Raw genomic sequence first — 109,230 nt, forward strand, 5'->3', positions numbered from 1 at the left:
CCGCCTTCTCACGGCACTGCTTATGCTCTCCCATGATCCCCAAAGGATACTGAACAGGCATCTCCCAACCCGCAAAATCAACCATCTTGCCGCCAAGCTCGACGTGAAGGTCATACAAGGGCGTGCGCTTCGGTGTGGTCATGATCCGGTCAACTTCCGATTATCCATCCGATTATCCAAAGGTCAAAATGCATAACCGTCAGTCTGCCCCAAGCCGCATAGAATGCAATGATTCCACCCGGTTTTTAGTGAAACACCGATCCGTAGAAGAGGCGGTATACAGACGCATGCACCATGAATGTTCCTATAGGAAACTTTTTTCCGTTAGGCAACAATCCTTGTTTCCATCGCGTGAATTCCCTGGCGTCCGACCGGATACCAGAGGGAAGGATTTCACCGTCGATACATACCTTCTTCGGGATTTCTCGGCGCAAAGTGACGTTCAGACAGAGAGGGACCGCACCGCACGCACCAGAACTTCGAGCCCGGCAATCAAATCGACCTCTGCCGTATCTTCTGCAAAATCATGGCTGATACCGTCGATCGAGGGCGTGACCAGCATCGCGACCGGCATCAGGCGAGACACATTGGTGGCATCGTGCAAGGCCCCCGAGGGCATCCTGCGCCACCGACCCGGTGCGACCTGTTCTGCACCGCGTTCAAGAGCGCAGCGCAAGGTCGGATCCATGGCAACGGGATCCAGCCCCAGCATGGGGCCGTAATCCAAGCTCATCCCCATTTGCTCAGCGGTTTCTTGTGCTGTCGCCCGAATGATCTCCTCCATCCGGGCCAAACGGTCTGCATCAGCATCGCGCCATTGCATCGAGAACCGAACCCGTCCCGGCACGATGGACGAAGCGTTTGGATGCAGGTTGACCCGCCCGATGGTCCAGACCGTCTGCGGCGTGACGACATTGCGAAACCTCTCATTGAGCCGGGTGTTGAACAGGGACAGGGCCTGAAAGGCGTCGCGGCGCAGGTGCATGGGGGTGGTGCCGGCGTGGTTCTGCTGACCTTCGAATGTGATCGACATATCGCGGATGCCAACGATATCGGTGACGACTCCGATTTGGTCTCCGGACGCGTCCAGTGAGGGGCCCTGTTCGATATGCATCTCTATGAAGCCATTGAAACGGGACGGGTCCACGAATCCCTGGCACAGATCTGCCATAGACGATCGGGCCTGGCCAAAGCTGACGCCCGCCCCATCGGTCAACACATCGGCTTTTTCCAGAGACAACCCGCCCGACCAGACAGCAGAACCTGTGGTCACGCCAAACCGCCCCTCTTCGTCCTGAAAGCTGACAACTGAAATGGGACGGTCGACGGAACGTGCAACTTCCAGTGCGGCGATGACGCCAAGGGCGCCGTCCAGCCAGCCGCCTTCGGGCTGACTGTCGGAATGTGATCCCATCAACAGCGAAGGGCCGGACGCCAATCCGAACAGGTTTCCCACCGGGTCAAACTGCGGAGTCAGGCCCGCTTCACGCATACGTCCGGCAAGCCACTGGCGCGCAGCGATATCCGCGTCGGAATAGGCAGGGCGGACAACCCCCTTGCCCACTCCCGCGGCACCGAATGTACGCAACTTATGCAGGTCGGTCAGAAAACGCGTGTGATCGACGGTCATATACCCCTCCGAAGGTTTGTTCGGGGCGAACCATAGCCAGAAACAGAAAAGGAGCGAGGTTTTTTTCGACAGGCGTGAAACCCCTCTGGCACCAGAGGGGAACCTGCCCTAAGACTTCGGCGCAAGAGGGACCGACATGTCACATATCACATTGGTGCGTCACGGGCAGGCAAACACAACGGCGCGGGACGAGGCAAGTTATGACAGGCTCAGCGACTTGGGGCATCAGCAGGCGCGTTGGCTGGGGGCGCATCTGCGCGACACCCGCAGCCACTATGCCCGGGTCTATTGCGGCACCCTGACCCGTCACGCCGAGACAGCGGACAGCATGGGATTGCACGATCCAATCCGTGACGCGCGACTGAACGAGATCGAGTATTTCACGCTGGCGCAACTGTTCGAGGACCAACACGGCGTCGCGATCCCCACCGACCGCGAAGGTTTCGTCGAACACCTGCCCAGAACATTTGCGGCCTGGGCCAATGGCGAAATCAAGAACCCGCCGGAAACCTTCGAAGAATTCGAGACGCGCGTGCGCGACGCGCTGCACGAGATCGGGACCGAGGGCGGACCGGCCATCGTCGTGACCTCGGGCGGGTTGATTTCGATGGTGGTGCGGCAGGCGATGGGGTTGGATATCCCGTCAATGGCACGGGTGGCCCTTGCCATCATGAACACGTCGATGCATCGTCTGCATCCGATTGGCGCTCAGCTGAGCCCGGTTCTTTTCAATGCCGTTCCGCATCTGGAAGCCCCTGATCGGCAGTTCGCGCAGACCCACCTGTAACCAGATCGGAGACGCCTGATGCAGCTCTACTATGCACCCCGAACCATCTCGGTCGCTGTCGCGATCGCACTGGAAGAGGCCGGGCTGGAATACGAAGCGATCAAACTCGACTTCGCCGGGGGCGAACAGACGAAACCAGCTTACAAGCAAATAAACCCCAAAGGCCGCGTTCCGGCGCTGGTGGTGGATGGCGGCATCCTGACTGAAACCGGAGCCCTGCTGGAATTCGTTGCGGCCAAGGCCCCCGAGGCCGGGCTGGTGCTGGCTGATCCGGTGATGGCTGCCCGGATGCGCGAAGTGATGTTCTACCTTGCCTCGACCATGCATGTGAACCACGCGCACAAGCTGCGCGGGCACCGCTGGGCCGACAAGAAATCCAGCTGGAAAGACATGAAAGACAAGGTCGCGCAGACGATGACCGCGTCCTGCGATTATATCTCGTCGAACGGCCTGCGTGGTCCATTTGTGCTGGGCGAGGCGTTCTCGCTGGCCGATGCCTATCTGTATGTGGTGTGCAGCTGGCTGGAAGGCGATGGTGTGGACGTTTCGGCCTTTCCCAAAATCGTCGCCTTCCGTGAGGCGATGGAGGCACGCCCTTCGGTTCAGGCAGTGCGTGCTGCCGGAATGCTCTGACAAAAGGAAATAAGATGACACATCTCTGGGTCCGGGCAGAACAGCGCCCGAACGAAGAACGGGTTGGGCTGACGCCGGAAGGTGCCGCCGCGCTGATCGCGGCCGGCATCCGCGTGACGGTCGAGGAAAGCCATGCCCGCGCCATTCCACTGGACGGCTACAAGGAAGCAGGCTGCGAGATCGCGCCCGAGAATTCCTGGCCCGAGGCCCCGCTGGACGCGATCATCTTCGGCCTCAAGGAACTGCCCGAAGACGGTACACCCCTGCCCCACCGCCACATCATGTTCGGCCATGCCTTCAAGGGCCAGCATTCGGGCCGGGCTCTGCTGGAACGGTTCAAGGCGGGCGGCGGCACGCTATATGATCTGGAATACCTTGTGGATGAAGATGGTCGCCGGGTCGCCGCATTCGGCTATTGGGCAGGCTACGCGGGCGCGGCGGTGACGCTCAAGACCTGGGCGGCGCAGCAACGGGGCGAGATCTGCGGCCCTGTCGGCGTCTATCCCGGCAAGGACGCGCTGAACGCCGAACTTCTGGCAGAATTGGACGCCACAGGCGCGCCCCGGCCCCGCGCCATCGTCATCGGAGCTTTGGGCCGTGTAGGCACCGGCGCCGCAGACCTGTGTGAGGCGATGGGCGTCGCGGTCACCAAGTGGGACATGGCCGAAACCGCGCGCGGTGGGCCTTTCCCGGAAATCCTCGACCTTGATCTGTTCCTGAACTGCATCTTCGCGCGCCCCGGAACGCCTGTCTTCGTCCCGCGCGAGGCATTGACCGCCCCGCGCAAGCTGACCGCCATCGGTGACGTGGCCTGCGACCCGGACAGCGATTACAACCCGGTGCCCGTCTATGACCGCGCCACCACGTGGCAAGAACCCGCCCTGCGCGTGGCCACCGACCCGGTGATGGACGTGATGGCGATCGACAACCTGCCGTCGATGCTGCCGGTCGAAAGCTCGGAAGACTATGCCGCGCAACTGCTGCCGTCCTTGCTGACTCTGACCGATCTGGACAGCGGTGTCTGGGGTCGGGCAGAAGCAACTTACAAAACGCATATTGAAGGACTCTGAACGATGACCATTCATTGGTGTGGCACCGGCCTCTCGGCCATTCCCGGCCTGCGTCGCCTGATCGAAGGCGGCCACAAGGTCACCGTGTGGAACCGGACCGTCGACAAGGCCAGGGCCGAGGTCGGAGACCTGACCGACGACATCCGCGCCTTCGACATCGACGCGCTTGGCGCCGTACTGGAGAAGGGCGATGTGATCGTCTCGATGCTGCCGGGCGACTGGCATGTACCGCTTGCGGACCTGGCAATTTCGAAACAGGCCAATTTCGTCTCGTCCTCGTATATCGCGCCCGAGATGCGCGCGCTGGACGACAAGGCGCGCGACGCCGGCGTCGCACTGGTCAACGAGGTCGGGCTGGACCCGGGCATCGATCACCTGATGGCGCATGCGCTGGTGGACGACTACCGCGCCTCCGACGCCTTCGACCCGAAAAACCACCTGAGCTTCATTTCCTATTGCGGCGGCATTCCCAAGAACCCCAACCCGTTCCGCTATAAATTCAGCTGGTCGCCGCTGGGCGTGTTGAAAGCGCTGCGGTCGCCGTCGAAATCGATCCGCGATTACGCGCCGCTGGACGTTGCCCGCCCCTGGGATGCGATCAGCAGCTATATCGCGCCGCTGCCCACACCGGAGAGCTTCGAGGTCTACCCGAACCGCGATTCGATACCCTTCATGGCGCAATACCATTTCGAGGATCACTGGCCGGTCAAGGAATTCGTCCGCGGCACGCTGCGTCTGAACGGCTGGGCCGACGCGTGGTCGGATGTGTTCACCGAGATCGAAACCCTGTCCGGCCCGGAAGGGGATGCGCGTCTGAAAGAGATGTCGGACCAGTTCTGGGAGGAAAACGCCTATGACGAAGGCGAGCCTGATCGTGTTGTGTTGTGCGTGGGATTGAAGGCCGAGAAAGACGGCGTCGAAGTCTGGCACAAGACCTATGTCATGGATGCCTGGGGCGACGAGCGTGGCACGGCGATGGCGCGTCTGGTGTCGATTCCGGTCTCACTTGCGGTCGAGGCCGTATTGAACCGCGCCATCCCGGCCGGTGTTCACGCGGCCCCCAGCGATCCAAAGCTGGTGCAGGGATGGATGGGTGAAATCGAAAAGCTGGCCCAACATCTGCAAATCGTCGATCACACGGCCTGAATGCAAAAAAGCCATTCCAGACTGCCTGGAATGGCTTTCATTGTTCCACTTTACGCATGTTGTCCTCGTTCGGGTTTCCCTCACCCGGACTTCAGATATACCGCTGGATGGTATCTTCGATATCACTGCGGTTGATGCCCAGCTCGGACAACTGATGATCGGTCAAAGCATTCAGATGCTGGGCTGCGCGGACAATATCAGGGCTGATCGAACGGATTCGCATGGCACGATCGAACAGCAAAAGCGCAGTGGCGGCCGGAGCCGGTTGATTGGTGGGCGGTACGACGTCGAACATTCTGGTAACCTCGCTAACATGCTTTTGGGGATTGTCTCAGTTCACGCTGAATGCTTGATCACTGCCGGTATGGCTTGTTGTGATACACACTTTCATATGCGCGTCTTTTGATCTGATCCCGCTGGATGCCGATGTCGGCCAGTTGTACGTCATCAAGCTTTTCCAGATCCCGCACGGTTTTCGAAAAAATCCGGCGGCGGAAATGCTCGACCTTTGCTTCTGCATAGTTTGAAAACAGACCGTCAAGCAGGCCACCCCGGCCTTCGAATGTTTGTGTATGTGCCATGTCTTTCTCCTCCTGAACTCAATGTCTTTGTCTTCATGACATCAGATTTGGGAAGGCTGCCTTAACGTTGCCAAACCGGTTCATTAAGGTTTGTTAAGACTGTATTGGAGGGAAAGTTCGGGCTGGACCGGCGCGTTAATTGCAAACTTCGATCCAGGCCCGCGACATGTCTTTTCAGTGGCGGATCAAAATAATGCGAATATCGACCCGTCGCAGAAACCGCCCCTTTGCAGGCAGGTCACATCAGATCGTTTTCAACGTCCTCGGCTGATATCCCCAGCGCGTCCAGACCGTTCTCAAGGTGGTCTGACATGTGCGGAGTGCCGATCAGGTAGTCGGCACAGGGGGTCGAGGCCTCGGCCTTGGCAGTGGCAATCGCTTCGGCCAGATCCTCGGCGAAAAAGCTTTCGCGGCCGATCCACATGATGGCAACCAGTTCGGCTTGCTCGTCTTCGCTCATACGTTCGATGAAGGCGCGCATTTCACCTTCTGCCCGGTTCAGCTCGCGCCCCATCATGGCAATCTGAGCGACCTTTCTTGCCGATATTTCCAACATGCATCAGCTCCTCGTGTTCGCGGTTGTTGTGCCATCACAATCACCGAACGGGGGGCGAGTCTTTGATCTTACGCAAACAACGGCCCTCGTTCCGCGCACGCGAAATCGGCCGGTCCGGTACCGGTTGCCTACGAAACGGGCGAAAGGTGGCTTTTTTCAACCACAGCCTGAAAGCCTGCCAGACGATCAGTGCAAAGGTTCTCCGGGCGCCGAATGGCCGCCGCAGCAAGGACCACAGAATCACGCGGTTCGTCAGGGGTTGCCGCGGGCCGGTCAGCGTCGCGATCAGCCCACCATCAGCGCGCCCGTAATCAATCCAGACACCGACGCGATCCGCGCGATAGTCGAAGCGGAACGTATAGCTGCCTTCGATTTTCTGAAACGGTGAAACATGCATCAGCTTGTCCGCCACCACCCTGTCAGTCGGTTCGATGACCGAGAAATCGGGTTTGTGACACAGGTAACTGTGACGGGTGCCATAGGTATTGGTGACCTCGGCCACCACCGCATAAAGGTGATCGCTGTCGTCAAAACAGAACCAAAAACTGACGGGATTAAAAACGTGCCCCAAAACGCGCGGTTGCGTCAGCAACTTGAAACGCGCCGGTTGTTGCACCGACATTTCATCAAATCGCGCGCGGAGCCACTGGGCCCCTTCCCCGTGACCCGGCTCTCCCCCATGGTCGGTGGTGCGCCAGTTCGTGACATTCGCGCGATCAACCGAAAACAGCAAAGGGGTGTCCAGCTCTGCTTCGGGGTCCAACAGGATGTAATCGACCGAGTATCGGAATGCGTTTTCAATCGCACCCTTGCGCCCGTGATAGGTATGACCCGCGATATGGTCTATTTCCTGCGTCATCCGCTGCTTTCTGGCCTTCCCGTAAACGCCTTGAACTGCACTGATTTCCCTCAGATGCTGGCAATTCTGATACGGCAATTTGCACAATTTGGATCATAATGTCCCGATAAAGTGATCCGGCTTGGGGAACGCGCCGTAATGAGGTTATGTTTACCGAGATCGATACCGTGACCTTGGACGAACCTGCGGCTGAACCGGCCGCCCTTCAGCCTCGGCGCGAAAAGAAACGCATCAAGGGTAGACGGGTGAACGGAAGTAACGGCGGGCGCGAGACCAAAACCGAATGGGTGGATCACGTCAGGCGCATCCGCGACGCGCAGGACCAGGCGGCATTTGCCGAACTGTTCCAGCACTTCGCGCCACGGATCAAGGCGTTCCTGATGAAGTCAGGATCAGACGCCACGATGGCCGAGGAGTGTGCGCAGGAGGTGATGGCGACCTTGTGGCACAAAGCCCATCTGTTCGACCCGGCGCGGGCAACTGTGGCTACTTGGGTATTCACGATTGCTCGGAACAAGCGCATTGACGTTCTGCGAAAGCAACGCCGCCCCGAACCCGAAGAATTGTGGTGGGGTCCCGAGGCCGAGCCTGAGCAGGACGATGTCATCGCGCTGCAACAGGAAACCGCGCAGCTTCGCACCGCTTTGACAGCGTTGCCAGACGCGCAGAGAGAGCTGATCGAAAAGGCGTATTTCGGTGATCTGAGTCACCGCGAAATTGCGTCTCAGACCGGGTTGCCCCTGGGAACGATCAAATCACGAATCAGGCTGGCGCTGGACCGCTTGCGCCATGCAATGAACTGAGATGAGTATGATGAGTAAGTCGATCAAACATCACCTGACAGATGACCTGCTGATGGCATACGCAGCAGGCAGTCTGCCCGAGGCATTCGACCTGATGGTCGCGACGCATCTGTCGCTCTGCGACCATTGCCGTGCGCGGGCGGAAAGTTACGATGCCGTAGGTGGGCATGTTCTGGAGGAACAGACTGTATCCATCGCCATGAGTGATACATCTCTGGCCGCGACTATGGCGTTGATCTCCAAAGGTGCGCCAGCGGCCAAACCGGCGCGTCCGAACTGTTCGGTATTGCCGGCCCCGTTGCAGGATTATGTCGGCGGTACGGTTTCGGATATCCGATGGAAACCGATCGGCATGGGTGTGAAACAGGCCATTCTTCCAACCACAAGCGAGGCCTCGGCCCGGTTGCTGTTCATTCCAGCCGGAACGGCTGTACCAGATCATAGCCACAACGGTATAGAATTGACGATGGTGCTTCAGGGCGCATTCTCGGACGAAGTGGATCGCTTCGCCCGTGGCGACGTCGAGATCGCGGACGAGGATTTGGAACACACGCCTGTGGCGGACATTTCGGAAGATTGCATTTGCCTGGCGGTTACGGATGCACCGTTGAAATTCACCAAGCTGATGCCGCGCCTGTTCCAACCCTTCCTGCGCATCTGAAATTGCCCGCGAGGGCCGCGAGCGGCGTGTTTGAAAGGAATGATCATGTTCGCAAGACTTGCTGTGTGCGCCCTTCTCGTTGCTGTCGCGCCCGTCGTATCGGCCCAAATGTCGGCCGAGGTTCAGTTTCAGCCCGGCAATTTTGGCACCATGGTCAGCGGAACCATCTCAGGAGATGAGTACTTCGACTATTCGCTGGGCGCCAAAGCCGGGCAGGAGATGTTTGCCGATCTTCAGGTCAGCGACACCAATGGTAACGGCGTGATCTATTTCAACATCCTGCCGCCGGGCAGCGACGGTGTGGCGATTTATAACGGGTCGATTGACGGCAATACGGCTCGGATCACCCTGCCCGACGATGGAGACTATACGATCCGCGTCTATCTGATGGGCAATGACAGGGATACCGGAAAAACCGTGGGGTACAATCTGGACCTGTCCATCCAGTAGATTTCAACCTTCGTGACGAGCAAGGGGCACAACGCCGTTTTCGGCCTTGGTCTCGATTTCTTCAAAGTCGAAATTGTCCAAACGCTGCGCGCGGCGGCCAGCCTTTTCGGCGCTGATCTTGATTTCCGAGATATCCTTGGCCGCCTGCCCGAAATGACGATCCAGGTTCGAGACGCGATCACCCAGGCGATCCACATCCTTGTGCAGCAACCCCAGCTCTTTGCGGATCGCGCCGGCCTGTTCGCGCATACGCGCGTCTTTCAGGATCGCCCGCATGGTATTCAGCGTGGCCATGCACGTCGTCGGGGACACGATCCAGACCCGCGCGGCGAACCCTTCACGCACGACATCAGGCAGACGCGCGTGCAGTTCGGCGTAAATCGCCTCGGAAGGTACGAACATCAAGGCGCCGTCCGCGGTTTCCCCGTCCAGGATGTATTTTTCGGAAATCGCCTTGATATGCACTTTCACCGCAGCGCCGAAGGCCCGCAGGCATCTCTCGACATCCGCCTTCGTCTGCGCAGCGGCCAACGCCTCGAAATCCTCCAACGGGAACTTTGCGTCGATCACGATCGGTCCCGGCGGGTTCGGCAAGTGAATCAGGCAATCCGCCCGCCTGCCGTTCGACAAAGTGGCTTGCAACGAATAACTGTCAGCGGGCAGCGCCTTGGACACGATATCGTTCAGCTGGATTTCCCCGAACATCCCGCGCCTTTGCTTGTTTGACAGTATATCCTGCAAAGACAGCACATCGCCTGACAGTTTGGTGATATTGTCCTGTGCCTTGTCGATGGCGGCCAGACGTTCCTGCAATTGGGTCAGCGAGGTCGCCGTCTGTTTCGACGAGCCATGCAACGTTTCTTTCATCCGTTCCTGCATCTCGGCAAGCGCACGCGCCGATTTCATCGCATTATCCGCCAGCCGGTCATTCATCTGTTGCTGGACCGAAGCCAAACGCGCCTCGACCGTCTGAATCACCTGCATCTGCGCGTTGGCCTGAGTGTCCGAGACATGCTGAAGCCCGCCGCGCAACTGTTCTTGCCCCCGGCCCAGTTGTTGAACATGCTGACCCAGATGCGCCATCTGCCGCGCCAAAGGTTCCGCCAGCCGGGCCGAGCGGTTGGCCGCCCGCAACGACAGGAACAGCAGCAGCAGAATCAACGCCACCACGCCACCCACGGTCAGTATCACGGGATCATTCAACGCCATCTCAGTGCCTGCAATCTGGATCATGGGGGTCAGTTTGTTCTCGTTTTGTTTCTATCTTGTTAAACCGTGTTTGAAACCAGATCAACTGCGTCCGAACAGGCGTTCGATATCGCTGAGTTTAAGTTCCACATAGGTTGGTCGCCCATGGTTGCACTGGCCGGAATGCGGCGTCGCCTCCATCTCGCGCAGCAGGGCATTCATTTCCTCGGCCCGCATTCGACGGCCGGATCGGATCGACCCATGGCAGGCCACCCGGCTGAGGATCGCCTCGATCCTTGCCTGCACCATCTGGCTTTCACCCTGATCGGCGAGTTCATCCAGGATGTCGAGGACTATGGCGCGCGCATCGACTTCGCCCAGAATGGCGGGGGTTTCGCGTACGGCAATGGCGCTTCCGCCGAAGGGCTCGATGGTCAGGCCAAGGCGCGTCAAGTCATCTGCGACGGCCATCAGGCGGGCGCAATCCCCTTCCGACAATTCCACGATTTCCGGAATCAGCAGGGCCTGCGCCGCGACGCCATTCTCGGCCATCTGCGTTTTCAGCTTTTCATAAACCAGCCGTTCATGTGCAGCATGCTGATCTACGATCACCATGCCATCGGCGGTCTGGGCTATGATGTAATTCTCGTGCACCTGCCCGCGGGCAGCACCAAGCGGCAGATCCTGCGCCTGAGGCTGCTCCTGCATCTCGGCGACCTGCGCAACCGGGGTCGGCTCGACAATGCTGCCGCTATAGTCATTGGCCAGCTCGGCAAAACCCGGAGCCTGCGCACGATACGCCGCCGTGCGCGCGGCAGGCGACGGACGATCCATCTGGTAAACCCGCGCCGGAGCAGGCTGTGCAGGTTCTGGCCGCATCGCGCCCAGCGTCGCATTCGCCACGGTCGAGGATGCCCTGTGCCCGGCTTCCGCCAAAGCATGACGCAGACTGGACACGATCAGCCCCCGCGCGACGCCGGGATCCCGGAACCGAACCTCGGATTTCGCGGGGTGGACGTTCACGTCAACCAGCGTGGGGTCGCAGTCGATGAACAACGCCGCAGCCGGGTGGCGGTCGCGGCTCAGGAAATCGAAATAGGCCGCCCGCAGCGCGCCGGTCAGCATCTTGTCGCGCACGGGGCGTCCATTGACGAAAAGATACTGTGTTACGGCAGCCCCACGCGAGTAGGTCGGCAGGGCGGCATAGCCGTACAGCCGGATGCCATCACGCGAGGCATCAATCTGCAAAGCGTTTTCTGCGAATTCGCGCCCGATCACGCGGGCCAGTCGGGCGTGGAGCGCATCAAACAGATCTCCGTTCTCGCGATCCGCGCGGAAGGTCACGCGACCCTCTCCGCCGCCGGATACATCCCGCAGAGCGAATGTCACGGAAGGTTCGGCCATGGCCAGCCGTTTCACAATATCGGTGATCGCCTGCCCCTCGGCCCGGTCCGTGCGCATAAATTTCAGGCGGGCCGGTGTGGCGTAGAACAGATCGCGCAGCTCGACCACAGTCCCCGCGCGCAGGGCGGCGGGTTTGACCGCATCCATCTTGCCACCCGCGACGTGCACCTGCGCCGCATCCGCGCCGGGAACACGGCTGGTGATGGTCAGACGCCCAACAGCACCCAAGGATGGCAGCGCCTCGCCCCGAAAGCCGAAAGTGTGGATGTTCAGCAGGTCCGAACCGTCAATCTTTGACGTGGCATGGCGGGACAAGGCCAGCGGCAGATCTTCCGCCGCGATACCGCAGCCATCATCCGTGACCCGGATCAGGGTCTTGCCGCCATCCGCGATATCGATGGCGATCCGCGTGGCCCCGGCATCGATTGCATTCTCGACCAGTTCCTTGACCGCCGAGGCCGGTCGTTCCACCACCTCACCAGCCGCGATGCGGTTGATTGCGGCATCGTCGAGCTGCCTAATTACGGGGCGTTTTTCGCCGATATTGGGGTTTGCCTGCGCCATACCCCTACACCTAGCATAGTCGCGCACGATTCTGCCACCGGTTTGAACCGCAGATTCTAAAAGAGAGGGGGCGCCCGGGTATCCGCGAACGAGAACTCATTCCGGATCACCCGGACGTGCCAAGTGAGTGGTGTGTTTCAGCTAATTTATGAGACCGCATGTATCACGCACCTGTCGGAAAATCTGCTTAAGATTCTCGGGCTCAGTTTCTTGGCAGAGATTGGCCGATGACGTGTGGGCCTGTGTGGCGGGAAGATGCCTGATCAGGCAGATATGCGCGCACCGATCCTGCCCCGGCAGGGTCCGAACATCGCTGCCGCCGCAAGAATCAGGCCTGACATCGTGGCGATCATACCCGCCGCGCTGACGGCATCCGCGCCGCCCAGCCACAGCGGGCCATAACCTGCCAGCACATAGCCCGACACCGCCGAGGCAATGGCGAACACAACGCTCCAGGCGATCTGCGCTTCCAGCCGGTTGGTCAACATCCGCGCCGCGGCAGGCGGGCAGATGAACATGGCGATCACGATGATCGAGCCCACCGCGTCAAAGGCCGCCACCGCCGCGATGGCCGCGGTGATGACCAATGCCATGCCCAGAACGCCGGTGCGAATGCCAATGGTCCGGGCAAAGCCTTCGTCGAAGGTAGAGATCTTCAGCGGCCGCCAGAACAGCCAGGTGAACAAAGACACACCGAGCAGTGTCAGCGCTATGCGGGGTAATTCCGGGGGCAGCCCGGACAGCGCCTCTGTGTCCAGCAAGGACGACCATCCGGTGGCGTCCAGCCAGATCAGGCTTTCGAGATTGCCGTAAAGCGCATGTTCCACATCCAGATGCACCGTCGACGTATCCGTCTGCTCAAGCAGCAGGACGCCCGCGGCGAACATGGTGGTAAAGACCACGCCCATGGCGGCCCCCGGTTCGATCTGACCCAATCGGCGAATGGCTTCGATCAGCACCACGGCCACAACGGCAGCGCCCGCCGCGCCCAGCATCATCGGCCAGGTCGATATCGCCCCTGTGATCAGAAACGCCACGACGATCCCCGGCAGCACCACATGGCTGATAGCGTCTCCGATCAATGCCTGTTTGCGCAACACCAGAAAATTGCCGGGCAACGCGCAGGCAATGGCCGCAAACGTACCGATCAGCAACGGTGTCAGAGACAGAGGGACAAATTCTTCACCACTCATACCGGCACCCCCATTGGCCCGCCGATGCGGCGGTCTATCTCGGCGATCTGGTCGCGGGTCAGGACGGTTTCGATGTCCCGTAACCCGTCATAAAGCGCGGCTGTTGCCTCATGCGCCTGATCTGCGCGCACGATTTCCCAGCGCTTTTCGTCCCGCAACGCCTTGGCCGCGCGGGCTTTGCCGATATCGGTCGCAACGCCGTCCGCGCGCACCAGCCCAGCGCGGCGCAGCAAGCGCAGGGTCAGGGGCTCGTAGATCTTTTGCCCCTGCGCCAAGGCCAAAAGACCCTGACGAATATGCACCCGGCGCTGAAAGCGTAAATGGCGCAGCACCGCCGCCAGAACGCCACGTATCGGTGCCAGAAACAAAGACACGACAAAAAAGGCAAAGCTGACCAGAACGATAATCGGCCCCGTCGGAAGGTTTGGCGCCGAGGCCGAAATGGCCGCGCCAATGTACCCCGCCAACCCGCCGGCCAATCCCGCAAGCAGAACCACATGGTCCGAGCGTTCGGACCAGAACCGCGCGGTCACGGCGGGAATGATCAGCAAAGCCACGATCAGAATCAGACCTACGATTTTCAGGCCGACCACGGTCACGGCCATGACCAAACCCATCATGGCCAGATCGATCCTGTGCACCGGCAACCCGCGTGCTGCGGCATATTCAGGATCGAAGGCCACAAGAATCATCGGGCGACGAATGATCATGACCAGCAGCAGCGTCGCAGCGCCGCCGACCGCAATGATCATCGCATCAGCCCAGAGCATCCCGGCAGTGGATCCCAAAAGGAAGCCTTCCAGCCCGGCCTGACGGCCTACGCCCATCGTCTGTATGACCGTCAGCAACACGATGCCAAAGCCGAAGAAGACCGACAGGACCGCTCCGATGGCGGCATCTTCGGCCAAACGCGTGTGACGCGTCAGCCAGTTCATGCAGAGAAGGCCGATCCAGGCCGAGATGGCCGATCCTGCCAACAGGCCCAGCAGGTTGCGCCCGTCTCCTCCCAGTGCGACCAATACCATGAAAGCCAGACAGACGCCCGGCAGGGTTGCGTGGCTGATTGCGTCACTGACCAAGGCGCGCTTGCGCAGAAACAGAAACGTCCCCGTCACACCGGCTGAAACACCCAGCAAGGTTGCACCGATGGCGACCAGCGTGGCGTTGTAGCCAAGTTGCAGGGTCAGAGCATCCCAAAGCATGCGTTACCCCAGCGCGCGCGATATCTGATCGATCTGCGCGGTTGCCAGTCGACCCCCATATGCTGATTGCAAGGTTTCCGCCGTGAAGGCCTCGGCCACTGGTCCCTCGGCCACCTTGCGGGTGTTGATCAGGAAGACATGGTCGAAATAATCGGTCACGGTCGCAAGGTCGTGATGCACCACGACAACCGTCTTGCCCGCCTCTTTCAGGGATTTCAGCACCGAGATGATGGCTTTCTCGGTGGCGGCATCGACACCTGCAAAAGGTTCGTCCAGAAGATACAGATCCGCGCCCTGCGCCAGCGCGCGCGCCAGAAAGACACGTTGTTGCTGCCCGCCGGATAGCTGCCCGATCTGGCGATCCGCGAAATCCCGCATTCCCACACGGTGCAAACAATCCATCGCGCACGCCTTGTGGCGGGCACGCACGCGGCCCAGCAAGCCAAGTTCGCGCGACAGGCCCATCAGAACCACGTCGATGACACGCGTTGGAAAATCCCAATCCACGCTGGCACGCTGAGGAACATAGGCAATGCGCGCGCGCTGCGTGTCCAATGGCTGGCCAAACACGGTCACTTGACCTGACAAAGGGGAAACGATGCCAAGCGCCGCCTTGAGCAATGTGGATTTCCCGGCCCCGTTCGGCCCGATGATCGCCGTCATCGCCCCGGGCTGTACGGTCATGTCGACTGAAAACACCGCAGGTTTCTGCCCGTATGAAACCGTCAGGCCGCGCAGGGCAAGGGGGCTGTCGGCCAACCCCTTGTCACCCACGGTCACGCCTTCATTGCTGATCAGGCCCAGCATCGATCAAAACCCCGCCGACAGTTTTCCGTCCATGCCACGATCTGGCACATCGCCACCCAAAGCACTGGCAATGACCGTGATGTTATGGTCCAGCATACCAAGATAGGTACCTTCATAGGTTCCTTCTTCACCCATGGCGTCCGAGAACAACTCGCCCCCCACGTGCACTTCATGACCCTTGGCGGCCGCGCCCTCGATCAGCGCGCGGATCGAACGATCCGAGACCGAGCTTTCGACGAAAACAGCCGTGATCTTGCGGTCAACCAGCAGATCGACCAATTCGCCTATCCGGTTCAGTCCCGCCTCGGACTGGGTCGAGATGCCCTGAATTCCCAGAACCTCGAACCCGAAACTTTCACCAAAGTAACCAAAGGCATCATGGGCGGTTACAAGAACCTTGTTGTTGTCGGGAACGGACGCCAGAACTTGATCTGCATAGGCTGTCAGGCGATCGATATCTGCCAGGTGGGCCTGCGCATTCGCTGCAAAAACCTCGGCCGCTTCAGGACGCACCTCGGTGAGGGCTGCCTGCACTTCAAGTACCACGTCCCGCCACAACTCGGGCGTCATCCAAACATGCGGATCATATTTGTCGGCGTAATCGTCATGGGCGCGCAGCTTCGACGTGTCGATACCTTCGGCAACTGCAACTACGGTTCGCTTGCGTTCAAGGTCATGGAAGAAATCTTCCATCTGCGCCTCGAGGTACAAACCATGCCACAGGATCAGATCCGCACGCGTCATCGCCACGATATCGCTGCGGGTCTGACGATAGGCATGCGGGTCGACGCCCGGCCCCATCAGCCCCTTGACGTCTACCTGATCACCACCGACCTGACGTGCCGCGTCAGCAATCATGCCCGTCGTGGCCACAACCTTGAGGGGTGCATCGGCCCAGGCCGTGACCGGCAGGGAAAAGGCCAGCGCCAATACCGCAAGAAAATTCCGGCGAATCATCTTCTACCTCAGTTTTTGCTTCTCGTTCGAACTGAATATGAGAACCATTCGCAAGTAAGTCAACGCTAATGCGAATTATTCGCAAGAAAGCGGTTACATTTTGTCCAATTGGTCAAAAATTATCCAAACATTGCCCGCCTGCATCTTCCATTCCCCGGTCTCCCGTGCGATTTTGTCGCAAACCTCCCAAAGGACGTGACAATGGATACGCAGAGCTCAGAAAGCCCCGTGCGCACCGCGCATCTGCCGCAAGTGACCGAAGCCCGGAATCCCGGCATGGATCTGGACCTGGACTGGGTGCGCGCCGTGCAGGCCAACACCTCGGCCATTGAGCGCCGGGCCGCGACCCTGCCCGGGCGCCGGTCGGTGAAAAAGGAACATCAGGCCGCGTGGCTGCTGAAGGCAATCACCATGATCGACCTGACCACCCTGTCGGGCGATGACACCGAGGGCCGCGTGCGCCGCCTGTGCTCCAAGGCCCGGCAGCCCGTGTCGCCCGACCTGCTGAAGGCGCTGGACATGCCACCGATCACCACCGGCGCGGTCTGTGTCTATCACGACATGATCGAAACGGCGGTGGATGCGCTGACAGGCACCGGCATTCCGGTCGCGGCCGTCTCCACCGGCTTTCCGGCGGGCCTGTCGCCCTTTCACCTGCGCGTGGCCGAGATCGACGAAAGCGTGAAGGCCGGGGCCGAGGAGATCGACATCGTGATCTCGCGACGCCTTGTGCTGAAAGGCGACTGGCAGGCGCTCTATGACGAGATGAAGGCATTCCGCGACGCCTGCGGCGAGGCGCATGTAAAGGCCATCCTGGCCACGGGCGAGCTGGGCAGCCTGCGTAACGTGGCGCGTGCCTCGCTGGTCTGCATGATGGCGGGGGCCGATTTCATCAAGACCTCGACCGGCAAGGAAAGCGTCAACGCCACCCTGCCCGTGTCGCTGGTGATGATCCGCGCGATCCGTGACTATTATGACCGCACCGGCTATCGCGTGGGCTACAAGCCCGCGGGCGGGATTTCCAAGGCCAAGGACGCGCTGGTCTACCTGTCGCTGATCAAGGACGAGCTCGGCGACCGCTGGCTGCAACCCGACCTGTTCCGGTTCGGCGCGTCGTCCCTGCTGGGCGATATCGAGCGGCAGTTGGAACATTTCGTCACCGGGGCATACTCGGCCGGCTACCGGCACCCGATGGGCTGAGGACAGGAAAAATGACAGTCAAAGAGATTTTCGAGACCATGGAATACGGACCCGCCCCGGAAAGTGCCGCCGAGGCTCTGGCATGGCTGGTCGATCAGGGCGACACGTTCGGCCATTTCATCGACGGCACCTTCACCAAACCGGGCAAAGGGTTTGAAAGCCGCAACCCGGCCACGGGCGAGGTTCTGGCCAAGCTGGCCCAGGCCACACAGGCCGATGTGGACGCCGCCGTTGCCGCCGCCCGCAAGGCCCAGCCCAAATGGGAAAAGCTGGGCGGCCCCGCCCGCGCCCGATACCTCTATGCCATCGCGCGGCTGATACAGAAGCATGCCCGCCTGTTCGCAGTGCTGGAAACGCTGGACAACGGCAAGCCGATCCGGGAATCGCGCGACATCGACATTCCGCTGGTGCAGCGGCATTTCTACTATCACGCGGGAATGGCCCAGCTGATGGAAACCGAGCTGCCCGACGCACAGGCGCTGGGGGTCTGCGGCCAGATCATCCCGTGGAACTTCCCGCTGCTGATGCTGGCGTGGAAAGTGGCCCCAGCGTTGGCCATGGGCAACACGGTGGTTCTGAAACCGGCCGAATACACCTCGCTGACAGCGCTGCTGTTTGCCGATATCTGCATGCAGGCTGGCCTGCCCAAGGGCGTGGTCAACATCGTCACCGGCGACGGCGCGGTGGGCGAGATGATCGTGGCCGCAGACGTGGACAAGATCGCCTTTACCGGCTCGACCGTAGTGGGCCGCCGCATCCGCGAGGCCACCGCCGGGTCGGGCAAGTCCCTCACGCTCGAGCTGGGCGGCAAGTCGCCCTATATCGTCTTCGACGATGCCGATATCGACAGTGCCATCGAAGGTCTGGTCGATGCGATCTGGTTCAATCAGGGCCAGGTCTGCTGCGCGGGCTCGCGCCTGTTGGTGCAAGAGGGCATTGCCGAGCGCTTCTATGCCAAGCTGCGCGCCCGCATGGACACGCTGCGCATCGGCAACCCGCTGGACAAATGCATCGACGTGGGTGCCGTGGTGGATCCGGTTCAGTTGCAGACGATCACCTCCATGGTCGACAGCAATACGGTGGGCCATGTGCATCAGGCTGCCTGCGAATTGCCCGCAAATGGCTGCTACTACCCGCCGACGCTGATCACCGGGCTCGAAACCTCGGACCCGTTGATGCAGGAGGAGATATTCGGCCCGGTTCTGGTCTCGTCGACCTTCCGCACCCCGGCCGAGGCGGTCGAACTGGCCAACAACACCCGTTACGGGTTGGCGGCCACGGTCTGGACCGAAAACGTCAACCTTGCGCTGGACATCGCACCCAAGCTGGTCGCGGGCGTGGTCTGGGTCAATGCCACCAACCTGTTCGACGCGGCCGCGGGCTTTGGCGGCGTGCGCGAAAGCGGCTTTGGCCGCGAAGGCGGCTGGGAAGGGCTGGCCGCGTATACCAGACCTAAGGGCAAGGCCAAGCCGCTGACAAAGGTCGAGGCAGCCATGGGCGAAGGGGCACCGATCGACCCGATTGACCGCACCGCCAAACTGTATGTCGGCGGCAAGCAGGCGCGACCCGATGGTGGATATTCGAAACCGGTCTGGGGCAAGGCGGGGTTGCTGGGCCATGTGGGACTGGCCAACCGTAAGGACGTGCGCAACGCGGTTGAGGCGGCGGCGGGGGCCAAGGGCTGGTCCAAGACCACCGGCCATCTGCGGGCGCAGATCCTGTATTACATCGGCGAGAACCTCTCGGCCCGTTCCGACGAGTTCGCGCATCGCATCGACGCGATGACCGGCCGCAAGGAAGGCGCGAAAGAGGTCGACGCCGCAATCCAGCGGCTGTTCACCGCCGCCGCCTGGGCCGACAAGTATGACGGCCAGGTGCATGGCGTTCCGATCCGGGGCGTGGCGATTGCGATGAAGGAACCGGTGGGCGTGATCGGCGCGCTGTGCGCCGACGAGGCGCCGCTGCTGGGTCTGGTCTCGGCCATGGCGCCGGCGATCGCGATGGGCAACCGGGTGGTTCTGGTGGCGTCCGAGCCCTACCCGCTGGCGGCGACCGATTTCTATCAGGTGCTGGACACCTCGGACGTGCCCGCAGGCGTGGTCAACATCCTGACCGGCAGCCACGCGGAACTGGCGAAACCACTTGCCTCGCATCTGAACGTGGATGCGGTCTGGTCCTTCTCGTCGACGGACCTGTCGGCGCAGATCGAGGTCGTCTCGGCCGGGAACCTGAAACGGACCTGGGTGAATAACGCGACGGCATTCGATTGGGGCATGGACCATTCCCGCCGCTTCCTTCAGGCTTCGACCGAAGTGAAAAACATCTGGGTGCCCTACGGCGAGTAGGGCTCCCGCCAAGGGAGGCCTACATGGATTTTTCGGGAAAAACCGTCATCGTCATCGGTGGCACCAGTGGCATCAACCGGGGCATCGCCGAGGCCTTCGCGGCCTCGGGCGCGAAACTGGCCGTGGCCAGCCGCTCGCAGGACAAGGTGGATGACACCGTCGCTGCGCTGAAGGCGGCAGGCGCGGCCGAGGCAATCGGCGCGGCCTTTGACGTGCGTGATGCCGAGGCGGTCGCGGAGGGGCTGAAACAGTTCCACGCGGCGCTCGGTGATTTCGACGTGCTGGTTTCGGGGGCGGCGGGCAACTTCCCGGCGCTGATGGCGGAAATGTCGGCCAACGCCTTCCGCACCGTGGTCGAAATCGACCTGATGGGCACCGTGCATGTGCTGAAAGGCGCCTATCCCTATCTGAAACGGCCCGGCGGCAACATCATCAACATCTCGGCGCCGCAATCCTACCTGCCCTACGAGGGCCAGGCCCATGTCTGTGCCGCCAAGGCGGGCGTCGATCAGATCACCCGCACCCTGTCGATGGAATGGGGTGTGGAAGGCATCCGGGTGAACTCGGTGGTGCCGGGCTTCATCGAGGGCACCGAAGGCGCGAAACGGCTGGCCCCCACCCCAGACGCGGGCGAGCAGCTGCGCCGGGACGTGCCGCTGGGCCGCTGGGGCACCCCGCAGGACGTAGCCAATGCCTGCCTGTTTCTGGCCTCGGACATGGCCAGCTATATCAGCGGTACGGTTCTGGCGGTGGACGGGGCGTTGTATCAGCGCGGCTCGGGCCAGTTCGGCCAGATGATGGGAGACATGCTGCGCAGCATGAAAAAGGGGTAAGCCGCAGCTTACCCCCGAAAGGTTCAGTTCGTTGTTTCCAGGCCCACCGGCTTGCCAACGACGACAAAGTGCAAACCGTCCGGGTCAAGCAGTTCGGCAGCAACGCGGTTGACGTCTTCCAATGTCACCGCGTTCACCTTGTCATTGCGGGTGGCGATATAGTCGATCGGCAGGCCTTCCATCTGCATTCCGACCATGATCGAGGCAATCTGACCATTGCCATCGAACCGCAGCGGATAGGCGCCGGTCAGATAGGTCTTGGCGTCGTCAAGTTCCTCTTGCGTCACACCCTCAGTGGCCGCGCGCGCCCATTCATCGCGAATTACGTCGACGGCTTCGGCGATACGGTCATTGGCCGAGGACACGGACCCGAGATAGACCGAAGCCAGATCCTTGGGCACCAGATAGGTCCCGACCCCATAGGTCAGGCCGCGCTTTTCGCGCACCTCCTGCATCAGCCGGCTTTCAAACCCGCCCCCGCCAAGAATGTGGTTCAGAACGAAGGCCGCAAAGAAATCCGGGTCATCCCGATCAATCCCGGCCTGACCGAACAAGGCCACGGACTGAGGCGTGTCGAATTCGACAACACTGACGCCGCCGGGAATGTTCACCTCGGCCTTGCCCGGGATGGGCTTGCCGGTGTCCGGCAAGTCGCCAAGCAGGGTATCAAGCAGGGTACCCAGTTCCTCAGCCGTGATATCGCCGACGGCCCCCACGTACAGACGATCCTTGGCGAACACGCCTTCGTAAGCCGCGACCACGTCATCGCGGGTCAGGGCCGAGACGCTTTCGATGGTGCCTTTCCCCTCGGATCCGTAGGGGTGATCGCCGTAGGCCATCTGCGCAAAGGTGAGGCCTGCGAGTTCGTTCGGGTCAGTCTGGTCCGAGCGCAGGCCCGACAGAACCTGCGCGCGCACGCGGTCAACCGCATCCTGATCAAAACGCGGTTCGTGGATCGTCGTGCGCAGCAAATCGACCACTTCATCCCGGTTTTCGGACAGAAAACGCGCGGAAATCGAAACTGAATCGTCGCCGGCATTGTATCGGAACGAAGCCGCCAGAGCCTCCAGCTCGCGGGCATAGGTCCGCGCATCCATGTCGCCCGCGCCTTCTTCGATCAGCCCGCTCATCAGGTTGACCGCGCCGCGTTTGTCAGGGTCGTCCAGCGACGTGCCACCACGGAACCGCAACTCCAGCGCGGTGAATGGGATGGAATGATCCTCGACCAGCCAGGCTTTGATACCACCGGGCGAGGTCACTTCTTCGATCTCGATCTCGGCCAAAGCCGGCAGGGCGACCAGGCAGGCAATCAGCGTTGCAACAAACCGTTTCATTGCGTCACCTCGTCATCGCGCATCAGCCAACCTGTGACCGATGCCTCGGGTTGCAGAACTTCGCGGGCCGCGGCGATGATCTCATCTCCGGTCACGGCCTGAAGGATCTCGGGCCAGGCCTGAACATCTTCGACCGTCAGGCCGCTGGTCAGGGCCCGGCCATAGCGGTTGCCGATGCCGTCCACGTTGTCGCGCGCATAGGTCTGGGCGGCGCGCAGCTGCATCTTGATGCGCTCAAGATCGTCTTCGTTCACACCTTCGGCGATGAAGTCGGCCACGGCCTGGTCCATGGCGTCTTCGGCCTCTTGCAGGGAAACACCCTCGGCCGGAACGACGATCAGATCAAAGGTCGTGTCATCCAGCGAAACACCGCGATAGAACGCTCCGGCATAGACGGCCTTTTGCTGATCAAACTGCAACTTTTCGTTCAGGTAAGACGTCGTGCTGCCGCCCAGCAACTCGGCCAGCAGAAACAGAGCCGCCGCTTTTTCCTGTTCGCCCGGATCGCGTTCCGGGGCCAGATAGCTGCGCTGAACGTAAGGCTGGGCCACGCGCGGGTCTTTGAAGGTCAGGCGACGCTCGGCCGTTTGCGGCGGCTCTTGGGACCGAACCCGCTCGGGCAGGTCCGGGTTGGCGGGAATCACACCGTAATACTGATCGGCAAGCGAGCGGACTTCAGCGGGATCGACATCGCCCGTGACCACCAGAATGGCGTTGTTGGGCGCATAATGGGTCTGGTAGAACGACAGCGCGTCCTCCATGTCCAGATCCTCCATCTCGTGCATCCAGCCGATGATCGGCACGCCGTAGCGGTGGTTCAGATACTGGGCCGCGCTCATCTGTTCGCCGAACAGGGCGCGCGGGTTGTTTTCGGTGCGCTGGTTGCGTTCCTCGAGAATCACGTCGCGTTCGGTCAGAATGTCCTCTTCGCTCAGCCGGAGGTTCCGCATCCGGTCGGATTCCATCCGCATCATCAGCTCAAGCCTGTCGGCGGCGACACGCTGAAAATAGGCGGTGTAGTCATACGACGTGAAGGCGTTGTCATTGCCGCCATTGGCAGCAACGGTGGCAGAGAACTCTCCCGGGGCCAGCGTGTCGGTGCCTTTGAACAGCAGGTGTTCCAGGAAATGCGCCACGCCGGATGATCCGATCGGCTCATCAGCGGATCCGGCCCGGTACCAGACCATATGCTGCACGACCGGGGCACGGTGGTCTTCGACCACGACGACATCCATGCCGTTGTCCAATGTGAATGTGGTGACCGCTTCTTTCCCGTCCTCGGCAAATACCGGGGCGGCAGCGATCAGGGCAGCCGACAAGGCCAGGGCCCGAACCATAGGGCATCCTCCGTTTCGTTTCTGGTATTCAAACTACGGTGACGCGGCCCGGGTTCAAGCCCGATGACGGAAAGTTAAGAATTATTCACCCGGCGGCGAAGAAGGGGTTTCGATCCCGGCCCGACGGGCGGCTTCCGTTTCCGCGAACGGATCGATCGATTGTTTTTCGTAAACCTGACCATAGCGGTCGACCGGGAACAGACGCAGGCCGGTCCAGCGCCCCCGGCGTTTGCGGAACGCGGCGTCATCAGCCTCGACCACCTGCCGCGCATCGGGAGAAACACCATATCGACTGGAAGCCGTGACAAGCGCTGCATCCGAGGATGGCACAGACGCGTTCGGATTCAGCGCAGCAGCATTGCCGCCCAGCGCAGCCACCGCATCGGCATTTGGGTTCGGATCCGTCAGATTCGCGCCACCCGGCGTGGGTGCAGGCAAGAACGCATAGTCCTGAGGTTGGGTCAGCGGCTTGACCGGCAGTACCGAAAACTCATCCGGCCCCGGGCCCGGAGGCGCCAGATCCCGCAAACCGGGATTCGAACACGCCGCAACCGCAGCGGCAACAGTCAAAACAAATAGGGCGCGCGGCATCCGCATTGGTGTCTCCAGCCTGTTTCAGGCGCTTTTATCGCATATCATTCCGCGCGTCACGAGGCCTTTTTGCCGTCAAACAGCACCAGCCCGATGGCTCCTGCAAATATGAAGACATCTGCGAGGTTGAAAACAAACGGATTGTTGATGCCGCAACAGGACATGTTCAGGAAATCCAGAACAAAGCCGTAAAGAACCCGATCCACCACATTCGCCAGCGCACCGCCGATCAGCAGGCCGCCGCAAAACAGCATCAGCCCCGAATGGGCTGCGCGGCTGAGCCAGACAAGCACGCCGACACAGATCGCCACGGAAATACCGATCAGAATCCAGCGCGCAGCCTCCGAATTTCCTTGGAACAGGCCGAAATTGATTCCCCGGTTCTCGCCGTATTTGAACACCAGAAGCGGTGGCACAACATCAATGCCGCCGGGCTGATCGGCCACGCGCATGACATGAACGACCAGATATTTGCTGATCTGATCGATCGCAAAGGCGGCCAGGGCCGCCCAGAGAAGCAGGCGTGACCGCATCAGTGACGGAAATGGCGCATGCCGGTGAAGACCATGGCCAATCCGGCCTCATCCGCAGCGGCGATCACTTCGTCATCCCGCATGGATCCGCCCGGTTGAATGACGCAGGTTGCACCTGCCTCGGCCGCTTCCATCAGCCCGTCAGGGAAGGGGAAGAACGCGTCCGAGGCCACGGCAGAGCCGATGGTCAACGGTTGGGCCAAGCCCAGCGCGTCGGCCATGCGCTCGGCTTTCTTGGCGGCGATCAGGGCCGAGTCCACACGGCTCATCTGGCCCGCGCCGACGCCGACGGTGGCGCCGTCTTTGACATAGACGATGGCGTTGGATTTGACGTGTTTGGCCACTTTCCACGCGAACAAAAGGTCACGCATCTGTTCGTCGGTCGGGGCCTTCTTGGTCACAACCTTCAGATCATCCAAGCCGACAAAGCCGTTGTCCTTGTCCTGCACCAGCAACCCGCCAGCCACCTGACGCACGGTTTTCCCGCCGGCGGCCACATCCGGCAAAGCTTCGGTTGTCAGCAGGCGCAGGTTTTTCTTGGCGGCAAAGATTGCCTTGGCCTCATCCGATGCGCCGGGAGCGATCACGACTTCGGTGAAAATCCCGGTGATCTCCTGCGCGGTTTCGGCGTCCAGGGGCTGATTCAACGCCACGATCCCGCCAAAGGCCGAGGTGCGGTCGCAATCGAATGCCGCCTTGTAGGCCTCAAGCAGGGTTGCACCCTTGGCCACACCGCAGGGGTTGGCGTGCTTGATGATGGCACAGGCGGCGCCCTCAGGGGGGTCAAACTCGGCCACAAGTTCAAAGGCCGCATCCGTGTCATTGATGTTGTTGTAGCTCAGTTCCTTGCCCTGATGCTGGATCGCGGTCGCTACACCGGGCCGATTGGTGCCGTCGGTGTAGAACGCGGCCTGCTGATGGCTGTTCTCGCCATAGCGCAAGGTCTGTTTCAATTCACCGGCAAACGCGCGGCGCTTGGGGGCTTCAAGCTCCAGCGCATCGGCCAGCCAGTTGGACACTGCCGTGTCATAGGCGGCGGTACGGGCATAGGCTTTCTGCGCCAGCTTGCGGCGGAATTTCGGACAGGTCGCGCCGTCGTGCTGATCCATATCGCCCAGCAGTTTTTCGTAGTCTTCAACATCCACGACCACATTTACGAACGCATGGTTCTTGGCCGCCGCGCGGATCATCGCCGGACCGCCGATGTCGATATTCTCGACGCACTCATCGTAACCTGCGCCTTTGGCCACGGTTGCTTCAAACGGATACAGGTTCACAACCAACAGATCGATTGCACCGATGCCGTGTTCGTTCATGGCTGCAACATGGGTGTCGTTGTCGCGCAGGGCCAGCAGCCCGCCATGCACCATCGGGTGCAGGGTCTTGACCCGGCCATCCATCATCTCGGGGAAGCCGGTGATCTCGCTGACATCCTTCACCGCAAGCCCTGCATCGCGCAGCGCCTTGGCCGTGCCGCCGGTCGACAGCAGCTCGACCCCGCGTTCGGCCAGCGCCTTGCCCAGCTCGATCAGCCCGGTTTTGTCGGATACGGAAAGCAACGCGCGGCGCACGGGGTGAAGATCGGTCATGGGTCCAAAGGTCCTTTTGGCGTCAGTCTAACTCGGGCTCGTCCCGGTGCGTATCGCGCACGGCATAGGCTGTGTCCTGTGCCTTGCTCAGAGTCCACCGGGTGCGCGTCGCATACTCCATTGCGCGCCCGGATAGAACGATCTGTTTTGTCGCGCGTGGCTTCAAACGCCCTTTTTCAAGGTAAACGCTTGGCTCGACGGACAATTTTCCAACGCCGTCATGTCGGAAAACCCAGATTTCACCGCTTTTGAGCGCCATCGACACTGCCGCCCCGCCCAAATCCAGCGCCGCATCGACATCCGGATGCAGGTGAAACCGGATGTCATAGCCAATGCCTTTGAGGCCCGAAGCGTCCATCGCCTTGTCAAATTGACGCTTTGCCTTGTCGGTCGCCGTCAGCAGAATATCCTCGACCGTCAGCTCGCGCCCGTCAAATCGCAACTCAAAGGTCCGCGCATGGGTCAGACCAAAGACCTTTGCGTATCCATCGTGCCCCGCCATGAAGCGGATGCCCTCGAACGCATCCTCGAAATCAACGGGCACCTCCTGTGGTGTGTCCACCAGCGCCTGCGCTTCACGCCCCGGCACCGGTTTGGCCAGCCGGGCGCTTGAGAACCCATCTAGGCAAAGCGTCGAGTGCGACGGCGTCGCCCGTCCTGCGCGGCGCCATTCCAGCCCGAAACTGGCCCCCGACCCGCAATTCACGATCAGCGGCCGCCGCCCCGAGGTCAGCTCGAACGCCAGAGTAGAGGCATGCGCATTGTACGAGGCCGCCCCCGACGGCGGTATGCTGGCATCCACGATCACCGTGGTGCGCGCCGCAGACAAACGGGCATAGCCCATTGGCAGTTCGGTCGCTGCCTTGTGCTTGACGCCGCTTTGCGCAAGGGCCTGTTCCAGTCGCCCTTCGACACCGCGCCCACCGCCATGGAACCGCGCCAAGGCCCCATCCGCATGGCGCAGGCTGCGCAGGGTCGGCGCGATCCGTTTGATCGCATTGGCCTGAGCGGCAGGCGTCCCGCGACCAAGATCATTCAGCGCAGCCGAAGTCCAGCTGAGCAGCGTGAATACCTCGAGCAATTCTTCCGGATTGCGGGTTGGAATTCCGCCCTGCGCATCCACCTGACGGTCGCATTCCCCGGCCAGGGCGCGCAGGGCCGGGTCGGCCATTCGCTCCAGCCCCTCCAGCGCCAGCCCGGCCTGCACCAGTCCGGCCAGCGCCTCGAACCGGGGCAGTCCCGGAGTCGCGGCATGCCAGCGTTTGGACAGGAACCATGTTTGCTGGGCCAGCGAGCGGAAAAACAGTTTGCTTTGTTTTTCATCCGCCCCTCGCAGCAGAAAAAGCGCATGGTTGATCCAGCGCATCACCCGACGTCCGGTCAGATCAGGCGCCCAGCCGGGCCCTTGCCCGCGGCCATGAGATTCGATCCATCCCCACACCCAGCGCTGCGCCTTTTCCCGCGCACGCATGTCTCCGACCGCCGCCAGATCATCCAGCCACGCAAAGCCGTGACGTTCTTCGTCAAAGCCGGCACTGGGGGCGGTGACGTCCCAAAGCCCGGTATCTTCGGCCTCGACCAGATAGCCCGCGAACAACAGATTTCCGGCAACCAGTTGCCGGCCACGTGCGAACGAACCCACCGAGCGCGGATCCGGTTGCGCAACAAACCCTGTGACCGCCTTTTGCCGCTGGCTCAGGCGCGCATAGAAACGGTTCTTAAACCGCATCCACCGACTGGCCATGGTGTCTGAATTCGACATGACGCGTGTTACTCTGCCCCTTGCGCTCTGCTGGCGCTTGAGACCCAACGATAGACCGCGCCGATCGTCAAGTCACCGAAAAGCGTGCGTTCAGACGGATTTGGTCAGACAAGCGATATAGAACCCGTCCATACCACCCCGATCCGGCCAATAATCCGGTCGCAATCGCAAGCCGCCTTCTTCGGTGATCCAATCCGTTTCGACACCGTGTACGTTCAGCGCGTCGCGATCCACGCTCATGTCCGAATACATGTCCAGCGCCTCTTCAACCTGAACTTCCCCCTCGTCCGGCAGCAGGGAACACGTGCAATAGACCATACGCCCACCGGGTTTGAGCAAGCCCCACGCATGGGCCAACATGCGCGTCTGGAGCTCGATCAGGCCGCCGAATTCCGAACCGTCCTTGGCAAACGGCAAGTCAGGATGCCTGCGAATCGTACCCGTGGCCGAGCACGGCGCGTCCAGCAGGATCGCGTCGTACCGGTCTTCGTGTTCCAGCGCATCGCCCACGATGACCTTCGCCCTGAGGCCGGTCCTTGCAAGGTTCTCGCGCACCCGTTCCATCCGTGATTCCGACACGTCAAGTGCCGTGACATCAGCCCCTGCGGCCGCAAGCTGCATCGTTTTCCCACCCGGCGCCGCACACAGATCCAGCACTTTCTGGCCCGCCGTCGGGGCCAGAACGCGAACCGGCAATGCGGCCGCCGCATCCTGCACCCACCAGTCTCCGGCCTTGTACCCCGGCAGGGTCGAGACCTGACCCGCATCGTGCAACCGCACCGACCCGGTCGGAAGGATCTCGCCTGAAGGGCCTTCCGCCCCGGGTTTCAAGGTAAGGTCCAGTGGCGCACCCGCGAAATGTGCCTGCTCCATTCCGGTAACGGCATCCGTGCCCCACGCTGCGATCAGCGGTTCACGCAACCAGTCCGGCAAACGCGGAACGCGCATCTTCGGCCACGCCTCGGGGCCTTCTGCCGCAACCTTGCGCAGAACGGCATTCACCAACCCCTTGAGGCGACCATGCTTGCGCGAACGGCTGACGATCTCGACCATGGAATTGACGACGCCATGGGCGGCTTCGCCGTTGCAAAGCTCGACCGCACCCAGTCTCAGCGCGTTGTGGACCGTCAGAGCGGGTGTTCGGTTCAGGTGGTTGGCCAGCAGGCGGTCGGCCCGTTCCAGCCCACGCAGTGTTTCCAACGCCAGTCGCTGGGCACGCGCGCGATCCTCGGGTTCCAACCGATCCACTGCGCCCGCCGCCAGACACTCGGCCAGCAGGCGACCTTCGCCCAGAACCTGATCCAGAAGATAGATTGCGCTGCGCCGTGCTGCTGTCGCGCTGTTAGACATGGTACCGCCTTCATGTGACCTGCGCCCGCATTGCCAATAGCGGACGCGGGCGTATATCAAGACTGCGCAAGGAAAGGAACCCGATGTCATGAGTGACGACCGCAAAGACTTGCCCCCCGCCGCCCAGCGCGCCCTGGCCGAAGCGGAAGAACGCCGCCGCAAAGCCAAAGCCGAGGCCCGGGAATTGCCGAAAGAGCTGGGTGGCCGAGACGGACCGGACCCGGCCCGCTACGGTGACTGGGAAAAGAAGGGCATCGCCATCGATTTCTGAACGGTCAACCACGCAGCGCCTTGAGGAAATCCTCGATCAGCGCCCGTTGTTTTCTGGACTTCGCCCGGTCTTCAGGCCAGGTCAGCCAGTACCCGTCTTTGGTGTGCAATTCGGGTAAATCCAGCCGCCGCAACCGACCCTCTTGCAAGTCGGCAAGGGCCAAGGGCACCGATCCCAAAACCACACCCATGCCGCGCTGCGCAGCCGAAATCGCATGTTCCATCGAATCAAAACTGATTTTTGATTGCGGCAGGTCCTGCTGGCCGTTTTTCTGGCTCCACTCTCTCCAGCCGGGGCGTTCTCCGCGCAGGTCAATCAATTGGGCGCCCCAGTCGACACCCGGCGGCGCCATGGGGGCAAGGACCTCAGGCGCGATCAGGGCGGCATCACGCCCGGCCCAGATGCCCCGACCATATCGGATTTGCAGCCAGGTTCGTTCTTCGTCCAAAGACGACCGGCGCGCGACCGAGTCGGTCATCACCCGAACCCCTGGCTGCATCTCGTGAAACCGGGTCAGCGCCGGCAGAACCAGTGCGTGGATGTTCGACGACAAGCCGGCCACGCGCAACTCGCGCGGGGATTTGCCAAACAGGTCCTCGGTATTGCGCTCCAGCGCGCGAAGGCTGTCCTGCACCAAAGGCAGATAGCTTTCACCTTCGACCGTCAGCGACACGCCCCGCGCCTCGCGCACGAACAAGGATCGGCCCAGCCAGGCTTCGAGGTTGCCGATCCGCTGGCTGACAGCGGCCTGCGTCAGCCCGAATTCCTTGGCTGCTGCCGAGAACCCACCAAGACGCCCCGCGGCCTCGAACACGCGCAGCCAGTCCAGTGGCGGTAGCCCGATCTTTTTCTTAGCCATTAGATTTTCCAAGCCTCAGCCGAAATAAGGATTAATTGTCGTAATGCCATGAACGGCGTATCTGCTCAACCAAAGCTCGCGCCGAACAGGAGACCCCAAATGCTGCGCACCGCCACCCATGACACTTCGGTCGTCACCGTCGCGTTCGACACAGGAACGCAAGCCCGCTTTCACGCCGTCTGGTTGCGCGACAACGCGCTGGACCCGGAAACCCGGGCCCCGGGCAACGGCCAGCGGCTGATCACCATCGGCGATATCCCTGCTGACATCTCGGTCAGTTCAGCCGAGGTTGTCGCGGGCGGCCTTCAGGTCACGTTCCAGCCCGAAGACAAAACCGTTACTTTCCCGGCCGAATGGCTGGCCGAACACAACTATGATTGCGAACGGGACGACACGCTGGGCCGCACCGGCCCCGGCATCATCACCTGGGAAGGCGGGATCGCCGCCCCCTCTGGCGACTGGAACGAGGTTCATGCCAGCCCTGCGGCCAAACGCAACTGGCTGGCGTCTGTGGCGAGTTACGGCTTTGCCAAGCTGACGGGCGGGCCAATCGAACCGGAATCGCTTTTGAAAGTGGCCGACCTGTTCGGCTATGTCCGCGAAACCAACTATGGCCCTTATTTCGAAGTTCGGACGGAAGTGAACCCGACCAACCTCGCCTATACCGGGCTTGGCTTGCAGGCCCACACCGACAACCCCTATCGCGACCCTGTGCCGACGCTGCAAATCCTCTATTGTCTGGAAAACAGCGCCGAAGGGGGTGACTCGATCGTGGTCGACGGCTTTCGCGCTGCCGAAAAGCTGCGTGCGCAGAACCCCGAAGGTTTTGCGCTGCTGGCAGGCTACCCGGCGCGGTTTGAATACAAGGGGTCAGACGGTGTCTGCCTGCGGTCTCGCCGTCCGATGATCGAATTGTCGCCGGATGGCGAACTGGTTGGCATTCGCTTCAACAACCGTTCCTCAGCGCCATTCGTGGACGTGCCTTTCGACAGGATGGAAGCCTATTACGCGGCTTACCGCCAACTGGGCGAGATCATCGACGACCCGGCCATGGGCGTGTCGTTCAAACTGGAGCCGGGCGAAAGTTTCATCGTCGACAACACCCGTGTCCTGCATGCACGGCTGGGCTATTCCGGTGCCGGTTCGCGCTGGTTGCAGGGATGCTATGCCGACAAGGACGGGCTGCTGTCCACACTGGCGGCGATGAAGATGACGCAGCCGGAGGCAGCGGAATGAAGCCCGATTTCTCGACCCTGAACCGGGACAATATCGTCGCCTTCATCGGGGATATCTTCGAACGCCGCGGCGGTGAGGAATATCTTGGCGAACCCGTCACCATGGCCCAGCACATGCTGCAAGGCGCCACCATCGCCGAACAGAACGGCCAGCCTGAAGAGATCATCGTCGGCGCCTTGTTGCATGATATCGGCCATTTCACGTCCGAATTCGGAACCTACCACCCCGATGATACCGAAGACCGCCACCACGAGGATGCGGGTGCTGAGGTGCTGGAACAGTTCTTCCCTTCGGTCATCACCGATTGCTGCCGCTATCACGTGGCCGCCAAACGGTATCTCTGCGCCACCAAGCCCGAATATTTCAACCGCCTCTCTGCCGCCTCGGTCCATACCTTGGAACTGCAAGGCGGCCCGATGAGCGCCGAAGAAGTCGCCGCCTTCGAATCCAATCCGAACCTGAAAGAGATCATTCAAGTCCGGTACCTGGATGAGGCCGGCAAACGGGCGGACATGGAGACACCGGATTTCGCCCATTTCGCACCGATGGTGCAGCGCATGGTCGACAAGCACCTGGGGGCATCATGACCGCACCCGAGTACATCTTCGAGGCCAGTTCCAAGCCATCCCTGCCGTGGCACGAGGTTCCCCTGATCCGGGCGACGGACAACACGGTTAGGGGGTACGGCTGTTTGGTCGACGACCCCGAGACCTTTGAAATCGAGATCGTACGCTGGCCGCAGCAGGGCTGGCGACCGATTGACGACGGCACGGGTGACGAAGGCGGCTGGGTTGAAGGCACGTTCAAATGCGATTGGCAGGGTGACGTGCTTTACGGTGAGAACGAGGCGGTCAAAGGCCATTACGTGCTGGGTTGGTCCGCCGACCCTCAGCACGCGCAAACCGACCGGCAAACGGCCCCGCGGGATCAGGTGTTGCTGTGGCATATGAATTATCACCCCGATGGCGGGCAGATGTTCTGGCCGCTGGACAACAAGCCCTTCATCGTGCCCGCGGCCCTGCCTGGCGACAATCTGACCCCGGACAAGGTGGTGGCATTCTGGTGTGACGGGTCAAAGGGGCTCTATATCCATCCCGGCATCTGGCACGAGGGGATTTTCCCGGTCGAGGACAACCAGCGTTTTCTGGATCGTCAGGGCCGGGTCCACGCGCGGGTCAGCGCCGATATCGGCAAAGAGTTCGGCGTTTATCTGGCCTGCCCGCTGCGGGCGGACAAAGTCAGGGATTTGTGACCAACGCCCCCTGATGCCTCTGGCGCCGGCGCGCAATCCAGATCTGCACGGCCAGCAGATAAGGCACAAAGAACGCGAAATTCTGCACCAGATCAAAAGGGCCCGAGAAATCGGGCTCTGACCCCACCCCTCCGGTCAGCAGATACCAAAGCGTATAGTGGACTCGGTAAAGCCACGACCCCAACGCCAGCCAGAACAGCCGCAATCCCCATGCCCAATGGCCTGCGCGATCCCCTTGCAAAGCCCTGCGCGCCACCATCAGCGCAGCCGTGAAAAGACACAGCCCGTACAGAAAAAAGGCGGCAGACATCAGCGGCCCACCGATGGTTCCGCGCAGGGGAATATAGCTCATGCCCGCCAGCCCGGTGATCCATGCCAGCGCCACCAGACAGGCTCCCAACATGCGGTGAAATCGATTGTACTTGAGCCGCAGCCCCTTCAACAGTTGAAGCGGGACGAGTGCGACCAGAAAAGTACCAGCCAGAATGTGTACCAACATCGCGGCATTGCCGACATTCTCACCATCAGCGAACAAGTAACTGTGCCGGGCAGCGTCCTGCGACAGGCCTTTGCCGATCATTTCAACGCCATGCGCAACGAATGGCAACAGTGTCAGGTAGAACACCGCAAGCAAAATGCCGGTTGCCAGTCCAGAGCGCCGAATCCTCATGAATCAAAGCTTAGCGTCGGCGACCGCTTCGTCTATGGCTCACAACCCCAGCACATCCACCATGTCATATTGGCCGGGTGCCTTCCCCTGCCCCCACAGCGCCGCCTTCAGCGCGCCGCGGGCAAAAATCGCGCGGTCGCTGGCCAGATGGCGCAGAACGATGCGCTCGCCGGGCGCGGCGAACAGGACGTCATGTTCACCAACGATGTCTCCGCCGCGAATGGCGTGGAAGCCAATGTCACCACGCTTGCGCGCACCGGTGATGCCATCCCGCCCCCGGTCGGCCACATCCGACAGTTTGACGCCACGCCCCTCGGCGGCGGCCTCGCCCAGCATCAGCGCGGTGCCGGATGGTGCGTCCACCTTGTGATGGTGATGCCCTTCGATGATTTCGATATCAAAATCCTCATCCAGTGCAGCCGCGACTTTCTTGGTCAGTTGCACCAGCAGGTTGACGCCAAGGCTCATGTTCCCTGCCCGCACGATCACCGCGTGGCGCGAGGCCGGTTCCAGCGCGGCGATCTGCTCATCCGTCATGCCGGTCGTGCCGATCACATGCACGCAACGCGCCTGCGCGGCCAAAGCGGCAAAGTCCAGCGTCGCCTCGGGCGCGGTAAAGTCGATCACCGCCTGTGCCTGCGCAAAAGCTTCCAGCGGGTCATCGGTAACTTTGACGCCCAGCGCCTGGCCACCCATGGCTTCGCCCACATCCTGACCGACCCAGTCATGCCCCATGCGCTCGACCACGCCGACCAGACGCGCCTGATCACTGTCGGTTACGGTCTTGATCAGCATCTGCCCCATACGGCCCGAAGCCCCTGTGATGACGATACCCGGAATATGGGTCATGGCGGTATTCCCTTGCTGCAAACTGCTCAAAGCCTCCTACCCCGTTCGCGCCCGCTTGGCAAAGCCCCGGTTTGCGCTTAGATCGGGGATTATGGCAAAGAACAAATTCCACGATGGCCCCGGCCCGTCCCAACGACAGCTGCGCGTCGGCGAACTGATCCGCCGCACCCTGTCCGAGGTTCTGGCGCGCGGAGATGTCCACGACCCCGACCTGAACCGCATGTCGATCACAGTGGGTGAGGTGCGCACCTCGCCCGATCTGAAAATCGCCACCGCCTATGTGCTGCCCTTGGGCGGCAAAGGGCAGGAGGACGTGATCGATCTGCTCGCCCGCAACAAAAGTGAACTGCGGCGCATGGTCGGCAAAAAGGTCGGCCTGAAATTCTCGCCCGATCTTCGGTTCCGCCTGGATGACACGTTTGACCGTCTGGACGACACCCGCCGCATGTTCGAACAGGACGCGGTGCGCCGCGATCTGGACGAGTGATCCGGGCATTCGTCACATTGGGCGCGGTTGTCTGGGCCGCACAAGCCTCTGCGGTCACTTGCGAAAAGCTGACCCATGATGACAAGCGCTATACCATCTGCGAGGTCGACGCGGAAAACGAAGACCTGCGCCTGTTTCTCAACGACGAAAACGGGGATCTGCTGGGGCATTTCTCGTCGGTGAACGAGGCGCTGGCCCCCGGCGGCAAGCGTCTGGCCTTTGCCATGAACGCGGGAATGTACCACGATGACCGTTCGCCCGTCGGCCATTATGTCGAGAACGGCAAAGAGGTCATGCGGGTGATCTCCAACCCCGGCCCCGGCAATTTCGGCCTGCTGCCCAACGGCGTGTTCTGCATCCGCGAGGGCCGCGCTGACGTGTTCGAGACGCTGGATTTCATCGACCGGGCCCCCGACTGCCGGTTCGCCAGCCAATCCGGCCCGATGCTGGTGATCGATGGTGACCTGCACCCCCGGTTCCTGCCCGATTCGACTTCGCTCTATGTGCGCAACGGGGTGGGCACCAGCGCCGATGGTACCCGCGCGGTGTTCGCGATTTCCGAAGATTACGTCACATTCCACGAATTCGGCCGTCTGTTCCGCGACGTGCTGGAAACTCCGAATGCGCTGTTCTTCGATGGCAATATCTCTCGCATGTATGACCGCGCGAACAATCGGTCCGATGTCGGGTTTTCGCTGGGGCCGATCGTGGGTGTGGTCGAAGACGCACCTTGAAATTGACAGGACGATGGCGATCCGCTAGGTCGCGCGCCTCAGCAAGATTGAAGGTGCTATATGGGACGCAAACGCAAGGGTCGCGACATTTCCGGCTGGCTGGTGGTGGACAAGCCCGCGGGCATGACGTCGACCGCTGTGGTCAACAAGGTGCGCTGGGCGATGGATGCCAAAAAGGCGGGCCATGCGGGTACGCTTGACCCCGAAGCGACCGGCGTTCTGGCCGTGGCTCTGGGTGAGGCGACCAAAACCGTTCCCTACATCACGGACGCTCTGAAAGCCTACACCTTCACTGTCCGTCTGGGCCAGGCCACCAACACTGACGATGCCGAGGGCGAAGTGATTGCCGAAAGCGATGCCCGCCCGTCGGATGAAGACATCAAACAAGCATTGACCCCGTTTCTGGGCGACATCATGCAGGTTCCGCCCAAGTTTTCCGCCGTGAAAATCGACGGCCAGCGCGCCTATAAACTGGCCCGCGACGGCGAAGACGTGGAACTGACAGCCCGGCCTCTTTGGGTCGAGGAACTGATCCTTGTCGACCGCCCCGACGCAGATCACGTGGTGTTGGAGATGACCTGCGGCAAGGGCGGTTATGTCCGCTCGATCGCCCGCGATCTGGGTGAAGCGCTGGGATGCCACGGCCACGTCCGGGAACTGCGCCGGATCTGGTCCGGACCGTTCGAGGCCGAAGACGGGTTGAGCATCGAACAGATCGACGAAATGGCAAAAACCACGGTGTTGGACGACTATCTGCACCCGCTGGAAGCCGGCCTGTCCGACCTGCCAGAGCTTAAATGCACCCCCGAAGGCGCAACCCGCCTGCGCAATGGCAACCCAGGCATGGTGTTGGCCTCGGATGTTGAATACGGCGACGAGGCATGGGCCTCGCTGGATGGCAAGGCCGTGGCCGTGGGGGTTTACAAATCGGGCGAATTGCATCCCAGCCGGGTGTTCGCCGCCTGAACCACATGTTAGGCGAAAGGCATGATCACCCGAACGCACACCAAGGGCGATGCGCCCTCGACCGCCATTTACTCCGACTGCGAGAAATACCGTTATAGCCTGACCCGCGTGTGGAACCCGGCAGCGCGCAAGGCGCTGTTTGTCATGTTGAACCCGTCTACCGCGACCGAAGTGCAGAACGACCCGACGGTTGAACGCTGCGAACGTCGTGCCCGGGCGCTGGGGTTCGGCGCGTTTCAGGTGACCAACATCTTTGCCTGGCGCGACACCGATCCGCGCAAGATGCGCGCTGCTGCCGATCCGGTAGGCCCGGAAAATGACGCCGCCATTCTGGAAGGTGTTCGGTGGGCTGATCAGGTCATCGCCGCCTGGGGCACCCATGGTGCGCATCTGGACCGGGGCCCGGCGGTGGAAACCCTGCTGCGCCGGACCGGCCAGCCGCTGTTCCATCTGGGCTTGACCAAAGACGGTCACCCCAAGCACCCGCTTTATATCGCCTACAGCCAACAGCCCGAGCAATGGTGATAAAGTATTTACCATTTCAATAACTTGACTTTGACCCGATTGCCGATTGCATGGGATGTTCACCCTCGGAGCATTCTGCGATCGGAGAGGTGTCATGTTTCTGGCCGGATTGATCGGACTCGCCGCCATCGGCGGTGCCGCATACGCGATGAGCGATATGCTGATCGAAGACGAGGACGTTTCAGAGGACGGGCCCAACGAGGACCCGGAAGCGGAACCCTACACCGGAGAGTTTCTTGAGATTGGCGAAAACGTCGAAGACCCGGTGAATCCCGACATCGAAACCCAGTCCACTGGCACCGTAATCTCTGAATTCGAAGGAGACCTGGTGATTGCCGGCAGCGATGGCCCTGACCAGATCACCGGTCAGGACGGTGTTGACCAGATCAACGGGTTTGGCGGCGATGATACCATCGACGGCGGCAAGGGCGATGACGTTCTGCACGGGGGCGAAGGTACGGACACGATTTCGGGCGGTCAGGGTGATGATGTTCTGCACGGAGAGGCGGATGACGACATTCTGTTCGGCAATGAGGGGGACGATGCCCTGTTCGGCCATTTCGGGGACGACACCCTGGATGGCGGCGAAGGCGAAGACGAACTTTATGGCGGTCAGGGCGACGATACTCTGACGGGCGGGGCGGATGATGACGCGTTGCAGGGCGGGTTCGGAGACGATGCCCTGAACGGTGGCGCAGGTGAAGATACGGTCTTTGGCGGCGACGGCAATGACTTTGTCTTTGGCATCGAAGAGGGCGCAGCCGAAAAGGACTTCCTGAATGGCGGCGCCGGTGACGACACCATTGTGGCAGGCGGCGGGGATGTGGTTAACGGTGGTCAAGGCGCCGATGACATCGTGCTGAGCCCGGGTGACGAAGACGTGACCGTCATGGGATTCCAACCCGGTGAGGACAAGCTGCTTGTCACTTGGGAGGATGAGGCCGACCCGGAGATTGAGGTGGAACCTGACGCTGAAAATGCCAATCTGACCCGGGTGATGATCAACGGTCAGGAAGTGGCGCAGGTATACGGGGCTCAAGGCATGACGGTGGCCGACATTCAATTGATCACCGAAGCGCAACTGGCCCAGTACGGGCAGATGGTCTGAGCACGCAAATTCCCTTTGCCATTTGGTGAAAATGCGCTTATACGCGCCCATCCGCATCGGAATCGGTGCGGTTTTCTCCATGGGCCTGTGCTGGACGACATCCCGGCCTGCGCCATCAACTCTAACCTTTGAAGGAGACCCCGATGTCGATCACTGCTGAAGAAAAAGCACGCGTCATGAAAGAATTCGCAACCAAAGAGGGCGACACCGGTTCGCCTGAAGTACAGGTTGCCATCCTGACCTCGCGCATCACCACTTTGACCGAGCACTTCAAGACCCACAAGAAAGACAACCACGGTCGTCGCGGTCTGCTGAAGATGGTTGCCCAGCGCCGCAAGCTGCTGGACTACCTGAAAGGCAAAGAAGAAGCACGTTACCAGGACCTGATCAAAAAGCTGGGCATCCGCCGCTAAGCGCTTTTTTGCAGATGACCTGAAACCGGGTTTTCCGGTTCAACGCCCGCCAACCGGCGGGCGTTTTCCGTTGGATCCGCCGCAAGCGATACATCCCCCTTAACTTGCCAGAACAGCAGAGCATTCCGTGGCGATCAGGGAATGCCGTGGCCGTCAGGGATTGTCCGTTGCGGCACTTGGTTCTAAGCTTTCTGCGTGTTTTCCCAGCGCGTGGCATAGTCGCTTTGCGACACACTTGCACTTGTCTTGGTGCCGGCAACAGGTTTTCGAACCACATAATCCAGAAGGACAGGCAATCCCGGACCAAAAGTTCCCAGCGGTCGCGGACGTTTCTTTGTCTTGTTGGGATTCGTCATCTTCACCACGTCACGGGCGGCATATGGCCTTAACGGCTGCCACACACATTTCAGAGCCTCATAGTTCATGGCGTTGACCCAAAAGCCGTACACGATCTCTGGGCAAATCTGATAGAAGCCGTGATTGATCCAGTTGTTCGATGGCGAATGTGCGATAAACACACCCCCGGGCTTCAGCATCTTGTCGATGTTCCGGTATGCGGTCGGCAAGTCGAACACGTGCTCGCATGTTCCACCGTCATAGATAACGTCAAACCGACCAACCAGGTTTTCAGGCAAATCCCCCGCGAGATCCTGAACGATGCTCGCACCTTCGAAATCCGAAAAATCCAGCGAATCCACTTCCGAGAACCCAAGTTTCCGAAAGAATGTTTCCGAATATCCATCATCCGGGTTGCAAAGGTCAGCTTCGGCCACTCCGGGCAGGTATTTCTGCAAGGTTTCCCTGAACAATGCGGCGGACGCAGACCGGCGCGCACCGATCCAATCCTGCCGCCCAAGCATCAGAAAGCTACCTGACAGGTCATTGGATTTGACATCTTCGATCAGGCGCGCAGCCAGGACATCAACAATTGACACTCATTCCTCCGGGGTGGTCGACAGCAGATCGTTTTGCAGTACAAATCCTGTTCCGAGAGTTCAATGTCAACGCAATAGCAGCGCCGAAGAACACTCGACAAGGCGGGCAAGTTCCCTGTTTGGGCAAGGATGGAATCGTCCCTGCCTCAACAGTATCTTGCAGCCATGGTTATTGGCATCTGAAAACACTCGCTGCGCCAGCCACAAGCCTTGGCACATCATCAGAACCAGCGGCTTTACCGGTATCAATTCCACACCACAGCGCCCTGCAGGGAGGCTGGACTTTCTAGTATGAACCGGAACACAAAAGCGACACCACCCAATGCCCAGCCTGATTGTTAAACGCAAATGAGCTTTGTGCTAACTCAGGCTTATACAAAATTCAGAAAATTAGATGACCAGCTTCAGCATATCAGACGGTAACAGTACCACATATGCAGATACTTCTCCCGGTGGCGGTGTCGTTATCGATTTCGATACGCTCGACAACAGCTTCAGTGCTCAAATCAACGGTGTTGACCTGTTTGTTGGCGGACCCGGATCTTCGCCCAATGAACTTCAGTTCCAGATTTCTGGAACCTCGGGGCAAACAGTTCGGTTTGCCGACGGTCAGAGATATGAAGTCAACACGCCAGCTGTTTGGCAGTTGGGGAATACAAACGGTGATCCCGTGGTCCGCCTGATGATCAATCCGGATGGGACGGTCGAACTCTACGGTGTGAAGACAAACAATGGTCCGCTTGAACCTCTAGAGCTGTTCAACGGAATGACAGTCAATACCGATGCGATTGCAGCGGCCTGGAACGACAGCGGTACCAATACTATTGAAATTGACCAGATTTTAACCGGCCCGACCAACGCAAGCGGTGAGTTTGTGGACGTTCTGTGCTTTGCATCTGGGACAATGATTGAAACACGCCACGGATCAGTGGCGGTCGAAGACCTGGAGATTTCAGATCAGGTGTTGACCTTTGACAATGGCTACAAACCTATTCGATGGATCGGTACGCGACGCCTCAGCGCTGCCGAGCTTCATGCGCAGCAAAGGCTAAGACCCATTTTGATCAGCACCGGAGCTTTAGGCGACGGATTCCCCAAACAGGACCTTGTCGTCTCACCGCAGCATCGCGTTCTTGTGTCGTCGGCAGTTGCACTGCGGATGTTCGATTGCAAGGATGTGCTGATCCCCGCAAACAAGTTGTTGCCACTGGACGGCGTGGACATTGTGCAAGACACAACTGACGGTATTGAGTATTTCCACTTGCTGTTCGATACCCATGAAATCATCTGGTCCAATGGGACACCGACAGAAAGCCTGTTTACCGGCCCCGAAGCACTCAAATCAGTCTCGGCTGACGCGCGACAAGAAATCATGGACTTGTTTCCAGAGTGCTGCGCTCCGCAGTTTCAAGCAACTTCTGCGCGTTTTATTCCGCAACGGGGCAAGCTAATGCGAAAACTGGTTCAACGGCATCAGGCAAATCGCAAACCCCTCTTGGAAAATGTTCACAGGTAAACGCCCGTGCCCATCTTTACTTGGAGTTACGAGTAACGAAGGTCCAGGATTTCTTAAATCGACCCGAAAAAACGCCCACCATGCGGCAGGCGTTTTTTGGGAATTCGGTGTATAATCTACATCTTTGCCCGCTCAGATTTCAACGCCAGCCACAGGCAGTAGCACATTATCAGAACCACCAGCGTAAAGGGGATGCCGGTTGAAACCGCCGCGCCCTGCAATGCGGAAAGACCGCCTCCCAACAGCAATGCGATGGCAACCAGGCCTTCCAAAGTGCACCAGAACACGCGCTGAACCACGGGTGCGTCCATCTTGCCGCCTGCAGTGATCGTGTCGATCACCAAAGATCCGGAATCAGACGAGGTGACGAAGAAGATCACGATCAGGACTAAGGCGATCGGGGCTACGATGCTGTACAGCGGCAGCTCCTTCAGGAAACCGAACAAGGCTCCCTCGGGGGCGTAGCTGTCGATCACGGTCGCGCGAACGCCTTCCGCTCCGCCTGCGTTCAACATGTCGATGGCAGCGCCGCCGAAGGTCGACATCCACAGGGCACAGACGGCAGTTGGCGCGAGCAGCGCACAGATTACGAACTCGCGCACTGTACGGCCCTTTGAAATGCGGGCAATGAACATCCCAACAAACGGTGACCATGCGATCCACCACGCCCAGTAGAAGGTCGTCCAACCGTGGAAATAGCTGGTGTCTTCCCGTCCGAACGGGTTCGACAGCGCGGGCAGGTGCAGCACGTAATCAGTCATCACGTTGAAATACCGCGCGATGGCGGTGCCAATGCCCGTTACAGCGATGACGAAAAGGAACAGCCCCACGGCCATGATCATATTGATCTCACTCAGCCGTTTGACGCCCGCATCCATGCCCAGCAAAACCGAGCCCAGCGCGATCAACGTAATGCCGATGATCAGCAGAACCACGACGGTGGGGCTGGGTTCGATGCCGAAGACCTCGTAAAGGCCAGCGGCAACCTGCTGAGCACCCAGACCGAGCGATGTGGTCAATCCGAACAACGTGGCAAAAACCGCCAACGTGTCGATGATATGGCCCCACCAGCCCCAGACCCGTTCACCCAGAATTGGATAGAAGGCCGAACGCAAAGTCAGGGGCAGGTTCAGATTGTAGCTGAAGATTGCCAGGCTCAGGCCGACTGCGGCGTAAACCGCCCAGCCTTCCAGCCCCCAATGGTGAATGGTACCGACGATGCCGATATACTCATTGCCAGGGACAGCGATATCGATTCCCAGTGGGCGCGCATTCCCGTCTTCGGCAAAGTTGTAGTAGACCGGCTCCATCACCCCGAAAAACAACAGGCCGATACCAATACCGGCGGCGAACATCATCGCGATCCATCCGGCGTAGGAATAATCAGGCGTGGCGTCCTTGCCGCCGATCCGCACACTGCCGACGGGCAGGATGATCAGTACCAGACAAAACAGGGTGATTGCATCTACCGAAAGGACCAGAAACCAATCGAACGTGCTGGTTAGCCAAGGTCGGAGCCAGCCGAAAAACGTAGCTGCGGCCTCTTGGTTGGCCAATGCGATCAGAACGAACGCAAAGATCATGATACTCGAGATCAGAAAGACCGGGTTGTGAATGTCCAAGCCAAACGGCCGGACGTTATCCTGCCCCAGTTCATATTCCGTTTCGAAGTCGTAAATCCGGGGGTCCGGATCCAGCATCTTCTTTGTTTGTGCCATTCGATTGCCCTTCTGTTCGCTGTCTGCAAACGCCAAGGTATTCGGTCGGCGGACGGGAATGAGTTAGTTAACCCCCTTGGCGCGTTTCCGTCATTTCGACCGCAGGCTTAATGGTAAGAGCTTATACTGCCTTCATATTTTTACAAAATGCATTCGACTGCAGATATGTTAGCGCTACAGATTGTTCTGTGTTCCCGTAATCCCGCTCGTGGAAAACGAACCGCGACTTGATAAGTTGATCGTTGTTCGGGCTTGAATCTTTTGCACCCGGTGGCAGCACAAGCCAGTCCCGGCATGAAACGGCCATCCGATGCAGTTTCTCTTTCCTTCCAACGCATTCTCATGTATGCGCGCGGTATCTGAGACGTTGTGCCCTGACCTCGGCACTCGAATGGAAGATAAATTGGGGTCGGCGGCAATGGGGCCGCCACGCAAAACGGGAGACCCGCAGGGGCGGGAGTGCTCCCATCTAGGATACGCATATGTTTGATGTAACGAAGAAATCGATGCAGTGGGGCGAGGAAACGCTTACACTGGAAACCGGCAAGGTTGCCCGTCAGGCTGACGGCAGCGTGATTGCCACCCTGGGCGAAACCAGCGTCATGGCCAACGTGACCTTCGCCAAGGAACAGAAGCCCGGCCAGGACTTTTTCCCGCTGACCGTGCATTACCAAGAGAAATACTATGCCGCCGGCAAGGTTCCGGGTGGCTTCTTCAAGCGCGAAGCGCGCCCGACCGAAAAAGAGACGCTGACCGCGCGTCTGATCGACCGTCCGATCCGTCCGTTGTTCGTTGACGGCTTCAAAAACGAAGTCCTGGTGATGTGTACCGTGCTGAGCCACGATCTGGTCAACGATCCCGACATCGTTGCGATGATTGCTGCTTCGGCTGCTCTGACCATCTCGGGCGCACCGTTCATGGGCCCGATCGCGGGCTGCCGCGTGGGATACACCGACGGTGAATATGTCCTGAACCCGACCGTGGACGACATGCAGGACCTGCGCCTGAACCCCGAACAGCGTCTGGACCTGGTTGTGGCCGGCACCAAAGACGCCGTGATGATGGTGGAATCGGAAGCGTACGAACTGTCCGAAGCGGAAATGCTGGGTGCGGTAAACTTTGCGCATGAGCAGATCCAACCGGTCATCGACCTGATCATCTCGCTGGCGGAAGAAGCCGCGAAAGAGCCGTTTGACTTCCAGGCGCCGGATTACTCCGAGCTTTATGCCGCCGTTAAGGCCGCCGGTGAAGAGCAGATGCGCGCCGCCTTCGCGATCACCGACAAGCAAGAGCGCACCGCCGCTGTTGCCGCCGCCCGCGAAGCGATCAAAGAGGCGCTGACCGAAGAGCAGCTGGAAGACGGCAACCTCGGTTCCGCGATGAAAAAGCTGGAAGCCGGCATTCTGCGCGGCGACGTCGTCAGGGGCGGCAAGCGGATCGACGGTCGTTCGACCACCGATGTCCGCTCGATCGTTGCAGAAACCTCGATTCTGCCCCGGACCCACGGTTCTGCCCTGTTCACCCGCGGTGAAACACAGGCGCTGGCCGTGACCACGCTGGGCACCGGCGACGATGAGCAATTCATCGACGCGCTGCACGGCAACTTCAAATCGAACTTCCTGCTGCACTACAACTTCCCTCCGTATTCGGTGGGTGAAGTGGGCCGCGTTGGTTCGCCCGGCCGTCGCGAGATCGGCCACGGCAAACTGGCATGGCGCGCGCTTCAGGCGGTTCTGCCTGCGCCGACCGATTTCCCCTACACCATTCGCGTGGTGTCCGAGATCACTGAATCCAACGGCTCAAGCTCGATGGCCTCTGTCTGCGGCGGTTCGCTGTCGATGATGGATGCGGGTGTTCCGCTGAAAGCGCCAGTTGCCGGTGTGGCCATGGGTCTGATCCTGGAAGATGACGGTGAATACGCTGTTCTGACCGACATCCTGGGTGACGAAGACCACCTGGGCGACATGGACTTCAAGGTTGCGGGCACCGAAAACGGCATCACCTCGCTCCAGATGGACATCAAGGTTGCCGGCATCACGCCTCAGATCATGGAAACCGCCCTGGCACAGGCCAAGGAAGGCCGGATGCACATTCTGGGCGAGATGGGCAAAGCCCTGTCCGAGACCAACGATTTCTCGGTCCACGCCCCGCGCATCGAGACAATGAACATCCCGACCGACAAGATCCGTGAAGTGATCGGTTCAGGCGGCAAGGTCATCCGCGAGATCGTCGAGGTTTCGGGTGCCAAGGTCGACATCAACGACGACGGTGTCATCAAGATCGCCTCGCCCGATGGGGAGTCGATCAAGAAAGCCTATGAGATGATCCACTCGATCGTTGCTGAGCCGGAAGAGGGCCAGATCTACACCGGTAAAGTGGTCAAGATCGTCGACTTCGGTGCCTTCGTGAACTTCTTTGGCAAGCGCGACGGTCTGGTGCACGTGTCCCAGATCGAAAACCGCCGCCTGAACCATCCGTCGGATGTTCTGAAAGAAGGTCAGGAAGTCAAAGTCAAATTGCTGGGCTTTGACGATCGCGGCAAGGTGCGCCTGTCGATGAAAGTCGTCGATCAGGAAACCGGCGAAGAGATCGTTCCGGAAAAGAAAGAAAAGAAAGAGGAAAACGCAGAGTAATCTGCCCCTCTGACAGACAGCGGAAGGCCCCGGTTTCATCCGGGGCCTTTTTGTTTGCGCGGCACAGGACGGTTAACTGCGCCGCAACTTTGGTAAATCAATTATTAACACTTATTGCGTGTATTAGCTCAACCTTAAGGGGGATATTGCCGTTTTCAAGGAAGCTGTTCGACCGTGGCATCGATTACTGTTTACGAAATCAGCGCAGACCCGTTCAGCAACCGCAGTGTTGATATTACTGCTGCGTATTCGGTCGAAGTCACGGATAATGACGCCCTGCTGCAAGATCCCGACCCGGATGGCAGCTCGCAACTTGACCTCGCGTCTCTTCCCGGCTTTTCCGGCTCGACCCAGAATTTCAGTACTTTCGAAAACTACACAGGCACGGTCGATGGCGCGCCGGTCACGTTCATCCTGATCCAGTTTTCAAACCCGCGTTACATCATAGTCACTTCGGGTCAGGCCGAACTGAATGACACGATTTCAGATACCAGTTTTGCCGGCACCGCGCCGTCATCCGCGTATGACACTTTGCCTTCTTTCGTGTGTTTCACCACAGGATCTCTGATCCAGACACCGACTGGGCTGCGCAGGGTCGAGGCGCTGGAGCCCGGCGACCCGGTCATCACCGCCGGCGGCCAAGCACGCCCGGTCCGCTGGATCGGCAAGCGCCGGTTGTCCGCGGCTGAGTTGCGGCGAAACACGCACCTGTCCCCTGTACGGATCAAGGCGGGCTGTTTCGGGCCGAACAGCCCAAGCCGCGATCTCGTCATTTCCCCACAGCACCGGATTGCCGTGACCTCGACCATGATGGAGCTTATGCATTGCGAGCCGGCGATGCTGGCCCCCGCAAAGGGGCTGATCAATGGGCATACCATCGTTCAGGAAACGCCCGCACATGGGGTGGAGTACATTCATATCCTCTTTGATCAGCATGAGTTGGTAAATGTCGAAGGACTCTGGTCCGAGTCCTTTTACCCCGGTGACACAAGTCTTAGGGCAATGGCACCCGCCACCCGAAGCGAGCTGTTCGAACTGTTCCCGGAACTGGCCAATGGTGAAGGCTGTTACGGTTCGACCGCATTGCCGGTCCTCAAACCCTTCGAAGTCCGGGTGCTGTCGGCGGATCTGGCGGTTCCGGGCTGGAAGATCCGCCCCGATGAATCCGCGAAAGCCGCCTGACCGCAGGTCAGTGCGCGACGCCACCGGGGCCATGTTTCAACAGGTGCCACTGGCCGTAGCTGTCTTTCAGATCCAGTTTGATCGCCGCATAAGCTCGGGTCGAGGCGCTGCCGATCTCGGCAATGGTGAATTCGATCCCGCCGGGAATATCGATGCGTACACGGTGTTCGCCGCCACCATGCGGGGCCTGAATCGGGCGCCCGGTCGACTTTAGAACGTCGCCAACGGCAACGCTGGCTGTTCGTCCTTCGATATCCATCTTAAGCTCGATCGGCAGGTACAGCGTGTCGTGCACCGTCTCACACATGGCTCGGAACACGTACCAATGGGTTGCCATCTCTTCGGTTTCTTCGCCGTGAAAGACTTTTTCTAGCGCATCGCGCTGCGCCGGTGAGGCCGCGGGGTCGACGATCACCTGCATTTCACCGCCACCCTCGAATATTGGCCCGGGCCATGCATAGATCAACGCAGCCTTGGTTCCACTCAGATCCGTTTCGCCAAAATATCCAGTGGATATTTCAAGCACCTCGAAGCCGCGGCAATCGCCATGCGTCGGCAATTCCTCGAACTGGCAGGGGCAGGCATAGCCGCAGTTGCAGTTTCCGAAGCTTTCTCCCTCGACGTACCAATCTGTAAAAGCCATGGTTTTCTCCTGTTCAGGACAGTCAGAAAGCCCGACATCGTTGGTCCCATGCCCGTATGTTTCCGCAAAACAAACTAGCACAACTTGATTGCAATCTGAACCTGACGCGCGCAAACGGCTGCGAATGGCCTAAACCTTGGTTCTATTCACCCTGTTTCAACCAAAAACCAATCGCAGGGCGCCTCTGCCATCCCCAGTTCCACTGCATCGCCACAACGCAAAAAGGAGATGCGATATGGAAACCTTGAAACTGCTGACACTGACGGGATTGATCGCAACCGCACCAGTTCTTGCTTTGGCCAATGTCGGACTGGGCGACAAATTGGGCACAAGCGAAGCCGATATCCGCGCGGCGCTTGAAGCCCAGGGGTACCAGATCGAAGAGATCGAATTCGAAGGTGGGAAGATCGAGGTTGAACTCACCAAGGATGGCGTGGAAACTGAACTGGTTCTGTCTGACACGGACGGGGTGGTGACAGCCATCGAGCTCGAAGAGGACGACGACTGAACCCGCAACGTCCATGGGGCCGCATGAAAGTTACTCAAACGTCTTTGCTCTGGCTTCTTCTGGTGGTGCAGGCCCTCTGCGCCGCCTTTTTCATGACGGATGCGCTGCTGGATTGGACAGGCGGCGACGGCGCGGGATTTCGTCACCTTCATTCGTTCGAGCTGTTTTTGTCGCTGGCGCTTGTCGGCGGCCTGAGCGCCACGATCGCCCTGATCCGTTCCCAGTCCAGACGGGTGCGCGACATGCAGCGGCAACTGCAAGTGGCGCAAGGGGCTTTTGCCCAGGTCATCGAAACCCAGTTCAGCGCGTGGCAGCTTAGTGAGGCTGAGCGTGACGTTGCCATGCTGACGATCAAGGAGCTTTCCATCGCGGAAATCGCCGGAATGCGACAGACGAAAGAAGGGACGATCAAGGCCCAAAGCGCTGCGGTCTATCGAAAGGCGGGCGTTTCCAGCAGGGTGCAGTTGCTCAGTTTCTTTGTCGACGAACTCCTGTCAGAACCGTTGGTCAAGGATGTGCCCTGAAACAGTGGCAGAGCCTCGTGTCTATTCACTCACACATTCCTAAAAACCTGTGAAACGAAGTGAAGGCCCGGCGCCTTTCTTTTTGGGCCAGCCTCGTCCACATCCATGGCATGCGGACTTTGGAACACTGGAGATGGTTATGTTCACGCGCCTCATTCTCGCCTCTTCAGCTCTGGCGATCAACGCAACGGCGCTTGCCGCGCAGAGCCTGGGCGACGGCACCTATATTCACGGCTTCATCGGCTACAGCCAGCTACAGGACAGCGATTTCACCGGGACGATCGGTGGCGCGACGCAATCGGTCGATACCGAATTCGACGCAGGTTTCGGACTGGGCCTCGCGGTAGGCAAGGAAATCCCGCAATGGTCCAACGATATCATCGGAACGCGGATCGAGCTGGAACTGTCATATCGCGACAGTGACGTGGATGGTGTAAACTTTACCGGCTATGGTCCGGGGCCCGAGGGCAATATCTCGGGCGACGTCACGCAGACCTCGTTATTTGCCAATCTGCTGTTCGATTTCAAACAGGCCGGCGCGCTGACACCGTTTGCCGGGTTTGGGCTGGGTGCCACCTATTCGAATCTGGATTTTTCTTACGGGCCGGGTGTGGCGCTGGACGACACCGACACCACCTTGGCCGCCCAGCTGATCGCCGGTGTGGCATATGACATCAACCCGTCGACAGCGTTCACGATTGACGCCCGTTACGCCCGCGCCTTTGATGTTTCGTCGCAGCGCCTGGCCCCCAACGGAGCTTTGACCGGCAACGTAGAGGACGATCTGGATACTTTCAGCATCAATTTCGGACTTCGCCATAATTTCTGATTGCTTCGGGTGTCAGGTTTCTCTCCGGTTTCCTGCACCTCTTTGCCCTCGCGCCTCAGGCGCGGGGGCACCCGGAAAACCCCGAAAATGCAGTACGCGCAGGACATCTCGGTGGTCGCTCGACCTGCAACAACCGCCTGCTTCATCTGGCTAAAAATATCCTCGGGGGGAATCGTGCCTGCGGGCACGATGGGGGGCAGACAGCCCCCCTGACCCGGCAACCGGCTTACGACGGCGCTTTGGTCTTGCGCAGATAGGGGAAGATCGTTTCGAACTCGCCAAACTTGGCCTTGGCGTCTTCGTTCGACACGGTTGGCGGGATGATCACGTCTTCACCCGGCACCCAGTTGGCAGGTGTCGCAACGCCCTTGGCCGACATCTGCAAACCGTCTAGCGCGCGCAGAATTTCGGCAAAGTTCCGGCCCACGGTCATAGGGTAGGTCATCGACAGCTTCAGCTGCTTGTCCGGTCCGATGATAAAGACGGAACGCACCGTGGCACTGTCAGCCGGTGTACGGCCGTCGGGCAGATATGCTTCGGCGGGCAGCATGTCGAAAGCCTTGGACACAGCCAGACCGTCGTCGGCGATGATCGGAAAGCCGGGTTCGGCCTTGCCGTATTCCTCAATGTCCTTCTTCCACTTTTTGTGGTCTTCGACACCATCGACCGATACGCCGATCACCTTGGTGTTGCGCGCGGCCCATTCGTCATTCAACTGCGCAACGGCCGAAAACTCGGTGGTGCATACAGGTGTGAAATCCTTTGGGTGCGAGAACAGAATGGCCCAGCTATCGCCAATCCAGTCGTGAAACTGAATGGTGCCCTGATCCGTTTCTGCCGTGAAATTCGGAACGGTGTCGTTGATACGCAAACCCATGGGGCATCTCCTTCTCTGTGAAAAACCTGAATCGGTTGTTTGGAACCTAATCACTTTGTGTGCAGGTTAAACCGTCCATCGCGCTTGAGGATACGGATTTCGTGGGCATTGCCAGAAAATAATTTGATCAAATTCACTATTGCTCAGCCTGTGCATGGGTGACAGAGTGGCCCCGAACAGCCGATTTCAGGCAGACCTTCAGGAGGGCTCAGGATGATCGAAAAGCGGGATTTCTATATTAATGGTCAGTGGGTGGCCCCATCGCAGCCCAATGACTTCGAGGTCATCAACCCGTCAACCGAAGACCCCTGCGCTGTGATCTCGCTTGGCGCCGAAGCCGACACGAATGCGGCCGTTGCCGCGGCTAAGGCCGCCCTGCCGGGCTGGATGGCCACGCCAGTGGAAACCCGCATCGCGCTGGTGGAAAAACTGGTCGAACTCTATGCAGCCCGGGCAGAGGATCTGGCGCAGGCGATGTCGCTGGAAATGGGCGCCCCGATCGATCTGGCGCGCTCGGCGCAGGCGGGTGCCGGCATCTATCACCTGAAGAACTTCATCCGCGCCGCCAGGTCGTTTGAATTTGAACGCCCGCTGGGGGATCATGCGCCGAATGATCGCATCATTTACGAGGCGGTAGGCGTTGCCGCTTTGATCACGCCGTGGAACTGGCCGATGAACCAGATCACGCTCAAGGTTGGGGCTGCTGCGATTGCGGGCTGCACCATGGTGCTGAAACCGTCGGAACAAAGCCCGCTGAACGCGATGATCTTTGCCGAGATGATGGGCGAGGCAGGCTTCCCGCCCGGTGTGTTCAATCTGGTCAACGGCGACGGCGCGGGGGTTGGTTCGCAACTTTCGGGCCATCCGGATGTAGACATGGTCAGCTTCACCGGCTCGACCCGCGCAGGCACCGCGATTTCCAAAAATGCGGCTGATACCCTCAAGAAAGTACATCTTGAGCTAGGAGGCAAAGGGGCCAACGTCATCTTTGAGGACGCGGACGAAAAAGCGGTCAAGCGTGGGGTGCTGCACATGATGCAAAACACCGGCCAAAGCTGCAACGCCCCCAGTCGGATGCTGGTGCAGCGCCCGATCTATGACAAGGCTGTGGAAACCGCGGCCGAGGTCGCAAACATGGTCAAGGTTGGCCCTGCCTCAGAGGAAGGCCGCCATATCGGACCGGTGGTGAATGAAGTTCAGTGGACCAAGATTCAGGACCTGATCCAGAAGGGCATCGATGAAGGGGCGCGGCTGGTCGCAGGCGGCACCGGACGGCCAGAGGGGCTGAACAAGGGCTACTATGTCCGCCCCACGGTCTTAGCCGATGCAAACAACCAGATGACCATCGCCCGCGAAGAAATCTTTGGCCCGGTTCTGGCCATGATCCCCTTCGACACCGAAGAAGAGGCTGTCGAAATCGCCAATGATACACCCTATGGCCTGACCAACTATGTTCAGACGCAGGACGGCGCGCGTGCCAATCGCATGGCGCGGGCGCTGCGGTCGGGCATGGTCGAAATGAACGGACAATCGCGCAGCGCGGGCTCACCGTTCGGCGGCATGAAGCAATCCGGCAACGGGCGTGAAGGCGGCGTCTTTGGGCTTGAGGACTTCCTCGAGATCAAAGCTGTCGGTGGTTGGGCGGCAGAGTAACTTACCTGCAAAGCAGACAGATCGGGCGGGGCAACGCGGTTGGCCCCGCCCGCAACCCCCTATAGGGGCCGCACCACAAGCTGGGGTACGCCATCGGACGTGCGGCGCTGGGATTGACCGTCCCACCCAATCTCGCCGGTGACGCGCTGTCGAAATGCAGAAAAGCTGTCAAAGCGCACCACATCGACCGGCGTATCGAAATGCAGGGTCACTCGGCGACGCGCGCCATCGCCAAGCATGGTCAGACCGCGAATTTCGGCCGTGAACGCCTGACCCAGATAGCGCCCTTCGACCCGATCACCCACGCGCAGATGCATCCGGTTTCCGGCCATTGCGTGCAAGGTGTTCCAGTCTCGAACGCCATGCTGATGGGCCAACAGTTCCAATGCCGCACTGTGCGACAGCGAAACGCCCTTCGTTTTCAAGTCTTCCCGCAGGCGTTTCGCCTGCGCTTTCAGCTCTTCAACCGGAGCAACGGTTTGGGATCGTATCATCATGTGCCTCGTGTCCTTGAACGGGCGCGAAGTCAGGACGGGGCTCGCATTTCCATCCGCGCGCCGGGAAAGGGCAACAGATGCTTTTCAAACCGGGTTTCACCAAAGCCAATGGCCGCGAACGGCAGGGGACCCGAACCTGAGGTGCCTTTTTGGCAGCGGCCGGGCCGTCTGTCAATCAGGCGTCTGCCTGCGCCGCCTCATAGGCCAGCATGGCACGCTTGACAGGCAAGCCCCAGTGATAGCCCCCCAGACCACCTGATTTGCGCAATGCCCGATGGCAGGGGATCAACCAACTGACCGGGTTGCGGCCAACTGCCGTTCCCACGGCGCGAACGGCTTGCGGCGAGCCGACTCGCTGGGCGATCTCGGAATAGGTCGTGACCTGCCCGGACGGGATATGCATCAGCGCTTCCCACACCTTGATTTGCAAAGGTGATCCGATCAGGAAAACCGGTGTCGGCTCCAACCGGTCGCTGGCAGCGCCAAAAGCACTCAGCGCCCAACGACGCAGACGCATCGGATCTTCGACAAACGTCGCCTTGGGCCAGCGCGAGATCATGTCTTCCATCGCGGCCTCTTCGCCGGTCTCGGCGCCGAAGGCAATGCCGCAGATGCCCTTGTCGGTCCCCATGACCAGCGCAGGGCCAAAGGGGCATTCGAACCACCCCCAATAGATCGTCAGACCTTCGCCTTTGCGGGCATATTCGCCGGGGCTCATGGATTCCCACGTCAGGAACAGGTCATGCAGACGTCCGCTGCCGGACAGGCCCACATTGTGGGCCGTTTCCAATGTCGTAAACCGTTCACGCAACAATGCCTTCGCATGGCCCAGCGTCAGGTATTGTTGATACCGTTTCGGTGACACTCCGGTCCAACGCGAGAACAAACGCTGGAAATGGGCCGGGCTCATATCCATCTGGCGTGCCAGTTCATCAAGGCTCAGGCCTTCACCACCCTGATCGATCAACTCGATTGCCCGGCGCATGACGTTGTAATGATAACCGCTTTCTGGGGTCTGGACGTTCATGGTTCCACCTCATCATCTGACAAAACCATAGCGCGCTGGCCACGCTGTCGCGACCCGGAACTTGCGCATTGGCTTTGTGCTTGTGTCAGGGCGCGGTGGACGGCATTAAGGCCCGGATGGCAAAGCAACTCGACTATCATACGATCCGCGAGATTTTCACGCGCTTTCAGAAGGCCGACCCGGAACCCAAGGGCGAGCTGGAGCATGTGAACGTCTATACTCTGGTCGTCGCCGTGGCCCTTTCGGCGCAGGCCACGGATGCGGGTGTCAACAAAGCGACGCGCGACCTGTTCAAGATCGCCGACACGCCGCAAAAGATGCTGGATCTGGGCGAGGACGGCCTGATCGAGCACATCAAGACCATTGGCTTGTTCCGCCAGAAGGCCAAGAACGTCATCAAGCTCAGCCGTATCCTGGTTGACGAATATGGCGGCGAGGTTCCCAATTCCCGGGCTGCCCTGCAATCCCTTCCGGGTGTGGGCCGCAAGACGGCCAACGTGGTTTTGAACATGTGGTGGCGGCAACCGGCGCAGGCGGTGGACACCCATATCTTTCGCGTCGGCAACCGCACCGGTATTTGCCCCGGCAAGGATGTGGACACGGTCGAACGCGCCATCGAAGACAATATTCCCGCTGACTTTCAACTTCATGCGCATCACTGGCTGATCCTGCATGGCCGGTACCACTGCAAGGCGCGCAAGCCGCAATGCCCGACCTGCATCATCCGTGATCTCTGCCAATTCGAGGACAAAACCCTATGAAGACTTATCAACTGACCGGCATCGGAAATGCCGTTGTGGACGTGATTTCCCAGGCCGATGACAGCTTTCTGGAGCTGATGGGCATCGAAAAAGGCATCATGCAGTTGATCGAACAGGAACGCGGCGAGGTGCTGTACGCCTCGATGGAAAGCCGAGTTCAAACGCCGGGCGGCTCGGTGGCCAATACCATTGCGGGCGCAGGCGCGCTTGGGTTGGATGCAGCATTCATCGGCCGGGTACACGATGACGCTCTGGGCCGGTTCTATGCAGATGCGATGAATGAAGATGGCGTCGACTTCGTGAACCCGCCTGTTCCGGGTGGCGAATTGCCGACGTCACGCTCGATGATCTTTGTCTCGCCAGATGGTGAGCGGTCAATGAACACCTATCTGGGCATTTCCTCGGAACTGTCGTCTCAGGACGTTTCGGATGAGGTCGCTGGAAACAGCCAGATCATGTTCCTTGAGGGATATCTGTTCGACAAAGAGAAGGGCAAGGCGGCATTCCTTGAGGCCGCACGTGCCTGTCACAAGGGTGGCGGCAAGGCCGGGATCGCCATTTCCGACCCGTTCTGTGTGGAACGGCACCGGGTGGATTTCCTGCTGCTGATTGAAAACGAGCTGGATTTCGTGATCGGCAACGAGGCCGAGATCAAATCCCTGTTCGAAACCGACGACCTGGAAGAGGCGCTGCGGCGCACGTCGGCGATCTGCCCGCTGGTGGTCTGCACCCGGTCGGGCGACGGGGTGACGGTTATGAACGGCGACGCTCGCATTGACGTACCGGTCGAGAAGGTCGTCCCCGTTGATGCAACAGGTGCGGGCGACCAGTTTGCCGCCGGGTTCCTGTTTGGCATGGCAACCGGCCGCGATTTCGAGACCTGCGCCCGTATTGGCAATGTCTGCGCCCGCGAGGTCATCAGCCATATCGGCCCGAGACCCGAGGCGGATATGCTGGAATTGCTGCGGGAGGAAGGGCTGCTTTGAGCCCGAAGCGGTCAGTGAAATCCATCGTTATCACGCGTGAACGTATCGTCTGAGGCACGTTCACTATGGAACCTATTTTTTTGTGCGCATGGCGAATTGGCGGACTCTCGTTGCTTGGATGAACCGGTTGGTGTTACTCTTGGGAAAAGCGGGGGATAAAACACCATGAGCATTTCAAAGTCTGGCTTAGTAGCCGCGCTTGCGGCCAGCGTCTCGATCACGGCATTTGAGGCCGCTGCGCAGTCAGACATTTCAAGTGCTTATGCGCCCGGCGAATTGCCCGCGATGATTTTCGACGCAGAGCGGCCTGAGAAAACACTGATTACGAACGTCAACATTTTTGATGGCGTCAACAATGGCCTAACAGCAGGAAGTGTGCTGGTTGAAGGTAGCCTGATCTCTGAAGTTTCAGCAGGAACCATCGATGCAGCGGATGCCGTGGTTATCGATGGGGGTGGTCGCACGCTCATGCCCGGAATGATAGATGGCCATGCTCACGTCATGATCAACGATGACTTTGGACCAGTCGAGCGTGACCTCGACATTACAGACATCAGCTATAACGCGGTCATAGTTTCTGAACGTTTTGTCAGAGATGGGTTCACGACCGTCAGAGACATGGGTGGGCCCGCGTTTGGTCTGGCAAGAGCGATCAATCTAGGTCGTGTGGTTGGCCCGCGCTTATATCCGTCTGGTGCTTTTATCTCGCAAACTTCTGGCCACGGGGATTTCCGTGATCGCGCCGACGGAGGCTTCTCCATTCACGATGCCGGCGACCTATCAAATTTCGAACGCATGGGGATTGGCAACGTCGTGGACGGTGTGCCTGAGGCCCTGAAAGCGACCCGCCTCAACCTGCGCAATGGTGCAACGCAGATAAAGATTATGGGCGGCGGCGGAGGTTCATCTCGCTTCGACCCAATTGACACCACGCAATTTACCGAAGATGAAATCTGCGCAATTACAGGTGCAGCAGCAGATTGGGGAACATATGTTGCGGCACACACCTTCACTGATCGCGCTGTGAATCGCCTGCTTGATTGCGGTGTGAAAACGTTCGAGCACGGCTTCTTCATTTCAGAAGAAACAATGCAACGAATTGCTGCAGAAGGCGGCTTCATGGTGCCGCAAATGTGGGGTATCTCACCCGATCTTGCTCGCAACCCTCTCATGCCAGCAGCCAAAATTCCGTTGGTTGAGGAACTTGGGAAGCAGTATGCTGATTTTGGACGCAACCTTCTGAAAAATGGCGTGAAAGTCGTCTTCGCTTCAGACTATGTCGGCAAATTCGCCGATGCGGAACGGGCGCGCCGTTATGAAATCTGGTGGCGAACTCAGACGTTCGACAGCAACTTTGAGGTATTGAAGCAATTGACTTCAACCGCTGGAGAAATGATCGCGATGTCTGGGCCGAGGAACCCATATCAGGCCGGAAAACTCGGCGTTATTGAGGCTGGAGCATATGCCGATCTTATTCTGGTGGATGGGAACCCGCTTGAGGACATCACCGTAATCGGCGGTACTGATCAGTGGTTCGACGCACCCGAGGAATGGGAGCCAATCGATACGATCGACCTCGTTATGCTAAACGGCGCGGTTTACGTGAACGAAATGGAATAGAGCGCCCACCGCCACCAATTTGGTGGCAGTACAGAGCCTGCTTTCATTTCGATTGTCTATGGCGGCTTTGTCCGCCTAGCGGATCAATCTGAAACGCAACCCAAGCGATCAGAATTCGCTTAGATAGTCGGAAAAAGCCTCGACCACGCGCTCATACACCTCGCGCTTGAAGGGCACGATCTCGGCGATCAGCCGGTCTGGCTCCTGCCATTTCCAGCAGGTGAACTCGGGGTGGTCGGTTTCGATGTCGATCTGATCGTCGGTTCCCAGATACCGCATCAGGAACCATTTCTGCTCCTGCCCGCGGAAGCGGCCCTTCCATATCTTGGGCACGATGTCATGCGGCAGGTCATAAGGCAGCCAGCCCTCGGTTTCCGCGATGATTTCAACCAGATTAGCCGTGACTCCGGTTTCCTCCAACAGCTCTCGCAAGGCCGCATCACGAGGGTATTCGCCCTTGTCCACACCGCCCTGCGGCATTTGCCAGGCGTTCGTGTGGCGGTCGTTGCGCTGTCCGACAAAGATCTGGCCCTGATCGTTCATCAGCATCAGCCCGACGCAGGGGCGGTAGGGCAGTTTTGCAATATCTTCGGGGGTCATGCGCGGCCTCATCGGGTTGTTCCGCCCACCTCTAGCAACCACCGGCGCAACAGCAAAGAGGGTGACGTGGGGTTTCGCGTGACAAAGTTTACGCGAACGTCAATCTATCGCACAAATTCAGGAGGGAGAGTTTTGCCATGACTGTGTACCCAAACATGCTGGCACCACTGGATCTGGGCTTTACCACGTTGAAGAACCGGGTCCTGATGGGCTCGATGCATACCGGGTTGGAAGAAACCGGCGACTGGAACCGGGTGGCCGAGTTCTATGCCGCCCGCGCGCGCGGTGGCGTGGCGCTGATGGTCACGGGGGGAATCGGGCCGAACCTTGAAGGCTCGGTCCTGCCGGGGGCGGCGATGATGACCAGCGACAAGGACGTGGCCAATCATTCCGTCGTCACCGACCGTGTGCATCAGGCAGGTGGCAAGATCGCGATGCAGATCCTGCATGCGGGCCGCTATGCCTATGGGCCGAAATGCGTGGCGCCCAGCCCGGTGAAGTCTCCGATCTCGCCCTTCCCCCCCAACGAGTTGGACGAGGACGGCATCGAGAAACAGATCAGCGACATCGTCAACGCCGCCGTGCTGGCCCAAAAGGCGGGCTATGACGGGGTCGAGATCATGGGGTCCGAGGGTTATTTCATCAACCAGTTTCTGGTGACCCACACCAACAAGCGCACAGACCGTTGGGGCGGGTCCTATGAGAACCGCATGCGCTTGGCTATCGAGGTGGTTCGCCGCACCCGCGTGGCGGTGGGAACCGATTTCATCATCATCTACCGGCTGTCGATGATCGATCTGGTACCCAACGGCTCGACCCATGACGAGGTGGTGCAACTGGCGCAGGAGATCGAAAAGGCCGGGGCCACGATCATCAACACTGGCATTGGCTGGCACGAGGCGCGGATTCCGACCATCGCCACCAGCGTGCCACGCGCGGCCTTTTCCTGGGTGACCAAGAAGCTGATGGGCAAGGTGGGGATTCCGGTCATCACCTCGAACCGGATCAACACGCCCGATGTGGCCGAGCAGGTGCTGGCCGAGGGCTGTGCCGATATGGTCTCTTTGGCGCGGCCGATGCTGGCGGATGCGGATTTCGTGGCCAAGGCGATGGCCGGCGAGTCGGCCAGGATCGCGCCCTGCATCGCCTGCAACCAGGCCTGCCTGGATCACACCTTCAGCGGCAAGCTGACATCCTGCCTTGTCAACCCGCGCGCCTGCCACGAGACCGAGCTGGTGATCGAAAAGGCCGCCACGCCCAAGCGCGTGGCCATCGTGGGCGCGGGTCCGGCGGGCCTGTCCACGGCGATGACGGCGGCGGAGCGCGGCCATAACGTGACCGTGTTCGATAAGGCCGACGAGATCGGCGGCCAACTGAACATGGCCAAGCAGGTGCCGGGCAAGGAAGAGTTCTGGGGCTTGGTGGACTGGTACCGCACCATGCTGAACGATCTGGGCGTCAAGGTCGAATTGGGCCGCAAAGTCGGCGCCGACGATCTGGGCGGGTTCGATGAGGTGGTGATCGCCACGGGCGTCAACCCGCGCGACCCGCAGATCCCGGGCGAAGACAGCGACAATGTCGTGAACTATATCGACGTGCTGCGCGACAAGGCCCCGGTGGGCAAATCGGTGGCCGTGATCGGCGCCGGCGGCATCGGCTTCGACGTGTCGGAATACCTGTTGGAGGAAGGCCATTCGCCCACCACCGACCTGCCCTTGTGGATGAAGGAATGGGGCGTCGCCGACCCTGAACAGCACCGCGCAGGCCTGGCGCCCGAAGGCCCGCAACCCGAGACGCCCAAGCGGCAGGTCACGCTGCTGCAGCGCAAGAAGCAGGCGCATGGCAAGGGGCTGGGCAAGACCACCGGCTGGATCCACCGCGCCACGCTGAAGATGAAGGATGTCAACTTCGTGGGCGGCGTGAACTATGAACGCATAGACGACGAGGGGCTGCATGTCTCGTTCGGAGAAGAGCGCGCCGATCCGACCGTCATCAAGGCGGATACGATCGTTCTGTGTGCAGGACAGGTGCCCGAGCGGTCGCTGGCCGACGCGCTGATCGAACGCGGGATCACCCCGCATGTGATCGGTGGGGCGGACGTGGCGGCCGAACTGGACGCCAAACGCGCGATCAATCAGGGCACACGCCTTGCCGCAGAGTTCTGAAGCCACTCGTTCAGAGTGTCTTCAGTCCGACAGCGCGAGCTTTGCACCCAATGCACCAAAAGCGGTTGCGAAACACCGCTTTATCCACGCCATCACAGCAGGGCGCCGGATCACATAGTCCCGCGCCAGTGCGGCGCATGCCCCATACCCGACAAAAACAACAAATGTCATGGCCATGAAGGCCAGCGCCAGTTTGGCCAGTTCCATTCCTGCATTTGCTGCGTTCGCCGGCAGGAATTGAGGCAGAAAGGCCAGGAAGAATAGCGACAACTTTGGGTTCAAAACGTTGATCAGCGTTCCTGTCACGGCAATTCCAAAGTCGCTTTTTGCGGATTTCTCCGCCGCGACATCCATGGCACCGCCGTCCTTCAGGATACCCCATGCCATGTAGAACAAGTACAAGACGCCAAGATATTTGATGAATTGAAACGCGACGGCACTGGTGTGCAGCAAGGCTGCAAGTCCGATGATGCCGGCCAAGGCCGCCGGAACGATCCCAAGTGTGCATCCGAAGGCTGCGGCAAGACTTGCGCGAAACCCGCGCCCAAGACCGACAGCCAAAGTATAGATGACGCCGGTACCCGGCAGCAAAACAACAATCAATGATGTGACGAAGAATTCCAGCGACATTATTACCCCCTGCAAATGCAGGCAGATTCACTAAGTGCGCCGAAAATGTAAATGCCTTTCCATCACATGAACCGAACGGACGGTTTCAACGACCTGCGGCTATTCCACGGTGATCGTGATCACTTCGGATACAATAGGCGGGGAATGCGGCACATGCCCGGCATCGCCCAGAACCAATTGCAGGGTGTGTTGGCCCGGCGACAGATCCAATGTTACTTCGGTCTGACCGCCTCCGAAGTGCATGTGATTATCGTCGGCGGGCAGGCCATTGGCCAACTCATCCTCGCCATCCTCGCCTTCACCCAGCGGGGGACGGTCAAGCAGCAGGTGGTGGTGCCCGGTGTTTTCTTTGTCGGTTCCGGCGGGCGCGACGCCCATGCCGCTTAGGCCAAAGACAACCGTGACCGGTGATTGCACGGTATCGCCATCCGACAGGTTGACGAAATAGACTTTTGCATCAGGATTCGACGGGGTCTCTCCTCCGGCATGCGCAAAGCCCACAGAAAGGCAAAGCGCAGCAATGGCGAAAAAGGTTCTCATGATCTCCTCCCTGGTCACAAAAATGCCATTCTCAATGAGAGATCTTAGCGCGATTGCCTGAAAAACACAGCATCACAATGCCTGAGGTGAGTTTGGAAACCACTGTTTCTGCGTTTCTCATACGCAAACGATCCGATTCAAATCCCTGATATTATCCCATGTCTGCCCCGTTTCCGCCCAGATTCAGCGCCATAGTCAGGACGGAAATCAAGATCTGGGGAACGAGTATGGACCGACTGACCGAAATGGAAGCCTTCGCCAATGTGGTGGACCAGGGTGGCTTCACCGATGCGGCCAAAAAGATGGGCATCTCCAAATCAGCTGTGTCCAAACACGTATCGAGCCTTGAGGCGCGTCTGGGAGCGCGGCTGTTGAACCGCACCACGCGCCGGGTTTCACCAACGGAAATCGGGCTGGCCTATTATGACCGCGCGCGGCGCGTGTTGAATGATGCCGGAGAAGCGGATTCACTGGTCACGTCAATGCAATCGGCCCCGTCTGGTCTTTTGCGCATCAGCGTCGCCACGGATTTCGGCGTCAATCACCTGTCACCTGTTCTGTCCGAGTTCCTTGCAGCCTACCCCGACATCACCGTGAACATGGTTTTGAACAACCGCTATGTCGAGCTGATTTCCGAAGGATTTGACGTGGCCGTGCGCATTGGTGAGCTGGAAGACAGCACGTTGCGCGCCCGCAAACTGACCGAGACGGTCAAACGCATGGTCGCCGCGCCCAGTTATGTCGAAAGATTCGGCCGGCCGCAGAAGATCGATGATCTGAACGAACACAAGCTGCTGCATTATTCCAGCCAATCCTCGGGCAATGTCTGGAAACTGACCGCGCCGTCCGGCGAAAAACGTCAGGTTCGTACCGCCGGGTGGTTGAGTGTCAATGATGGCCAATCCCTGTTGAACGCAGCGGTTTCCGGCCTGGGTATCGCCTATCTGCCCAGCTATCTTTACGCCGAAGCCCTGAAGGCCGGGCTGGTTGTCGATGCAATGCCGTCCCTGCCTGACGAAGTTCAAGGCGTTTACGCCGTCTACCCGCCGGGCCGCTTTACGCAACCCAAAGTGCGGGCCTTCATCGATTTCCTCGTTGATTCCTTCCACGGGAAGGGTCCGATGGACTGGTAATTTCTCCCTGAAGACCAACCTTTGGCCCGCGTATAAAAGTGCGGGCCTTTTTTTACGGGTCGATCACTGACAGTCCCATGGACCGGGCGGAAGTGCGCAAGCTGTCCGTCAGCACATTCTGACCCGGCGGTGGGGTCTCGGAACTGCGTGCCAAAAGAGCAATATCGCGATTTGCATTGGCGATGGAGAGCGGTCGCAAGCGCACCTCGTCGCGGTAGATCCCCTGTCTGCGAGCATAAAGATCAGGCAGTACGGCAACACCAACACCCGAAGCCGCCATCAGAACAATGGAATCAAGCGTCGTGCCTTCATACTCATCCGAAACAACCCCACCGCATTCCGCCGCCAATGCATAGACGATGCGCGACAGGCGGTGGCTTTGATCCAGGGTGAGGAAGATCCGGTTCTGAAGATCGGTGGCACTGACACCCTGCAAGTCCCGCGCCAGAACGTCATCAACGGCAACCGCGACCCAAAGAGGTTCGTTGAACAACCGGTGTTGCACGGTATTCGGATGATCTTCGGGCGTGGACAATATCAGATCAAAGCGACCGGATTTCAGACCCTGTTCCAGATCCAGTGTGTTTTCCTCGCGAACCGCAATACGCAATCCGGGGCGAATCCGGTGCACCTGTTTGATGGCTTGCGGCAACAGATAAGGCCCGATCGAAGGCAAAACCCCCAGTCGCAATCGTCCTCCGACGGGCATATCGTTCGACATGGCGTGGCGAAGGTCCTTGACCTCTGCCAGGATCTTCTGTGCGCGCAAGATAAATTCTTCTCCTTTCGCCGTCACCTGGATACCACCCCGGTTACGCTCAAAGATCCGAACGCCAAGCTCTTGTTCTACAGTCGCAATTTGCGTCGACAGGCTGGGCTGGCTGACATTCAGCACCTCGGCAGCCAAACTGAATCGCCCAAGGCGACTGACCGTAACGATGTATTCCAACTGTCGCAATGTGGGACGCATTTCATAGCCTGAAACTATATATAACTTAGAAAGATAGTATTTGGCGAAATCAGTTTTGCAAGGCACCTAACCCGAAAACGAGGGATCAGGAGTCAATTATGCCCGGAGTGATCGAGACGCTTTCCAGCAACCTGCTTGTGCCGACCATACTGTTTTTTGCCCTTGGGCTTCTGGCTGCCTTTGTACGCAGTGACCTGTCCATTCCGGCGGGCGCGGCCAAGTTCATGTCGCTTTACCTGCTGCTGGCCATCGGGTTCAAAGGCGGTGCCAGTCTGGCCGCGCATGGCATTCACCTGCAACTGTTCCTGACGCTGCTGGGCGGTGTCGCCTTGTCCTTTACCATCCCCTTCGTGGCCTTTGGCCTGCTCAGGGTGATGACACGGCTGGATGCGCTGAACGCGGCGGCGGTGGCAGGGCACTATGGTTCGATCTCGATCGTCACCTTTGTTACGGCCACCAGCCTGCTGGATCTGGTGGGGCTGACCCATGACGGATTCATGGTGGCCGTTGCGGCTGCGATGGAGGTGCCCGCAATCCTGTCGGCGCTTTGGTTGGCGCACAAGACCGGAAGCAATGGCGTCAAGGATGACAAGCTGTGGCGCGATCTGCTGGCCAATGGCTCGATCGTGCTGCTTACCGGTGCCTTCCTGATCGGAGCCATCACCGGTGGTGAAGGCATGCAGATGATCGCGCCCTTCATCGTGACGCCTTTCACCGGAATTCTGTGCCTGTTTCTGCTGGATATGGGCCTGTCGGCAGGGCGCAGCCTGATCAGCAACCGAGACAAGCTGTCGGTTGGCCTGTTCGCCTTTGGTGTCTTGATGCCCCTGATCGGCGCATTTATGGCCTGGGCGGTAGGTGCCGTGATCGGCTTGCCACAGGGCAGCTTGTTCCTGTTCATGGTGCTGTCAGCCTCGGCTTCGTATATCGCGGTTCCCGCCGCGATGAAGATCGCCCTTCCAAAGGCCGAGGCCGGGATCTATCTGACCTTGTCGCTGGGGGTGTCGTTTCCGTTCAACATCACCGTCGGATTGCCGCTGTACCTGTGGTGGGTCAGTTGACCAGCAATACGGCTTCGACCCGACGGTTGAGATCGCGCCCTTCCGGAGTTGCATTCGATGTGAGCGGAGACAGATAGCCAACACCCTGCGCTTCGATCCGGTCGGGTGCCACGCCATGCGCATCGATCAGGCGGGTCCGCACCGCCTCGGCCCGGCTTTTGCTAACCGCAATATTTGCCTGTAAGACGCCGGTATCATCAGTGTGCCCCACCAACGCCAGGCGTGTGTTCGGGTTGTCGGTCAAGTATCCGGCCAGCAAGGTCAGCGAGTCAAACGGCCCTTCGCCCAAGGCAACCTCGCCCGTCGGAAAATGCAGGTCATCCAGGATCACGTGGCCCGTTGTCGCCAAGGCCTCCAGCAATCCGACCGGGCCTTCCACGGCTTGCTCGATCACCACAGGGTCCGGGTCCGGCGCGTCCTGGGGTGTGACCCGGATCATCTGAACATAGCCATCCGGGGGATTGCGGCTGACCAGCAGGCTAAGGGCAACCGGCCCCTTGGTGGCCGACAAAAACCGGTAATCCTGAATGGCGACATACATGTCCGGGGTTGGCACGACCTCGGTGCCAAAACGGAAATCAAAGCCGCCACAAACCCGCGCGTCGCATTCGAACAGGATCTTGTAGCCCTGCGCCTCGATCTGGTCCCGCAACGGTGCCAGCAGCTGCAATGTCGTGCTCGACCCCGCCTGAAGCCGCCACGTATAGCGTTCCACGCGCCCTTCGAGCGTTTCTGCGGGAACCGAGCCATTTGCATAAGGCCCCGTCGGCAGGTCATAGCTGTCCAGTGGCGATGTTCGGTCGCTGATCTGTCGGGCACTGGCCGGCAAGGTCAGGTCCTGCGCGGCAACAGGTCCTGTCATCAGCAGGGCAACAAGGGCGGTGGCGCGGATCATCGAAACTGTGCGTGATATTCTTCGTTGGGCACCATCGCCGTTGCGCTGGCGACCCGGTTTGACATGTTGAAAAACCCGGCGACATTGGCGATGTCCCAGATGTCGCGGTCGGAAAAGCCTGCATCGCGCAGGCGCTGGCGGTCGGACTCTTCGATCTCGGCGCTGGCGGTGGTCATCTTTGCGGCAAAGTCCAGCATCGCCCGTTGACGCGGCTCCAGCGGGGCGACGCGATAGTTCATCACCAGCATTTCGCCCAGTTGCGGATTGCCCGAAAGCTGACGCACCGCCGCCCCATGGGCGACCAGACAGTAGAAACATTTGTTGATTGACGAGACGACGACCGCGATCATCTCGCGTTCCAGTTTGGTCAGCCCGCTGTCAGCCAGCATCAGGTCGTTATACATCGCGGTGAAGGCGTTCAGCTTGTCGATGTCGAATGCGTTGGCTTTCAGCACATTCGGCACCATGCCCAGTTTTTCGACACAGATATCAAAGTATTTCTGCGTTTCCGGCGGCAGCGGATCGACCATGGGCAGGTTCAGCGCGGTAGGCATGTCTTTTTGTGTCACGGCGGCCTCTTCGGTTCAGACAAGATGACGGTAATGGTATTCGCCCGCGATCTCCATCCCGAGGGCACGATAAAGACCGTTGGCGCCCGCATTGGCCTTGGTGCAGATCACGCTGAGGTTCTGCGCACCGTGATCACGCGCCCAGAATGCGGCCGCGCGCATGGTCCAGTGGCCCAGCCCCTGACGACGGTGTTCGGGCAACACTTCCAGCGCGTGGACCATCGCAGTGTCTGCATGCATCGCCACAAAAGCCACGCCGCTGGGTTTGTCGTTGTGACGCAGCAAAAATCCTGTCTTGGGTCCCTTGGCACGTTCCATCACCGCGATCCGCTCGGGTCCGATCCCGCCCGAGGCCCAGATTTCGCGCATGATCTCAAGCGGTTCCCAGATCGAAAACACCATGACCGGTGGGATCGGCTGATCGATCAGCCGAGAGATGGGGCAGACATAAATGTTGACCGGGTCAAGAATGTCGTATCCCCGCTGGGCCAGCATTGCATCCAGAGCTTCATCCCCGGGCCGCAGGCAAAAGATGCGTTTTTGCCCCATGGACAGCATCGCGGCCTCGGCGGCGTCGATATCGTCTTCGTTGGCCGGGCCCAATGCACTGGCCGCTGATACGCGCGACCCTCCGCCCCGCCCCTCACGCAGCAGAAACGGGCCAAGCCGCTGATAGCGTGCGGCGGGCCATGTTCCGTCGACTATTTCCGCCCAGTTATTGCTCAAAGCTCAAGCTCTTTCGCCAGGCGGGTGGTGGCCGCGTCGATCCGGCCTCCGTCGGTGCCGCGTACAACCACGTTGGCCCCGAAGGCACCGTTGATCTGAAACGGATAGCACCCGATGGACAAGTCACTGAAATCTTCGGCCAAGGCCGCCAGGGTTGCGGCGATATCACCTTCTCCGCGGTCCACACGCAGAGTTTGCGACAGCAAAGGGCGGCCTCCGGTTAATGTTGGCAACACGCTCGCCACCATCGCCTGAAAAACCGACGGCACACCTGCCATGACATGCACATTCGCAAGCGTGAACCCGGGCGCTGTCGAAACCGGATTTTCGATCAGCGTCGCCCCGTCCGGAATACGCGCCATGCGCAGGCGGGCGGCATTCAGTTCCAGCCCGGATTTGTCGTAATGGGCCTGCAACAGCGCGCGCGCGTCATCGCGCACATCAATGGGTGTATCGAAAGCGCGGGCAATGCAATCGGCCGTGATATCGTCATGGGTCGGGCCGATGCCGCCGCTGGTGAAGACAGTGTCATAGGCATCGGACAACGCTTTGACGGCCGCTTCAATGGCAGGGGCATCATCGCTGACAATGCGGACCTCTTTCAGGTCGATGCCGTGTTTGGTCAGCTCCTGCGCCAGAAAATGCATATTCGCATCGCGGGTGCGACCCGACAGGATTTCATCCCCGATCACCAGCATCGCTGCGGTTGGATTGGCCATGGCGCTGTCCCCTCTTGATCGTTTTCAGGGGCAGGTATAGGCCGTGAGACATGCGTTTTGAAACCCCTCTTGTCCCCGCCCGGCTGATCCGCCGCTACAAACGCTTTCTGGCCGATTGCAGGCTTGAGGATGGAAGTGAGGTAACGGCCCATTGCGCCAATCCGGGATCGATGATGGGGCTGGCCGAACCGGGTGAGAAAATCTGGCTGGAACCCAACGACGATCCGAAGAAAAAGCTGAAATTCGGATGGCGGCTGGTGGACCACGAGAACGGGCATTTTACCGGGGTCGATACCTCGGTCCCGAACCGGGCGCTGCGGGCTGCTTTGGAAGCCGGTGATATCCCCGAACTGGCCGCCTATGACACCGTCCGGCCCGAGGTGAAATACGGCGACAACAGCCGCATCGATTTCCTGCTGACGGGGCCGGGCCTGCCGGATGCCTATGTCGAGGTGAAAAGCGTGACACTTTCACGCCAGCCCGGACTGGCCGAGTTTCCCGACAGCGTCACAGCCCGTGGCACCAAGCATCTGGGCGAGTTGGCCGCGATGGCGTCACAAGGGCACCGGGCGATCATGCTGTATTTGGTTCAGCGAACCGATTGCGACCGGTTTGCTTTGGCGGCCGATATTGATCCAGCCTACGCGGCGGCATTTGAGGCGGCGCAGGCGCAAGGGGTGGAACGGATCGTTTGCGGGACGCGGATAACGCCGTCGGGGGTTTGGGTGCAGACTGAAATGAGGATCTTGGCCGGCTGAGTCAGTCCGCAACGACAGCATCAACCTCAATCTCGACCAGCCACTCGGGATTCACAAATCGTTCGATGGCCATGATAGTATCTACAGGGCGAGCATCCAGACAATACAGCTTTCGGGCTTCGATCGCCTGTTTCCAGTTTTCGATTTCGGTCAGGATGACACGCGTTCTGACAATATCGTGCAGCCCTGACCCGGCACGCTCAAGCGCATCTTTGATGATTTCGAAACATTGTCTGGTTTGCAGATAGACATCGCCGACACCCACAGTGTTGCCGTCAGCATCGACTGGTGCGGTTCCCCCGACCGCGATGAAGTTCCCGACCCGAACCGCTCGGCTGAACCCAACGATGCTTTCCATGGGGTTTCCGTTAGAGATCAATTCTCGTTTCTGTGACATGCATCCGGTTCCCTGATTTTCTCAAGAAAAAGTGCAATCATTAGATACTGATCCGCCTGCCGTGAAAAGTGTCCAAGCCAGTAGCCGTACGGATTGCAGTCGAGGCGGTGGGGTCCGAGATGCTGCAATGCAGCCCCTACTCTTGAATCCTGAGCCAACGGAACCAAGTTTCCCGCATGGTTTACGCAGTCTGAACACGCGCCCTCTGGTACTTTCTGCACAAGCAGCGTAAAAGGAATGCTGCGCGCAACATTTGGAGCTTAGCGTCGATGAAAGAGCATCGTGGCCGCCTGACCAAGGACGGCATTCGCATCTATGAACAAGGTGACTTCGCCGGGATGCACGCGGCGGGGGCTTTGGCGGCGCGGATTCTGGATGATATTGCCGAACATGTGTTTCCCGGACAAACCACGGGCGCCATTGACGGGCTGATCACGCAGATGGTCGAAGACGCCGGTGCGACCTCGGCCACCATAGGTTATAAAGGCTATCAGCACGCCAGCTGCATCAGCGTGAACCACGTGGTCTGCCACGGTATTCCAGGTGAGAAAAAGCTGAAGGACGGCGATATCCTGAATATCGACGTCACCGTCATCGTCGATGGCTGGTTTGGCGACACCTCGCGCATGTATGTGGCGGGCAAGCTGCCGCGCAAGGCGGAACGGCTGATCCAGGTGACCCATGACGCACTGTTCAAGGGCATCGAGATGGTCAAGCCGGGCAATACCTTTGGCGACATCGGCCATGCCATCCAGTCCTATGTCGAAGCACATCGGATGAGCGTCGTGCGTGATTTCTGCGGTCATGGTCTGGGTCGTGTGTTTCACGCGCCACCGAACGTATTGCACTATGGTCGCCCGGGCACCGGTGCCGTGCTGGAAGAGGGTATGTTCTTTACCATCGAACCCATGGTCAATCTGGGTCGCCCGGAAACCAAGACTCTGGCCGACGACTGGACAGCCGTGACCCGCGACAAATCGTTGTCGGCACAGTTCGAGCATTCGGTGGGCGTCACCTCGGATGGGGTCGATATCTTTACCCTGTCACCCGCTGGCAAGTTTCACCCGACCTATTCCTCCTGATCCGCGGCCTGCTCACGGAGGAGTTTCAGCAGCACCGTTTCAGCCCCCCACGGCGTGACCGCGTCGTGGATGAAGACCGGCGCGCGCAAGGGTTTGCGCTCTGGGCTGGTGGAAACTTCTGCATCACTGGAAAAGGTCCAGGCAAAAGGTGTCAGGGTGCGGTCCATGCGTGCACACTAGCACAACCGCGGGTCAAAGTCCCAACAACCCATGCGCCTGTGACATGTCCGTGATCACCTCGGCCCCCAGATCCGCCAGCTTTTCACCGCCTCCATGAGGCGCATAAGCAAGGCAACGCATGCCGGCGCGGATCGCCGCCGTGACACCACTGTGGCTGTCTTCGATCACCACCGGAGCCGTCGCGCCAAAGTGCTCGGCGGCCAGGCGGAACATCTTTGGGTCCGGCTTTCCGGTGCCCAGCACATGGGCCGAGAACATCACGTCTTTGAAACGGTCCCAAAGCCCGTTCTGACCCAGAGTGATCTTCATCTTGTCCGGGCTGCCATTCGACGCGACGCAACAGGGGATACCCTTTTGATCCAGCCCCGCAAGCAGGTCTGCGATGCCGGGGACCAATGGCACACCTGCGCGTAGGCGGTCGTAGGTTTCGGCATAGACCTGATCTATCCAGTCTTCGGGCAGAACGGCGCCCATCGCGCGGGCCTTGTCCCGCACCCCCACCATGGTTCCGCCCACGAACAGGGACATGCATTCACGCAGTGCCAGTTGCAGGCCATGATGCGCCAGATTGTCCACCAGCACCTGGTTCGAGATCACTTCGCTGTCCACCAGAACGCCGTCGCAATCGAAAATGACAAGATCGTGCATATGGGATTCCTGCTGTGCCTCGCGCTCGGCCTATCCAAGCTGTCCCGTCAATGCAAACACAGGCCCCGGGCCAAACCGCACGGAACATCTCAGCCTGGCACATCTTTCCACATCAAGGAAATATGCGTGTCGCCATATTTGCGACTGTCTTGCAATGTGAACCCGGCCGGCGCCTGCATCGGGGCATTTTCTTCCCAGACCAACAAGGCATCATCCGCGATCCAGCCATTGGCCAAGGCGGCGACGGCCTTCTGCCCCATGGATTTCCCGTAAGGCGGGTCCAGAAAAACCAGATCGTATGGCGCGCCGGGATTGTCGCCCAACCGGGTCGCATCGCGACGGACCAAGTCGGTACGGTCGGCGCTGCGGGTCAGGTCGATATTCTTGCGTATCAACCCCTGAGCCACCCGCCCGTCATCGACGAAGGTGACATGCGACGCCCCCCGCGACAGCGCCTCGAGCCCCAGCGCCCCGGTTCCCGCGAACAGATCCAGCACGCGCAAACCGTCAAAATCGATCTGGTGGTTGAGCACATTGAACAGGCTTTCACGCACGCGGTCGGTGGTGGGGCGCAGATGCGCGCCCGCATCACCCTTGCCAACCGAGGCGAGGGCGCGGCCCCGGAATTCTCCGGCTATGATCCTCACGCCTTGAGCAGCGGTTTCAGGTCCGCGTTCGGATCTGCCACGACTTCGGGATCAGCGGTCTTGCCCATTTCGATCAATCGCTTGCCGACCATGTATGCCCGCGGGTCATTCATCGCGTCCACAGCAATCAGCCTGTCGCCTTTGTAATACCAGAAAGACACGGTCTGACCCTCGCCCTTGCGGGTCACCACGCGATCATATCCGGTGTTCAGGCCCGCGATCTGAAGCTTGACGTCGTACTGGTCCGACCAGAACCATGGGGTCGCCACATAATCCTTGGCGGCACCTAGCATGTTCTGCGCCACAATTTCGGCCTGGTCGATGGCGTTTGGGACGCTTTCCAGACGGATACGCCCTTCGCCATGCGGAAAAGAGGCGCAATCGCCCGCCGCCCAGATCGACGGATCAGACGTGCGACCATGGGCATCGGTTTTGATGCCGTTGTCCAGTTCGAGCCCTGCCATCTCGGCCAGTTGGGTTGAGGGGGTGATGCCCACACCAACCACGACGAAATCAACGTCCAGCGTCGTGCCGTCCGTCAACACGGCCCCCACAACCCTGCCATTTTCGCCAATCAGACGATCCAGCCCGACGCCTTCGCGGATGTCGGCACCGTATTCGCTGTGTAACGCGCGGAAATACGCGCTGGTTTCTGGCGCAGCGACCCGTTGCAGGATGCGGTCGGCCATCTCGACCAAGGTGACCTTGACGCCGCGTTTCGCGCAGACGGCGGCGGCCTCGAGCCCGATGTAACCGCCGCCCACAATCAACGCGCGGGCGCCTTCGGTCACTTTGGGTTCCATCTCGTCAATATGGGCCAGGTCGCGCACCACGTGCACGCCGTCCAGATCACCTCCGATGGCGGCAGGCAGGCGGCGCGGATCTGACCCGGTGGTCAGCGCCAGTTCGTCATACGGGATGACTTCATCCCCAACAGTGACCGTCTTGGCCTTGGGGTCGATGCCGGTCACGCGCTGGCCAAGCCGCAGAGTGATGTTGTTTTCGGCATAGAAGCTTTCGGGTCGCAGGAACAGGCGCTCCAGTTCCATCTCTCCAAGAAGATAGGCCTTGGACAAAGGCGGGCGCTGATACGGCAGATGCGGCTCGGCCCCGATCAGAGTAATCTCTCCGTCGAACCCGTCCTTGCGCAACCGCGCCACCAAGGACGCTCCTGCCTGACCCGCGCCAATCACGACAATATGGCTCATGCTTTGCCCACCCTGCAGATTTCCCGTGGTCTCTCTGATTTGACCACCTATATTGCGGCTTAGCCCAATTCTGCAAATCCAAACGACAGGAGCTGAAAAATGATTTCAACAGGAGACACTCTGCCCGAGGCCACACTGATCCAGATGGGGGCCGACGGGCCAGAGGAAGTTCGGATTTCAGACAAGACCAAAGGGCGCAAGGTTGTCATTTTCGCTGTGCCCGGCGCCTATACCGGCACATGCACCACCGCACATGTGCCAAGCTTCATTCGCACCAAAAAGCAGTTCGACGACAAGGGCGTGGACGAGATCATGTGCCTGTCGGTCAACGACCCGTTCGTCATGCAGGCCTGGGGTGAATCCACCGGCGCGGCCGCAGCCGGACTGACCATGGTTTCAGACGCGGCCTCAGAATTCACCAAAGCCATCGGCATGGATTTCGACGCCCCGCCCGTTGGCCTGTTCGCACGCTCGAAACGGTATGCGATGCTGGTCGAGAACGGCAAGGTCACGGCCCTGAACCTGGAAGATAACCCCGGTGCTTGCGGGATCTCGGCGGGTGAAGGTCTGCTGGAGGTGATCTGAATTTGGCCGGCCCCGGTCTGTCCGGGGCCGCGTGAACCCAATTTAACTTGAAGCACTGCCTCAATGCGCGAATACTCGTCGCACAAAATTGGGGAGACTTTTATGAAACTTAAGGTATTTCCATCCATCCTGACCAGCGCAGCCCTTTTGGCAGCCTGCGGTCCGGCCCCAACCCCGCAACAGCAAGCCGCCCGGCAGCACGAAATTGCCTGCCTCAGCGGCACATTGGGCGGCGCCTTGATCGGCGGCGCGATCGGCAACCAGTTCGGCGGCGGATCGGGCAAGACGATCCTGACCGCAGCCGGCGCTGCTGCCGGTGGCATTGAAGGCCAAAGGTTTGCATGCTGAGGAGATTGGACATGAAACGGACGATTTTTGTATTCACGGCTGCATTCCTGGCCTCGGCGACCAATGCCGAAACCGTGGCCAAGCTGCATGAAAAAGAATTGAATGCCATCGACGCAAACAATGACGGGTTCCTGTCCAAAGACGAATTCGACGCTTTTTCGGATTATGCGTTTCAGGCCATGGACGAAGACAAGAACGGCACACTGGGTCAGGCCGAGGCCAAGCCGTTTCTGGACATAAAGCAGTTCCAGGATGTTGACCGCAACAAGGACAGCTTTATCTCAAGATCGGAATATGATGCACAGATGAATGAAGATTTTGGCGTGGCAGATCAGAATGGCAATGGTCAACTGGACTAAGCCCGCTTGAGGGAGCTTGCTATGAAAAAATGGATCGGAATGGGTGCTTTGGCACTGGCCGCGGCCTGTGACGTTCAGCAATCTCCTGTGGTGACGGGGCCTGACGGACAGGCCCGCATCCAGATCAATCCGTCTGGCCTGACCTGCTATGAAAACCGGTGTCTGGATATCAACCCAGCGGCGCGCAGCGTGCGCCAGATCGGGAACAAGACCACTGGCATCCCAAGGTCCATCGATGTCAGCGATGGCACCGTCACACCTGCGGAATTCAAGCAGATGGGCACGGCTGCGTCGCTTGCCGGTGGCCAAGGGTCAGGCAACGACCGCTAGCACAGACTGTCCATCTTTCGGGCCAGTTTGGCGTCCAGTGACGACAGGCCGCCTACGTCATGGGTGGACAGAACCACCTCGACCGTGCGGTAGACGTTGGACCATTCTGGATGATGGTTCCATTTCTCGGCCCAGATCGCCACTTGCGTCATCCAGCCAAATGCGTGCACGAAGTTGTCGAAAATGAAGGTCTTGGTGATCGCGTCGCGGCCTTCGACCATGGTCCAGCCGTTTTTGAACAGCGGATCCAGCAGCGGGCCACGGGTCTCGGCGGACAAAAGTTCAGTCATTGCTGTTCCTCCGGGTTCGATTTCCTGAACGGGCCGTAATCCGTCAGAATCTCGATCTCTTCTCCCACTGCGCGGCCTTCGGCGTCCAGATATTTTTTGACGGCATCGGCAAACCCCGGATCGCCGACCCAGTGCAAGCTATGCGTGCGTGTCGGCAAATAGCCCCGCGCCAGCTTGTGTTCGCCCTGAGCGCCCGCTTCCACCCGGGCCAGACCGTGGGCAATGGCAAAGTCTATCGCCCTATAGTAGCACAGTTCGAAATGCAGGCAGGCATGATGTTCAATGCAGCCCCAATACCGCCCAAAAAGCGTTTCGCGGCCTATGAAGTTCAGCGCACCCGCAATGGCATGACCATCCCGTTCAGCCAAAACCAGGGCCATGTCCTTCGCCATCGTCTCTTGTGCGATGTCAAAAAACTGACGCGTCAGATAGGGCGACCCCCATTTTCGCGCCCCGGTATCCTGATAGAACCGCCAAAATGCATCCCAGTGTTCCGGGCGCAGGTCATCGCCCGTCAATGTGTGGATTTCACCGCCAAAACCATTGGCCTGCGCGCGTTCCTTGCGGATGTTCTTGCGCTTGCGTGAGGACAAGGCCGCTAGGAAGTCATCGAATTCGGCGTAGCCATCATTCAGCCAGTGAAACTGCTGCGAGCTGCGAAGCATTAGCCCCATCTGCTCTCCGGCCAATGCCTCGGCTTCTGTACAGAAGGTTACGTGAACCGAAGAGACCTGATTGTCGGCCGCCAGTTGAACGGCACCCTGCACCAAAGCCGACATTCCGATCCTGTCATAACCCGGGCGCACCAGAAACCGCCGCCCGGTGGCGGGTGTGAACGGCACCGCAATTTGCAGCTTGGGATAATACCGTCCGCCTGCGCTTTCATAGGCATGGGCCCAGCTGTGGTCAAAGATGTATTCGCCCTGGCTGTGCGATTTGGCATACATCGGGGCCGCTGCGATCAGGATCCCGTCAAGAAAGGCGGTCAGGTATTGCGGTTGCCAACCCGTACCGCGCCCGACCGAGCCGCTTTCCTCGAGCGCCAGCAAAAAGCGATGCGTGGTGAAGGGATCAAGGGGCCGCCCACCATCAGCGGCCTCGGGGCAGGCACAGGCATCCCACTCGGCCGCTGAAATCCGCGACAGAGACCCAATGACCTGAACTTCGATTTGGGCCTGATCCATGTTTCCTCCGCACCAGCCCTTTATCTGTGACCGAGGCGGCAAGGTTCAAGCTGAATGCGCGGCCAGATACCCTTCGAAGGTCACATTGTCGGCAACCATGCGGGCCTCTGCCTCTTGTTCAGGCGTTCGGACGGTCCAGCACAGGATCGGCACGCCCTGCGCCTTCAGTTCGGCCACACGCGGGCGGGAAAGATCTTCCGCCTCGTGGCTGATGAAACCGGCCCCGACACGGTCAAAATCAGGAATGTCGCGCAGGGTGTCGCAGACGTCTTGCGGCAGAAGCTCGACACTGGGCTCATAGGCGCAAGTCGTGATGCCGCGCGGCAGATGCGGGGCCAGCCGCGCCAGTTCCGCAACCGAGTTTGGATTGAAGGACATCAGGGCCACCGGGCCGTCATAGCCCTGCAATGCGCGCACGGTGTCGTGCTCGAGGGCGCCGATATTCATACCCATAACGCCGTCCTGATCCTTCAGCTCGATCAGCAGCGGCACCTGGCCTGCGACCATGTCCAGCACTTCATCCAGCGTTGGAATGCCGTCATCCCCATACAGAAGGGTCAATTCAGACGCCGCCGCCGCCGACACCTGCCGGATCGGCCCGGGCTGGCCGGTCAGACGCCCCATGTCGTAATCATGGAACACGACGGCACGATCATCAGATGTCAGCTGAAGGTCGATCTCGATCCCGTATCCGGCATCAATGGCGGCACGAATGGCCGCCCGGCTGTTTTCCGGGCGGTTGTTCGAGACGTCATGCAGCGCCCGATGAGCAATCGGGGCCTGCAAAAACGCAGTTGGCAGGGGCGGTATCATTCGATCTCGAATATGCCTTCGATCTCGACCGCCACGCCCAAAGGCAGCGACGCAGCACTTACGGCAGAGCGCGAGTGGCGACCGGCGTCGCCCAGCGCTTCGACCAGAAAGTCGGATGCGCCGTTGATCACTTGCGGCTGCGCAGTGAAATCTGCGGTCGAGTTCACGAAACCGGTCAGCTTGATGACACGCACCAGTTTGTCGATATCTCCGCCACAGGCCGCCTTGACCTGTGCCAGCAGATTGATCGCGCAGACCCGCGCCGCTGCGGCTCCGGTCTCGACATCCATATCATCGCCCAGCTTGCCGGTGATCAGCTCGTCTGATTTCGATATCTGGCCGGACACGTACACGATATTGCCCACACGCACATACGGCACATAATTTGCCGCTGGCGCGGGTGCGTCGCCCAGCGTGACACCGAGGCTTTCCAATTTTGCAGCGATGCTCATTGAGAGGGTCCTTCCCTGATTGACTCTGCCGGACGCTAACCGGGAAGCACAGCCGTGGAAAGACGGAATGCGGCAAATTCCGGCTTGCATGCGATCTGAGCATATCTTTACTTATTATGACTTGTAGATACTCAATTACTTTACCCGGACCTGACGGACAGGTTACACGCTAGGTGTTTCATTTGAGACCTGAAACGACTATGTGACAAGAACTTGTGCCTTACAGGCGTGTAAGTATTGGTGAATTGTGATTGTTGGCCCGACAGAGCGGATGTCGGGCATTTGGGAGAAGCAAAGATCGTGTCGAGCAGATTTCGCCTGAAACACCTGGTTGTCCTGTCACTCATGGCCATTCTGTCCGCCTGTGCAACGACCCCGCCCGAGGGTGCCTCTCGCAGCGACGTGTTCGACCCTTACGAAAACGCGAACCGGGGAATTCACAAGTTCAATCTGGGCGTTGACCGATTTCTGTTTCGACCTGCGTCGAAAGGGTACGTGAAGATCGTTCCTGATCCCATGGTCACCAGTTTCAGCACATTCGCCGAAAACATCTCGTTGCCCGGACAAGCGGTCGACTACCTGCTTCAGGGCAACCCGAAACAGATGGGCAATGCGCTGCTGCGATTTGTGATCAACATGACCGTGGGCGGCTTTGGCCTGTCCGCGCCCGCAGATGAGCTGAACCTGCCGCCCGTCGATACTGATTTCGGCGAGACCCTGCACGTCTGGGGGGTCGGTGAAGGGGCTTATGTTGAACTGCCTTTCTATGGCCCGTCGACCCAAAGGGATGCCATCGGGGTCGTGATCAACCTGTTCTCGAATCCGATCAATTTTACCCCGGTCCGGCCCGCCGACAATCTGGGCGTTTATGCCGAAGTCGTTCGCCGCATGGGCGATCGTGGACGGTTCTCGGATACCGTGGACTCGATTCTGTATGAAAGCGCAGACAGTTATGCGCAGGCCCGCCTGATCTATCTGCAAAACCGTCGCTTCGAACTGGCAAGAGATGACGAAGACGCCTATCTGGATTTGTATTCTGACCCCTATGCCGAAACCGGGACAGACCCGGTCAGGGACCCCTATCTAGACCCCTACGAGGACCCCTATGCTGAATAACGAGTTGAACCGCCGTAACTTTGTCGCAGCCGGTCTGGCTTTGGCCGTCTTGCCCAAATCCGCGTTTGCCCAAACCGAGGCATCAGCCAAGGCACTGGTTAACAGTGTGGTCAACGACATCAACAGGGTTATCGCATCGGGCAAGTCAGAGAATGCGATGCTGCGTGATTTCGAGAAGATCTTTGTGCAATATGCCGACGTCCCGATCATGGCGCGTTATGCCCTCGGTGCCGATGCCCGCACGGCCACCCCATCCCAGCTAAAGCAATTCACCAAGGCTTTTCAGGGCTATATCTCGCGTAAATATGGTCGCCGCTTCCGCGAGTTCATCGGCGGTGAGGTCAACGTGCGCAATGCCCGCAAGATCAAGGCCGGATATGAAGTGCGCACAATTGTCAAGCTGCGCGGCTCGGCTCCGTTTGATGTGACGTTCCTTGTTTCGGACAAGTCAGGGCGTGAAAAATTCTACAACATGTTCATCGAAGGCGTGAATTTGTTGCTGACCGAGCGTACCGAAATCGGCGCGATGCTGGATGCCCGCAAAGGCAACCTGGACCAGTTGATCAAAGACCTGAACAAGACGGGCTGATCCATTTCACTTGCGGCGGGACATTGAATTACGCCTTTGGCAACAGTGGGGCAGAGGCGTCTGACCACCTGTTTTTTCAGCGCGCCGCGGCTACATGTCGAGGTCACGGCATGTAGCTGCGCACCAAAGCGCCTGCAATCAAAGCCCACCCATCGGCGATCACGAAAAACGCCAGCTTGAATGGCAAGGATACGATGGCCGGAGGCACCATCATCATACCCATCGACATCAATACAGCGGCCACGACAAGATCGATGATCAGAAACGGCAGGAAAATCATAAACCCGATCTGAAACGCCCGCGCGATTTCCGACAGCATGAAGGACGGCATCAAGACAGACAACGGCGCTTGTGCGGACAACTCCATAGCCTCACCGCCGGGGCGCAAAGCCGCCATGGCATAGAACGTGTCCGCATCCAGTCGGGCCGCCATGAAGGCACGGAACGGCTCTAACGCGCGCTCCAACGCTGGTTCCACTTCCATCGTCTCTTCCATCATCGGTCGTATCCCTGTCGCCCATGCTTCTGAAAACACCGGGTCCATGATGAAATAGGTCAGGAACAACGCCAGGCTGACCAACAGCATATTGGGCGGAGATTGTTGCAGGCCGATCCCTTGCCGCAGGATCGACAGAACGGTGATCAGGAAGGGAAAGCAGGTGATCATGATCGCCAACCCCGGAGCGATGCTCAGGACTGTGATCAGCAGAATCAGCTGGATCGTCCGGGCGGAAATCGAGCCGCCCTCGCCCAGGGACAAGGTCAAATCCTGGGCAGCGGCCGGTGAGGGCGTCAACACAGCCACCAAAGCCAGGCAGAATACATAGCGCATCAACCGATTCCGTTGTGCAAATCCGCAATCTCGGTCAAGCGCACTGCAAGTTGCCCTGCCTGATCGCCTTCCATTTCTTCCAACAGCCCGCGCGCCACCAACTGATCCCCAACATAGAGGTCAACCGGGTCTTCGATCCGTTTGTCCAGGGTCAGCACGGCATTCTCTCCCATGTTCAACAGGTCCTTGATCAATGGGCGCGCACGACCAACGGAAACGGTCACCTCAATCGGGACCGAGTCGAATGGGTTGGGTTTTTCAGATTTCGGGATCTGGGTGTCATTCATTGGACAAAGCCTCTCTTGTCTCAAAGACATAAGCGTCAAAGGTCTGTTCGATGGCGGCGAGCAAAGCGGTGCAATCAACCTCACGTCGGCTCGTGCCGACCTGAAGGCGGGCCTGACCCGGCTCCAGTTCAGAGTGTTCGATCACCTGAGGAGTAGAATGCAGATCTTGCGGCAACAGCGCTGCGACACTCTCAGCACATCCCAGCGGCACCAAAATCTGCATCGGCTGCTCTATCCGCGAACGCGCCATTTCACAGAGTTGCTCCACAATGCGGGCTGCCAGGCCCCGATCGGCCATCTCAGGCAGTACGGTCTGAACCAGGCTGGTGAACATGGGCTCCAGCGACAGGGTCATGCGGGCGATGGCTTCGTGATAGGTGAAAGACATATCCTCAAGCGACCTTGCCAATTCAGCCGAAATCTGGCTGCGGCTTTGCTCCTGCGCCCGCGAGGCATCTTCCCAACCGGCCCCATACCCGTCTTCGAAGGCAGAGAGCCGTTGTTCTTCCAGCGTGTCCTCATTCAAGATCAGAACGGGCCCCGTACCGGTCTGGGTGGTGAAATCCTCAAGAAGATGGGCAATCGACATCATACCCGCTCCTCGCCTTCTTCAAGCCAACTGCGCAGGATCTCGACAGTTTCTTCCTGCTTGTCACCGATCATGGCGCGCAGCCGGTCGACAGGATCCTCAGTGGCGTTCGAGCCGAGAGCCGGAACACCACGCTCTGCCGGCAGGGTCGAGTGCTCTGCCGGTTCCTCCGGTGCGATTTCACCTGTCAGTGCCAGGGTATCCGAATCCGCCCCTCCTGCCGCCGCCAGCAGCGCCGGTGTCGGTGTTGCATTTGTCAGGATCGGGCGGATCACGAACAAGGCCAGCACGAGCGAAACCAAAGCCAGCACAGCCATCTGTATCAAGGACATGACATCCAGATGGATGTTCTGCCAGAGCGACGACGAAACCAGAGTGCCCTGTGGTTCGACCGACGGCAAATCCATGGATTTCAGTGTAATAACGTCCCCGCGCGCCGCATCGTACCCGACTGCCGACGCCACGAGCTCTTCCAGAGCGGTAAGCTCTTCCTGAGGCAAGGGCGTGAAGACTTCGGCACCGGAGGCGTCCACCGATCTTTTCCCATTGACCAGAACTGCAACCGTCAGACGCTTGATCGCGCCGGGGGCTTCATGGACTTCCAGCTCTGTCTCGGAGACTTCGTAGTTCACCCGCTCACGAGTCTGGGTAGCCGTCGAGTTCGATTCGTCCCCGCCCGCCGCATCGCCATCCGGCAGGTTCGACGCCACGGTGACATCCGATGACTGATTTCGGGCGCTGTCCGAACGTTCTTCGACATCCGTGCTGATCGCCACGCGGCCTTTGGGGTCAAAGCGCCGCTCGCGAATGGATTCCGTCCTGGTTTCGGTATCGACACTGACTTCGACCACGGCGTTGCCGGTACCGACACGCGCCTCGACCAGACGCAGAACACGTTCCCGCAACTGGCGCGACTTGTCGTCCGAAGTGTCCGCAGGCGCTGCGGTATCCTGCCCGCTAATCACGGCCCCGTGCGAATCAACCACCGTGACGTTCTCGGGCGTCAGGCCGCTGACGGCCGAGGCAACGAGGAACCGGATGGCCTTGGCCTGATCCCCGGTAATTTCGGTCCCGGATGGCACGAGGTAGACCGAAGCCGTTGGTGACACGCTGCGCTGAAACGGGTTTGCCGTCCCGTTGGCAATATGGACGCGCGCCTGACTTATATGCGGGCTACCGACAATCGTCCGCGCCAGTTCACCCTCTTTCGCGCGCCAATAGGCAGCATCGAACATCTGAGAGGTAGTGCCAAACCCGCTTAGCGAATCAAGCAGTTCGTACCCTTTATTGCCGTTTGCGGGCAGGCCTTCGCTGGCAAGGGTCATTCGCAGCTCGTCGCGCTGCGCGCCGGATACGTAGATCGATCCGCCCCGAATTTCATATGTGACGCCGCGCTGGTCCAGCGCGCGTACTATTTCCCCGGCGGCACCGCTTTCCAGACCCGCATAAAGCAGCGTCATGGACGGAGCCGTTACAAGGCGCGACATGCCAAGGATTCCCAGAAACACCAGCGCAACCGCACCGGCGACGATGATTTGTTTACGCCTGTCCAAATTAGCCCAGACAGTTCCGATCTGCTGCACGCTCACCTCCGACTCGCCGGCATTCTGCCCGACGCACCCTCTGTTTGGACGATTGCTCTTAACAATCGGTTAGTCCCTGCGCGGTTATGACGGGGTCGGAACGGATGAATGAGGACGTCATGACCGACGCAACCGACGAACTGGCGGAACCCACCGGGAAAAAAGGGAAAAAGGGAATGCTGATCGGTATGCTTCTTGCCATCGCCGGCGCTGCGGGCGGGTATTTCCTGACGTCATCCGGATTGATTCCGCTGGGTGGCAAGGCCGCGGTTGAGGCCGGCAAGGACAAGGCGAAAGAGGAACCTGCCAAAGCGCTGGCAGATGTCGGGTTCATTGATCTGCCGCCGGTTGTTGTATCGGTGAATTCCGGCAAGTCACGACATTTGAAGTTCCACGCTCAGCTCGAAGTTAACGCGCCGTACATAGCTGATGTGAAAAAAATGCAGCCACGAATCATAGATGTCCTGAACGGATACCTGCGAGCCGTCGAATTGAAGGACCTGGAGGATTCGCTGGCATTGACGCGCATCCGAGGTCACCTGCTGCGACGCATTGGAATTGTCGTTGGCGAAGGGCGCGTTCGCGATGTGCTGGTGATGGAATTTGTACTGAATTAGGAGGCGGAATTGGAGCTGATTGCGGATATTTTGCTGGTCGCCGGTGCGTTGGGCGCGGGTCTTTATTGTTTTGTGCTGTCGCGCCGCCTCAGGCGGTTCACCGATCTTGAACAAGGCGTCGGTGGCGCGGTGGCCGTGTTGTCGACCCAGGCAGAAGAGCTGAAGAAATCCCTGGACAGCGCGCGAAATGCCTCTGATCAATCGGGGGATCAGCTGAAGGCGCTGACGCAAAGGGCTGAGACCGTGGCGCAGCGCCTGGAGCTGATGATGGCATCTCTGCATGATGTCATCCCCGAAGAAGAAACTGCTGCCCCGGAAAAAGCAAAGCCTGTCCAAGACGAGCCCCAGCCTGAAGAGGAACAGGGCACCAAGCACGAGAAAGCAGCGGAACCGGTCGAAACTCGTGCGCGGGAAGAGCAAGCCAAGGCGCCAGAGGGCCTGATGTTCTTCCGCCATGACCGCAAGCAGAACGGGGCGCAGGTATGAGCCTTGCGCGCAACGCCAAACACGATACACGCCCGCGCGGTGGTGTGCTTGCTGTCATCTCATTGCTGATGATCGGCTCGGCAGCCATTCGCGTTGGCTTGGAGGCAGGACCCGCGCTCGCCAAACCGGCGACACCCGAAGCCGTGGAAAACGAGCCTGCCGCGTCCGAAACACGCGATGTTCAGGTTGTGCTGGCGGAGCTTTTGCGCCGGGAGGATCGCGTCAAACAGCGAGAGGCTGAATTACGCGATCAGGAAAAAGCACTGGAGATCGCAACCCAGGCCGTTGAAACGCGTCTGACGGCCCTGAAGGAAGCAGAAGATGCCCTGCGTGCCACGTTGGCGGTTGCGGACAAAGCGGCAGAGAACGATCTGGCGCGCCTGACGGATGTTTACCAGAACATGAAACCCAAGGACGCAGCCGCGTTGTTTGAAACCATGGACCCGACCTTTGCCGCAGGGTTCCTGTCCCGCATGCCGGCGGACGCAGCGGCTGGCGTACTGGCGGGCCTGAGCCCCGAAGCGGCCTATACAATCAGCGTTGTCATGGCCGGACGCAACGCCTCGGCCCCACAGGAGTAGTCGCTCGTGTTGCCCGGTAACGCACAGAACTCATCTGGAGATCTCAAATGATTGGAATTGTTGGAATTGTTGTCATCTTCGTAATGGTCTTCGGCGGCTATCTCGCGGCAGGTGGCAAGATGACCATCATCATGAAATCTCTTCCCTTCGAAATGATGATGATCGGTGGTGCTGCCGTAGGAGCCTTTCTGATCAGCAATGACATGGGCGGCGTGAAACATACGATCAAAGACATGGGCAAGGTGTTCAAGGGCCCGAAATGGAAGCCCGAAGACTATCGTGACCTTCTGTGCCTTCTGTTTTCGTTGATCCGCATTGCCCGAGCCAACCCTGTTGAGGTCGAGCAGCATATTGAAGACCCCGAAAACTCCAGCTTGTTTTCCGCATACCCCAAGATCCAATCAGACAAGGAGGCCGTCGACCTGATTTGTGACACCATGCGGTCGGCGGCAATGAATTATGACGATCCGCATCAGGTTGAAGAGGTTCTGGAGAAGCGCATGGAGGCGAACTTTCATCACGCCATGCACTCAAGCCATGCACTTCAAACAGTGGCAGACGGCCTGCCCGCGCTGGGGATCGTTGCTGCGGTTCTGGGCGTGATCAAGACGATGGGATCAATCGATCAGCCGCCCGAAGTGCTGGGGAAGCTGATTGGGGGTGCCCTTGTGGGCACGTTCCTGGGCGTTTTTCTGGCCTATGGTCTGGTCGGCCCCTTCGCAGGCAAACTGAAAGCCGTGGTTGAAGAAGACAACCACTTTTATCAGCTGATCAAAGAAGTATTGGTGGCCAACCTGCACAACCACAATGCTGCCATGTGCATTGAGGTCGGACGCCAGAACACCCCAACCCATAACCGCCCTGGCTTTTCCGAGCTGGAAGACGCATTGAAAGAGCTCAAGCAGGCTGCAGCATGAAGCGCATCGGGTTTCTGATTGCGGTTTTGGTCACGGCTGCATCTGCCGTGACCGCACAGGACGTGGTGGTGCGATCCGGTGAGCATGACGGATTCACACGTCTGGTTTTCGACGTGCCACCGGATACCCGCTGGGTGCTGGCGCAACGGAAGAACGGCGCCAGCCTTACAATTGCCCTGGACGACGTGACATTCAAGACCAGCTCGGTTTTTGGGCGTTTGAACACGAACCGACTGGCCTCATTGTCGCAAGAAAACCCCGGCAGCGCGTTGGAGCTGGAGTTCGGGTGCGACTGCGTGGCGTCGGCGTTTCTGTACAGAAACTCGATGATCGTATTGGACATCGCACCAGGGGAATTGTTGCCGCCGCTTCTTGAGAATGTACCGCCACCCTTGATCGGAAAAACGGCCAAAGGCAAACCGCCCTCGGTGGAGACAGGGTTGCACCTGCCGCTTCTCACCATGACTGAGCAGGGGATAAAAGACCAGCTGTCCACTCGTCTTCTGCAAGGGACCGATCGCAAGCTGCTGGACTTGGAGCTTGCTCCTGTCGGGCCACGCAACACCGCCCCGTCCGGTACACGCGTTGTGCCGCCCCAATTGAGTTCGAACCTACGTCTGACCACGGTTCTGGACGATTTGCAGAATGTTCTGAACGCAGAACTGCAACCAATTGACCAAAGACCGGCCTGCATCTCGACTGCTGAGCTGAATTTTGCGTCCTGGTCAGGGAACACGCCTTTTCCGGATCAGGTGTCAGCTCTCCGCTCTGGGCTGTACAAAGAGTTTGACAAACTTGACGGCGAAAAGGTCATGACCCTGGCCAGACTCTACGCCTCTTTCAGTTTCGGAGCCGAAGCGTTGAGTGTCTTGAGGCTGTTGGAGACGCCGCCAGCGGGCTTCGAACCCGTTGCGGCAATTGCGCGGGTTGTAGATAACCGGCCGCCGCTGCCCAGGAATCCATTCAACGACCTGCAACGATGTGACAGCGATGCCGCGCTTTGGGCTGTGTTGTCCGAAGGGGAACTGGCACCTGACGCAAACGTGGAAGCAATCGAACACGCGTATTCAAGACTGCCGGATCATCTTCGCCGCCAGCTGGGGCCGCGGTTATCAGGAATACTGGTGAGAGCACAACACCTGGAGGCTGCCCGCAGAATCCTTCGCTCGGTTGACCGGATTGAACCGGAAACGACATCCAGTGTCGCTCAGGCCAAAGCCAGCGTTGCCAAGGCGGAAGGAAACAGTGACCGTGAAGAAGAGTTGTTGACCGAGGTTATAACCTCTACCGACGCCGCCGCTGAATCTCCGCTGGCTTTGGCGCGCTTGGTGGAAAAACGTTGGTCTGAACGCAAAGCTGTTTCTTCTCAGGAGCTTGATCTGGCGGCATCTTATGCGGTCGAGCTCAGGCGATCGGAGCTGGGCCCGATGATGAACCGCACCTATGCGATCGCTCTGAGCCTGAGCCAGGAATTCGACCGTGCATTTGACGTGATCAAAGCGCAGCCACCCGGACCCGGTAGTGACGGCGCGATCAATCGGCATCTGCAATTGCTTGCTGAAAGATCGGATGACGCAACCTTTCTACGCCAGACGATGGAGGTAATGCAGCCGGACATGACGGTGGTGCTGACAACCGATACTGCAATTGCATTGGCAAGCCGCCTTGCTGATCTGGGCTTTGCTGAGCATACATTTGCGCTGGCGAACAGACCGGAAGATCAGTCGCGGCGCTCGGATCGGGCTCGGTTGCGGGCTCGGGCCGCTTTGCTGTCGGGGCGCCCTCATCAAGCCCTGTTAGAGCTGGCTGATGACAATTCCGAAGAGGCGATAGCCTTGCGCGCGCGCGCGAAGGTTTCAACAGAAGAATTTGCAGCTGCCGCCGATATGCTCCGAGATCTCGAACAAATCGAAGCGGCAAACCGGTATTTCTGGCTGGCCGGGATGTCGGATGAAAGGTTGGAACCTGCGGACGGGAAATACGCGGCATTGAACCAAACGACCCAAGCCTTGTCTGACCTGCCGGAACGGTTGGCGGAAAAACCGCTGGCGGTTGCGGAAAACCTGTTGAAGGACAGCCAGTCGGCCCGCCAGCGGATCGATGAGATGTTGAACGCAGTTGGGGTAAAATGACGTATATCGGGACTGTTCCGGCCGCACCCGGCAAAGTGAACGCTGGTCCCTAAACCGGTATACCCTGCGATGCGTTTCAACCGGTGGCAGCGTTGGGAGCCCGGCGCCGTTGCTTCAAAGCGGGTCCAATCAGAACGCCCGATCAGGCGGGGATGCAAACATGGCTCCAACTTCTTTCAAGGATGTTGTGTTCCAGACATGACACAGAAGAACAGGCCGCCGAATTTCAGGCCACGTTCCTCAACCAAAAAGGTCACGACGGCTGACCGCCCGTAAAGCAACCGGTGCCGTGGCATTTGCGGCATAAGCGTGAAAACGAGACGCCACATCCGAAATACGGCGGTAAAAGTTCCGCGCCTTCAATGAGTTCAGTGGCCTGAGAAATCGCGGACGTGTCTCCTCATCAAACCTGGCCAACCGGCTTGGGATGGCAACGTCTTTGGACACAAATTCTGCAAGCCCGCCTTTTCCGACACGCTGACAGGCATCGGTATTGCCAGTGCAGTATTGCCCGCCACTGGCTGGCGTTTCCTCAGCTCCCGGTGCCGGGCACCGGGAGCTGAGGCGTCAAAAACAGCGGACAACCGTCCTGGATTCAGTACGGGGCTTCAACATCATTCATCGAGACATAGACGGTTTTCATTTCCGAGAAGTGATTGATCGCCAGTTTCGAGTTCTCGCGCCCGACGCCGGACATCTTCGATCCACCAAACGGCGCTTCGACCGGGGCAAGGTTGTAGGTGTTGATATAGCAAGTGCCTGCTTCGAATCCGGCCACGATTCGATGCGCCCGGGTCAGATCATTGGTGAAGACACCTGCGGCCAGACCGAACTCGGTGTCATTGGCGCGGGCCATCACCTCTTCTTCAGTCTCGAAGTCCAGCACCGACATGACGGGGCCAAAGATTTCCTCGCGCGCGATGGTCATGTTGTCCGTGACGTCAGCAAAAACCGTGGGCTGCACAAAATAGCCGTCTCTTTCGATCCGTTCACCGCCATAAACCAATCTTGCGCCTTCGGCTTTGCCCTTTTCGATATAGCCCAGGGCGATGTTCATCTGGTTCTCGCTGACCATCGGGCCAAAGCTGACGTCCTCGTCCATTGGATCGCCGATTTTCGCGTGATCCAGACGTTCTGACAGACGTTTCAGGAAGGCCTCTTTGATACCTTTCTGAACGAAGACGCGGGTGCCATTGGAACAAACCTGGCCCGAAGAGTAGAAGTTGCCCAGGATCGCACCTGAAACAGCGTTTTCGATGTCGGCATCGTCAAAGACGATCATCGGGGATTTGCCGCCAAGTTCCATGGTCACATGCTTCATGCCGTCCGCCGCAGCAGCATAGACCTTGCGGCCTGTCGGCACAGAACCTGTCAAAGAGACCTTTGCCACGCGCGGATCGGTGACCAGCGAAGCACCGACATCGCCGTAACCCTGGATCACGTTGTAGACACCTTTGGGCGCGCCGGCCTCGACAAGAATTTCGGCCACTTTCAATCCCGAAAGGGGCGTGGTTTCCGAAGGTTTGAATACCATCGTGTTGCCGCAGGCCAGTGCAGGTGCACCTTTCCAGCAGGCGATCTGCGTGGGGTAATTCCATGCGCCGATCCCGACGCAAACGCCCAGCGCCTCGCGGATGGTATAGACGAAATCCCCCCCGCCCAGCGGAATATGCTCGCCAGTCAGAGAGGCGGCCAATCCACCAAAATACTCCAGCGCATCGGCCCCCGAGGTGGCATCGGCCACTGTGGTTTCCTGAATCGGCTTGCCGGTATCATGGGTTTCCAGAACGGACAGGTCGTAATTGCGTTCGCGCATAATATCAGAGGCGCGGCGCAGGATGCGGCCACGTTCCGTCCCGGACAGGGCCGCCCATGCTGCCTGAGCGTTTTTTGCGCTGTTTAGAGCCTGTTCCACGATCGCCGGCGTCGCCGAATGCAAACGTGCAATCACTTCGCCTGTAGCGGGATAGATCACTTCGATGGCCGCGCCGTTTGTATCTTCGACATATTCGCCATCAATGAAATGGCTGGCCCGGGGCTGAAACTTCATACCGTGTCCTTTTCTTTCGCACCCGTCAGGACGGGACAAATGGTAAGTCGAAAATCGGCCTATCGGTTATTGATTGACCAGTCAATAAAATCATCGAAGGGGTGGCTTCACGACTGCCAAACCCCGCAAACCTTGAAATTTTTGGTTAATGTTCTATTTATGTTCTACATAGTCAGAGGACAAACCGATGACCCAGCAAACACGTCCCACAGCCCTGAACGGGCCGAACAACGACTATCACTTGCTTCCGGTCACCGATCGGCAGATGCGGTATGCTCGAGCGATTGCCGAGAAGTCAGCCCTTGAGATTCCGGTCGAGGCACAGCGTGACCGGCGGCTTTTATCTGACTGGATTTCAGCCCACAAACCACGCGGGACCTCGCAGTTCGACAATTACCCGACGGGAAAACAAGTCGCGTTTGCCGAGCGGATTTCACGCAGCAAGCGTCGCCCGATCCCATCCGAGTGTTTCCGCGACAAGAAAATGATGTCGCGCTGGATCGATCACAACAAATAGCCCCGAATTAGGGTCTATCCGGATTGTGGTTGCGGGCATAAAGCGAAACTGCTGCGGCAACAAACATACCCAGTAGGATATAGCCTGTTACGGCCTCGGACACGGCGAGCCCACGGCACATACCGGTCGGGGACATGTCGCCATATCCGACTGTGGTAAAGGTAACATAGGAAAAATACAGGATATCCCCCGGACCCTGCGCACCAATGACACAGTGGTCGTTATACCCAAAGGCCCCGTAAACTGCGGCGAACAGGAATGGAACAACCTGTATGAACGAAACACCCATCAGAAACAAAAGCCTGCGGGGCGATTTCACCTGTGTCATGTAATACCAGGACTGTGACACCAGCCAGATCAACAACCCGATCGAGGCGACTGTGCCAATCGTATCGCCTGCAGCAGCCTCGCTCAGGCGGGACAGGCCATACCAGGCCAGGAAGCTAGCAAGAACCAGCCCCAGTGCCGCAATCAGGGTCGATTTCCATTCGTCCAATGTCGTGGGTTTGCGGTGCATGAACGCCCCCTCAATCCGGTCTTCGGGCAATCATCCGACCTAAAGGCATCGCCCGCAACCCGAATTCAATCCTGCCGCAGATGCGCCTCACCCCGTTCCCGCGCCAGCAGGATCTGCTTTTGCCGCTCGCGAAAGCGCATTTTGTCAGCATCGGACGTCTCATCGATGCATTGATGGCATGAAACGCCGTGCTCGTATTCCGGGCGCTTCATATCCTCGGGCAGGATAGGACGCCGGCAGCCATGACAAAGCTTGTGCGGCCCTTCAACAAGCCCGTGGCCAACCGAAACGCGATTGTCGAATACAAAGCACTCACCCTGCCAGGAACTGTCTTCGGCTGGGATTTCCTCCAGATACCGCAGGATACCGCCTTTGAGGTGATAGACATCCTCGACCCCCTGCCCCAACAAGTAGTTGGTGGATTTCTCGCAACGGATACCGCCCGTGCAGAACATGGCGACCCGCTTGTTGTGAAAGCGGTCCTTGTTCTGTTCCCACCATTCCGGGAAATCGCGGAAACTGGCTGTTTCAGGGTCTATAGCGCCTTCAAACGTCCCGATTGCCACTTCGTAATCGTTTCGCGTGTCGATCAGCACCACATCGTCAGAACGGATCAGGTCATTCCACTCCTGCGGGTCGACATAGTTGCCGACACGGGCGCGCGGGTCCACGTCGGGCTGGCCCATGGTCACGATCTCTTTCTTCAGCCGCACCTTCATCTTGCCGAAAGGCGGGTGGTCCGAGGTCGCTTCTTTCCACTCCATATCAGCGCAACCGGGCAAGGATCGGACATGTGACAGCACAGCGTCGATTCCGGCCCGCGGACCTGCGATCGTGCCGTTGATCCCTTCCTGGGCAAGCAGCAGCGTACCTGTGACAGACTGCGCGCGGCACAGGTCCAGCAAGGGGTCGCGCAACGCGGCCGGGTCCGCGAAACGTGTAAAGTGATAGAGGGCAGCGATTGTGTACATACGCGCGATCTACCTTTGCAGACCCAGAGTCGCAAGGGATTGCATTGACGCCCCGCGCGCCGCCGCCTACCGATAGAGCGGTAAAAGGAGGCCGCCATGACCCATGCCCTGCTCGTGATCGATGTCCAGAACGACTTCTGCCCAGCCGGGGCACTGGCCGTGGCAGAAGGGGACGAGATCGTCGCACCGATAAACGCCATGATGGATGAATTCGATGCCGTGATCCTGACTCAGGACTGGCATCCGACGGGACATTCTTCGTTTGCCAGTTCCCACGATGGCAAAAACCCGTTCGACCTGGTCGACATGCCCTATGGCCCACAGGTTCTGTGGCCCGACCACTGCGTGCAGGGCACGCGCGGCGCCGGTTTTCATCCCGACTTGCGCACGGATGGCGACCTGATCCTTCGCAAAGGATTCCGCAGTACCATCGACAGCTATTCCGCATTCTTCGAGAATGACCACCAGACACCGACAGGCCTGAAAGGCTATTTGGATACACGCGGTATCGACCGTTTGACCCTTGTGGGATTGGCCACCGATTACTGCGTGCGTTATTCCGCGGTAGATGCCGCCAGGTTGGGTTTCGATGTCACGGTCCGCATGGGCGCGTGCCGCGCGATTGATATGGACGGTTCGCTGGCAGCCGCCGAGCAGGCGATGCGAGATGCCGGAGTCGTATTGACCTAAGGTGTGGCCCCTGCGGCGGCCAGAAGCTTGATCATCACGAACAGAATAACCGCCAGACCCAGCGCAAACCCAATGCGCCCTGGTATCGTGCGACGTTCCGGGTTGGTCCGGTCTGACGGAGGTGACGGAACGCGCATCGGCCGGCTGCGCACGATCCCAGCCATGGGTTGCGCGGTTCGCACATAATGCAGGAAATCCCAAAGGTTGAAATCGCCGCAATATTCACCCTGAATTCCACGCGTCCTGATGTTGTCAAACAGCGACCGCAGAATTCGCACCCGATCCGCATGATCCTCGGCCGGAAATACACCCGGCACGATGCCACTGTTGCGCGACTCGAGGCTGAACCCGGCATCCATGAAAATCTTGCGGATTTTCGGCGATGTTCCACGCAACGCGTCCGCGGCTCTGATATCGCGGAACACCGCACATACCTGGCGTTCCGTATCAGAGGCAGACCCCAGCTTTTCGGGGTCCAGATCTTCCAGCGCTACGTTAACAATATCAAAATCGTACTCGATACCCATTTACAAACTCAGTTTCGACTTTCCATCCCCTCTTCTCACTAACCGGTAAAAACAATGCACAATATGCCGGTATTGTGACGTCAAACTGGCATTGTCACCAAATCAGTGACTCTTGCCATTTCCAGAGTCGATTGATCTAACTACGGAAATCGCAGGAGTTCCCCATGGTCGACATCGCGACCCGCGTCTACAATCACAAATGGAAGATTGACCCAATTGTACGGTCTTTGATCGATACTGATTTCTACAAACTGCTGATGTGCCAGTCAGTGTTTCGAAACAAGCCCCAAACAGATGTCGTATTTTCGTTGATCAACCGGTCGAATCACGTTCCCCTGGCGCGTTTGATCGATGAAGGCGAGCTGCGGGAACAGCTGGATCACATCCGCTCTCTCAGCCTCAGCCGTGGGGAAAGCACCTGGCTGCGCGGCAATATGTTCTACGGAAAACGGCAGATGTTCCGCTCGGACTTCATGGAGTGGTTCGAGAATTTGCGCCTGCCGCCCTATCATCTTGAACGCAAAGGCGACCAATATGAACTGACCTTTGAAGGCAAGTGGCACGAGGTCATGCTGTGGGAAATTCCCGCGCTGGCGGTGTTGATGGAGCTGCGCTCGCGCGCGGTGCTGAACGATATGCGCCGGTTCGAATTGCAGGTGCTTTACGCCCGCGCGATGACCCGGGTTTGGGAAAAGATCGAAAAGTTGAGCTCGATAAACGGGCTTGGGATCGCGGATTTCGGCACCAGACGGCGGCATTCCTTCCTGTGGCAGGATTGGTGCGTGCAGGCGATGATCGAAGGGCTGGGCGCATCCTTTACCGGCACTTCGAACTGCCTGATCGCCATGCGACGCGAGGTCGAGGCCATCGGCACCAATGCGCATGAACTGCCCATGGTCTATTCCGCGCTGGCCGATACGGATGAAGCGTTGGCGCAGGCGCCTTATGACGTGCTCAGCGACTGGCATGACGAGCATGACGGCAACCTGCGCATCATCCTTCCCGACACCTATGGCACCAAGGGGTTTCTGGACAATGCTCCTGACTGGCTGGCGGGATGGACCGGCATTCGCATCGACAGCGGAGACCCGGCAGCGGCGGCCGAGATCGCAATTGACTGGTGGAATGCACGCGGCGAAGACCCGACAGGGAAACGGATCATTTTCTCTGACGGTCTGGATGTCGAGAAAATTCAGGAATTGCACGCCCAGTTCGCGGGCCGCGCCAATATTTCCTTCGGCTGGGGAACTTTGCTGACCAACGATTTTCGTGGGCTTGTTCCCAATGACGCGCTGGCGCCGTTCTCATTGGTCTGCAAAGCGGTATCCGCCAATGGCCGCCCGACGGTGAAACTGTCGGACAACCCGGAAAAGGCGATGGGTCCGAAAGACCAGATCGAACGCTACAAGCGGGTGTTTGGGGTCGGAGAGCAAAAGGCGATCGAGGTAATCGTCTGAACCACGGCGGCGCATTCATCATTTATCGGCAACTCACCTGATGCTATTTTGGAAGGCATTCCCATTGAGCATTAAGGTTGAGATACAATGATTTTTGAACCAAGGAACTTCAACGAAACCGGCGGATCCCGGGATGAGCTTTCACTTTTTTCCTACGCCGCATACCTGATATCCCGCGCGCAGTTTCTGCAAGCCGAAGGCAATGACAGCGATCTTTTCCTGTTGGACGGCGATTTGGAGGAAACTGACGATGCCGTTCTGTCCAAACAGCTTGTCATGCTCGGATTCCGGCCAATTGACGACCGCCAAATATCCGCCCACGAATACATGCGTTTCTTTGATGGCCCCGGCGACCTGAGGCCCTTCGACCTGTTTTCTTTGCCGGAGCCTGAGGGGTATTACCAACGTTTGTTCGAGGCGATCATAGCAGCAGAAGAACAGCCGAACGTCGAATATATCGACGCTGCTTTGAAGCTTGGACTTGCGGCCCCTGATTCAATTGTTGCTCTTGCCGCACTGAGTTCGTGCCTCAAACTGTATTCGCCAGAATCCTTTCCGCCACGTCTTTGGCTTGGTGTGTTTTCGGCACGTTGGACGCAATTGGATCCGCTCTCGCAAGATTTGCTTACTGTGTTGTCGTCCGCTCTGATTTCAGACCCGCCCGCTTCACAGGTTCCACCGGCGCCCGCACAACAATTAGCCGGTGTCCCGGGGTTGCTTCTTGTTCATGGCACTCACTTCGAAGTCAATCCTGACCCCACATGGTACTATCCCCATGTCGGAGATTTGCACAATTACATCAAGCCGCATCGCAACGACATCTATTCAGGGCAGAACTACTATGAATGGGAGGGCCGGTGGTCCGACCGCGGCCGACATATTGCTGCCAAACACTTGAAAAACTGGATAGACCTTGAGGCTTATCACGGCTGCGATGTGGTTGCCCACAGCCACGGCTGCAATGTCGTCATGAAAGCCGCCGAGATGGGGGCGCATTTCAACAAGGTCGTTTTCTTGAGCTGCCCGGTACACTGGCACAAGTACAACCTGAATTCTGGCCGGATCAATGTGCCGTATTCAGTTCGGGTCTGGTTTGACTTCGTGATCCTGGCAGACGGCGGCAGACAAAAGTTCCCCGCCAGTGCCAACGTTTCCGACGAGGTGGTCGGAGGTTGGTTCAGTGGGCATTCTGCCACGCGGACATCACAGATTTGGGGCAATCATACATTGGAAGCAAAGCTGATCTGACTTGCCTGGGTAAAAGCTATCCGTGAAACGCGGCAACTGTCTTTAACTGTGAAAAGCCGTACAAAGCTTCGAACCCTTTTTCGCGGCCATGGCCGGATTTTCCCACACCGCCAAACGGCAGTTCAACACCACCGCCTGCACCGTAGTTGTTGATGAAAACCTGACCGGAGTGCAGCGCTTTCGCCAACCGCATCTGCCGCGCGCCATCCCGCGTCCAGACGCTGGCGACCAGGCCGTAATCCGTACTATTCGCTATATGCAGAGCCTGTTCTTCGGTGTCGAACGGGATCAGAACCTGAACCGGGCCGAAAATTTCGTCCTGTGCCAACTGATGATCTGGCGGCACGTCCGCGAACAAAGTGGGCCGGACATAGGCTCCGGCCTCTGGCGCGTCTTCGACAATCTGTCCCTGCGCAGCGATCGTCAGGTCCGTGGCGGTTTTCAGAAAGCCCCTGACAATCTGTCTCTGCCGGTCCGAGATCAACGGCCCAACCCGCAGATCCTGCATCGCCGGGCCGACGGTCAGTTCTTCATAGGCCTGGGACATGCGCGATCTGACCTGCTCATAAACGCCCCGCTGCACCAGGATCCGGGACGAGGCCGAACAGGTCTGGCCCGCATTTTGGATCCCCGCATTCACCAGAAACGGCAGCGCCGCATCCAGATCGGCATCGTCAAAAACCAATTGCGGGGATTTCCCGCCCAGTTCCAGCGTCACGGGCACCACGTTGCGTCCCGCCGCCTGCTGCACAAGGGCCCCTGTGGCAACAGAACCAGTGAACGAGATGTGGTTTACACCCGAATGTCCGGACAGCGCCGCACCCGCCTCGGCCCCCAGACCGGGCACGACATTCAAAGCACCGGCCGGCAGCCCGGCCTGTTGCGCAAGATGGGCAAAGGCCAACGCGGTCAAACAGGCCTCTTCCGCAGGTTTCAGAACACAGGCGTTGCCCATGGCCAACGCCGCCCCGACCGAACGCCCGATAATCTGCATCGGATAGTTCCAGGGCACGATATGGCCCGTCACCCCATGCGGTTCGCGCAGGGTATAGACGGTGTAGCCATCGAGATAGGGAATGGTCTCACCCATCACCTTGTCGGCCGCGCCGCCGTAGAACTCGCAATAGCGCGCCAGGGCGACCGCGTCTGCCCGGGCCTGCGTCAGCGGTTTGCCGACATCCTTCGCCTCAAGCCGCGCCAGATCGTCCACCCGTTCCAGCACCAGCTGGCCCAGCCGGGTCAGGATGCGGCCGCGTTCCAACGCCGTCTTTCGCCCCCAATCACCATTCAACGCAGACCGGGCAGCTTGTACCGCCGCGTCGATATCCGCCTCGGACCCTCGGGCGATCCGGCAGATCTCGGTCCCGTCCGAAGGGTTGATCAAGGGCAGGCTGTCGCCCGCGGCCGCCCGGATCCAGCGACCGCCGATCAGGCACAAGGTGGGATCAAACCAAATCTTCTGGGTCATTTTGGGCCTCCAATCAGGCTCTAACAAGGAACTCTACGCCGTCAGCGGCCTTATCTCGGGCAACCGGGGCGAGGCGGCAATCAGGGTTTGCGTATAGGGATGTTGCGGGTTTTCGAACACCTGCTTGGTCTGACCCTGTTCGACGATCCGCCCGGACTGCATCACAAGCACACGGTCGGTGATCGTGCGGACAACGCTCAGGTCATGGCTGATGAACAGATAGGTCAGGTCATAGGCGTCGCACAGTTCAGCGAGCAGATCGAGGATCTGAGCACGGACCGAAACGTCAAGCGCCGAAACCGCCTCGTCGAACAGGATCAGATCGGGCCGGATGATCAGGGCGCGTGCAATGGCGATCCGTTGTCGTTGCCCGCCCGAGAATTCGTGGATGTATTTGCCCGCATCATCAGGGCCGAGGCCCACTGCCGTCAGAATTTCCGAAATCCGGTCCTGGCGTTCTGAATCCTTTGGTGGCGTTTCCAACAGGTGAAAGGGTTCAGTAATCAGGCGCGCGACACGGTGGCGGGGATTGAAGCTGCCATATGGGTCCTGAAACACGACCTGCATCCTCCGACGCACGGCAAGGTTGGGCCTGTGGCCGGTGAAAACCGGCTGACCATCCAACCGGATTTGACCGGATTGAACCTCCTCCAATCCCAAAATTGCCCGTGTCAGGGTCGATTTTCCACATCCGGATTCCCCGACCAGCCCCAACCGCTCGCCTCGGTTGAGGCAGAAGCTGACACCATCCACTGCCCGGTGATGCCGCGGCGCGTCCAACAGGCCCTTTCGGGGCAATCGGTAGTTCCGAACAACCTGGGTTACCTCCAGCAACGTTTGCGGTTGCGCGGGTTCCGGCAAAGTGACCTGATGGCCAGACGCCTCGAACAGCATTCGGGTATAAGGGTGTTGCATGTGACTCAGCAGGTGCTGTGTGGCCCCGCTTTCAACCACTTCTCCGTGGCGCATGACGATGATCTGGTCGGCCATATCAGAGACAACGGCCAGATCATGGGTGATCATCAGCAGCCCCATGTCGTATTCGCGCACCAGCCCCTTGAGAAGGTCGAGAATCTGCGCCTGTGTCGTGACGTCCAGCGCTGTCGTCGGCTCGTCCGCGATCAACAGCCTGGGGCGCAGAGCGATGGCCATGGCAATGACCACGCGTTGCCGTTGCCCGCCGGACAGTTCGTGCGGATAGCGGGAAAGGGGGAACCGATCAGGTGGCAGGCCAACGCGGGTCAGCACCTCTTTGGCACGGGTCCGGGCCTGAGCAGGAGGCATCGCCTTGTGGATCAGGATCGTCTCCATCACCTGATCGCCGACGGTTCTTACCGGATTGAGCGCTGTCATCGGTTCCTGAAATACGATCCCCACGGACGCGCCGCGCAAGGCGCACAAATCGGGCTCTGACCGTGTCAACAGATCCTGACCGTCCAGCCAGATCGCACCTTCCGCGCTGGCCCCATGCGGCAGCAGTTGCATCACCGCCAATGCGGTCATCGATTTGCCCGAGCCGCTTTCACCCGTCACCGCCACGATCTGGCCGGGGTCGATCGACAAGTTGACCTGTTTCAGGATTGGCATCCCGTGGATCGTCAGCGACAGGTTTTCAATCTGCAACAAACTCATGCCCGCGCCACCCTGATCCGGGGATCCAGCCAGTCCCGCATTCCGTCGCCCAACAGGTTCAGACCCAGCACCGTGACGATGATCGACAGACCCGGAATCAGAGCCAAATGCGGAGCAAAACTGACCATCGTCTGTGCGTCTGCCAGCATCCGGCCCCAGCTGGGCGTCGGAGGTTGAGCGCCCAGACCGACATATGACAGGCCCGCTTCGGCCAGAATGCCAAGGCTGAACTGGATGGTCCCCTGCACGATCAGCAGATTGGCCACGTTGGGCAGAATATGCTCAGCTGATATCCGCGCGGCCCCTTTGCCCGACACACGGGCGGCGAGGATGAACTCTCTCTCCCAAAGCGACAAAGCAGCCCCGCGGGTGATACGGGCAAAGACGGGGATGTTGAAAATACCGATCGCAACAATGGCGTTGATCGCTCCGGCGCCATAGACGGCCGTGATCAGGATGGCGATCACCAGCGAAGGGAAAGCGAAGACCAGATCGTTGCCACGCATGATGACCTCATCCACCCATGAGCCTTTGCGCGCGGCCGCTGCCAGGCCAAGAGGAACGCCGATTGCCATGCCAATGCCGACGGCCACCAACGCCACCGCAATCGACGTACGCGCACCGACCATGATCATCGAGAACATGTCGCGGCCGAAATGATCGGTTCCAAACCAATGCTGCCCGTTTGGTGGCTGCAATTTATTGGGAATGTCCAGCGCGGCATGGTCGTAAGGGGTCCAGATGAACGAGACCAACGCGGCCAGAACCACCAGCGACGATAACAAGGCCCCAAGGATCAGGTTCCGGTTCATGTCCTGCTCCTCAGTCGTGGGTCCACGGCCGCATAAGCAAGATCGACAAGGAAATTGACCGTTATCACAGCAAAGACCAGCAGCATCACGACCGACTCCACGACGATGAGGTCTCGGGCAGAAATGGCCTGAAACACCAGCCGCCCGAGGCCCGGCAGATAGAACACCTGTTCGATGATGATCGACCCCGCCAGCAGAAAGGAAAACTGCAAGCCGATGATGGTCAGCACCGGAATCAGCGCATTTCGCACCCCATGCCGCCAAAGGGCCTGACGACGGGACAGGCCCTTGGCCCGAGCCGTGCGCATGAAATCCTCACCCAGAATGTCCAGCAAGGCCGACCGCATGACCCGCGCCAGAATCGCCGCCTGTGGCAAGGCAAGAGCCACGGCAGGCAGGGTCAGGGAATGCAGGCCGCCCCACAAACCGTCGTTCCAACCGACAAACCCGCCTGCATTGAACCAGCGCAGATTGATGGCGAAGATCAGCACAAGCATCATCGCGAACCAGAAGTTCGGGACTGCGATGCCAAGCTGCGTCGCCCCCATCACTGCAAGGTCCCCCGGTTTGCCCCGACGCGCAGCGGCATAGATTCCGGCGGGAAAGGCGATCAATGTGGACAGCGTCAGCGCGTAAAGCGCCAGGGGTAACGACACCCACAGCCGGTCAGCGATCATCTGCGACACTGGTGTGCGATAGGTGTATGACGTGCCGAAATCGCCCACCAGCATGCCGCCAACCCAGTGGAAATAGCGCTGTATCTTTGACCCATCCAGGCCCAGCTCGGCCCGCAGCGCCGCCAGCGTGTCCTCCTGCGCATTGACGCCCAGCATGAACGATGCCGGATCACCTGGGGCAACCTCGATCACGGCGAAGATGACCACCGAGGCGACGGCCAGGCTGACAAGCAAGGAAATCAGTCGTTTTAGGACGTAGCGGAGCATTGGCACCACGTTAGGGTCACATCAGGCACGGGTCCAGCGTCTAAGGCACCAGAAGGAAAGCGGAAACCGCATAGGCAACGATCGCGGCATAGCCCAGTGGATAGATCCACTTGATCGCATAATTGTCCAGGGTGCGCGCCGCCCCCTCCTTGCCGGACACTTTCAATCGTCGCAGCGCGACGTTGAACACGATCAGCGCCCCGGTCATCAGGAACATGCACTGAAGGACAAAATCCAGAAAAGTCAGATAACCCAGCTTGGGCAGATCTGCGGATATTGCCCAGTTGAACGCGACAAAGACCAGCAAGTTGCCGCCCGCAATCTCGATCCTCCGGCGGTATTCATCCAGAAAAAACAGCGCCCAGCCGACCGAGATCAAGACAAGCATCGGCAGGAAAACCCGAATGACGTAATAGGTCAGATGTCGATTGCCCTCAAAAACAAGCGCGACCTGATCGCTTTCTTTCCCGGATAGACCCAAGACCCTGGATGTTTCCAACCGTGCATTGTTCAGAATCCATTCTTCTTCGCCCAGCTGATCTCCGAGGCCCGAGAATTCGTTCAACGGATGGTAAGTGACGTATTCAGAGGGAAAGACCGAAACCACCTCGAAATGAAACTCCTGCGTGTCGAACGGGTATTTTCGGAAATCGAAATGAGGCGCCTGGAGTGTAAGAGACGATTTTTCGACATACAGCACCCGCCCGTCGTAACGCAGGGATGCGGCGGATTCGTGGATCCACTTGTTGGACTGCTGATTGTGAATGACAAAAGCCGGCAGAACGGACCCGATACTTGCCGCATAATTGGCAAGGTCGGGTGGGTTGAAGACCCTGATATCCCTCCCCAGTTCCTCAGGATCAAATGCCAGCGCGGGATCGGTCCATTCCACCCGCAAGACAACAACCGCGCCATAGTTTTCGGCCTTTTGATCAACACCGGTGATCTGGTCGATGCGAATTCCGATCCCAACATTCAACGGATTCTCGGGCGTTCCGGGCAGGGCATCCATCCGACCCCCCAACACATTCTGCGCCGTGGCCGCGATCGAAGAACCGAACACCAGGAAGAAACCTAAAACCAAGACGGGAATGGCACGGAGCAAGAACATACGTGAGAACACCCTGACACAAAGGAAGGCCCGGGCCGCCCGGCGCGGCCCAGGGCTGTAACATTACTCGGACCAGCTGATCTGAGTCAGATCGATTGCGGCGGTGGGCGCGTTCTCCCAAAGGCCCTGAACGCCGACTTTCGCAACGCCCAGTTTGGCCAACTGGAACAGGTAGCCATTGACATAGTCGCTTGCGATCAGGCGCTGCGCCTCACCCAGCAAACGGGTGCGTTCTTCGGGGTCGGTGGTGGTGTTCAGAGTGTCCATCAGCGCCTGAAAATCCGTGCTGTCATACTGAAAGTAATAATCAGGCCGCGCATAAATGCCGATATCCATAGGCTCGGTATGGCTGACGATGGTCAGACCGAATTCCTTGCCCTTGAACACGGATTCCAGCCATTGGGCCCATTCCACATTGATGATCTCGGCCGTGATGCCGACCTCGGCCAGCTGCGCCGCTATGATTTCGCCCCCACGACGGGCATAAGACGGCGGCGGCAAATGCAATGTGGTCTCAAACCCATTTTCGAATCCGGCCTCTGCCAGCAACTCTCTGGCTTTTTCGGGGTCGTAAGCGGATTGCGCGGTCAGATCGACGTAGGCCGGATTGTGCGGCGCAAAGTGGGTTCCGATCGGCGTGCCATAGCCAAACATTGCGCCGTCGATGATCGCCTGCCGGTCAATCGCATGGGCCAATGCCTGACGAACAAGGATATCATCAAACGGAGGCTGCTTGTTGTTGGTGGACAGGATCGTCTCACCTTCGGTCGACCCTACAAGGACCTGAAAGCGCGGGTCGGCCTCGAACTGGGGCAGGTTTTCCGGCGCCGGGAAGTTGTCAAAAACGTCGACATCCTCGGCCATCATGGCGGCAAAAGCGGCGGTCGGGTCCGAGATGAACTTGAACGTCGCAGTCTCTAATGTGGGCTGTTCGCCCCAGTAATCGGAATTTCGGTTCAGCGTGATACTGTCGCCCTGCACCCAGTTTCCAAAGGTATAGGCACCGGTACCAACCGGGTTGGTCTTGATGTTGCCTATGCTTTCCGGCGCGACGATGACCGCATCCCCCCAGGCCAGGTTGAACAGGAAATTTCCGTTCGGTTCTGACAGGGTGACTTTCACCGTCAGCGGGTCGACGACCTCGACGGTTTCGATACCGGCAAACAGGGCCTTCTGCGCGTTGGCGCTGTCTTCCGCGGTTGCGCGGTCAAGGCTGAATTTGACATCCTCGGCGTCCATGGTGGTGCCATCATGGAAGGTCACCCCGTCATGCAGGTTAAAGGTATAGACCGTCCCGTCTTCGGAAATCTCCCAGCTTTCCGCCAATCCGGGCACGACCGAGCCGTCGCCCATGAAACGTGTCAGGCCTTCGAAGATATTGGTGTAAACCACCGAGTCGATGGCTTGCGCCGCGGCGCTTGTCGGGTCCAGATGCGGAGGCTCAAGCTGCATCGCAATGGTGATGTCCGACTTGGCCAAAGCCTGCGTGGCAAGCAGGCTGGCCCCCACGGCCAGGGTCGAAGCAAAGGTCCGGAACAGGAATTTTGTCATGTGAACTCTCCCTACTGAAACGGGTTGTGCCCTTGTTTTCAGGGCCATTTTACTGACAGTCTTCCTGTAAACCTCAGGTCAATCAAGGGAATGTTCGCGCAACCGGGGTTTCTTCGGCCCCTCCCGATCTGCTATGCCGCACTGCAACATAATACTGCAGGAGCGATCCATGAGCGCCACCGCCCGCAAGAAAGCCCCGAACGCCGAGGACATTCGCGCCCGAAAAGGCGGCGAACCTCTGGTCTCTTTGACCGCCTATACCACGCCAATGGCGCGCCTGATGGACGCCCATTGCGATTTCGTGCTGGTCGGTGACAGCGTCGGCATGGTGCTGCACGGGCTGGAATCCACGCTGGGGGTCACGATGGAGATGATGATCCTGCATGGTCAGGCCGTATCACGCGGCCTAAAAAGTGCGATGATGGTCATCGACATGCCTTTCGGAAGCTATGAGGAAGGCCCGGTACAAGCCTTTCGTAACGCCGCACGCCTGATGGCGCACACAAATGCAGGCGCGGTCAAACTGGAAGGCGGGGTGGAAATGGCTGAAACCATCCGCTTTCTGGTGAAACGAGGCATCCCGGTGATGGCTCATATCGGACTGACGCCGCAGTCGATCAACACGCTGGGCGGCTACAAGGTGCAGGGCCGTGACGATCAGGCTGAAGCCGTCATGGCAGACGCCCGCGCCGTAAACGAGGCTGGTGCGTTCTCGGTCGTTCTGGAGAAAGTGCCCCAAGGTCTGGCGAACCAGATCACCGAAGAGATTGCGATCCCGACCATCGGCATCGGTGCATCTGCGGGGTGTGACGGGCAGATTTTGGTCGTGGACGACATGGTTGGCTTTTTCACCGCCTTCAAACCCAAATTCGTCAAACGCTATGCCGAGCTAGGCCCGTTGGCGGAAGCAGCCATCGCAGAATACGCCGCCGAAGTGCGCGCGCGGACCTTCCCGGCGGACGAACATGTCTTTGCCGATCAGGCTCCGGCCAAAGGACAAAAGACATGACCGCACCGATTTTGCGCTCTCTGGCCGAGCTGCGTGCCAAAACCACCACATGGCACCGAAACGGTGAGGGGATCGGCGTGGTTCCGACCATGGGTGCGCTGCACGAGGGGCATTTGTCACTGGCGCAGGCTGCGAAACAGGGCTGCGACCGGGTGATCGTGACGATTTTTGTGAATCCCAAGCAGTTCAACAATCCCGAAGACTTGGCAAATTACCCCCGCACCGAACATGAAGACGCTCAAAAGCTGGCCCCGTATGGTGTGGATGCGATCTATGTACCGGACCCGCAGGAAATCTATCCGGAAGGTTTTTCGACGACGGTATCGGTTGCCGGTCTGACCGACGTGATGGAAGGCCCATTCCGCCCCGGACATTTCGAAGGCGTGGCCACGGTGGTCGCCAAGCTGTTCCTGCAAACACAGGCGGATCGAGCCTATTTTGGGGAAAAAGACTATCAACAGCTGCTGGTTGTCCGCCGGATGGCGCGCGATCTGAACATCGCGATCGAGGTGATCGGCTGCCCGACTGTCCGAGAACCTTCGGGCCTGGCGATGTCGTCGCGCAACCTTCTTCTTTCCCCCCAAGGGTTGAAGATCGCAGAGCAAATGAACGGCGTCATGCGTCAGGTGGCGGACGATCTGGCCAAGGGAGCAGACTTTGCCATGCTGGCGCAGGAGGCCAAGGAAACCCTGCTGAAGGTCGGGTTCACCGAAGTCGAGTATATCGACCTGCGCTGTGTCGAGACGCTGGAAAGCCTGTCCAGCGCAAGTCAACCCGCCCGCCTGTTCGTCACGGCCTGGGCCGACGGCGTCCGCCTGATCGACAATATTCCTGTCAATCCGGCCTGATTTCTGCACTGGCCCCTTCGCCATTGTTTGCGCTAAAGTCCGGCAAAACGATACCGGGAGAGAGCGGAAATGACCCATATTCTGGCAATCGATCAAGGCACCACATCCTCGCGCGCCATTCTGTTTGACGCGCAGATGCGGCCTGTTGGCACCGCCCAGCAGGAGTTTCCTCAGCACTTTCCGCAGGAAGGCTGGGTTGAACACGACCCCGAGGATATCTGGTCAAGCGTTCTGCACGTGTGCCGCGAGGTGATGGAGACCACCGGTGTTTCAGCGGATCAGATTGCCGGTATCGGCATCACCAACCAGCGCGAAACGACGGTTGTCTGGGACAAACAGACCGGCAAGGCCATCCACAATGCCATCGTCTGGCAGGACCGACGCACTGCCGATATCTGCGCGCGCTACAAACAGGCCGGGTGCGAGGATGACGTCACAGCTCAGACCGGTCTGTTGCTGGATCCTTATTTCTCGGGCACCAAGGTCAAATGGCTGCTGGATACCGTTTCGGGCGCCCGCGAGCGCGCAGAAGCCGGAGACCTGCTGTTCGGCACGATCGACAGTTTCCTGATCTGGCGGCTGACCGAAGGCCGTGTTCATGCAACCGATGCCACCAACGCCGCCCGTACCCTTTTGTTTGACATCCACAAAGGCACATGGAGCGCCGAGATTTGTGACCTGCTGGATGTGCCCCTGAACCTTTTGCCCGAAGTGAAGGATTGCGCCGCGGATTTCGGAACCACCACTTTGTTCGGCGGCGACATTCCCATTCTGGGCGTTGCAGGCGACCAGCAAGCCGCCACCATCGGGCAGGCCTGTTTCCAGCCCGGTATGATGAAATCAACCTATGGCACGGGTTGCTTTGCGCTGCTGAACACCGGCGCGCAGCCGGTTCAGTCGAATAACCGCCTGCTGACGACGATCGCGTATCAACTGGACGGCCGGCGAACTTATGCGCTGGAGGGTTCGATCTTTATCGCGGGGGCCGCAGTGCAATGGCTGCGCGACGCGTTGCAGATCATCGACGCGGCGCCACAAAGCGGCGAACTGGCGGCTCAGGCCGATCCGAACCAGCATGTGGTGCTTGTGCCCGCCTTCACCGGCCTCGGCGCGCCTTATTGGAAACCTGACTGTCGCGGGGCGCTGTTTGGGCTGACGCGCAATTCCGGCCGGGCCGAGATTGCCCGCGCCACGCTGGAAAGCATCGCCTTCCAGACCCGCGACCTGTGGCATGCCATGCAAGGCGACTGGGGCGCCGATGCCGATGTCATCCTGCGCGTCGATGGCGGGATGGCCGCGTCCGACTGGACCATGCAAGGCCTGTCGAACTGTCTCGGCGCGCCTGTGGACCGCCCCGTCATGCAAGAGACGACCGCCCTTGGCGCCGCATGGCTGGCAGGCATGAAAGCCGGAATTTATCCCGATCAGGCCGGGTTTGCGGAAACATGGGCGCTGGATCGCCGGTTCGAGCCAACGCAGGAACAATCCGAACGCGATGCGGCCTATGACCGTTGGCAACTTGCGGTACAGGCTGCGATGGCGTTCTAGCTGTGGTCTTTCAACAAACGCTGTTTCTGCCGTGACCAATCGCGTTTGGCTTGGGTTTCGCGCTTGTCATGGGTTTTCTTACCCTTGGCGATGCCGATCTTGATCTTAGCCAACCCCTTGTGGTTGAAATACAAAACCAGCGGCACCAGCGTCATGCCCTTGCGCTGGGTCGCATTCCACAAATCGGACATCTGTTTGCGGGACACCAGCAGCTTGCGACGGCGGCGTTCTTCGTGTTTGAACATTTTGGCCTGCTCGTACGGCGCGATATAGCTGTTGACCAGCCACAGCTCGCCGTCATCGACGGTGGCATAGCTTTCCGCGATGTTGGAGCCACCCGCGCGCAGGGATTTGACCTCGGATCCTTGCAGAACGATACCACATTCGATGTCGTCCTCGATCGCATAATCGAAGCGGGCGCGCCGGTTTTCGGCGATCACTTTGTAATTCGGGTCTGTCTTCTGCTTGGCCATGACGGGTTGATTTAGGCGGCTTGCGCCGCCCTTGCAAGGCACGGATTTCCAGCCGGGGTCATGATTTGGCAGAAATGATCAGATCCGGGCCAAAAATCGTGTCCGCGTGGCTGTGGAGATATATCTTCAACCAGGGTGTAAACCGGTCCGGGTGGCGTTTCACTTCGGCCAACAGATCGTGATAGTCGATCCAACGGATATCCATGACTTCATCCGGGTTGGGCGCGATTTTCAGCGGGCCGCGGACATGGGCCAGAAAGACGTCGACAACCTCGTTTTCCACCATGCTGTTGCCCACATCGGCGTGATATTCCAGCCGGTGTCGGTATTCGGGATACAGGCCTGTGATCCCAAGCTCCTCATGCAGGCGGCGCACGGCACAGGTGGACGAGCTTTCGTCCCAATCGGGATGCGTACAGCAGGTGTTCGCCCAAAGGCCGGGCGTGTGGTACTTGCCCAAAGCGCGACGCTGCAGCAGGATCTCGGTCCCCCGTACGACAAAAACCGACACAGCCTTATGCTTGAGCCCCTTTTCGTGAACTTCAAGCTTGTCTACAGGGGTCAACTCACCATCGACCCAAGCTGGGATCATGATACCCATCTGTCCTCTCCTGCTGCCAATCCGCCTGACGAGCCCTGATGTTGATTATAGCTGTTGCCGGACCGGCTTGGCTTTGCGGCGTTGCTTGGCAATCCGCCGTCTGACTTCAAAGTGCGGCTGTTCCACATTGTTATCAATCGCACCAAAGGCCGCAGGGGCTGCGGCCTTTGGTCCTTGTGCAGTGGTGCACAGTATCAGGTGTTATTCACCCGACACGCTTGCGATATAGGCATAGACGTCTTCACCGCCCTTTTTCAGCTTAAAGGTCATTTTCGATTTGGCGGATGTGTCATCCAGATAGGTTTTCAAAAATGCCTTGGGGTCCTGAGCATACTCGACAAAAGTAGTTTCGTCCCAGACCAGACCCTTCTCACCGGCGGCAACGATGCTGTCTCCGTATTTGAAACCCTCAACGGTACCGGCGGTGCGGCCCGCGATTCCATAGAGGTTGGGGCCGGTCTTGCCACCTTTGACGATCACTTCGCCTGCCGGGTCGGCGATCATGTGGCAGGACTTGCATTTGTTGAAGGTTTTCTTGCCCGCCTCAGCGTCGCCTTCAGCATAAGCAGGAAGGGCCAGAAGGCCCACGATTGCGGTAGCGAGGATACGATTCATAGCTTTTGCTCCGATAGAAATTGGCTGCACCGAATGGACCGTCGGCGCAAAAAAGAGTCAACGCGCAGATTGCCGCGCGCTTACTGTGCCACTGCGACAAATAGGATGTCCTTAACTTTTGTCATGTACATCGGACCAGCAAGGCAACAGATCGCCCACGGACGGAGTCGCCAGATACACGGCGCGCGCAATAGCTCGCGCGAGGCACAGCGAGGCCGCATGCCCGATGACACCTGGTTCGGTGTCGGTGGCGACACCCCGCGCGCCCGTGCTGACCCCGAATACCAGATCACCATCCCCCGGCGTGTGGGCGGGTACAATAGCACGGGCAATACCGTCATGGGCGGCAACGGCCAGTCTCTGACACTGCGGTTTGGTCAGGTCCGCATCTGTCGCAACGATGGCAATCGTGGTATTGGCCTTGTCCGGCTTCGCGGACTGCATCACCTGCGCTTTGCGACTGACCGTTGGTTGGCCCAGTCCGGCATTGGAATCAGGCCCTAATCCACCGAATTCGCCGTCCATTTCAAATGGGGCGGCCCAGAAATGCCTGTCACCCGGCGTGGTGACACTGCCCAGCGGATTGACTGCAACCAATGCGCCAACGGTAACACCGCTGTCCAGAACAACCGAGGCCGAACCCAACCCGCCTTTGTGCATCGCGGTCAAAGCCCCGGTTCCTGCACCTGCTGTTCCGAGTTCGAACCGGTCCGACGCGGACTCGAACGCAGCACGGCCCAATGCGCGATAGGGATTCTCGTGCCACGCCTTGTCGCCGCCATTCAGCAGATCGAACAGGATCGCCCCGGGCACGATCGGAACCACGGCGGAACCCACCTTAAACCCGCGGCCCAGGGCATGCAGCGCGTCCATGACGCCCGAACAGGCATCCAGCCCGAAGGCCGACCCGCCCGAAAGCACGATCGCATCCACCTGTTCAACGGTCTTGTCGGCGGCCAGCAAATCTGTCTCGCGCGTGCCGGGTGCGCCACCCATCACGTGCACCGAGGCTCGGAGTGGTTGCGCGCCGGTCAGGACGGTGACGCCTGATTTCAAAGGTGCGTTCTGTGCGTTGCCGACCTTCAGGCCGGGGACATCCGTGATCAGGTTTCTGGGTCCGGGGATCATGCAAACCTCGGTGGTCGAGCTGGAAAGCGCGCTGGCGCGCGCTGCCTCCGGCGGGGATATTTTTGGCCAGATGAAGAGCGGATCAGATGCATCGGCCTCCGTCCACCTCGAGCGCGGCGCCGGTTATCATGCTGGCCTCGTCCGAACACAGGAAACAGGCGGCATTGGCCATATCTTCGGGGGTTGAAAAGCGGCCCAACGGGATGGTCGACAGGAATTTGGCACGGATTTCGGGCGTATCCTCGCCCATGAAGGATTTCAATAGCGGCGTTTCCCCGGCAACCGGGCAGATCGCATTCACCCGCACGCCGGACGGGGCGAGCTCGACCGCCATCGTTTTAGTTGCGGTGATCATCCAGCCCTTGGAGGCGTTGTACCAGTTCAGGTTTGGGCGCGGCGACAGGCCTGCGGTTGAAGCAACGTTCAGTACTGAACCCGCCCCGCGCGCCTTCATAGGTGGAACCAATGCACGCGCGGTCAGATAGACGGATTTCATGTTCACGTTGAAAACACGGTCGAAATCCGCTTCGCTGACCTCCTCCAGCGGCGTTGGCAGGTGGGTCACACCGGCATTGTTCACAAGGATGTCGAGATGGCCAAAGGTTGAGAAAGCCGCATCCGCCATCTTTTGAACCGAGGCGCCCTTGCCTACATCGACCTGCTGAGCAATCGCCTCGGACCCAAGCTGGGTTGCGAGTTCATGCGCAGCATCGCCATTGATGTCAGCGATCATAACACGCGCACCCTCGGCCAGGAACTTCCTTACGATCCCCGCACCAAACCCGGATGCACCGCCTGTGACGATTGCGGTTTTTCCCTCCAGCCTCATGGCGTTACTCTCCTGCACCTTTTGAAGGCCAGACTATCAACGCCCGGACGAGATGCCAGATCAATCTTCGGACACCTTGCCGCGCAGCGCCTTGACGTCGCCCCGCGCCTTTTTCGCCGCAAGCCTGCGTTTGACCGAACCATAGGTGGGTTTCGTCGCGATGCGCCGCTTAGGTTTGACCAGCGCCTTGCCGATCAGCTCGGCCAGCCTTGTTCGCGCAATTTCCCTGTTGCGGGCTTGGGAACGTGTTTCTTCGCATTGAATGATGATCGCACCATCCTTGGTCCAGCGGCGCCCGGCCAGCCGTTTCAGCCGCGCCTTGACCGGATCGGGCAGCGAGGGTGAGCGCGCGGCTTCGAAGCGCAGTTCAACGGCGGTCGAGACCTTGTTCACGTTCTGCCCGCCAGGCCCGGAGGAACGCATGAAGCTCTCGGTCATTTCCCAGTCTTGCAGTGTGATATCGTCAGAGATGCGCAACATGGGCAAGACCATAGCTGGAGCGGGTAAAAACAGAAAGGGCCGCCCCGCTGGGACGGCCCTTCGAAAGTTCAGGAGGTCGGGTCGGTTAGATCAATCGACCAGCCGGAGCGTACGCTCGGCCAAGGGCTGCCCTAGCAGGCGGTCCTCCCGGTTGTTCCGACACCTCTCTCCAATCTCTTTCTCGACACTGGATCACCTCCTTTTCTATCTGTTGCGGTTGAAAAGAAGCGTGACACAAGATGCGCCATTCTCAAAGCACTTTTTTACGCAGGCCGTGCAGCGGTCAGTCGCGCAACGATCACCTTGAACGGAATCAGCGCGATCAGAGCCAGCGACAGTTTCACCAACCAGTCGGCAAAGGCCAGCGTCACCCACAGCGGCGCCTCGGGGCCTGACAGCATGAAGGGCACGGGCTCCCACGCCCAATTGATGGCCGCATCTGCATCGGCACCAAAGAAGGTGACCGAGGCCGAGAAGGCGATAATAAAGAAGATCGCGGTATCCAGCGCTGAACCTACCAGGGTCGAGACCAGCGGCGCACG

117 protein-coding genes and 2 pseudogenes (1 of these 119 only partly in view) are annotated in these 109,230 nt (G+C 59.3%); 53 read left to right on the forward strand and 66 right to left on the reverse strand.

Features of this window, described 5'->3' with window-relative positions:
• Positions 1 to 145: pseudogene (gene gcvT / locus ACR0I0_RS14285) on the reverse strand (glycine cleavage system aminomethyltransferase GcvT); the annotation flags it as partial.
• Positions 146 to 442: 297 nt separating this feature from the next.
• Positions 443 to 1,630, reverse strand: coding sequence for a Zn-dependent hydrolase (locus ACR0I0_RS14290; protein ID WP_480491950.1), 1,188 nt, complete (start codon positions 1,628 to 1,630; stop codon positions 443 to 445).
• A gap of 136 nt (positions 1,631 to 1,766) precedes the next feature.
• Here ACR0I0_RS14290 and ACR0I0_RS14295 point away from each other — a divergent pair, with 136 nt between their 5' ends.
• Genes ACR0I0_RS14295 through ACR0I0_RS14310 form a run of 4 tightly spaced genes read left to right on the forward strand, consistent with a single transcriptional unit; the run spans position 1,767 to position 5,266 of the window.
• A complete protein-coding gene (locus tag ACR0I0_RS14295) occupies positions 1,767 to 2,417 on the forward strand; it encodes a histidine phosphatase family protein (protein WP_171637248.1) in 651 nt (216 codons plus the stop codon).
• An 18-nt stretch (positions 2,418 to 2,435) separates the two neighbouring features.
• Positions 2,436 to 3,050, forward strand: coding sequence for a glutathione S-transferase family protein (locus ACR0I0_RS14300; protein ID WP_480486423.1), 615 nt, complete (start codon positions 2,436 to 2,438; stop codon positions 3,048 to 3,050).
• 14 nt (positions 3,051 to 3,064) lie between these two features.
• Positions 3,065 to 4,120, forward strand: a complete 1,056-nt coding sequence (locus ACR0I0_RS14305) for a saccharopine dehydrogenase (RefSeq protein WP_210093691.1) — start codon at positions 3,065 to 3,067, stop codon at positions 4,118 to 4,120.
• A 3-nt stretch (positions 4,121 to 4,123) separates the two neighbouring features.
• Positions 4,124 to 5,266, forward strand: a complete 1,143-nt coding sequence (locus tag ACR0I0_RS14310; protein ID WP_480491953.1) for a saccharopine dehydrogenase family protein — start codon at positions 4,124 to 4,126, stop codon at positions 5,264 to 5,266.
• 91 nt (positions 5,267 to 5,357) lie between these two features.
• Here ACR0I0_RS14310 and ACR0I0_RS14315 read toward each other — a convergent pair whose 3' ends face one another.
• The 4 genes from ACR0I0_RS14315 to ACR0I0_RS14330 form a co-directional block, all read right to left on the reverse strand.
• Positions 5,358 to 5,561 carry a DUF1127 domain-containing protein gene (locus ACR0I0_RS14315; protein ID WP_171724662.1) on the reverse strand — a complete coding sequence of 68 codons (204 nt, stop codon included), beginning with the start codon at positions 5,559 to 5,561 and terminating at the stop codon, positions 5,358 to 5,360.
• Positions 5,562 to 5,619: 58 nt separating this feature from the next.
• Positions 5,620 to 5,847 carry a YjiS-like domain-containing protein gene (locus tag ACR0I0_RS14320; protein ID WP_171637256.1) on the reverse strand — a complete coding sequence of 76 codons (228 nt, stop codon included), beginning with the start codon at positions 5,845 to 5,847 and terminating at the stop codon, positions 5,620 to 5,622.
• A gap of 238 nt (positions 5,848 to 6,085) precedes the next feature.
• Positions 6,086 to 6,403 (reverse strand): DUF3775 domain-containing protein, encoded by a 318-nt coding sequence (locus tag ACR0I0_RS14325; RefSeq protein WP_117871872.1) that lies wholly within the window; start codon positions 6,401 to 6,403, stop codon positions 6,086 to 6,088.
• A 40-nt stretch (positions 6,404 to 6,443) separates the two neighbouring features.
• On the reverse strand, positions 6,444 to 7,262 hold the full coding sequence (locus ACR0I0_RS14330; RefSeq protein WP_171637258.1) for a DUF1365 domain-containing protein: 819 nt from the start codon (positions 7,260 to 7,262) through the stop codon (positions 6,444 to 6,446).
• Between the two features lie 146 nt (positions 7,263 to 7,408).
• Between ACR0I0_RS14330 and ACR0I0_RS14335 the strand changes: the two genes are divergently transcribed.
• Genes ACR0I0_RS14335 through ACR0I0_RS14345 form a run of 3 tightly spaced genes read left to right on the forward strand, consistent with a single transcriptional unit; the run spans position 7,409 to position 9,176 of the window.
• Positions 7,409 to 8,065 (forward strand): sigma-70 family RNA polymerase sigma factor, encoded by a 657-nt coding sequence (locus ACR0I0_RS14335; protein ID WP_480491955.1) that lies wholly within the window; start codon positions 7,409 to 7,411, stop codon positions 8,063 to 8,065.
• 10 nt (positions 8,066 to 8,075) lie between these two features.
• The gene (locus ACR0I0_RS14340) at positions 8,076 to 8,726 is read left to right on the forward strand and encodes a ChrR family anti-sigma-E factor (RefSeq protein ID WP_171637471.1); all 651 of its coding nucleotides are present in this window, start codon (positions 8,076 to 8,078) and stop codon (positions 8,724 to 8,726) included.
• 45 nt (positions 8,727 to 8,771) lie between these two features.
• Positions 8,772 to 9,176: a hypothetical protein gene (locus ACR0I0_RS14345; RefSeq protein ID WP_171637262.1), complete on the forward strand. Its 405-nt coding sequence runs from the start codon at positions 8,772 to 8,774 to the stop codon at positions 9,174 to 9,176.
• A gap of 3 nt (positions 9,177 to 9,179) precedes the next feature.
• Here the strand turns inward: ACR0I0_RS14345 and ACR0I0_RS14350 are convergent, their stop codons facing one another.
• The 6 genes from ACR0I0_RS14350 to ACR0I0_RS14375 form a co-directional block, all read right to left on the reverse strand.
• On the reverse strand, positions 9,180 to 10,409 hold the full coding sequence (locus ACR0I0_RS14350) for a DNA recombination protein RmuC (protein ID WP_480491957.1): 1,230 nt from the start codon (positions 10,407 to 10,409) through the stop codon (positions 9,180 to 9,182).
• 57 nt (positions 10,410 to 10,466) lie between these two features.
• Positions 10,467 to 12,332, reverse strand: coding sequence for a DNA mismatch repair endonuclease MutL (gene mutL / locus ACR0I0_RS14355; protein ID WP_480491959.1), 1,866 nt, complete (start codon positions 12,330 to 12,332; stop codon positions 10,467 to 10,469).
• A gap of 263 nt (positions 12,333 to 12,595) precedes the next feature.
• Complete coding sequence (locus ACR0I0_RS14360) at positions 12,596 to 13,525, reverse strand: metal ABC transporter permease (protein WP_171724665.1); 930 nt, start codon at positions 13,523 to 13,525, stop codon at positions 12,596 to 12,598.
• Entirely contained in the window at positions 13,522 to 14,727 is a 1,206-nt protein-coding gene (locus tag ACR0I0_RS14365) for a metal ABC transporter permease (protein WP_170346667.1), read from the reverse strand. The genes ACR0I0_RS14360 and ACR0I0_RS14365 overlap by 4 nt, the downstream gene beginning before the upstream one ends.
• A gap of 3 nt (positions 14,728 to 14,730) precedes the next feature.
• Positions 14,731 to 15,534, reverse strand: coding sequence for a metal ABC transporter ATP-binding protein (locus ACR0I0_RS14370; protein ID WP_152459357.1), 804 nt, complete (start codon positions 15,532 to 15,534; stop codon positions 14,731 to 14,733).
• Positions 15,535 to 15,537: 3 nt separating this feature from the next.
• Positions 15,538 to 16,491, reverse strand: coding sequence for a metal ABC transporter solute-binding protein, Zn/Mn family (locus ACR0I0_RS14375; protein WP_171171957.1), 954 nt, complete (start codon positions 16,489 to 16,491; stop codon positions 15,538 to 15,540).
• A gap of 201 nt (positions 16,492 to 16,692) precedes the next feature.
• On the opposite strand from ACR0I0_RS14375, the gene deoC reads away from it, so the two are divergent.
• Genes deoC through ACR0I0_RS14390 form a run of 3 tightly spaced genes read left to right on the forward strand, consistent with a single transcriptional unit; the run spans position 16,693 to position 20,869 of the window.
• Positions 16,693 to 17,691 (forward strand): deoxyribose-phosphate aldolase, encoded by a 999-nt coding sequence (gene deoC / locus ACR0I0_RS14380; protein ID WP_210093686.1) that lies wholly within the window; start codon positions 16,693 to 16,695, stop codon positions 17,689 to 17,691.
• 11 nt (positions 17,692 to 17,702) lie between these two features.
• Positions 17,703 to 20,036: an aldehyde dehydrogenase family protein gene (locus ACR0I0_RS14385; protein WP_480491962.1), complete on the forward strand. Its 2,334-nt coding sequence runs from the start codon at positions 17,703 to 17,705 to the stop codon at positions 20,034 to 20,036.
• Between the two features lie 23 nt (positions 20,037 to 20,059).
• The gene (locus tag ACR0I0_RS14390) at positions 20,060 to 20,869 is read left to right on the forward strand and encodes an SDR family oxidoreductase (RefSeq protein WP_171637275.1); all 810 of its coding nucleotides are present in this window, start codon (positions 20,060 to 20,062) and stop codon (positions 20,867 to 20,869) included.
• A 23-nt stretch (positions 20,870 to 20,892) separates the two neighbouring features.
• Here the strand turns inward: ACR0I0_RS14390 and ACR0I0_RS14395 are convergent, their stop codons facing one another.
• From ACR0I0_RS14395 to ACR0I0_RS14425, 7 genes are all read right to left on the reverse strand, one after another.
• The gene (locus tag ACR0I0_RS14395) at positions 20,893 to 22,203 is read right to left on the reverse strand and encodes a M16 family metallopeptidase (protein ID WP_171637277.1); all 1,311 of its coding nucleotides are present in this window, start codon (positions 22,201 to 22,203) and stop codon (positions 20,893 to 20,895) included.
• Positions 22,200 to 23,540 carry a M16 family metallopeptidase gene (locus tag ACR0I0_RS14400; RefSeq protein WP_480491963.1) on the reverse strand — a complete coding sequence of 447 codons (1,341 nt, stop codon included), beginning with the start codon at positions 23,538 to 23,540 and terminating at the stop codon, positions 22,200 to 22,202. The genes ACR0I0_RS14395 and ACR0I0_RS14400 overlap by 4 nt, the downstream gene beginning before the upstream one ends.
• Positions 23,541 to 23,621: 81 nt before the next feature.
• Positions 23,622 to 24,137, reverse strand: a complete 516-nt coding sequence (locus ACR0I0_RS14405; RefSeq protein ID WP_171637281.1) for a DUF3035 domain-containing protein — start codon at positions 24,135 to 24,137, stop codon at positions 23,622 to 23,624.
• 50 nt (positions 24,138 to 24,187) lie between these two features.
• The gene (gene lspA, locus ACR0I0_RS14410; RefSeq protein ID WP_171637283.1) at positions 24,188 to 24,664 is read right to left on the reverse strand and encodes a signal peptidase II; all 477 of its coding nucleotides are present in this window, start codon (positions 24,662 to 24,664) and stop codon (positions 24,188 to 24,190) included.
• Positions 24,664 to 26,253, reverse strand: coding sequence for a bifunctional phosphoribosylaminoimidazolecarboxamide formyltransferase/IMP cyclohydrolase (purH, locus tag ACR0I0_RS14415; protein ID WP_480491966.1), 1,590 nt, complete (start codon positions 26,251 to 26,253; stop codon positions 24,664 to 24,666). Before purH ends, lspA begins: the two co-directional genes overlap by 1 nt.
• Positions 26,254 to 26,275: 22 nt before the next feature.
• Entirely contained in the window at positions 26,276 to 28,015 is a 1,740-nt protein-coding gene (locus ACR0I0_RS14420) for a heparinase II/III family protein (protein ID WP_480491967.1), read from the reverse strand.
• 90 nt (positions 28,016 to 28,105) lie between these two features.
• Positions 28,106 to 29,365: an RsmB/NOP family class I SAM-dependent RNA methyltransferase gene (locus tag ACR0I0_RS14425; protein ID WP_480491969.1), complete on the reverse strand. Its 1,260-nt coding sequence runs from the start codon at positions 29,363 to 29,365 to the stop codon at positions 28,106 to 28,108.
• 88 nt (positions 29,366 to 29,453) lie between these two features.
• Here ACR0I0_RS14425 and ACR0I0_RS14430 point away from each other — a divergent pair, with 88 nt between their 5' ends.
• Complete coding sequence (locus ACR0I0_RS14430) at positions 29,454 to 29,636, forward strand: DUF1674 domain-containing protein (RefSeq protein WP_152459369.1); 183 nt, start codon at positions 29,454 to 29,456, stop codon at positions 29,634 to 29,636.
• Between the two features lie 4 nt (positions 29,637 to 29,640).
• Here ACR0I0_RS14430 and ACR0I0_RS14435 read toward each other — a convergent pair whose 3' ends face one another.
• Positions 29,641 to 30,495 (reverse strand): LysR family transcriptional regulator, encoded by an 855-nt coding sequence (locus ACR0I0_RS14435; protein WP_171637293.1) that lies wholly within the window; start codon positions 30,493 to 30,495, stop codon positions 29,641 to 29,643.
• A gap of 99 nt (positions 30,496 to 30,594) precedes the next feature.
• Here ACR0I0_RS14435 and tmpA point away from each other — a divergent pair, with 99 nt between their 5' ends.
• Genes tmpA through ACR0I0_RS14450 form a run of 3 tightly spaced genes read left to right on the forward strand, consistent with a single transcriptional unit; the run spans position 30,595 to position 32,983 of the window.
• Positions 30,595 to 31,731, forward strand: coding sequence for a 2-trimethylaminoethylphosphonate dioxygenase (gene tmpA, locus ACR0I0_RS14440; RefSeq protein ID WP_480491971.1), 1,137 nt, complete (start codon positions 30,595 to 30,597; stop codon positions 31,729 to 31,731).
• Positions 31,728 to 32,318 carry a (R)-1-hydroxy-2-trimethylaminoethylphosphonate oxygenase gene (gene tmpB / locus ACR0I0_RS14445; RefSeq protein WP_171117191.1) on the forward strand — a complete coding sequence of 197 codons (591 nt, stop codon included), beginning with the start codon at positions 31,728 to 31,730 and terminating at the stop codon, positions 32,316 to 32,318. Before tmpA ends, tmpB begins: the two co-directional genes overlap by 4 nt.
• On the forward strand, positions 32,315 to 32,983 hold the full coding sequence (locus ACR0I0_RS14450; protein WP_171724678.1) for an ureidoglycolate lyase: 669 nt from the start codon (positions 32,315 to 32,317) through the stop codon (positions 32,981 to 32,983). Before tmpB ends, ACR0I0_RS14450 begins: the two co-directional genes overlap by 4 nt.
• On the opposite strand, the gene ACR0I0_RS14455 is transcribed toward ACR0I0_RS14450, so the two are convergent.
• Positions 32,970 to 33,653 (reverse strand): DUF2306 domain-containing protein, encoded by a 684-nt coding sequence (locus ACR0I0_RS14455; protein ID WP_480491974.1) that lies wholly within the window; start codon positions 33,651 to 33,653, stop codon positions 32,970 to 32,972. The genes ACR0I0_RS14450 and ACR0I0_RS14455 overlap by 14 nt on opposite strands.
• Before the next feature lie 39 nt (positions 33,654 to 33,692).
• Complete coding sequence (dapB, locus tag ACR0I0_RS14460; protein WP_209835223.1) at positions 33,693 to 34,502, reverse strand: 4-hydroxy-tetrahydrodipicolinate reductase; 810 nt, start codon at positions 34,500 to 34,502, stop codon at positions 33,693 to 33,695.
• Positions 34,503 to 34,593: 91 nt separating this feature from the next.
• On the opposite strand from dapB, the gene rbfA reads away from it, so the two are divergent.
• From rbfA to rpsO, 6 genes are all read left to right on the forward strand, one after another.
• Complete coding sequence (gene rbfA, locus ACR0I0_RS14465; protein WP_152459376.1) at positions 34,594 to 34,989, forward strand: 30S ribosome-binding factor RbfA; 396 nt, start codon at positions 34,594 to 34,596, stop codon at positions 34,987 to 34,989.
• A complete protein-coding gene (locus tag ACR0I0_RS14470) occupies positions 34,986 to 35,723 on the forward strand; it encodes a phosphodiester glycosidase family protein (protein ID WP_209835222.1) in 738 nt (245 codons plus the stop codon). Before rbfA ends, ACR0I0_RS14470 begins: the two co-directional genes overlap by 4 nt.
• Before the next feature lie 60 nt (positions 35,724 to 35,783).
• Positions 35,784 to 36,689, forward strand: a complete 906-nt coding sequence (truB, locus tag ACR0I0_RS14475; protein WP_480491977.1) for a tRNA pseudouridine(55) synthase TruB — start codon at positions 35,784 to 35,786, stop codon at positions 36,687 to 36,689.
• Between the two features lie 21 nt (positions 36,690 to 36,710).
• A complete protein-coding gene (locus ACR0I0_RS14480) occupies positions 36,711 to 37,214 on the forward strand; it encodes a DUF1643 domain-containing protein (RefSeq protein WP_480491978.1) in 504 nt (167 codons plus the stop codon).
• A gap of 94 nt (positions 37,215 to 37,308) precedes the next feature.
• Positions 37,309 to 38,322 (forward strand): calcium-binding protein, encoded by a 1,014-nt coding sequence (locus ACR0I0_RS14485; RefSeq protein ID WP_480491980.1) that lies wholly within the window; start codon positions 37,309 to 37,311, stop codon positions 38,320 to 38,322.
• Between the two features lie 143 nt (positions 38,323 to 38,465).
• Positions 38,466 to 38,735, forward strand: coding sequence for a 30S ribosomal protein S15 (rpsO, locus tag ACR0I0_RS14490; RefSeq protein ID WP_152459381.1), 270 nt, complete (start codon positions 38,466 to 38,468; stop codon positions 38,733 to 38,735).
• 182 nt (positions 38,736 to 38,917) lie between these two features.
• On the opposite strand, the gene ACR0I0_RS14495 is transcribed toward rpsO, so the two are convergent.
• Positions 38,918 to 39,670, reverse strand: a complete 753-nt coding sequence (locus ACR0I0_RS14495) for a class I SAM-dependent methyltransferase (protein ID WP_171637304.1) — start codon at positions 39,668 to 39,670, stop codon at positions 38,918 to 38,920.
• A 394-nt stretch (positions 39,671 to 40,064) separates the two neighbouring features.
• On the opposite strand from ACR0I0_RS14495, the gene ACR0I0_RS14500 reads away from it, so the two are divergent.
• Complete coding sequence (locus tag ACR0I0_RS14500) at positions 40,065 to 41,186, forward strand: Hint domain-containing protein (protein WP_480491982.1); 1,122 nt, start codon at positions 40,065 to 40,067, stop codon at positions 41,184 to 41,186.
• Between the two features lie 116 nt (positions 41,187 to 41,302).
• Here ACR0I0_RS14500 and ACR0I0_RS14505 read toward each other — a convergent pair whose 3' ends face one another.
• Positions 41,303 to 42,904, reverse strand: coding sequence for a BCCT family transporter (locus ACR0I0_RS14505; protein WP_171637305.1), 1,602 nt, complete (start codon positions 42,902 to 42,904; stop codon positions 41,303 to 41,305).
• 482 nt (positions 42,905 to 43,386) lie between these two features.
• Here ACR0I0_RS14505 and pnp point away from each other — a divergent pair, with 482 nt between their 5' ends.
• Positions 43,387 to 45,537 (forward strand): polyribonucleotide nucleotidyltransferase, encoded by a 2,151-nt coding sequence (gene pnp, locus ACR0I0_RS14510; protein WP_480491983.1) that lies wholly within the window; start codon positions 43,387 to 43,389, stop codon positions 45,535 to 45,537.
• Positions 45,538 to 46,080: 543 nt separating this feature from the next.
• Positions 46,081 to 46,512, forward strand: a pseudogene (locus ACR0I0_RS14515) (Hint domain-containing protein); the annotation flags it as partial.
• 214 nt (positions 46,513 to 46,726) lie between these two features.
• Here ACR0I0_RS14515 and ACR0I0_RS14520 read toward each other — a convergent pair.
• A complete protein-coding gene (locus ACR0I0_RS14520; protein ID WP_171637310.1) occupies positions 46,727 to 47,362 on the reverse strand; it encodes a DUF1326 domain-containing protein in 636 nt (211 codons plus the stop codon).
• Between the two features lie 235 nt (positions 47,363 to 47,597).
• Between ACR0I0_RS14520 and ACR0I0_RS14525 the strand changes: the two genes are divergently transcribed.
• The 3 genes from ACR0I0_RS14525 to ACR0I0_RS14535 all read left to right on the forward strand — a co-directional run bounded on the left by ACR0I0_RS14525 (position 47,598) and on the right by ACR0I0_RS14535 (position 49,223).
• Positions 47,598 to 47,870 carry a PepSY domain-containing protein gene (locus ACR0I0_RS14525; protein ID WP_171233448.1) on the forward strand — a complete coding sequence of 91 codons (273 nt, stop codon included), beginning with the start codon at positions 47,598 to 47,600 and terminating at the stop codon, positions 47,868 to 47,870.
• 23 nt (positions 47,871 to 47,893) lie between these two features.
• Positions 47,894 to 48,394 (forward strand): helix-turn-helix transcriptional regulator, encoded by a 501-nt coding sequence (locus ACR0I0_RS14530; protein ID WP_480491985.1) that lies wholly within the window; start codon positions 47,894 to 47,896, stop codon positions 48,392 to 48,394.
• A gap of 139 nt (positions 48,395 to 48,533) precedes the next feature.
• On the forward strand, positions 48,534 to 49,223 hold the full coding sequence (locus tag ACR0I0_RS14535; protein ID WP_480491986.1) for an outer membrane protein: 690 nt from the start codon (positions 48,534 to 48,536) through the stop codon (positions 49,221 to 49,223).
• Between the two features lie 226 nt (positions 49,224 to 49,449).
• Here the strand turns inward: ACR0I0_RS14535 and ACR0I0_RS14540 are convergent, their stop codons facing one another.
• Positions 49,450 to 50,100 carry a peroxiredoxin gene (locus tag ACR0I0_RS14540; protein WP_171637316.1) on the reverse strand — a complete coding sequence of 217 codons (651 nt, stop codon included), beginning with the start codon at positions 50,098 to 50,100 and terminating at the stop codon, positions 49,450 to 49,452.
• Between the two features lie 213 nt (positions 50,101 to 50,313).
• Between ACR0I0_RS14540 and ACR0I0_RS14545 the strand changes: the two genes are divergently transcribed.
• A complete protein-coding gene (locus tag ACR0I0_RS14545) occupies positions 50,314 to 51,753 on the forward strand; it encodes an aldehyde dehydrogenase family protein (RefSeq protein WP_480491988.1) in 1,440 nt (479 codons plus the stop codon).
• Positions 51,754 to 51,812: 59 nt separating this feature from the next.
• On the opposite strand, the gene ACR0I0_RS14550 is transcribed toward ACR0I0_RS14545, so the two are convergent.
• Positions 51,813 to 52,250, reverse strand: coding sequence for a glyoxalase superfamily protein (locus tag ACR0I0_RS14550; RefSeq protein WP_371732282.1), 438 nt, complete (start codon positions 52,248 to 52,250; stop codon positions 51,813 to 51,815).
• A 175-nt stretch (positions 52,251 to 52,425) separates the two neighbouring features.
• Positions 52,426 to 53,277: a bifunctional helix-turn-helix domain-containing protein/methylated-DNA--[protein]-cysteine S-methyltransferase gene (locus ACR0I0_RS14555; RefSeq protein ID WP_480491990.1), complete on the reverse strand. Its 852-nt coding sequence runs from the start codon at positions 53,275 to 53,277 to the stop codon at positions 52,426 to 52,428.
• A gap of 116 nt (positions 53,278 to 53,393) precedes the next feature.
• Between ACR0I0_RS14555 and nth the strand changes: the two genes are divergently transcribed.
• The 3 genes from nth (at position 53,394) to ACR0I0_RS14570 (ending at position 56,644) form a co-directional block, all read left to right on the forward strand.
• Positions 53,394 to 54,038 carry an endonuclease III gene (gene nth, locus ACR0I0_RS14560; RefSeq protein ID WP_171637323.1) on the forward strand — a complete coding sequence of 215 codons (645 nt, stop codon included), beginning with the start codon at positions 53,394 to 53,396 and terminating at the stop codon, positions 54,036 to 54,038.
• A complete protein-coding gene (locus ACR0I0_RS14565) occupies positions 54,035 to 55,024 on the forward strand; it encodes an adenosine kinase (protein WP_171724688.1) in 990 nt (329 codons plus the stop codon). Before nth ends, ACR0I0_RS14565 begins: the two co-directional genes overlap by 4 nt.
• A gap of 165 nt (positions 55,025 to 55,189) precedes the next feature.
• Positions 55,190 to 56,644, forward strand: a complete 1,455-nt coding sequence (locus tag ACR0I0_RS14570; protein WP_480491992.1) for a metal-dependent hydrolase family protein — start codon at positions 55,190 to 55,192, stop codon at positions 56,642 to 56,644.
• A 108-nt stretch (positions 56,645 to 56,752) separates the two neighbouring features.
• Here ACR0I0_RS14570 and ACR0I0_RS14575 read toward each other — a convergent pair whose 3' ends face one another.
• A complete protein-coding gene (locus ACR0I0_RS14575) occupies positions 56,753 to 57,244 on the reverse strand; it encodes an RNA pyrophosphohydrolase (protein ID WP_480491994.1) in 492 nt (163 codons plus the stop codon).
• A gap of 137 nt (positions 57,245 to 57,381) precedes the next feature.
• Between ACR0I0_RS14575 and ACR0I0_RS14580 the strand changes: the two genes are divergently transcribed.
• Positions 57,382 to 59,409 (forward strand): FAD-dependent oxidoreductase, encoded by a 2,028-nt coding sequence (locus ACR0I0_RS14580; protein WP_480491996.1) that lies wholly within the window; start codon positions 57,382 to 57,384, stop codon positions 59,407 to 59,409.
• Between the two features lie 21 nt (positions 59,410 to 59,430).
• On the opposite strand, the gene ACR0I0_RS14585 is transcribed toward ACR0I0_RS14580, so the two are convergent.
• Positions 59,431 to 60,039, reverse strand: a complete 609-nt coding sequence (locus ACR0I0_RS14585) for a LysE family translocator (RefSeq protein ID WP_210093663.1) — start codon at positions 60,037 to 60,039, stop codon at positions 59,431 to 59,433.
• A gap of 99 nt (positions 60,040 to 60,138) precedes the next feature.
• On the reverse strand, positions 60,139 to 60,579 hold the full coding sequence (locus ACR0I0_RS14590; RefSeq protein ID WP_209835211.1) for a DUF4399 domain-containing protein: 441 nt from the start codon (positions 60,577 to 60,579) through the stop codon (positions 60,139 to 60,141).
• 227 nt (positions 60,580 to 60,806) lie between these two features.
• Between ACR0I0_RS14590 and ACR0I0_RS14595 the strand changes: the two genes are divergently transcribed.
• Positions 60,807 to 61,712 (forward strand): LysR family transcriptional regulator, encoded by a 906-nt coding sequence (locus ACR0I0_RS14595; protein WP_152459401.1) that lies wholly within the window; start codon positions 60,807 to 60,809, stop codon positions 61,710 to 61,712.
• Between the two features lie 52 nt (positions 61,713 to 61,764).
• Here the strand turns inward: ACR0I0_RS14595 and ACR0I0_RS14600 are convergent, their stop codons facing one another.
• Entirely contained in the window at positions 61,765 to 62,682 is a 918-nt protein-coding gene (locus tag ACR0I0_RS14600; protein ID WP_171172024.1) for a hydrogen peroxide-inducible genes activator, read from the reverse strand.
• Positions 62,683 to 62,780: 98 nt separating this feature from the next.
• On the opposite strand from ACR0I0_RS14600, the gene ACR0I0_RS14605 reads away from it, so the two are divergent.
• On the forward strand, positions 62,781 to 63,743 hold the full coding sequence (locus ACR0I0_RS14605) for a sodium-dependent bicarbonate transport family permease (protein WP_171637331.1): 963 nt from the start codon (positions 62,781 to 62,783) through the stop codon (positions 63,741 to 63,743).
• Here the strand turns inward: ACR0I0_RS14605 and ACR0I0_RS14610 are convergent.
• The 4 genes from ACR0I0_RS14610 to ACR0I0_RS14625 are packed head-to-tail and all read right to left on the reverse strand — an operon-like array spanning position 63,736 to position 66,652.
• Complete coding sequence (locus ACR0I0_RS14610) at positions 63,736 to 64,638, reverse strand: OmpA family protein (protein ID WP_480491998.1); 903 nt, start codon at positions 64,636 to 64,638, stop codon at positions 63,736 to 63,738. The two genes, ACR0I0_RS14605 and ACR0I0_RS14610, sit on opposite strands and share 8 nt — an antisense overlap.
• Complete coding sequence (locus ACR0I0_RS14615; protein WP_480492089.1) at positions 64,635 to 65,192, reverse strand: peroxidase-related enzyme; 558 nt, start codon at positions 65,190 to 65,192, stop codon at positions 64,635 to 64,637. The genes ACR0I0_RS14610 and ACR0I0_RS14615 overlap by 4 nt, the downstream gene beginning before the upstream one ends.
• Positions 65,193 to 65,222: 30 nt before the next feature.
• Positions 65,223 to 65,933 (reverse strand): GNAT family N-acetyltransferase, encoded by a 711-nt coding sequence (locus ACR0I0_RS14620; RefSeq protein ID WP_209835209.1) that lies wholly within the window; start codon positions 65,931 to 65,933, stop codon positions 65,223 to 65,225.
• The gene (locus ACR0I0_RS14625) at positions 65,930 to 66,652 is read right to left on the reverse strand and encodes a competence/damage-inducible protein A (RefSeq protein WP_209835208.1); all 723 of its coding nucleotides are present in this window, start codon (positions 66,650 to 66,652) and stop codon (positions 65,930 to 65,932) included. The genes ACR0I0_RS14620 and ACR0I0_RS14625 overlap by 4 nt, the downstream gene beginning before the upstream one ends.
• Before the next feature lie 50 nt (positions 66,653 to 66,702).
• On the opposite strand from ACR0I0_RS14625, the gene sfsA reads away from it, so the two are divergent.
• A complete protein-coding gene (sfsA, locus tag ACR0I0_RS14630; RefSeq protein ID WP_480491999.1) occupies positions 66,703 to 67,410 on the forward strand; it encodes a DNA/RNA nuclease SfsA in 708 nt (235 codons plus the stop codon).
• A 1-nt stretch (position 67,411) separates the two neighbouring features.
• Here the strand turns inward: sfsA and ACR0I0_RS14635 are convergent, their stop codons facing one another.
• Positions 67,412 to 67,807, reverse strand: a complete 396-nt coding sequence (locus ACR0I0_RS14635; protein WP_245218178.1) for a RidA family protein — start codon at positions 67,805 to 67,807, stop codon at positions 67,412 to 67,414.
• Between the two features lie 269 nt (positions 67,808 to 68,076).
• On the opposite strand from ACR0I0_RS14635, the gene map reads away from it, so the two are divergent.
• The gene (map, locus tag ACR0I0_RS14640) at positions 68,077 to 68,889 is read left to right on the forward strand and encodes a type I methionyl aminopeptidase (protein ID WP_171637336.1); all 813 of its coding nucleotides are present in this window, start codon (positions 68,077 to 68,079) and stop codon (positions 68,887 to 68,889) included.
• On the opposite strand, the gene ACR0I0_RS14645 is transcribed toward map, so the two are convergent.
• The 4 genes from ACR0I0_RS14645 to ACR0I0_RS14660 all read right to left on the reverse strand — a co-directional run bounded on the left by ACR0I0_RS14645 (position 68,877) and on the right by ACR0I0_RS14660 (position 71,572).
• Positions 68,877 to 69,056, reverse strand: coding sequence for a hypothetical protein (locus ACR0I0_RS14645; RefSeq protein ID WP_209835206.1), 180 nt, complete (start codon positions 69,054 to 69,056; stop codon positions 68,877 to 68,879). The genes map and ACR0I0_RS14645 overlap by 13 nt on opposite strands.
• A gap of 25 nt (positions 69,057 to 69,081) precedes the next feature.
• The gene (locus ACR0I0_RS14650) at positions 69,082 to 69,717 is read right to left on the reverse strand and encodes an HAD family hydrolase (protein ID WP_171724699.1); all 636 of its coding nucleotides are present in this window, start codon (positions 69,715 to 69,717) and stop codon (positions 69,082 to 69,084) included.
• A gap of 89 nt (positions 69,718 to 69,806) precedes the next feature.
• A complete protein-coding gene (rsmD, locus tag ACR0I0_RS14655; protein WP_171724700.1) occupies positions 69,807 to 70,364 on the reverse strand; it encodes a 16S rRNA (guanine(966)-N(2))-methyltransferase RsmD in 558 nt (185 codons plus the stop codon).
• Entirely contained in the window at positions 70,361 to 71,572 is a 1,212-nt protein-coding gene (locus ACR0I0_RS14660) for an NAD(P)/FAD-dependent oxidoreductase (protein ID WP_171233428.1), read from the reverse strand. The genes rsmD and ACR0I0_RS14660 overlap by 4 nt, the downstream gene beginning before the upstream one ends.
• Positions 71,573 to 71,671: 99 nt before the next feature.
• On the opposite strand from ACR0I0_RS14660, the gene ACR0I0_RS14665 reads away from it, so the two are divergent.
• The 4 genes from ACR0I0_RS14665 (at position 71,672) to ACR0I0_RS14680 (ending at position 73,194) form a co-directional block, all read left to right on the forward strand.
• Complete coding sequence (locus ACR0I0_RS14665) at positions 71,672 to 72,157, forward strand: peroxiredoxin (protein WP_171637345.1); 486 nt, start codon at positions 71,672 to 71,674, stop codon at positions 72,155 to 72,157.
• A gap of 102 nt (positions 72,158 to 72,259) precedes the next feature.
• Positions 72,260 to 72,505 carry a glycine zipper 2TM domain-containing protein gene (locus ACR0I0_RS14670; protein ID WP_171637346.1) on the forward strand — a complete coding sequence of 82 codons (246 nt, stop codon included), beginning with the start codon at positions 72,260 to 72,262 and terminating at the stop codon, positions 72,503 to 72,505.
• An 11-nt stretch (positions 72,506 to 72,516) separates the two neighbouring features.
• Positions 72,517 to 72,864 carry an EF-hand domain-containing protein gene (locus tag ACR0I0_RS14675; protein WP_480492001.1) on the forward strand — a complete coding sequence of 116 codons (348 nt, stop codon included), beginning with the start codon at positions 72,517 to 72,519 and terminating at the stop codon, positions 72,862 to 72,864.
• Positions 72,865 to 72,885: 21 nt separating this feature from the next.
• Positions 72,886 to 73,194: a hypothetical protein gene (locus ACR0I0_RS14680; protein WP_171637348.1), complete on the forward strand. Its 309-nt coding sequence runs from the start codon at positions 72,886 to 72,888 to the stop codon at positions 73,192 to 73,194.
• On the opposite strand, the gene ACR0I0_RS14685 is transcribed toward ACR0I0_RS14680, so the two are convergent.
• The 4 genes from ACR0I0_RS14685 to ACR0I0_RS14700 are packed head-to-tail and all read right to left on the reverse strand — an operon-like array spanning position 73,191 to position 75,933.
• Entirely contained in the window at positions 73,191 to 73,484 is a 294-nt protein-coding gene (locus tag ACR0I0_RS14685) for a 4a-hydroxytetrahydrobiopterin dehydratase (protein WP_152459417.1), read from the reverse strand. The genes ACR0I0_RS14680 and ACR0I0_RS14685 overlap by 4 nt on opposite strands.
• Positions 73,481 to 74,668, reverse strand: coding sequence for a GNAT family N-acetyltransferase (locus ACR0I0_RS14690; RefSeq protein ID WP_171637349.1), 1,188 nt, complete (start codon positions 74,666 to 74,668; stop codon positions 73,481 to 73,483). The genes ACR0I0_RS14685 and ACR0I0_RS14690 overlap by 4 nt, the downstream gene beginning before the upstream one ends.
• A gap of 45 nt (positions 74,669 to 74,713) precedes the next feature.
• Complete coding sequence (locus tag ACR0I0_RS14695; RefSeq protein ID WP_171637350.1) at positions 74,714 to 75,481, reverse strand: glycerophosphodiester phosphodiesterase family protein; 768 nt, start codon at positions 75,479 to 75,481, stop codon at positions 74,714 to 74,716.
• The gene (locus tag ACR0I0_RS14700) at positions 75,478 to 75,933 is read right to left on the reverse strand and encodes a RidA family protein (protein WP_171724704.1); all 456 of its coding nucleotides are present in this window, start codon (positions 75,931 to 75,933) and stop codon (positions 75,478 to 75,480) included. Before ACR0I0_RS14700 ends, ACR0I0_RS14695 begins: the two co-directional genes overlap by 4 nt.
• Before the next feature lie 345 nt (positions 75,934 to 76,278).
• Here ACR0I0_RS14700 and ACR0I0_RS14705 point away from each other — a divergent pair, with 345 nt between their 5' ends.
• Both ACR0I0_RS14705 and ACR0I0_RS14710 read left to right on the forward strand, forming a co-directional pair.
• Entirely contained in the window at positions 76,279 to 77,049 is a 771-nt protein-coding gene (locus ACR0I0_RS14705; protein WP_171637476.1) for an MlaA family lipoprotein, read from the forward strand.
• Positions 77,039 to 77,638, forward strand: coding sequence for an MlaC/ttg2D family ABC transporter substrate-binding protein (locus ACR0I0_RS14710; protein WP_171637351.1), 600 nt, complete (start codon positions 77,039 to 77,041; stop codon positions 77,636 to 77,638). The genes ACR0I0_RS14705 and ACR0I0_RS14710 overlap by 11 nt, the downstream gene beginning before the upstream one ends.
• 103 nt (positions 77,639 to 77,741) lie before the next feature.
• On the opposite strand, the gene fliP is transcribed toward ACR0I0_RS14710, so the two are convergent.
• From fliP to fliF, 4 genes are read right to left on the reverse strand one after another with little or no spacing between them, the layout of a single operon-like run.
• Complete coding sequence (gene fliP / locus ACR0I0_RS14715; RefSeq protein ID WP_480492003.1) at positions 77,742 to 78,470, reverse strand: flagellar type III secretion system pore protein FliP; 729 nt, start codon at positions 78,468 to 78,470, stop codon at positions 77,742 to 77,744.
• Positions 78,470 to 78,757, reverse strand: a complete 288-nt coding sequence (locus ACR0I0_RS14720; RefSeq protein WP_152459423.1) for a FliM/FliN family flagellar motor switch protein — start codon at positions 78,755 to 78,757, stop codon at positions 78,470 to 78,472. The genes fliP and ACR0I0_RS14720 overlap by 1 nt, the downstream gene beginning before the upstream one ends.
• Entirely contained in the window at positions 78,750 to 79,346 is a 597-nt protein-coding gene (locus tag ACR0I0_RS14725) for an ABC transporter ATP-binding protein (protein ID WP_171724781.1), read from the reverse strand. The genes ACR0I0_RS14720 and ACR0I0_RS14725 overlap by 8 nt, the downstream gene beginning before the upstream one ends.
• A complete protein-coding gene (gene fliF / locus ACR0I0_RS14730; RefSeq protein WP_171724706.1) occupies positions 79,346 to 80,929 on the reverse strand; it encodes a flagellar basal-body MS-ring/collar protein FliF in 1,584 nt (527 codons plus the stop codon). The genes ACR0I0_RS14725 and fliF overlap by 1 nt, the downstream gene beginning before the upstream one ends.
• 119 nt (positions 80,930 to 81,048) lie before the next feature.
• On the opposite strand from fliF, the gene ACR0I0_RS14735 reads away from it, so the two are divergent.
• Genes ACR0I0_RS14735 through ACR0I0_RS14755 form a run of 5 tightly spaced genes read left to right on the forward strand, consistent with a single transcriptional unit; the run spans position 81,049 to position 85,662 of the window.
• Positions 81,049 to 81,546, forward strand: coding sequence for a flagellar basal body-associated FliL family protein (locus ACR0I0_RS14735; RefSeq protein WP_480492006.1), 498 nt, complete (start codon positions 81,049 to 81,051; stop codon positions 81,544 to 81,546).
• A 9-nt stretch (positions 81,547 to 81,555) separates the two neighbouring features.
• Positions 81,556 to 82,032 carry a hypothetical protein gene (locus ACR0I0_RS14740; protein ID WP_209835197.1) on the forward strand — a complete coding sequence of 159 codons (477 nt, stop codon included), beginning with the start codon at positions 81,556 to 81,558 and terminating at the stop codon, positions 82,030 to 82,032.
• Positions 82,029 to 82,613, forward strand: a complete 585-nt coding sequence (locus tag ACR0I0_RS14745) for a MotE family protein (RefSeq protein WP_209835196.1) — start codon at positions 82,029 to 82,031, stop codon at positions 82,611 to 82,613. The genes ACR0I0_RS14740 and ACR0I0_RS14745 overlap by 4 nt, the downstream gene beginning before the upstream one ends.
• 47 nt (positions 82,614 to 82,660) lie before the next feature.
• Complete coding sequence (gene motA, locus ACR0I0_RS14750) at positions 82,661 to 83,530, forward strand: flagellar motor stator protein MotA (RefSeq protein ID WP_171637362.1); 870 nt, start codon at positions 82,661 to 82,663, stop codon at positions 83,528 to 83,530.
• Entirely contained in the window at positions 83,527 to 85,662 is a 2,136-nt protein-coding gene (locus tag ACR0I0_RS14755) for a hypothetical protein (RefSeq protein ID WP_480492009.1), read from the forward strand. The genes motA and ACR0I0_RS14755 overlap by 4 nt, the downstream gene beginning before the upstream one ends.
• Positions 85,663 to 86,257: 595 nt before the next feature.
• On the opposite strand, the gene betB is transcribed toward ACR0I0_RS14755, so the two are convergent.
• On the reverse strand, positions 86,258 to 87,712 hold the full coding sequence (betB, locus tag ACR0I0_RS14760) for a betaine-aldehyde dehydrogenase (protein ID WP_171724710.1): 1,455 nt from the start codon (positions 87,710 to 87,712) through the stop codon (positions 86,258 to 86,260).
• Positions 87,713 to 87,899: 187 nt separating this feature from the next.
• On the opposite strand from betB, the gene ACR0I0_RS14765 reads away from it, so the two are divergent.
• Positions 87,900 to 88,229 carry a hypothetical protein gene (locus ACR0I0_RS14765; protein WP_152459432.1) on the forward strand — a complete coding sequence of 110 codons (330 nt, stop codon included), beginning with the start codon at positions 87,900 to 87,902 and terminating at the stop codon, positions 88,227 to 88,229.
• Positions 88,230 to 88,236: 7 nt separating this feature from the next.
• Here the strand turns inward: ACR0I0_RS14765 and ACR0I0_RS14770 are convergent, their stop codons facing one another.
• Together ACR0I0_RS14770 and trhO are read right to left on the reverse strand one after the other, a co-directional pair.
• A complete protein-coding gene (locus tag ACR0I0_RS14770) occupies positions 88,237 to 88,746 on the reverse strand; it encodes a potassium channel family protein (protein ID WP_171637370.1) in 510 nt (169 codons plus the stop codon).
• 65 nt (positions 88,747 to 88,811) lie between these two features.
• The gene (trhO, locus tag ACR0I0_RS14775) at positions 88,812 to 89,717 is read right to left on the reverse strand and encodes an oxygen-dependent tRNA uridine(34) hydroxylase TrhO (RefSeq protein ID WP_209835193.1); all 906 of its coding nucleotides are present in this window, start codon (positions 89,715 to 89,717) and stop codon (positions 88,812 to 88,814) included.
• Positions 89,718 to 89,813: 96 nt separating this feature from the next.
• Between trhO and pncA the strand changes: the two genes are divergently transcribed.
• Positions 89,814 to 90,407, forward strand: a complete 594-nt coding sequence (gene pncA / locus ACR0I0_RS14780; protein WP_209835192.1) for a bifunctional nicotinamidase/pyrazinamidase — start codon at positions 89,814 to 89,816, stop codon at positions 90,405 to 90,407.
• Here the strand turns inward: pncA and ACR0I0_RS14785 are convergent.
• Positions 90,404 to 90,934 carry a hypothetical protein gene (locus ACR0I0_RS14785; RefSeq protein WP_480486342.1) on the reverse strand — a complete coding sequence of 177 codons (531 nt, stop codon included), beginning with the start codon at positions 90,932 to 90,934 and terminating at the stop codon, positions 90,404 to 90,406. The two genes, pncA and ACR0I0_RS14785, sit on opposite strands and share 4 nt — an antisense overlap.
• 164 nt (positions 90,935 to 91,098) lie before the next feature.
• Between ACR0I0_RS14785 and pncB the strand changes: the two genes are divergently transcribed.
• Positions 91,099 to 92,391, forward strand: a complete 1,293-nt coding sequence (gene pncB / locus ACR0I0_RS14790) for a nicotinate phosphoribosyltransferase (RefSeq protein ID WP_209835191.1) — start codon at positions 91,099 to 91,101, stop codon at positions 92,389 to 92,391.
• Positions 92,392 to 92,478: 87 nt separating this feature from the next.
• Positions 92,479 to 93,639, forward strand: coding sequence for a hypothetical protein (locus ACR0I0_RS14795; protein WP_480492011.1), 1,161 nt, complete (start codon positions 92,479 to 92,481; stop codon positions 93,637 to 93,639).
• Between the two features lie 16 nt (positions 93,640 to 93,655).
• On the opposite strand, the gene ACR0I0_RS14800 is transcribed toward ACR0I0_RS14795, so the two are convergent.
• The 6 genes from ACR0I0_RS14800 to ACR0I0_RS14825 form a co-directional block, all read right to left on the reverse strand.
• Positions 93,656 to 95,107 carry an aldehyde dehydrogenase family protein gene (locus ACR0I0_RS14800; RefSeq protein WP_480492013.1) on the reverse strand — a complete coding sequence of 484 codons (1,452 nt, stop codon included), beginning with the start codon at positions 95,105 to 95,107 and terminating at the stop codon, positions 93,656 to 93,658.
• Between the two features lie 33 nt (positions 95,108 to 95,140).
• Positions 95,141 to 96,739 carry an ABC transporter ATP-binding protein gene (locus ACR0I0_RS14805; protein WP_480492014.1) on the reverse strand — a complete coding sequence of 533 codons (1,599 nt, stop codon included), beginning with the start codon at positions 96,737 to 96,739 and terminating at the stop codon, positions 95,141 to 95,143.
• Positions 96,736 to 97,551 carry an ABC transporter permease gene (locus ACR0I0_RS14810; protein ID WP_480492016.1) on the reverse strand — a complete coding sequence of 272 codons (816 nt, stop codon included), beginning with the start codon at positions 97,549 to 97,551 and terminating at the stop codon, positions 96,736 to 96,738. The genes ACR0I0_RS14805 and ACR0I0_RS14810 overlap by 4 nt, the downstream gene beginning before the upstream one ends.
• On the reverse strand, positions 97,548 to 98,495 hold the full coding sequence (locus ACR0I0_RS14815) for an ABC transporter permease (RefSeq protein ID WP_210093643.1): 948 nt from the start codon (positions 98,493 to 98,495) through the stop codon (positions 97,548 to 97,550). Before ACR0I0_RS14815 ends, ACR0I0_RS14810 begins: the two co-directional genes overlap by 4 nt.
• A 40-nt stretch (positions 98,496 to 98,535) precedes the next feature.
• The gene (locus tag ACR0I0_RS14820; protein ID WP_171637388.1) at positions 98,536 to 99,606 is read right to left on the reverse strand and encodes a ligand-gated ion channel; all 1,071 of its coding nucleotides are present in this window, start codon (positions 99,604 to 99,606) and stop codon (positions 98,536 to 98,538) included.
• 63 nt (positions 99,607 to 99,669) lie between these two features.
• Positions 99,670 to 101,157, reverse strand: coding sequence for an ABC transporter substrate-binding protein (locus ACR0I0_RS14825; protein ID WP_480486332.1), 1,488 nt, complete (start codon positions 101,155 to 101,157; stop codon positions 99,670 to 99,672).
• Between the two features lie 169 nt (positions 101,158 to 101,326).
• Between ACR0I0_RS14825 and panB the strand changes: the two genes are divergently transcribed.
• From panB to glpK, 3 genes are all read left to right on the forward strand, one after another.
• Positions 101,327 to 102,166 (forward strand): 3-methyl-2-oxobutanoate hydroxymethyltransferase, encoded by an 840-nt coding sequence (gene panB, locus ACR0I0_RS14830; RefSeq protein ID WP_480492018.1) that lies wholly within the window; start codon positions 101,327 to 101,329, stop codon positions 102,164 to 102,166.
• A complete protein-coding gene (gene panC / locus ACR0I0_RS14835) occupies positions 102,163 to 103,014 on the forward strand; it encodes a pantoate--beta-alanine ligase (RefSeq protein ID WP_480492020.1) in 852 nt (283 codons plus the stop codon). The genes panB and panC overlap by 4 nt, the downstream gene beginning before the upstream one ends.
• Positions 103,015 to 103,083: 69 nt before the next feature.
• Positions 103,084 to 104,562: a glycerol kinase GlpK gene (glpK, locus tag ACR0I0_RS14840; RefSeq protein WP_480492022.1), complete on the forward strand. Its 1,479-nt coding sequence runs from the start codon at positions 103,084 to 103,086 to the stop codon at positions 104,560 to 104,562.
• Here the strand turns inward: glpK and smpB are convergent.
• The 7 genes from smpB to ACR0I0_RS14875 all read right to left on the reverse strand — a co-directional run.
• The gene (gene smpB / locus ACR0I0_RS14845; protein WP_480492024.1) at positions 104,559 to 105,035 is read right to left on the reverse strand and encodes an SsrA-binding protein SmpB; all 477 of its coding nucleotides are present in this window, start codon (positions 105,033 to 105,035) and stop codon (positions 104,559 to 104,561) included. The genes glpK and smpB overlap by 4 nt on opposite strands.
• 58 nt (positions 105,036 to 105,093) lie before the next feature.
• Complete coding sequence (idi, locus tag ACR0I0_RS14850) at positions 105,094 to 105,636, reverse strand: isopentenyl-diphosphate Delta-isomerase (RefSeq protein ID WP_171724719.1); 543 nt, start codon at positions 105,634 to 105,636, stop codon at positions 105,094 to 105,096.
• A 201-nt stretch (positions 105,637 to 105,837) separates the two neighbouring features.
• Positions 105,838 to 106,251 (reverse strand): c-type cytochrome, encoded by a 414-nt coding sequence (locus tag ACR0I0_RS14855; RefSeq protein ID WP_171637401.1) that lies wholly within the window; start codon positions 106,249 to 106,251, stop codon positions 105,838 to 105,840.
• A 111-nt stretch (positions 106,252 to 106,362) separates the two neighbouring features.
• The gene (locus tag ACR0I0_RS14860) at positions 106,363 to 107,379 is read right to left on the reverse strand and encodes a P1 family peptidase (protein ID WP_480486328.1); all 1,017 of its coding nucleotides are present in this window, start codon (positions 107,377 to 107,379) and stop codon (positions 106,363 to 106,365) included.
• An 82-nt stretch (positions 107,380 to 107,461) separates the two neighbouring features.
• Complete coding sequence (locus ACR0I0_RS14865) at positions 107,462 to 108,208, reverse strand: SDR family oxidoreductase (protein ID WP_480492026.1); 747 nt, start codon at positions 108,206 to 108,208, stop codon at positions 107,462 to 107,464.
• 60 nt (positions 108,209 to 108,268) lie between these two features.
• The gene (gene arfB / locus ACR0I0_RS14870) at positions 108,269 to 108,688 is read right to left on the reverse strand and encodes an alternative ribosome rescue aminoacyl-tRNA hydrolase ArfB (RefSeq protein WP_171229972.1); all 420 of its coding nucleotides are present in this window, start codon (positions 108,686 to 108,688) and stop codon (positions 108,269 to 108,271) included.
• Positions 108,689 to 108,951: 263 nt separating this feature from the next.
• Positions 108,952 to 109,230, reverse strand: the final stretch of a protein-coding gene (locus ACR0I0_RS14875) for a queuosine precursor transporter (RefSeq protein WP_480492028.1). The gene runs 369 nt beyond the window's last position; 279 of the gene's 648 nt are visible here — the last part of the coding sequence; the start codon falls outside the window, past its right edge; it ends in the stop codon at positions 108,952 to 108,954.

This window comes from Ruegeria sp. AG6 (assembly GCF_056541565.1).

Excerpts from the sequence above, each read along its gene's own strand:
- ACR0I0_RS14450 (WP_171724678.1), top strand. The coding sequence starts at position 32,315 with ATGACCGCACCCGAGTACATCTTCGAGGCCAGTTCCAAGCCATCCCTG.
- ACR0I0_RS14295 (WP_171637248.1), top strand. The coding sequence starts at position 1,767 with ATGTCACATATCACATTGGTGCGTCACGGGCAGGCAAACACAACGGCG.
- ACR0I0_RS14505 (WP_171637305.1), bottom strand. The coding sequence starts at position 42,904 with ATGGCACAAACAAAGAAGATGCTGGATCCGGACCCCCGGATTTACGAC.
- motA (WP_171637362.1), top strand. The coding sequence starts at position 82,661 with ATGATTGGAATTGTTGGAATTGTTGTCATCTTCGTAATGGTCTTCGGC.
- idi (WP_171724719.1), bottom strand. The coding sequence starts at position 105,636 with ATGGGTATCATGATCCCAGCTTGGGTCGATGGTGAGTTGACCCCTGTA.
- ACR0I0_RS14635 (WP_245218178.1), bottom strand. The coding sequence starts at position 67,807 with ATGTCACAGAAACGAGAATTGATCTCTAACGGAAACCCCATGGAAAGC.
- ACR0I0_RS14345 (WP_171637262.1), top strand. The coding sequence starts at position 8,772 with ATGTTCGCAAGACTTGCTGTGTGCGCCCTTCTCGTTGCTGTCGCGCCC.
- ACR0I0_RS14335 (WP_480491955.1), top strand. The coding sequence starts at position 7,409 with ATGTTTACCGAGATCGATACCGTGACCTTGGACGAACCTGCGGCTGAA.
- ACR0I0_RS14425 (WP_480491969.1), bottom strand. The coding sequence starts at position 29,365 with ATGTCTAACAGCGCGACAGCAGCACGGCGCAGCGCAATCTATCTTCTG.
- ACR0I0_RS14325 (WP_117871872.1), bottom strand. The coding sequence starts at position 6,403 with ATGTTGGAAATATCGGCAAGAAAGGTCGCTCAGATTGCCATGATGGGG.
- ACR0I0_RS14360 (WP_171724665.1), bottom strand. The coding sequence starts at position 13,525 with ATGAGTGGTGAAGAATTTGTCCCTCTGTCTCTGACACCGTTGCTGATC.
- ACR0I0_RS14365 (WP_170346667.1), bottom strand. The coding sequence starts at position 14,727 with ATGCTTTGGGATGCTCTGACCCTGCAACTTGGCTACAACGCCACGCTG.
- ACR0I0_RS14535 (WP_480491986.1), top strand. The coding sequence starts at position 48,534 with ATGTTCACGCGCCTCATTCTCGCCTCTTCAGCTCTGGCGATCAACGCA.
- ACR0I0_RS14340 (WP_171637471.1), top strand. The coding sequence starts at position 8,076 with ATGAGTAAGTCGATCAAACATCACCTGACAGATGACCTGCTGATGGCA.
- ACR0I0_RS14675 (WP_480492001.1), top strand. The coding sequence starts at position 72,517 with ATGAAACGGACGATTTTTGTATTCACGGCTGCATTCCTGGCCTCGGCG.
- betB (WP_171724710.1), bottom strand. The coding sequence starts at position 87,712 with ATGAAGTTTCAGCCCCGGGCCAGCCATTTCATTGATGGCGAATATGTC.
- ACR0I0_RS14480 (WP_480491978.1), top strand. The coding sequence starts at position 36,711 with ATGATCACCCGAACGCACACCAAGGGCGATGCGCCCTCGACCGCCATT.
- ACR0I0_RS14430 (WP_152459369.1), top strand. The coding sequence starts at position 29,454 with ATGAGTGACGACCGCAAAGACTTGCCCCCCGCCGCCCAGCGCGCCCTG.
- dapB (WP_209835223.1), bottom strand. The coding sequence starts at position 34,502 with ATGACCCATATTCCGGGTATCGTCATCACAGGGGCTTCGGGCCGTATG.
- ACR0I0_RS14665 (WP_171637345.1), top strand. The coding sequence starts at position 71,672 with ATGATTTCAACAGGAGACACTCTGCCCGAGGCCACACTGATCCAGATG.
- glpK (WP_480492022.1), top strand. The coding sequence starts at position 103,084 with ATGACCCATATTCTGGCAATCGATCAAGGCACCACATCCTCGCGCGCC.
- panB (WP_480492018.1), top strand. The coding sequence starts at position 101,327 with ATGAGCGCCACCGCCCGCAAGAAAGCCCCGAACGCCGAGGACATTCGC.
- ACR0I0_RS14815 (WP_210093643.1), bottom strand. The coding sequence starts at position 98,495 with ATGCTCCGCTACGTCCTAAAACGACTGATTTCCTTGCTTGTCAGCCTG.
- ACR0I0_RS14660 (WP_171233428.1), bottom strand. The coding sequence starts at position 71,572 with ATGAGCCATATTGTCGTGATTGGCGCGGGTCAGGCAGGAGCGTCCTTG.
- ACR0I0_RS14385 (WP_480491962.1), top strand. The coding sequence starts at position 17,703 with ATGACAGTCAAAGAGATTTTCGAGACCATGGAATACGGACCCGCCCCG.
- ACR0I0_RS14625 (WP_209835208.1), bottom strand. The coding sequence starts at position 66,652 with ATGGCCAATCCAACCGCAGCGATGCTGGTGATCGGGGATGAAATCCTG.
- tmpA (WP_480491971.1), top strand. The coding sequence starts at position 30,595 with ATGCTGCGCACCGCCACCCATGACACTTCGGTCGTCACCGTCGCGTTC.
- ACR0I0_RS14700 (WP_171724704.1), bottom strand. The coding sequence starts at position 75,933 with ATGAGCATCGCTGCAAAATTGGAAAGCCTCGGTGTCACGCTGGGCGAC.
- trhO (WP_209835193.1), bottom strand. The coding sequence starts at position 89,717 with ATGTACACAATCGCTGCCCTCTATCACTTTACACGTTTCGCGGACCCG.
- ACR0I0_RS14810 (WP_480492016.1), bottom strand. The coding sequence starts at position 97,551 with ATGAACCGGAACCTGATCCTTGGGGCCTTGTTATCGTCGCTGGTGGTT.
- ACR0I0_RS14680 (WP_171637348.1), top strand. The coding sequence starts at position 72,886 with ATGAAAAAATGGATCGGAATGGGTGCTTTGGCACTGGCCGCGGCCTGT.
- ACR0I0_RS14785 (WP_480486342.1), bottom strand. The coding sequence starts at position 90,934 with ATGGGTATCGAGTACGATTTTGATATTGTTAACGTAGCGCTGGAAGAT.
- smpB (WP_480492024.1), bottom strand. The coding sequence starts at position 105,035 with ATGGCCAAGCAGAAGACAGACCCGAATTACAAAGTGATCGCCGAAAAC.
- ACR0I0_RS14605 (WP_171637331.1), top strand. The coding sequence starts at position 62,781 with ATGCCCGGAGTGATCGAGACGCTTTCCAGCAACCTGCTTGTGCCGACC.
- panC (WP_480492020.1), top strand. The coding sequence starts at position 102,163 with ATGACCGCACCGATTTTGCGCTCTCTGGCCGAGCTGCGTGCCAAAACC.
- ACR0I0_RS14755 (WP_480492009.1), top strand. The coding sequence starts at position 83,527 with ATGAAGCGCATCGGGTTTCTGATTGCGGTTTTGGTCACGGCTGCATCT.
- ACR0I0_RS14600 (WP_171172024.1), bottom strand. The coding sequence starts at position 62,682 with ATGCGTCCCACATTGCGACAGTTGGAATACATCGTTACGGTCAGTCGC.
- ACR0I0_RS14565 (WP_171724688.1), top strand. The coding sequence starts at position 54,035 with ATGAAGACTTATCAACTGACCGGCATCGGAAATGCCGTTGTGGACGTG.
- deoC (WP_210093686.1), top strand. The coding sequence starts at position 16,693 with ATGGATACGCAGAGCTCAGAAAGCCCCGTGCGCACCGCGCATCTGCCG.
- ACR0I0_RS14520 (WP_171637310.1), bottom strand. The coding sequence starts at position 47,362 with ATGGCTTTTACAGATTGGTACGTCGAGGGAGAAAGCTTCGGAAACTGC.
- ACR0I0_RS14610 (WP_480491998.1), bottom strand. The coding sequence starts at position 64,638 with ATGATCCGCGCCACCGCCCTTGTTGCCCTGCTGATGACAGGACCTGTT.
- ACR0I0_RS14580 (WP_480491996.1), top strand. The coding sequence starts at position 57,382 with ATGACTGTGTACCCAAACATGCTGGCACCACTGGATCTGGGCTTTACC.
- ACR0I0_RS14820 (WP_171637388.1), bottom strand. The coding sequence starts at position 99,606 with ATGTTCTTGCTCCGTGCCATTCCCGTCTTGGTTTTAGGTTTCTTCCTG.
- ACR0I0_RS14330 (WP_171637258.1), bottom strand. The coding sequence starts at position 7,262 with ATGACGCAGGAAATAGACCATATCGCGGGTCATACCTATCACGGGCGC.
- ACR0I0_RS14710 (WP_171637351.1), top strand. The coding sequence starts at position 77,039 with ATGCTGAATAACGAGTTGAACCGCCGTAACTTTGTCGCAGCCGGTCTG.
- ACR0I0_RS14855 (WP_171637401.1), bottom strand. The coding sequence starts at position 106,251 with ATGAATCGTATCCTCGCTACCGCAATCGTGGGCCTTCTGGCCCTTCCT.
- ACR0I0_RS14725 (WP_171724781.1), bottom strand. The coding sequence starts at position 79,346 with ATGTCGATTGCCCATCTTCTTGAGGATTTCACCACCCAGACCGGTACG.
- pncB (WP_209835191.1), top strand. The coding sequence starts at position 91,099 with ATGGTCGACATCGCGACCCGCGTCTACAATCACAAATGGAAGATTGAC.
- ACR0I0_RS14865 (WP_480492026.1), bottom strand. The coding sequence starts at position 108,208 with ATGAGGCTGGAGGGAAAAACCGCAATCGTCACAGGCGGTGCATCCGGG.
- rbfA (WP_152459376.1), top strand. The coding sequence starts at position 34,594 with ATGGCAAAGAACAAATTCCACGATGGCCCCGGCCCGTCCCAACGACAG.
- lspA (WP_171637283.1), bottom strand. The coding sequence starts at position 24,664 with ATGCGGTCACGCCTGCTTCTCTGGGCGGCCCTGGCCGCCTTTGCGATC.
- ACR0I0_RS14745 (WP_209835196.1), top strand. The coding sequence starts at position 82,029 with ATGAGCCTTGCGCGCAACGCCAAACACGATACACGCCCGCGCGGTGGT.
- tmpB (WP_171117191.1), top strand. The coding sequence starts at position 31,728 with ATGAAGCCCGATTTCTCGACCCTGAACCGGGACAATATCGTCGCCTTC.
- ACR0I0_RS14305 (WP_210093691.1), top strand. The coding sequence starts at position 3,065 with ATGACACATCTCTGGGTCCGGGCAGAACAGCGCCCGAACGAAGAACGG.
- ACR0I0_RS14575 (WP_480491994.1), bottom strand. The coding sequence starts at position 57,244 with ATGACCCCCGAAGATATTGCAAAACTGCCCTACCGCCCCTGCGTCGGG.
- purH (WP_480491966.1), bottom strand. The coding sequence starts at position 26,253 with ATGACCGATCTTCACCCCGTGCGCCGCGCGTTGCTTTCCGTATCCGAC.
- ACR0I0_RS14375 (WP_171171957.1), bottom strand. The coding sequence starts at position 16,491 with ATGATTCGCCGGAATTTTCTTGCGGTATTGGCGCTGGCCTTTTCCCTG.
- ACR0I0_RS14595 (WP_152459401.1), top strand. The coding sequence starts at position 60,807 with ATGGACCGACTGACCGAAATGGAAGCCTTCGCCAATGTGGTGGACCAG.
- rpsO (WP_152459381.1), top strand. The coding sequence starts at position 38,466 with ATGTCGATCACTGCTGAAGAAAAAGCACGCGTCATGAAAGAATTCGCA.
- ACR0I0_RS14770 (WP_171637370.1), bottom strand. The coding sequence starts at position 88,746 with ATGCACCGCAAACCCACGACATTGGACGAATGGAAATCGACCCTGATT.
- ACR0I0_RS14500 (WP_480491982.1), top strand. The coding sequence starts at position 40,065 with ATGACCAGCTTCAGCATATCAGACGGTAACAGTACCACATATGCAGAT.
- ACR0I0_RS14585 (WP_210093663.1), bottom strand. The coding sequence starts at position 60,039 with ATGTCGCTGGAATTCTTCGTCACATCATTGATTGTTGTTTTGCTGCCG.
- ACR0I0_RS14685 (WP_152459417.1), bottom strand. The coding sequence starts at position 73,484 with ATGACTGAACTTTTGTCCGCCGAGACCCGTGGCCCGCTGCTGGATCCG.
- map (WP_171637336.1), top strand. The coding sequence starts at position 68,077 with ATGAAAGAGCATCGTGGCCGCCTGACCAAGGACGGCATTCGCATCTAT.
- ACR0I0_RS14570 (WP_480491992.1), top strand. The coding sequence starts at position 55,190 with ATGAGCATTTCAAAGTCTGGCTTAGTAGCCGCGCTTGCGGCCAGCGTC.
- ACR0I0_RS14650 (WP_171724699.1), bottom strand. The coding sequence starts at position 69,717 with ATGCACGATCTTGTCATTTTCGATTGCGACGGCGTTCTGGTGGACAGC.
- ACR0I0_RS14690 (WP_171637349.1), bottom strand. The coding sequence starts at position 74,668 with ATGGATCAGGCCCAAATCGAAGTTCAGGTCATTGGGTCTCTGTCGCGG.
- ACR0I0_RS14530 (WP_480491985.1), top strand. The coding sequence starts at position 47,894 with ATGAAAGTTACTCAAACGTCTTTGCTCTGGCTTCTTCTGGTGGTGCAG.
- ACR0I0_RS14525 (WP_171233448.1), top strand. The coding sequence starts at position 47,598 with ATGGAAACCTTGAAACTGCTGACACTGACGGGATTGATCGCAACCGCA.
- ACR0I0_RS14400 (WP_480491963.1), bottom strand. The coding sequence starts at position 23,540 with ATGGTTCGGGCCCTGGCCTTGTCGGCTGCCCTGATCGCTGCCGCCCCG.
- ACR0I0_RS14705 (WP_171637476.1), top strand. The coding sequence starts at position 76,279 with ATGGCCATTCTGTCCGCCTGTGCAACGACCCCGCCCGAGGGTGCCTCT.
- arfB (WP_171229972.1), bottom strand. The coding sequence starts at position 108,688 with ATGTTGCGCATCTCTGACGATATCACACTGCAAGACTGGGAAATGACC.
- ACR0I0_RS14805 (WP_480492014.1), bottom strand. The coding sequence starts at position 96,739 with ATGAGTTTGTTGCAGATTGAAAACCTGTCGCTGACGATCCACGGGATG.
- ACR0I0_RS14370 (WP_152459357.1), bottom strand. The coding sequence starts at position 15,534 with ATGCTGGGCCTGATCAGCAATGAAGGCGTGACCGTGGGTGACAAGGGG.
- ACR0I0_RS14545 (WP_480491988.1), top strand. The coding sequence starts at position 50,314 with ATGATCGAAAAGCGGGATTTCTATATTAATGGTCAGTGGGTGGCCCCA.
- ACR0I0_RS14765 (WP_152459432.1), top strand. The coding sequence starts at position 87,900 with ATGACCCAGCAAACACGTCCCACAGCCCTGAACGGGCCGAACAACGAC.
- ACR0I0_RS14590 (WP_209835211.1), bottom strand. The coding sequence starts at position 60,579 with ATGAGAACCTTTTTCGCCATTGCTGCGCTTTGCCTTTCTGTGGGCTTT.
- ACR0I0_RS14540 (WP_171637316.1), bottom strand. The coding sequence starts at position 50,100 with ATGGGTTTGCGTATCAACGACACCGTTCCGAATTTCACGGCAGAAACG.
- truB (WP_480491977.1), top strand. The coding sequence starts at position 35,784 with ATGGGACGCAAACGCAAGGGTCGCGACATTTCCGGCTGGCTGGTGGTG.
- pncA (WP_209835192.1), top strand. The coding sequence starts at position 89,814 with ATGACCCATGCCCTGCTCGTGATCGATGTCCAGAACGACTTCTGCCCA.
- ACR0I0_RS14405 (WP_171637281.1), bottom strand. The coding sequence starts at position 24,137 with ATGCGGATGCCGCGCGCCCTATTTGTTTTGACTGTTGCCGCTGCGGTT.
- ACR0I0_RS14720 (WP_152459423.1), bottom strand. The coding sequence starts at position 78,757 with ATGAATGACACCCAGATCCCGAAATCTGAAAAACCCAACCCATTCGAC.
- ACR0I0_RS14795 (WP_480492011.1), top strand. The coding sequence starts at position 92,479 with ATGATTTTTGAACCAAGGAACTTCAACGAAACCGGCGGATCCCGGGAT.
- ACR0I0_RS14395 (WP_171637277.1), bottom strand. The coding sequence starts at position 22,203 with ATGAAACGGTTTGTTGCAACGCTGATTGCCTGCCTGGTCGCCCTGCCG.
- ACR0I0_RS14550 (WP_371732282.1), bottom strand. The coding sequence starts at position 52,250 with ATGATGATACGATCCCAAACCGTTGCTCCGGTTGAAGAGCTGAAAGCG.
- ACR0I0_RS14320 (WP_171637256.1), bottom strand. The coding sequence starts at position 5,847 with ATGGCACATACACAAACATTCGAAGGCCGGGGTGGCCTGCTTGACGGT.
- ACR0I0_RS14555 (WP_480491990.1), bottom strand. The coding sequence starts at position 53,277 with ATGAACGTCCAGACCCCAGAAAGCGGTTATCATTACAACGTCATGCGC.
- sfsA (WP_480491999.1), top strand. The coding sequence starts at position 66,703 with ATGCGTTTTGAAACCCCTCTTGTCCCCGCCCGGCTGATCCGCCGCTAC.
- ACR0I0_RS14695 (WP_171637350.1), bottom strand. The coding sequence starts at position 75,481 with ATGATACCGCCCCTGCCAACTGCGTTTTTGCAGGCCCCGATTGCTCAT.
- ACR0I0_RS14315 (WP_171724662.1), bottom strand. The coding sequence starts at position 5,561 with ATGTTCGACGTCGTACCGCCCACCAATCAACCGGCTCCGGCCGCCACT.
- ACR0I0_RS14645 (WP_209835206.1), bottom strand. The coding sequence starts at position 69,056 with ATGGACCGCACCCTGACACCTTTTGCCTGGACCTTTTCCAGTGATGCA.
- ACR0I0_RS14310 (WP_480491953.1), top strand. The coding sequence starts at position 4,124 with ATGACCATTCATTGGTGTGGCACCGGCCTCTCGGCCATTCCCGGCCTG.
- ACR0I0_RS14735 (WP_480492006.1), top strand. The coding sequence starts at position 81,049 with ATGACCGACGCAACCGACGAACTGGCGGAACCCACCGGGAAAAAAGGG.
- ACR0I0_RS14350 (WP_480491957.1), bottom strand. The coding sequence starts at position 10,409 with ATGATCCAGATTGCAGGCACTGAGATGGCGTTGAATGATCCCGTGATA.
- ACR0I0_RS14420 (WP_480491967.1), bottom strand. The coding sequence starts at position 28,015 with ATGTCGAATTCAGACACCATGGCCAGTCGGTGGATGCGGTTTAAGAAC.
- nth (WP_171637323.1), top strand. The coding sequence starts at position 53,394 with ATGGCAAAGCAACTCGACTATCATACGATCCGCGAGATTTTCACGCGC.
- ACR0I0_RS14390 (WP_171637275.1), top strand. The coding sequence starts at position 20,060 with ATGGATTTTTCGGGAAAAACCGTCATCGTCATCGGTGGCACCAGTGGC.
- ACR0I0_RS14670 (WP_171637346.1), top strand. The coding sequence starts at position 72,260 with ATGAAACTTAAGGTATTTCCATCCATCCTGACCAGCGCAGCCCTTTTG.
- ACR0I0_RS14435 (WP_171637293.1), bottom strand. The coding sequence starts at position 30,495 with ATGGCTAAGAAAAAGATCGGGCTACCGCCACTGGACTGGCTGCGCGTG.
- ACR0I0_RS14300 (WP_480486423.1), top strand. The coding sequence starts at position 2,436 with ATGCAGCTCTACTATGCACCCCGAACCATCTCGGTCGCTGTCGCGATC.
- ACR0I0_RS14485 (WP_480491980.1), top strand. The coding sequence starts at position 37,309 with ATGTTTCTGGCCGGATTGATCGGACTCGCCGCCATCGGCGGTGCCGCA.
- ACR0I0_RS14825 (WP_480486332.1), bottom strand. The coding sequence starts at position 101,157 with ATGACAAAATTCCTGTTCCGGACCTTTGCTTCGACCCTGGCCGTGGGG.
- pnp (WP_480491983.1), top strand. The coding sequence starts at position 43,387 with ATGTTTGATGTAACGAAGAAATCGATGCAGTGGGGCGAGGAAACGCTT.
- ACR0I0_RS14860 (WP_480486328.1), bottom strand. The coding sequence starts at position 107,379 with ATGATCCCCGGACCCAGAAACCTGATCACGGATGTCCCCGGCCTGAAG.
- ACR0I0_RS14290 (WP_480491950.1), bottom strand. The coding sequence starts at position 1,630 with ATGACCGTCGATCACACGCGTTTTCTGACCGACCTGCATAAGTTGCGT.
- ACR0I0_RS14455 (WP_480491974.1), bottom strand. The coding sequence starts at position 33,653 with ATGAGGATTCGGCGCTCTGGACTGGCAACCGGCATTTTGCTTGCGGTG.
- ACR0I0_RS14615 (WP_480492089.1), bottom strand. The coding sequence starts at position 65,192 with ATGCCTACCGCGCTGAACCTGCCCATGGTCGATCCGCTGCCGCCGGAA.
- ACR0I0_RS14800 (WP_480492013.1), bottom strand. The coding sequence starts at position 95,107 with ATGACCCAGAAGATTTGGTTTGATCCCACCTTGTGCCTGATCGGCGGT.
- mutL (WP_480491959.1), bottom strand. The coding sequence starts at position 12,332 with ATGGCGCAGGCAAACCCCAATATCGGCGAAAAACGCCCCGTAATTAGG.
- fliP (WP_480492003.1), bottom strand. The coding sequence starts at position 78,470 with ATGCGCTATGTATTCTGCCTGGCTTTGGTGGCTGTGTTGACGCCCTCA.